General features: G+C 68.3%; 87 protein-coding genes and 2 tRNA genes. 41 read left to right on the top strand and 48 right to left on the bottom strand.

All coding sequences use genetic code 11. The features are described 5' to 3' along the window. Positions 1-123: 123 nt before the first annotated feature. The gene (gene hppD / locus ACP7A3_RS11175) at positions 124-1,209 is read right to left on the bottom strand and encodes a 4-hydroxyphenylpyruvate dioxygenase (RefSeq protein ID WP_426255606.1); all 1,086 of its coding nucleotides are present in this window, start codon (positions 1,207-1,209) and stop codon (positions 124-126) included. A gap of 82 nt (positions 1,210-1,291) precedes the next feature. Here hppD and ACP7A3_RS11180 point away from each other — a divergent pair, with 82 nt between their 5' ends. Next, positions 1,292-1,765, top strand: coding sequence for a MarR family winged helix-turn-helix transcriptional regulator (locus tag ACP7A3_RS11180; RefSeq protein WP_172436182.1), 474 nt, complete (start codon positions 1,292-1,294; stop codon positions 1,763-1,765). A 122-nt stretch (positions 1,766-1,887) separates the two neighbouring features. Continuing rightward, positions 1,888-4,542, top strand: a complete 2,655-nt coding sequence (locus ACP7A3_RS11185; protein WP_426255607.1) for a TonB-dependent receptor — start codon at positions 1,888-1,890, stop codon at positions 4,540-4,542. On the opposite strand, the gene ACP7A3_RS11190 is transcribed toward ACP7A3_RS11185, so the two are convergent. Then, entirely contained in the window at positions 4,539-6,074 is a 1,536-nt protein-coding gene (locus ACP7A3_RS11190; RefSeq protein WP_426255608.1) for an ABC transporter permease/substrate-binding protein, read from the bottom strand. The genes ACP7A3_RS11185 and ACP7A3_RS11190 overlap by 4 nt on opposite strands. After that, positions 6,071-6,823: an ATP-binding cassette domain-containing protein gene (locus ACP7A3_RS11195; protein WP_426255609.1), complete on the bottom strand. Its 753-nt coding sequence runs from the start codon at positions 6,821-6,823 to the stop codon at positions 6,071-6,073. The genes ACP7A3_RS11190 and ACP7A3_RS11195 overlap by 4 nt, the downstream gene beginning before the upstream one ends. 51 nt (positions 6,824-6,874) lie before the next feature. On the opposite strand from ACP7A3_RS11195, the gene ACP7A3_RS11200 reads away from it, so the two are divergent. Further along, the gene (locus ACP7A3_RS11200) at positions 6,875-7,663 is read left to right on the top strand and encodes an SDR family oxidoreductase (protein ID WP_426255610.1); all 789 of its coding nucleotides are present in this window, start codon (positions 6,875-6,877) and stop codon (positions 7,661-7,663) included. 129 nt (positions 7,664-7,792) lie between these two features. On the opposite strand, the gene ACP7A3_RS11205 is transcribed toward ACP7A3_RS11200, so the two are convergent. After that, positions 7,793-8,086, bottom strand: coding sequence for a 4a-hydroxytetrahydrobiopterin dehydratase (locus tag ACP7A3_RS11205; RefSeq protein WP_017980223.1), 294 nt, complete (start codon positions 8,084-8,086; stop codon positions 7,793-7,795). Between the two features lie 35 nt (positions 8,087-8,121). On the opposite strand from ACP7A3_RS11205, the gene ACP7A3_RS11210 reads away from it, so the two are divergent. From ACP7A3_RS11210 to ACP7A3_RS11220, 3 genes are read left to right on the top strand one after another with little or no spacing between them, the layout of a single operon-like run. Continuing rightward, on the top strand, positions 8,122-8,559 hold the full coding sequence (locus ACP7A3_RS11210; RefSeq protein ID WP_426255611.1) for a metallopeptidase family protein: 438 nt from the start codon (positions 8,122-8,124) through the stop codon (positions 8,557-8,559). Then, on the top strand, positions 8,556-9,110 hold the full coding sequence (gene ccmA, locus ACP7A3_RS11215) for a heme ABC exporter ATP-binding protein CcmA (protein ID WP_426255612.1): 555 nt from the start codon (positions 8,556-8,558) through the stop codon (positions 9,108-9,110). Before ACP7A3_RS11210 ends, ccmA begins: the two co-directional genes overlap by 4 nt. Next, complete coding sequence (locus ACP7A3_RS11220) at positions 9,110-9,751, top strand: heme exporter protein CcmB (protein ID WP_426255613.1); 642 nt, start codon at positions 9,110-9,112, stop codon at positions 9,749-9,751. The genes ccmA and ACP7A3_RS11220 overlap by 1 nt, the downstream gene beginning before the upstream one ends. A 7-nt stretch (positions 9,752-9,758) precedes the next feature. Here the strand turns inward: ACP7A3_RS11220 and ACP7A3_RS11225 are convergent, their stop codons facing one another. The 3 genes from ACP7A3_RS11225 to thrC form a co-directional block, all read right to left on the bottom strand. Then, on the bottom strand, positions 9,759-9,962 hold the full coding sequence (locus tag ACP7A3_RS11225; RefSeq protein ID WP_043061132.1) for a hypothetical protein: 204 nt from the start codon (positions 9,960-9,962) through the stop codon (positions 9,759-9,761). Positions 9,963-10,096: 134 nt separating this feature from the next. Beyond that, positions 10,097-10,966 (bottom strand): class I SAM-dependent methyltransferase, encoded by an 870-nt coding sequence (locus tag ACP7A3_RS11230; RefSeq protein ID WP_147036446.1) that lies wholly within the window; start codon positions 10,964-10,966, stop codon positions 10,097-10,099. After that, positions 10,963-12,354 (bottom strand): threonine synthase, encoded by a 1,392-nt coding sequence (gene thrC / locus ACP7A3_RS11235; protein WP_426255666.1) that lies wholly within the window; start codon positions 12,352-12,354, stop codon positions 10,963-10,965. The genes ACP7A3_RS11230 and thrC overlap by 4 nt, the downstream gene beginning before the upstream one ends. Positions 12,355-13,041: 687 nt before the next feature. On the opposite strand from thrC, the gene ACP7A3_RS11240 reads away from it, so the two are divergent. Both ACP7A3_RS11240 and ACP7A3_RS11245 read left to right on the top strand, forming a co-directional pair. Next, positions 13,042-13,602: a DUF1993 domain-containing protein gene (locus ACP7A3_RS11240; RefSeq protein ID WP_426255614.1), complete on the top strand. Its 561-nt coding sequence runs from the start codon at positions 13,042-13,044 to the stop codon at positions 13,600-13,602. Between the two features lie 159 nt (positions 13,603-13,761). Next, positions 13,762-14,253 (top strand): MarR family winged helix-turn-helix transcriptional regulator, encoded by a 492-nt coding sequence (locus tag ACP7A3_RS11245; protein ID WP_017980215.1) that lies wholly within the window; start codon positions 13,762-13,764, stop codon positions 14,251-14,253. A gap of 44 nt (positions 14,254-14,297) precedes the next feature. Here ACP7A3_RS11245 and ACP7A3_RS11250 read toward each other — a convergent pair whose 3' ends face one another. The 7 genes from ACP7A3_RS11250 to ACP7A3_RS11280 form a co-directional block, all read right to left on the bottom strand. Then, positions 14,298-14,726, bottom strand: a complete 429-nt coding sequence (locus ACP7A3_RS11250; protein ID WP_426255615.1) for a hypothetical protein — start codon at positions 14,724-14,726, stop codon at positions 14,298-14,300. A gap of 219 nt (positions 14,727-14,945) precedes the next feature. Continuing rightward, a complete protein-coding gene (locus tag ACP7A3_RS11255; RefSeq protein WP_426255616.1) occupies positions 14,946-15,542 on the bottom strand; it encodes an SURF1 family protein in 597 nt (198 codons plus the stop codon). After that, entirely contained in the window at positions 15,539-15,937 is a 399-nt protein-coding gene (locus ACP7A3_RS11260) for a DUF983 domain-containing protein (RefSeq protein WP_426255617.1), read from the bottom strand. Before ACP7A3_RS11260 ends, ACP7A3_RS11255 begins: the two co-directional genes overlap by 4 nt. 19 nt (positions 15,938-15,956) lie before the next feature. After that, positions 15,957-16,889 (bottom strand): cytochrome c oxidase subunit 3, encoded by a 933-nt coding sequence (locus ACP7A3_RS11265; RefSeq protein ID WP_017980211.1) that lies wholly within the window; start codon positions 16,887-16,889, stop codon positions 15,957-15,959. A 116-nt stretch (positions 16,890-17,005) separates the two neighbouring features. Continuing rightward, positions 17,006-17,590: a cytochrome c oxidase assembly protein gene (locus ACP7A3_RS11270; RefSeq protein WP_426255618.1), complete on the bottom strand. Its 585-nt coding sequence runs from the start codon at positions 17,588-17,590 to the stop codon at positions 17,006-17,008. Beyond that, positions 17,587-17,721 carry a hypothetical protein gene (locus ACP7A3_RS11275; RefSeq protein ID WP_017980209.1) on the bottom strand — a complete coding sequence of 45 codons (135 nt, stop codon included), beginning with the start codon at positions 17,719-17,721 and terminating at the stop codon, positions 17,587-17,589. Before ACP7A3_RS11275 ends, ACP7A3_RS11270 begins: the two co-directional genes overlap by 4 nt. After that, positions 17,718-18,620: a heme o synthase gene (locus ACP7A3_RS11280; protein ID WP_426255619.1), complete on the bottom strand. Its 903-nt coding sequence runs from the start codon at positions 18,618-18,620 to the stop codon at positions 17,718-17,720. The genes ACP7A3_RS11275 and ACP7A3_RS11280 overlap by 4 nt, the downstream gene beginning before the upstream one ends. A 168-nt stretch (positions 18,621-18,788) precedes the next feature. Between ACP7A3_RS11280 and ACP7A3_RS11285 the strand changes: the two genes are divergently transcribed. Continuing rightward, positions 18,789-19,682 carry an iron-containing redox enzyme family protein gene (locus ACP7A3_RS11285; protein ID WP_426255620.1) on the top strand — a complete coding sequence of 298 codons (894 nt, stop codon included), beginning with the start codon at positions 18,789-18,791 and terminating at the stop codon, positions 19,680-19,682. 150 nt (positions 19,683-19,832) lie between these two features. Here the strand turns inward: ACP7A3_RS11285 and ACP7A3_RS11290 are convergent, their stop codons facing one another. Beyond that, the gene (locus tag ACP7A3_RS11290; protein ID WP_426255621.1) at positions 19,833-20,234 is read right to left on the bottom strand and encodes a DUF1489 family protein; all 402 of its coding nucleotides are present in this window, start codon (positions 20,232-20,234) and stop codon (positions 19,833-19,835) included. A gap of 247 nt (positions 20,235-20,481) precedes the next feature. Next, complete coding sequence (gene mgtE, locus ACP7A3_RS11295) at positions 20,482-21,885, bottom strand: magnesium transporter (protein ID WP_426255622.1); 1,404 nt, start codon at positions 21,883-21,885, stop codon at positions 20,482-20,484. Positions 21,886-22,028: 143 nt separating this feature from the next. On the opposite strand from mgtE, the gene ACP7A3_RS11300 reads away from it, so the two are divergent. Next, on the top strand, positions 22,029-22,499 hold the full coding sequence (locus tag ACP7A3_RS11300; protein ID WP_017980204.1) for a peptidylprolyl isomerase: 471 nt from the start codon (positions 22,029-22,031) through the stop codon (positions 22,497-22,499). Between the two features lie 178 nt (positions 22,500-22,677). Here ACP7A3_RS11300 and ACP7A3_RS11305 read toward each other — a convergent pair whose 3' ends face one another. Further along, positions 22,678-23,565: a LysR substrate-binding domain-containing protein gene (locus tag ACP7A3_RS11305; protein ID WP_426255623.1), complete on the bottom strand. Its 888-nt coding sequence runs from the start codon at positions 23,563-23,565 to the stop codon at positions 22,678-22,680. A 305-nt stretch (positions 23,566-23,870) separates the two neighbouring features. Between ACP7A3_RS11305 and ACP7A3_RS11310 the strand changes: the two genes are divergently transcribed. After that, positions 23,871-26,162 carry a CDC48 family AAA ATPase gene (locus ACP7A3_RS11310; RefSeq protein ID WP_426255624.1) on the top strand — a complete coding sequence of 764 codons (2,292 nt, stop codon included), beginning with the start codon at positions 23,871-23,873 and terminating at the stop codon, positions 26,160-26,162. 115 nt (positions 26,163-26,277) lie between these two features. On the opposite strand, the gene ACP7A3_RS11315 is transcribed toward ACP7A3_RS11310, so the two are convergent. Continuing rightward, positions 26,278-27,573 carry an MFS transporter gene (locus ACP7A3_RS11315; protein ID WP_426255625.1) on the bottom strand — a complete coding sequence of 432 codons (1,296 nt, stop codon included), beginning with the start codon at positions 27,571-27,573 and terminating at the stop codon, positions 26,278-26,280. Further along, positions 27,570-27,926, bottom strand: coding sequence for an antibiotic biosynthesis monooxygenase family protein (locus tag ACP7A3_RS11320; protein ID WP_426255626.1), 357 nt, complete (start codon positions 27,924-27,926; stop codon positions 27,570-27,572). Before ACP7A3_RS11320 ends, ACP7A3_RS11315 begins: the two co-directional genes overlap by 4 nt. Before the next feature lie 197 nt (positions 27,927-28,123). Here ACP7A3_RS11320 and ACP7A3_RS11325 point away from each other — a divergent pair, with 197 nt between their 5' ends. Both ACP7A3_RS11325 and ACP7A3_RS11330 read left to right on the top strand, forming a co-directional pair. After that, the gene (locus tag ACP7A3_RS11325; RefSeq protein ID WP_017980199.1) at positions 28,124-28,735 is read left to right on the top strand and encodes a class I SAM-dependent methyltransferase; all 612 of its coding nucleotides are present in this window, start codon (positions 28,124-28,126) and stop codon (positions 28,733-28,735) included. 90 nt (positions 28,736-28,825) lie between these two features. Beyond that, entirely contained in the window at positions 28,826-29,311 is a 486-nt protein-coding gene (locus ACP7A3_RS11330; RefSeq protein WP_147036313.1) for a MarR family winged helix-turn-helix transcriptional regulator, read from the top strand. 7 nt (positions 29,312-29,318) lie between these two features. Here ACP7A3_RS11330 and ACP7A3_RS11335 read toward each other — a convergent pair whose 3' ends face one another. Continuing rightward, positions 29,319-30,488 (bottom strand): phospholipase D-like domain-containing protein, encoded by a 1,170-nt coding sequence (locus ACP7A3_RS11335; RefSeq protein WP_426255627.1) that lies wholly within the window; start codon positions 30,486-30,488, stop codon positions 29,319-29,321. 320 nt (positions 30,489-30,808) lie between these two features. Here ACP7A3_RS11335 and rpoZ point away from each other — a divergent pair, with 320 nt between their 5' ends. Further along, on the top strand, positions 30,809-31,153 hold the full coding sequence (gene rpoZ, locus ACP7A3_RS11340) for a DNA-directed RNA polymerase subunit omega (RefSeq protein ID WP_017980196.1): 345 nt from the start codon (positions 30,809-30,811) through the stop codon (positions 31,151-31,153). 608 nt (positions 31,154-31,761) lie between these two features. Here rpoZ and ACP7A3_RS11345 read toward each other — a convergent pair. Then, a complete protein-coding gene (locus ACP7A3_RS11345; RefSeq protein WP_043061399.1) occupies positions 31,762-32,433 on the bottom strand; it encodes an RlmE family RNA methyltransferase in 672 nt (223 codons plus the stop codon). Between the two features lie 10 nt (positions 32,434-32,443). Further along, the gene (locus ACP7A3_RS11350) at positions 32,444-33,466 is read right to left on the bottom strand and encodes a Ppx/GppA phosphatase family protein (protein ID WP_043061398.1); all 1,023 of its coding nucleotides are present in this window, start codon (positions 33,464-33,466) and stop codon (positions 32,444-32,446) included. A gap of 181 nt (positions 33,467-33,647) precedes the next feature. On the opposite strand from ACP7A3_RS11350, the gene ACP7A3_RS11355 reads away from it, so the two are divergent. The 3 genes from ACP7A3_RS11355 to ACP7A3_RS11365 all read left to right on the top strand — a co-directional run bounded on the left by ACP7A3_RS11355 (position 33,648) and on the right by ACP7A3_RS11365 (position 35,156). Next, positions 33,648-33,721: transfer RNA gene (locus ACP7A3_RS11355), tRNA-Gln, on the top strand. A 64-nt stretch (positions 33,722-33,785) separates the two neighbouring features. Beyond that, positions 33,786-34,592: a DUF429 domain-containing protein gene (locus ACP7A3_RS11360; RefSeq protein WP_426255628.1), complete on the top strand. Its 807-nt coding sequence runs from the start codon at positions 33,786-33,788 to the stop codon at positions 34,590-34,592. A gap of 6 nt (positions 34,593-34,598) precedes the next feature. Further along, positions 34,599-35,156, top strand: a complete 558-nt coding sequence (locus tag ACP7A3_RS11365) for a hydrolase (RefSeq protein ID WP_426255629.1) — start codon at positions 34,599-34,601, stop codon at positions 35,154-35,156. Positions 35,157-35,314: 158 nt separating this feature from the next. Here ACP7A3_RS11365 and ACP7A3_RS11370 read toward each other — a convergent pair whose 3' ends face one another. Then, complete coding sequence (locus ACP7A3_RS11370; RefSeq protein ID WP_295564164.1) at positions 35,315-35,896, bottom strand: TlpA family protein disulfide reductase; 582 nt, start codon at positions 35,894-35,896, stop codon at positions 35,315-35,317. 16 nt (positions 35,897-35,912) lie between these two features. Here ACP7A3_RS11370 and argH point away from each other — a divergent pair, with 16 nt between their 5' ends. From argH to ACP7A3_RS11395, 5 genes are read left to right on the top strand one after another with little or no spacing between them, the layout of a single operon-like run. Then, positions 35,913-37,280, top strand: coding sequence for an argininosuccinate lyase (argH, locus tag ACP7A3_RS11375; protein WP_426255667.1), 1,368 nt, complete (start codon positions 35,913-35,915; stop codon positions 37,278-37,280). Next, the gene (locus tag ACP7A3_RS11380; RefSeq protein ID WP_147036303.1) at positions 37,277-37,510 is read left to right on the top strand and encodes a hypothetical protein; all 234 of its coding nucleotides are present in this window, start codon (positions 37,277-37,279) and stop codon (positions 37,508-37,510) included. Before argH ends, ACP7A3_RS11380 begins: the two co-directional genes overlap by 4 nt. A gap of 7 nt (positions 37,511-37,517) precedes the next feature. Then, positions 37,518-38,780, top strand: coding sequence for a diaminopimelate decarboxylase (gene lysA, locus ACP7A3_RS11385; protein ID WP_294313901.1), 1,263 nt, complete (start codon positions 37,518-37,520; stop codon positions 38,778-38,780). After that, the gene (locus ACP7A3_RS11390; protein WP_426255630.1) at positions 38,777-39,538 is read left to right on the top strand and encodes a precorrin-2 dehydrogenase/sirohydrochlorin ferrochelatase family protein; all 762 of its coding nucleotides are present in this window, start codon (positions 38,777-38,779) and stop codon (positions 39,536-39,538) included. Before lysA ends, ACP7A3_RS11390 begins: the two co-directional genes overlap by 4 nt. Beyond that, positions 39,535-40,488: a zinc transporter ZntB gene (locus tag ACP7A3_RS11395; protein ID WP_043060870.1), complete on the top strand. Its 954-nt coding sequence runs from the start codon at positions 39,535-39,537 to the stop codon at positions 40,486-40,488. Before ACP7A3_RS11390 ends, ACP7A3_RS11395 begins: the two co-directional genes overlap by 4 nt. 215 nt (positions 40,489-40,703) lie before the next feature. Here ACP7A3_RS11395 and fliS read toward each other — a convergent pair whose 3' ends face one another. The 18 genes from fliS to ACP7A3_RS11485 form a co-directional block, all read right to left on the bottom strand. Further along, entirely contained in the window at positions 40,704-41,102 is a 399-nt protein-coding gene (gene fliS / locus ACP7A3_RS11400; protein ID WP_063686580.1) for a flagellar export chaperone FliS, read from the bottom strand. Beyond that, entirely contained in the window at positions 41,102-42,604 is a 1,503-nt protein-coding gene (fliD, locus tag ACP7A3_RS11405) for a flagellar filament capping protein FliD (RefSeq protein WP_426255631.1), read from the bottom strand. The genes fliS and fliD overlap by 1 nt, the downstream gene beginning before the upstream one ends. Before the next feature lie 51 nt (positions 42,605-42,655). Further along, positions 42,656-43,795, bottom strand: a complete 1,140-nt coding sequence (flhB, locus tag ACP7A3_RS11410; RefSeq protein WP_017980134.1) for a flagellar type III secretion system protein FlhB — start codon at positions 43,793-43,795, stop codon at positions 42,656-42,658. After that, positions 43,795-44,565: a flagellar biosynthetic protein FliR gene (gene fliR / locus ACP7A3_RS11415; protein WP_295564156.1), complete on the bottom strand. Its 771-nt coding sequence runs from the start codon at positions 44,563-44,565 to the stop codon at positions 43,795-43,797. The genes flhB and fliR overlap by 1 nt, the downstream gene beginning before the upstream one ends. Before the next feature lie 141 nt (positions 44,566-44,706). Continuing rightward, positions 44,707-44,976, bottom strand: coding sequence for a flagellar biosynthesis protein FliQ (fliQ, locus tag ACP7A3_RS11420; RefSeq protein WP_017980132.1), 270 nt, complete (start codon positions 44,974-44,976; stop codon positions 44,707-44,709). Between the two features lie 109 nt (positions 44,977-45,085). Beyond that, positions 45,086-45,985, bottom strand: coding sequence for a flagellar type III secretion system pore protein FliP (fliP, locus tag ACP7A3_RS11425; protein WP_426255632.1), 900 nt, complete (start codon positions 45,983-45,985; stop codon positions 45,086-45,088). Next, positions 45,982-46,236: a flagellar biosynthetic protein FliO gene (locus ACP7A3_RS11430; RefSeq protein ID WP_017980130.1), complete on the bottom strand. Its 255-nt coding sequence runs from the start codon at positions 46,234-46,236 to the stop codon at positions 45,982-45,984. Before ACP7A3_RS11430 ends, fliP begins: the two co-directional genes overlap by 4 nt. A gap of 12 nt (positions 46,237-46,248) precedes the next feature. Further along, a complete protein-coding gene (fliN, locus tag ACP7A3_RS11435) occupies positions 46,249-46,539 on the bottom strand; it encodes a flagellar motor switch protein FliN (RefSeq protein WP_017980129.1) in 291 nt (96 codons plus the stop codon). Beyond that, positions 46,536-47,474, bottom strand: a complete 939-nt coding sequence (locus ACP7A3_RS11440) for a flagellar motor switch protein FliM (RefSeq protein WP_426255633.1) — start codon at positions 47,472-47,474, stop codon at positions 46,536-46,538. The genes fliN and ACP7A3_RS11440 overlap by 4 nt, the downstream gene beginning before the upstream one ends. Positions 47,475-47,477: 3 nt before the next feature. Then, on the bottom strand, positions 47,478-48,119 hold the full coding sequence (locus tag ACP7A3_RS11445; RefSeq protein ID WP_017980127.1) for a flagellar basal body-associated FliL family protein: 642 nt from the start codon (positions 48,117-48,119) through the stop codon (positions 47,478-47,480). A 25-nt stretch (positions 48,120-48,144) separates the two neighbouring features. Further along, a complete protein-coding gene (locus ACP7A3_RS11450; RefSeq protein WP_426255634.1) occupies positions 48,145-51,135 on the bottom strand; it encodes a flagellar hook-length control protein FliK in 2,991 nt (996 codons plus the stop codon). Positions 51,136-51,172: 37 nt separating this feature from the next. After that, on the bottom strand, positions 51,173-51,604 hold the full coding sequence (locus ACP7A3_RS11455) for a hypothetical protein (RefSeq protein WP_426255635.1): 432 nt from the start codon (positions 51,602-51,604) through the stop codon (positions 51,173-51,175). Further along, complete coding sequence (locus tag ACP7A3_RS11460; protein ID WP_426255636.1) at positions 51,597-52,940, bottom strand: FliI/YscN family ATPase; 1,344 nt, start codon at positions 52,938-52,940, stop codon at positions 51,597-51,599. Before ACP7A3_RS11460 ends, ACP7A3_RS11455 begins: the two co-directional genes overlap by 8 nt. Next, entirely contained in the window at positions 52,940-53,767 is an 828-nt protein-coding gene (locus ACP7A3_RS11465) for a FliH/SctL family protein (protein ID WP_294313894.1), read from the bottom strand. Before ACP7A3_RS11465 ends, ACP7A3_RS11460 begins: the two co-directional genes overlap by 1 nt. Beyond that, positions 53,760-54,776: a flagellar motor switch protein FliG gene (gene fliG, locus ACP7A3_RS11470; RefSeq protein WP_017980123.1), complete on the bottom strand. Its 1,017-nt coding sequence runs from the start codon at positions 54,774-54,776 to the stop codon at positions 53,760-53,762. Before fliG ends, ACP7A3_RS11465 begins: the two co-directional genes overlap by 8 nt. Then, a complete protein-coding gene (fliF, locus tag ACP7A3_RS11475) occupies positions 54,773-56,527 on the bottom strand; it encodes a flagellar basal-body MS-ring/collar protein FliF (protein ID WP_018250612.1) in 1,755 nt (584 codons plus the stop codon). Before fliF ends, fliG begins: the two co-directional genes overlap by 4 nt. Positions 56,528-56,530: 3 nt before the next feature. Then, positions 56,531-56,896, bottom strand: a complete 366-nt coding sequence (gene fliE / locus ACP7A3_RS11480) for a flagellar hook-basal body complex protein FliE (protein ID WP_017980121.1) — start codon at positions 56,894-56,896, stop codon at positions 56,531-56,533. Next, complete coding sequence (locus ACP7A3_RS11485) at positions 56,893-58,212, bottom strand: sigma-54 interaction domain-containing protein (protein WP_426255637.1); 1,320 nt, start codon at positions 58,210-58,212, stop codon at positions 56,893-56,895. Before ACP7A3_RS11485 ends, fliE begins: the two co-directional genes overlap by 4 nt. 317 nt (positions 58,213-58,529) lie before the next feature. Between ACP7A3_RS11485 and ACP7A3_RS11490 the strand changes: the two genes are divergently transcribed. From ACP7A3_RS11490 to ACP7A3_RS11500, 3 genes are all read left to right on the top strand, one after another. After that, entirely contained in the window at positions 58,530-59,432 is a 903-nt protein-coding gene (locus ACP7A3_RS11490; protein ID WP_018250613.1) for a flagellin, read from the top strand. Between the two features lie 129 nt (positions 59,433-59,561). Beyond that, positions 59,562-60,428 carry a flagellin gene (locus ACP7A3_RS11495; protein WP_241890263.1) on the top strand — a complete coding sequence of 289 codons (867 nt, stop codon included), beginning with the start codon at positions 59,562-59,564 and terminating at the stop codon, positions 60,426-60,428. A gap of 81 nt (positions 60,429-60,509) precedes the next feature. Then, on the top strand, positions 60,510-61,376 hold the full coding sequence (locus tag ACP7A3_RS11500) for a flagellin (RefSeq protein WP_017980117.1): 867 nt from the start codon (positions 60,510-60,512) through the stop codon (positions 61,374-61,376). 388 nt (positions 61,377-61,764) lie between these two features. Here ACP7A3_RS11500 and ACP7A3_RS11505 read toward each other — a convergent pair whose 3' ends face one another. Then, a complete protein-coding gene (locus tag ACP7A3_RS11505; RefSeq protein ID WP_426255638.1) occupies positions 61,765-62,688 on the bottom strand; it encodes an L-threonylcarbamoyladenylate synthase in 924 nt (307 codons plus the stop codon). A gap of 36 nt (positions 62,689-62,724) precedes the next feature. Here ACP7A3_RS11505 and ACP7A3_RS11510 point away from each other — a divergent pair, with 36 nt between their 5' ends. Next, complete coding sequence (locus tag ACP7A3_RS11510) at positions 62,725-64,443, top strand: acyl-CoA dehydrogenase (RefSeq protein ID WP_426255639.1); 1,719 nt, start codon at positions 62,725-62,727, stop codon at positions 64,441-64,443. Between the two features lie 640 nt (positions 64,444-65,083). Further along, positions 65,084-65,902 carry an arylamine N-acetyltransferase family protein gene (locus ACP7A3_RS11515; RefSeq protein WP_426255640.1) on the top strand — a complete coding sequence of 273 codons (819 nt, stop codon included), beginning with the start codon at positions 65,084-65,086 and terminating at the stop codon, positions 65,900-65,902. A gap of 102 nt (positions 65,903-66,004) precedes the next feature. On the opposite strand, the gene ACP7A3_RS11520 is transcribed toward ACP7A3_RS11515, so the two are convergent. Together ACP7A3_RS11520 and ACP7A3_RS11525 are read right to left on the bottom strand one after the other, a co-directional pair. Further along, entirely contained in the window at positions 66,005-66,361 is a 357-nt protein-coding gene (locus ACP7A3_RS11520; protein WP_244056775.1) for a GntR family transcriptional regulator, read from the bottom strand. A gap of 76 nt (positions 66,362-66,437) precedes the next feature. Then, positions 66,438-67,007, bottom strand: a complete 570-nt coding sequence (locus tag ACP7A3_RS11525; RefSeq protein ID WP_426255641.1) for a nitroreductase family protein — start codon at positions 67,005-67,007, stop codon at positions 66,438-66,440. A 117-nt stretch (positions 67,008-67,124) separates the two neighbouring features. Here ACP7A3_RS11525 and ACP7A3_RS11530 point away from each other — a divergent pair, with 117 nt between their 5' ends. Beyond that, positions 67,125-68,939, top strand: coding sequence for a peptide MFS transporter (locus tag ACP7A3_RS11530; protein WP_294286436.1), 1,815 nt, complete (start codon positions 67,125-67,127; stop codon positions 68,937-68,939). Positions 68,940-69,014: 75 nt separating this feature from the next. Here ACP7A3_RS11530 and ACP7A3_RS11535 read toward each other — a convergent pair whose 3' ends face one another. After that, a complete protein-coding gene (locus tag ACP7A3_RS11535) occupies positions 69,015-70,265 on the bottom strand; it encodes a dicarboxylate/amino acid:cation symporter (RefSeq protein WP_426255642.1) in 1,251 nt (416 codons plus the stop codon). Between the two features lie 58 nt (positions 70,266-70,323). Between ACP7A3_RS11535 and glmM the strand changes: the two genes are divergently transcribed. The 7 genes from glmM (at position 70,324) to ACP7A3_RS11570 (ending at position 77,550) form a co-directional block, all read left to right on the top strand. Further along, a complete protein-coding gene (glmM, locus tag ACP7A3_RS11540) occupies positions 70,324-71,664 on the top strand; it encodes a phosphoglucosamine mutase (RefSeq protein WP_426255643.1) in 1,341 nt (446 codons plus the stop codon). Further along, positions 71,664-71,888, top strand: a complete 225-nt coding sequence (locus ACP7A3_RS11545; RefSeq protein WP_426255644.1) for a DUF1272 domain-containing protein — start codon at positions 71,664-71,666, stop codon at positions 71,886-71,888. The genes glmM and ACP7A3_RS11545 overlap by 1 nt, the downstream gene beginning before the upstream one ends. Before the next feature lie 555 nt (positions 71,889-72,443). Further along, positions 72,444-73,211: a bifunctional hydroxymethylpyrimidine kinase/phosphomethylpyrimidine kinase gene (gene thiD / locus ACP7A3_RS11550; RefSeq protein WP_426255645.1), complete on the top strand. Its 768-nt coding sequence runs from the start codon at positions 72,444-72,446 to the stop codon at positions 73,209-73,211. Then, positions 73,212-73,889: a ribonuclease HII gene (locus ACP7A3_RS11555; protein ID WP_426255646.1), complete on the top strand. Its 678-nt coding sequence runs from the start codon at positions 73,212-73,214 to the stop codon at positions 73,887-73,889. A 165-nt stretch (positions 73,890-74,054) separates the two neighbouring features. Further along, positions 74,055-75,209: a site-specific DNA-methyltransferase gene (locus ACP7A3_RS11560; protein ID WP_426255647.1), complete on the top strand. Its 1,155-nt coding sequence runs from the start codon at positions 74,055-74,057 to the stop codon at positions 75,207-75,209. Positions 75,210-75,531: 322 nt separating this feature from the next. Next, positions 75,532-76,587 carry a dihydropteroate synthase gene (folP, locus tag ACP7A3_RS11565; RefSeq protein WP_426255648.1) on the top strand — a complete coding sequence of 352 codons (1,056 nt, stop codon included), beginning with the start codon at positions 75,532-75,534 and terminating at the stop codon, positions 76,585-76,587. 78 nt (positions 76,588-76,665) lie between these two features. Beyond that, on the top strand, positions 76,666-77,550 hold the full coding sequence (locus tag ACP7A3_RS11570; protein ID WP_017980102.1) for a bestrophin family protein: 885 nt from the start codon (positions 76,666-76,668) through the stop codon (positions 77,548-77,550). A 2-nt stretch (positions 77,551-77,552) separates the two neighbouring features. On the opposite strand, the gene ACP7A3_RS11575 is transcribed toward ACP7A3_RS11570, so the two are convergent. Further along, complete coding sequence (locus ACP7A3_RS11575) at positions 77,553-78,314, bottom strand: SDR family NAD(P)-dependent oxidoreductase (RefSeq protein ID WP_017980101.1); 762 nt, start codon at positions 78,312-78,314, stop codon at positions 77,553-77,555. An 8-nt stretch (positions 78,315-78,322) separates the two neighbouring features. After that, the gene (locus ACP7A3_RS11580; RefSeq protein WP_426255649.1) at positions 78,323-79,744 is read right to left on the bottom strand and encodes a sigma-54-dependent transcriptional regulator; all 1,422 of its coding nucleotides are present in this window, start codon (positions 79,742-79,744) and stop codon (positions 78,323-78,325) included. A gap of 157 nt (positions 79,745-79,901) precedes the next feature. Here ACP7A3_RS11580 and ACP7A3_RS11585 point away from each other — a divergent pair, with 157 nt between their 5' ends. The 6 genes from ACP7A3_RS11585 to ACP7A3_RS11610 all read left to right on the top strand — a co-directional run bounded on the left by ACP7A3_RS11585 (position 79,902) and on the right by ACP7A3_RS11610 (position 84,555). Then, positions 79,902-80,024: an aa3-type cytochrome c oxidase subunit IV gene (locus tag ACP7A3_RS11585; protein WP_241769293.1), complete on the top strand. Its 123-nt coding sequence runs from the start codon at positions 79,902-79,904 to the stop codon at positions 80,022-80,024. A 12-nt stretch (positions 80,025-80,036) separates the two neighbouring features. After that, a complete protein-coding gene (locus ACP7A3_RS11590; protein WP_426255650.1) occupies positions 80,037-81,161 on the top strand; it encodes an NAD(P) transhydrogenase subunit alpha in 1,125 nt (374 codons plus the stop codon). A 185-nt stretch (positions 81,162-81,346) separates the two neighbouring features. Then, on the top strand, positions 81,347-81,646 hold the full coding sequence (locus ACP7A3_RS11595) for an NAD(P) transhydrogenase subunit alpha (RefSeq protein WP_043060847.1): 300 nt from the start codon (positions 81,347-81,349) through the stop codon (positions 81,644-81,646). A 143-nt stretch (positions 81,647-81,789) separates the two neighbouring features. Then, positions 81,790-83,298 carry an NAD(P)(+) transhydrogenase (Re/Si-specific) subunit beta gene (locus ACP7A3_RS11600; protein ID WP_426255651.1) on the top strand — a complete coding sequence of 503 codons (1,509 nt, stop codon included), beginning with the start codon at positions 81,790-81,792 and terminating at the stop codon, positions 83,296-83,298. 109 nt (positions 83,299-83,407) lie between these two features. Further along, positions 83,408-84,421, top strand: coding sequence for a MarR family winged helix-turn-helix transcriptional regulator (locus ACP7A3_RS11605; protein WP_426255652.1), 1,014 nt, complete (start codon positions 83,408-83,410; stop codon positions 84,419-84,421). Between the two features lie 58 nt (positions 84,422-84,479). Then, positions 84,480-84,555: transfer RNA gene (locus ACP7A3_RS11610), tRNA-Val, on the top strand. A 13-nt stretch (positions 84,556-84,568) separates the two neighbouring features. On the opposite strand, the gene ACP7A3_RS11615 is transcribed toward ACP7A3_RS11610, so the two are convergent. Further along, entirely contained in the window at positions 84,569-84,889 is a 321-nt protein-coding gene (locus ACP7A3_RS11615; protein ID WP_426255653.1) for a response regulator, read from the bottom strand. Positions 84,890-85,000 lie beyond the last annotated feature (111 nt).

The raw sequence follows: 85,000 nt of genomic DNA on the forward strand, positions 1-85,000 counted from the left end.
CGGAACGAGTCCGGGGTGACGGAGTGGATGGGGAGGGGTTGACCCGATCCCATCCGCCGTGCCGGCCGGTCGACGGCGTCACTTTCGCGCCGCACTGAGAACGAAGCTGCGCTTCGTTCTTGGTCAGGCGTCGACCGTGATGACCCCGCGACGGATCTGGTCGAGTTCAATCGACTCATACAGCGCCTGGAAATTGCCGTTGCCGAAGCCTTCGTTGCCCTTGCGCTGGATGACCTCGAAGAAGATCGGGCCGACCATCGTCTCGGTGAAGATCTGGAGCAGCAGGCCCTCTTCGCCGACGTTGCCGTCGATCAGGATGCGGTTCTGGCGCAGGCGTTCCAGGTCTTCGCCATGGCCGGGGACGCGCTTGTCGACGAGTTCGTAATAGGTTTCGATCGTGTCCTGCAGCTTGACGCCGCGCGAGCGCAGCTTTTCGACGGTGGTGTAGATGTCGTCGGTGGTCAGCGCGAGGTGCTGGATGCCTTCGCCGTTGTAATCGCGGATGAATTCCTCGATCTGGCTCTTGTCGTCCTGGCTCTCGTTCAAGGGGATGCGGATCGCGCGATCGGGGGCGATCATCGCTTGGCTGAACAGGCCGGTCGCCTTGCCCTTAATGTCGAAATACTTCTGTTCTTCGAAGCCGAAGATCTGGCCGTAGAAGGCCGACCAGGTGCGCATCTGGCCGCGGCGCACGTTGTGCGTCAGATGGTCGAGCAGGTCGAGGCCGACGTTGTTCTCGGCTTCCGCCTCCGCCGCGCCGGGCACCTGATCCCAGTCGTCGTAGACGCTGCCGTCGGCTCCATGGCGATCAACGAGGTACAGCAGCGAACCGCCGATGCCTTCCAGCGCCGGAATGCCGTCGAGCGACTGGCCGGCGGGGGCGGGCTTGGCGCCGCGCGCGATCGCCGCGTCATAGGCTCCTCGCGCGTCCTGCACCCGGAATGCCATTGCGCTCGCCGACGGGCCGTGCGCCGCGCGGAAGTCGGCGGCGTGGCCGTTGTCTTCGCGGTTGATCAGCAGGTTGATGCGGCCCTGCTTGTAGCGCGTGATGGCGCGCGTCTTGTGCGTCGAGGCGGGGACGAAGCCCAGCGCCTCGAACTGCTTCGCCAGCGCATCCGGATCGGGCGAGGTGAATTCGCAGAATTCGAAGCCGTCGAGCCCCATCGGGTTGACGTCGATATGGTCGTCGGTCTGGGCGGCATCGGTCATCAGTCTGGCCTTCCGAGATGGTATCATCCGTTACCAAACCCTGCGACATTGCCAAACTGGTGTCAACTGATACGAATGCGGCATGGCCGACCCATGCCCAGCCTCGTCGCCCGCGCCATCGTTGGTTTTGGCCGATTTTATTCCGTACCGTCTGTCGGTGACGTCCAATCTGGTCAGCGATTCGATCGCGCGGACCTATGAGGCGCTGTTCGGGCTGACGATTCCGGAATGGCGGCTGATCGCGGTGATCGCGGAAACGGGCGGCATCACGCAGCAGGCGATCGGCCGGGCCACGCGGATGGACAAGGTGACGGTCAGCCGCGCGGCGATCGCGCTGGTCGACCGGGGATTGCTCGACCGGCGCGGCAATCCGGAAGACCGGCGGTCGCACCTGCTCGACCTGACCGATGCGGGGCGCGACCTGTATGCGGTGGTGGCGCCCAAGGCGCTCGACCTGGAAAGCCGCATCTTTTCGCAATTCCCCGCCGACGACGTCGCGCGATTCATGGAGATGCTGCGCCGGGTCGAGGCGGTGACGCTGGCACTCGACACCTGATCGCATCCTGCGGCGCGTTCCCACATCGCGAACACCGCTCTGGCACATTCGTGCGACAATTGGCGTTTACGCGCCGGCCGGTCGCCACAGGGACGGCGGCGGGTAAGAGGGACAAGCGAATCATGCGGATCGTTGCGGCGATGATGGTGGCGGCAAGCTGGCCGGCGATGGCGCTGGCGCAAGAGGTGCCGGCGCCCGCGCAGGCCCCCGCGCCCGCTCCGACGCCAAATCCGACGACGCCTGCCCCCGCGGCAGCGACGGTCCAAGCCGCGCCCACGACCCCGGCGGCAGCACCCGCCGCTTCGGCGGAGGAGGACAGCGAAGAGGGCGATATCGTCGTCACCGGCCGCAAGCCGGTGGGCTCCGTCGTCGGCGACATTCCCGCCGAACAGACGCTGAGCCCCGCCGACGTGCGCAGTTATGGCGTCAGCAGCGTGTCCGACCTGCTCACCGAACTGGGGCCGCAGACGCAGAGCGGCGCGGGCGGACCGCCGGTGGTGCTGCTCGACGGGCATCGCATCTCGGGCTTCCAGGAAATCCGCGACATCCCGACCGAGGCGATCCTGCGCGTCGATATCCTGCCCGAAGAGGTCGCGCTGAAATACGGCTATACCGCCGACCAGAAGGTGGTGAATTTCGTGCTGCGCCGCCGCTTCCGCGCGACGACGGTCGAGCTGGCCGACAAGGGCGCGACCGAAGGCGGCAGCAACACGCCGCAGGGCGAGTTGGACCTGCTGACCATCCGGCAGGGCGCGCGGCTGAACATCCACAGCAAATACCAGCAGACGTCGGCGCTGACCGAATCGGAACGCGACATCACCGCCGCGTCGACCGAGGGTCAGACCAACAATTTCGACCAGCGGCCGTATCGCACATTGGTGCCGTTCAGCCGCAGCTTCGGCACCAACGCCACCTATGCCAAAACGATCGGCGACGACATCAACGCCTCGATCAACGGCGAGATCGCGGCGACGCAGAGCACCGGCCAGTATGGACTGCCGCTCGACGGCACGGGCGCGCCGGTCAGCGGTGACCCGCTGCGCCAGCAGACCAACGGCGTCACCGGGCACCTCGGCACCAGCTTCAACGGGCGGCTGAGCCCGCGCTGGCTGTGGACGGTGACGGGATCGTTCGATCGCGCCGATACGCGCACGATCGGTGACACGGTCGCCGGCCGCGGCACCAACCGCGCGCATTCGGTGTCCAATGCCGGCGACCTGGAGGCGCTGGTCAACGGGCCGTTGTTCACGCTGCCTGCGGGCGACGTGACGACGGCGGTGCGCGTCGGCGCACAGACGAGCCAGTTCACCAGCAACTCGCTGCGCGCTGGCCTGGTCAGTGGTGGCCGGGTGTCGCGCGATCAGGCGAATGCGCGCGTCAACATCGACCTGCCGATCGCCAGCAAATCGCGCGCCGTGCTGCCGTTCCTCGGCAATCTGTCGATCAACGGCAATGCGGCGGTCAATCAGCTGTCCGACTTCGGCACGCTGACCGCCTACGGCTATGGCGTGAACTGGGCGCCGATCAATGCGATCCGCGTCATCGGGTCGATCAACCAGCAGGATGTCGCGCCGACCGCGCAGCAGCTGGGCAACCCGACGGTCGTGACGCCGAACGTGCGCGTCTTCGACTATGTGCAGGGCCAGACGGTGACGGTGACGACGATCAGCGGCGGCAACCCGGGCTTGCGCGACAGCAGCCGGCGGGTGACGAAGCTGGGCGTGACGCTCAGGCCGCTCGACCAGACCGATCTGACGATCATCGGCAATTATACGAAGCAGGATACGCGCAACCCGATTCGGGGCTTCCCGTCGCCGACCGCGGTGATCGAGGCGGCCTTCCCCGATCGCTTCACTCGCGATGCGGACGGCGAGCTGACCCGGCTCGACACGCGGCCGATCAACTTCGCCCGATCCGAAAGCTCGGAATTCCGCTGGGGGATCAATTTCTCCAAGCCGATCAAGTCGAAGGTTCAAAAGCAGATCGAGGCATTCCGCGCCGGCACCGGACCCAATCCGTTCGCCGGCCTGCGTTTCCCGGGTGCGGACGGCCGGCGGCGCGGCGGCGGCGGTGACGGCGTCGGTTCGGGTGGGGGCGCAGGTGCCCCACCGGCGGGCGGCGATCAGGCTGCGACGCAGGGGACCAGCGGGCAGGCGGGTGACGGTTCCGGAGCGCGCCCGAACCAGCAAGCCGCTGGTGGCGACCGGCCGCGGGGCGGCTTCGGTGGGCCGGGCGGCGGCGGTCGCGGCTTCGGCGGTGGCGGGTTCGGGGGACGTGGCGGCGCCGGTGGCGGTCGCGTCCAATTCGCCTTCTATCACACCTGGCATCTGGTCGAACGGCGGACGATCGCCAACGACGGACCGGTGCTCGACCTGCTCAACGGCGATACGCTGGGGTCGAACGGTGGCCAGCCGCGCCACGAATTCCAGGGTCAGGCCGGCTATTCCAACAACGGCATCGGCGTGCGCCTGTCGGCCAATTACGCCACCGGCACGCGGGTGAACGGCGGCACCGCGGCGAACCCGCAGACGCTCAACTTCTCGGGCCTCGCGACCGCAGACCTGCGCATCTTTGCCGATCTGGGGCAGCAGCTCAGCCTGGTGAAGGCGCATCCGTGGATCCGCGGCACGCGCGTCACCTTCTCGGTCAGCAACATCTTCAACAGTCGCCAGCGTGTGACCGACGCGACCGGGGTGACGCCGATCAGCTACCAGCCGGATTATCAGGACCCGATCGGGCGGACGGTGCGGCTGTCGTTGCGCAAGCTGTTCTTCTAAAGGCCCAGCCGGCGGGCGAGCCAGTCCGCCGCCTGGTCGGGGGTCTGCTTGTCGGCGTCCCGGTCGACGCGATAATTCGCCTCGCGCATCGCGGTGACGGGGATGCGGCCGACCAGCGGCTGGAGCGCCGCGACGAACGCGGCGTCCTTCGCGCGGCGCGGGGCGACGAGCAGCAGCGCGTCGTAGCTGGGAATGGCGTGCTTCGGGTCGGTAAGGACGGTCAGCCCGTCCACGGCGATCCGGCCATCCGAGGAGAAGGCGGAAATCACGTCCGCCTCGCCGCTGGCAAGCGCGCGGTACATGAAGGTCGGCGCGTAGGACTTGGCGGCCGCGAAGCGCAGCGGATAGGCGCGGCGCACCGCCGCCCATTCGGGCCGTTCGAGGAATTCGAGGTCGCTGCCGAGCTTGAGCGAGGGCGCGGCGGCGACGAGATCGGTCAGGCTGGCGATCCCTCGCGCCTTGGCGTCCGCTCCCCGCATCGCGAAGGCATAAGCGTTTTCGAAGCCCAAGGGGCCGATCAGGCGTACGCCGCTGCTGGCTTGTGCCCAGTGGCCGATCGCGGCGACCATCGCTCGGCGATCGGGCACGTCACTGCGGTGCATCTGGCCGTTCCACAGCGTGCCGGCATAATCGACGTAGACGTCGACATCGTTGCCTGAGAGCGCGCCATAGACCACCGCCGAGCCGAGGCCGTCGCGATAGCGGACGCTATAGCCGGCGCGCTCCAGCCGGTCGCCGATCAGCCGGGCGAGAATATATTGTTCGGAGAAGTTCTTGGCGCCGATCGTCACGACCTTCGTGTCATTGCGTTGCCACAGTGGCGCGGTGGCGAGCGCGAGGCCGGCGACGAGCGCGATCAAAGCGCCGATCCACAGTGGCCGGCGGCGGTGCGCGATGCCGCGCTCGATCAGGCCGATGAGCGCGTCGGTGACGAGCGCCAGCCCGGCGGCGGCGATGCAGCCCGCCAACACCAGCGCCCAGTTCTGCGTCTGCAGACCCGCGAAGATCATGTCGCCGAGGCTGGGCTGGCCGACCGTCGTGGAGAGCGTCGCCGCGCCGATCGTCCATACCGCGGCGGTGCGGATGCCGGCGACCAGCACCGGCAGCGCGAGTGGCGCTTCGACCAGGCGTAGCTTTTGTGCGGGCGTCATGCCGACCGCATCCGCCGCCTGGGTGACGGCGGGGTCGATGCCGACGAGCCCGGCGACGCCGTTGCGGATGATCGGCAGCAACGCATAGAGCGTCAGCGCGATCAGCGACGGCAGGAAGCCGAGCGCGGGGATGCCGCCGCCGACCAGCCCCGACAGCCACAGCAGCAACGGGTAGAAGAGCGCGAGCACGGCGAGCGCCGGGATCGTCTGGATCAGGCTGGCAATCCCCAGGATCGCGGTGCCGATCCGTGGACGGCGCGCGGCGAGGATGGCGAGCGGCAGGCTGATTGCGATGCCGAGCGCCAGCGCCGCGGCCGACAGCAGGACGTGCTGGGCGAGCAGCGGCGGCACGCGGCCGAGTGCGGCGAGAAGGGCGTTCATCGTGCCATCTCGCGCAGCCGTTCGGCCTGATCGCGCGGCACCGCGACCAGCGCCTGCGCGGTCTCGCCGCCTTCGCCGCGCAGCAGCTGTGCGGGGGTGGCATCCGCGATGAGCCTGCCCGCCTGCATCACCAGCACACGGTCGGCGAGCAGCAAGGCTTCGGCCATGTCGTGCGTGACGAGGATCGTGGTAAGGCCGAGCCGATCGTGCAGTGCGCGGATCTCCTGCCCCAATGCATCGCGCGTCACCGGGTCGAGCGCGCCGAACGCTTCGTCGAGCAGCAGCAATTTGGCACCGGGCGCAAGGGCACGGGCGATCGCGACGCGCTGGCGCTGCCCACCCGACAGCGCGTCGGGCCTGCGGCCGGCGAGTTCGCGCGGCAAGGCGACGAGGTCGAGCAGCGCAGGCACGTCGACGGGCGGCCCGCCGGCGATGCGCGGGCCGATTGCGATATTTTCCGCGACGGTCATATGCGGGAACAGGCCGATCGACTGGAAGACATAGCCGATGCTCCGTCGCAGCGCCGGCGCGGGGCGGGTGGCGACGTCGGCATCGTCGATCAGTACCCGGCCGTTGCTCGGCTCGACCAGCCGGTTGACGGTCTTGAGCAAGGTCGACTTGCCGGACCCGGAAGCGCCGACGAGCGCGACGAACTGACCCGCGGGGATCGTTGCCGAAACGCCATCGACCGCGACCGTGTCGTCGAACCTCTTGGTCACGGTATCGAAGCGGAGCGATTCTGCTGGCATCGGGGCCGACGATGCGGGATGCCTGATGCAAAGTCCAATAGGGAGAGCGAGATGGGCGAGCGGAAGGCGATCTTCATCACCGGTGGCGGATCGGGTATCGGCCGCGCGGTCGGGCGGCTGTTCGCGAGCCGCGGCTGGCTGGTCGGCGTGGCCGACGTCAATGCGGGCGGCCTTGCCGAGACGCTGGCGGCGCTGCCGGGCGAGGGGCACCAGAGCTATGTGATGGACGTACGCGATCGCGATGCGTGGACGGCGAGCCTCGACGGCTTCACGCGCATCAGCGGTGGGCGGCTCGACGTCTTGTTCAACAATGCCGGTATCGGCACCGGCGGCCCGATCGCGACGGCGAGCTTCGACGAGATCGACCGGACGGTGGCGATCAACTTCACCGGCGTGCTGAATGGTGCGCGGATCGGGCATGCGTATCTGGCACGGACACCGGGGTCGGTGCTGCTCAACACCTCGTCGGCGTCGGGCATCTATGGCTCGTCGGGGCTCGCGACCTATTCAGCCACCAAGTTCGGAGTGCGGGGATTGAGCGAGGCGCTGGATGGCGAATGGTCGGCGGAGGGTATCAAGGTGCGCTGCCTGCTGCCGAGCTTTATCGAAACGCCGCTGCTCAACGGCGTGTCGTCGGGCAGCAACCGCACCATCCGCGAAAGCGTGACCGGCGCGGGGCTGGAGCTGACGCCGGTCGACGTGGTCGCAGAGGCCGCGTGGAAGGCGGTGCATGGCGACGCGGTCCACACCTATGTCGGCAAGACCGCGGAACGGATGCGCTTCGCCGCGCGCTGGATGCCGGGATCGCTGCGCAAGCGGATGCGGCGGGCGATGCGCTGATGGTTGGGTTGGCGCGCTGCGCATCCTTTCCGTCACCCCGGGCTTGACCCGGGGTCCCGCTGTTTCGCGGCGTGGCCGAAGAAGCGGGACCTAGGCTCTTCGTCCGGGGTGACGGAGTGGCGCGATTCGTTACTCGTCGACGATCGCGTCGATCGCCTCGGCCATGTCGATGTCGCGGTGGCTGAGGCCGCCGGCGTCATGGGTGGTCAGCAGGATTTCGACGCGGTTGTAGACGTTCTTCCATTCCGGATGGTGGTTCGCCTTTTCCGCCATCAGCGCGACCTGCGTCATGAAGCCGAACGCCTCGACGAAATCGGCGAATACCAGGCTGCGCGTGATCGCGTCGCGAGCCTCGTCATAATCCCATTCGGGCAGGCCATCGAGCGCATCGGCGCGGTCGGTTTCGCTGAGAGCCTCGATCATCCGGTCTTCCTTGCTGGAGGGCGTGGCGCCGGGGTATGGCCGATATCATGGCGCTGCAAGAATCTTATAGGCAAGATGCTTTTGGCCCGGCGCCGGACGCCGACGCGATCGAGGGCATCGCCCGCGACACGATCGCGCGCCTGCCCGCGGCGTTCGCGCAACATCTGGGCGATATCGTCCTGATCGTCGAGGAAGAGGCGGATGGCGAGACGCTCGCCGCGCTCGGCCTCGACCACCCGCTCGATCTGACCGGCCTGTATCACGGCCGACCGATCGGCGAGAAATCGTCGATGGAATCGGGGGCGCTGCCCGATCGCATCCATCTGTATCGGCAGGCGATCCTGGCCGAATGGGTGGAGACTGGCGTGCGGCTCGACGACCTCGTCCGCCATGTTACGATCCATGAGATCGGCCATCATTTCGGCCTGTCCGACGATGACATGCATGCGCTGGAAGAGGCGGCCGCGGATTGAGCGTCCTGCGGTTCGAGGACGTTGGCTGTCAGCGCGGCGGGCGGATGCTATTCGAGGGGATCGGCTTTGCGCTGGCGGCGAGTGAGGCGTTGTGCGTGGCCGGACCCAATGGCGTCGGCAAGTCGAGCCTGATCCGCATCGCTGCCGGCCTGCTGCGGCCGGTGGACGGCGCCGTGACGCGCAAGGGCGATGTCGCCTTATTGAGCGAGGCGCATACGCTGGACCCGGAGCGGCCGCTGGCGCTGGCGCTGCGCTATTGGATCGGCGCGGGGACGGAGGCGGCGCTGGCGGCGGTCGGACTGGCAGAGGCGGCCGCGGTGCCGGTGCGGTTGCTGTCGACCGGGCAGCGGCGCCGCGCGGGATTGGCGCGGGTCATCGGAGCCGAGGCGCCGATCTGGCTGCTCGACGAGCCGGCGAATGGGCTGGATGTGGCGGGGGTCACATTGCTGGAGGCGGCGGTCGCGGACCATCGCGCGAAGGGCGGCATTGCGGTGGTGGCGACGCATCTGCCGCTGGCGCTGCCGGGCGCGCAGATGCTGGCGCTGGGCTGATGCGTGTGTCCGCGATCATCCTGCGCGATCTGCGGCGGGCATGGACGGGCGGCGGGTTGCTGTGGCCGGTGGCCTTTTTCCTGCTCGTCGCGACGCTGTTTCCCTTTGCGGTCGGGCCGGATGCGGCGTTGATCGGGCGGATCGGCGGTGGCGTGATCTGGGCGGCGGCACTGCTCGCGGCGCTGCTACCGGTGGAGCGGCTGGTCGCGCCCGATGTCGAGGCGGGGGTGATCGATCAATATGCGGTGCGGGGCGTGCCATTGGCGCTGGTCGCCTTCGCCAAGACGGTCGCGCACTGGCTGGGCTTCGCGCCGCCGTTGATGCTGGCGGCGGTGATCGCAGCCGGTCTGTTCGATCTGCCGGCGGCGACACTGCTGCGCGTCGAGGCGGGATTGCTGGTGGGAACGCCGGGCCTCGCCGCTCTGGCGGTCGCGACATCGGCGTTGGTGACGGGCCTGCGCGGAGGGGGTGGGGTCGCAGGCCTCGTCATGCTGCCGCTCGCGATCCCGCTGCTGATCTTCGGCGCGGGATCGCTCGACACTGGGGTGGGGGCGTTGAAGCTGCTCGGCGCGGTCAGCCTGTTGCTGACGGCGGGCGCCCCCTGGATCGCCGCCGCGGCGATCCGAGCAGGGATGGACTAAGGCAAGATCAGCCCTGGTTATTGTCCGATGCATAGACCATCGCAGCCGCAGTTCCGGTTGCCGGTTTCAAGTGAAACCATTCGGGACGGTCGATCGCGGTCAGAAATGCCAGTACCGTCAGGCCGAACATCAGTAGGGCTAGTCTGCCCCACAGCGGATTGGGAGGGCTGTCGTCGGTGTTGGTCTTGGCGATATCGTCGTCAAGCTGCATGATAAGCCTCTCTGTCTGCCGAAGCCGAGATATAGGCACATCAAGTCTTCTGATCGACGAGCGTTCCGTTACGTTTTCTTGCTGCGTCGCACCATGGCGATGGGGCGACGCATTTCGGCCGGTAAAGCGAGGCGTTACCGGCTCCAGCGCGCCCAGATGGCGGTGGGCAGCGTCAGGCCGCGGGCCTCTTCGCGCACGCCAAGCTCGCCCGCCTCCACCTTCCCCGGCAGATCGGCGAACAGCTGGCGCATCAGTTCCTGCAGCGCTAGCGCCGACATGCGGACCGCGTAGACGGTGAGGAACAGAAAGCGGCTGTCGGCATCGAGCAGGCGGCGGCAATCGGCGAGCAGGCGGGGCAGGTCTTCCTCCAGCCGCCACACTTCGCCTTCCGGCCCGCGGCCGTACTTGGGCGGATCGAGCAGGATGCCGTCGTAGCGGCGGTTGCGGCGCACTTCGCGCGCTACGAATTTCGCCGCATCGTCGATGATCCAGCGGACTGGCGCATCGCTCATCCCCGACAAGGCCGCATTGGCGCGCGCGGCCTCAACCGATTTCTTGGAGGCGTCGACATGCACCATCTTCGCACCCGCCGTCGCCATCGCGAGCGTGCCGACGCCGGTATAGCCGAACAGGTTCATGCATTCCGGCTGGTCCATGTCGGCGACCTGTTCGCGCATCCAGCTCCACACCGGCGCCATGTCGGGGAAGAAGCCCAGGTGGCGGAAGGGTGTGGTCTGCGCGGTGAAACGCACCTCGTTCCACTTCAATGGCCAGCCTTCGCGCGGCACGGGTTCGGCAAAGACCCAGCGGCCGCCGCCATCCTCGTCGCTGGCGGGCAGGAACTCGCCCTGCGCCTTCCAATTCTCCGACGCGGGCGCCCACATCGCCTGCGGTTCGGGGCGGATGAAGCGGAAGCGGCCGTAGCGCTCCAGCTTGCGGCCGTTCCCCGAGTCGACCAGGCCATAGTCGGCCCAGGGTTCGCCGATCAGCGTGTGGAGAGTCATGCGCGGGGGCGTGCCCGCTCGGCGATATAGGCCGTCACCGCCTCGAACGTGCCGGGCAGGTGAGCGCAGCGCTCTTCGCGATCGAACAGGTCGCCGACGCGCGCCGGCAGCGCAGGACGCTGGCCAGTCGCGCGCTCGACCGCATCGCCGAACTTGGCGGGGTGGGCGGTGGCGAGCGTCACCATGGGCGCATCGCCCGCCTGTGCGCGCGCGGCAGCCAGGGCGATGGCGGTGTGCGGGTCGATGATCTGGCCCGCGGCGTCATGCGCCCAGCGCATCGCCAGCGTCATGTCATCCAGATCGACGCGGGCGCTGGCGAACAGCGAGGCACCGGTCTGCTGCGCATTGCTGAGCCGCATCGCGCCGCTCGATTCGAAGCCACGCATCTGGTCGGCCAGCGCGGTGCCGTCGCGACCGCCGAGGTCGAACAGCAGGCGTTCGAAATTGGAGCTGACCTGAATGTCCATCGACGGCGTCGGCGTCTGCTGAACAATGCCCTTGCTGTAATCGCCGGCCGACAGCGCGCGGTGCAGGATGTCATTGACGTTGGTCGCGACGATCAGCTTCGCGATCGGCAGGCCTATCTTCGCCGCGACATAGCCGGCGAAGACGTCGCCGAAATTGCCGGTCGGCACCGAAAAGGCGACGGCACGATCGGGCGCGCCGAGGCGGACGGCGGCGTAGAAATAATAGACCACCTGCGCCATCAGCCGCGCCCAGTTGATCGAATTGACCGCGGACAGATGGAAACGCCCGGAGAAACCGGGGTCGTTGAACATCGCCTTCACCAGCGCCTGTGCGGTGTCGAAGTCGCCGTCGATCGCGATGTTATGGACGTTGGGGGCGAGCACCGTCGTCATCTGGCGCCGCTGCACGTCGCTGACCCGGCCCTGCGGGTGGAGCATGAAGATATCGACTCCGGCACGCCCCGCCAGCGCATCGATCGCCGCCGATCCGGTGTCGCCGCTGGTCGCGCCGACGATGGTCAGATGGTCGCTGCTGCCCTTGAGGAAGCGTTCGAACAGCAGGCCGAGCAGCTGCAAGGCCACGTCCTTGAACGCGAGCGTCGGGCCGTGGAACAGTTCGAGCAGCCACTGGTCGTGGTCGAGCTGGCTGAGCGGCGTGACCGCGGCATGCGCGAAACGGCCATAGGCCTGCGTGCAGAGCTCTTTCAGCTCGGCGGGCGTCAGCGCGTCGCCGATGAAGGGCGTCATCACCGCGACCGCGGTGTCGACATAGGACAGGCCGGCGAGGTCCGCGATCTGCGCGTGCGTGAAGCTCGGCCACGCGTCGGGCAGGTACAGGCCGCCGTCCGACGCCAGGCCGGCGAGGGTGACGTCGCGGAAATCGAGGGCGGGGGCGGCCCCGCGGGTGCTGACGTAGCGCATGGCGGCTGGGTAGCGGCGCGGGCGCGACGGGGCAACGGCGGGTTTTCTTGGGCGTGGTGCGGCTGGACTATCGGCGTGCGAACGCGGCGACGGCGTGCCGATTCGCGGCGATTCGGGCGCGGAAGTGGACGAAGTGGACGGTACGTAAGTGTCGAAATCGCCCACCGGCCCGGTGCCGGAGGGCACGGGGGCGGCAAAGCGACGGTCGAACATGCCGCCGTCATAGCGGATCGGCGGCGTGTAGGACAGACGGGCGATGGCGGCGGGGCCGCGCGGCGTCGACGGGTCCGCAGTCTCGCTGCGCCGGATCGCCATGCTTCGTGTCGGTGATTCACGCGAAGACGCTAAGACGCGAAGAAGAAGAGGGTTGTTCACGCGCAGGCGCAGAGGACGCAGAGGGGTTGCGCCTGCCGCGTCGGTGGGCTGCTTTCCTCCGGCCGAGACAAGAACAGTGCGCCGCGGCGCACGAGACACCTACGCGTCCTGCGCGCCTCCGCGTGAAGGAATGTCGATCCGTCCTGGTGGGTAAGTGATTGGCTTCGCCTTATCGCGAAACCCTCCGCGCCTTGGCGTGACACCGGACTGTCGTGGTGCTGGAGGCGCAGGACTGTCGGAGGGGCGATTGGCGCCGGCCCGGCGAACGGGTTAGACGATCGGCCACCCCGTGCGTATTCGAGGCGCTATCCCATGACCCTCCCCGACCTGCTGCTGCCGACCTATGCCCAGATGCTGCGCGCGCTGTCGTCGTGGCTCGAAAAAGCGGGCGCGGGGCGGGAGGATGGTGGGGAGGGGCTGCTGACTGCGCGGCTGGCGCCGGACATGTTCCCGCTGGCGACGCAGGTGCGCTTCGCCTGCGTGCAGGCCTATGAGGGCGTCGCCCGGCTGCGCGACACGCCGCTGCCCGATGCGGTGCAGACGTTGCTCGCCGAGGGACGCGGCGCGGCCGAGGCGCCGGGGACGCTGGCGGACGCGCAGGCGCGGATCGCCGAGACCATCGCGATGGTCGAGGGCGCGGCGGGGACGATGCCGGCGGTCGATCCGGCGCGCGCGATCGCGCATGCGCTGCCGCAGGGCATGGTCTTCGATCTCAGCGCGGAGCAATATGCCCGCGACTGGGCGATCCCGCAGTTCTATTTCCACGTCATGACCGCCTATGCGATCCTGCGGGCCGAGGGCGCGGCGCTGGGCAAGGCAGATTATGTCGCGCACATGTTCGCCTATCTGCGCCCCGGCACGATGCCCGGATGAGTAGGTTTGTACTCCGTCACAGACCCAATACGCCAGAATGAGCAATTGATTGCATTTTTTTGGACAGTATCCGCCAATTTCGGGTGAGGATGCTGACGTTCCGTGTCGTCATGACAGCAACGACAAGCTCGTCGTGAACCGAGGGACGAACCACGCATTATGCCGGAACCGATCAAGCCGCCCCCCGCCCAGTTTCTGCGCGACGACGTGATCCGTGGGGGGATGGACCTGTTGCTGTTTGCGCACAAATCGCACCTGCGCCATTCCGATGCCGAACTGACCGCCATGGGGCTGGGCCGGGCGCATCATCGCTGCCTGTATTTCGTCGGGCGGCGACCCAATCTGTCGGTGGGCGAATTGCTGGGGCTCTTGGGCGTGACCAAACAGTCGCTGGGCCGCGTGCTCGGCGCGCTGATCGACAACGGCCTGATCGAACAGCGCCCGGGCGAGGCGGACCGCCGCCAGCGCCTGCTGCGCCTGACGCCGGCGGGTGAGGATCTGGAGCGTCGCCTGTTCAGCGGGCTGCACGCCAACATGAGCCGCGCCTATGCCGCTTCGGGCGAAGAGGCGGTCAGCGGTTATTGGACGATGATGCAGAATCTGATGAGCGACGACGCGCAGGCGCAGTTCAAAGCGTTCCACGCGGGGTGAGGGAGTGGGGCGGCGGTGCACCACGCCGCCGCCCCGTTTCGGCGTCAAAAGGGCAGGGGCTGCCGATCGGGTTCGACCCAGTCGCGACTCGCGAGCACGCTGAAAAGCGTATCGCGATGCCAGTGATCTAGCGGCCACTCCCGGTTGCCCGGCCGCGATGCCATGAGCGCGGTGAGCACGCGATGCAGCGGTGCGTCCTTCGCATGACGCTCCAGATGATGCGCTGCGGCCCGCATCGACGCGCAGGTGATGGTGTGATGGTAGCCGCTGCTATCGGTGTTGGCGGTTAGCGTCGCGTCATTGTAGCGCGAGATCAGCGTCCGCATGCCCTGCGGCGTGGCCAGGTCGGGACGATGGCGACACAGCCACAGCGCGGCGGCGAAGTGCGCGGCGTGCGTCCAGTCGCGCTTGGGTAATGTGCGATCGATTACGCCCAAAGCGATGCGGGCGATAGCCGCGTCCGTCGATATCATAATGCTTGGCCTTCCTTCATCAGGCCCGACTGGCACAAAAAACCCCGCCGGTCGGGCGGGGTGGGTCGTGTTGGGACGGATAGGCTGGTCAGCCGCTCCGACATCCCCACACACGCGCGAACACCGCCGTCATGACGCGGTGATGTTGGATCGAGGCGATCGCGCAGGTCATGTCGATGGGATAAGGGACATGGGGATCGCGCTCAAGGCGGCACCCGCCTACCGTCGCCGGCGCAGCGCCAGCGCGTAGATCGTCGCGGCGATGGCGGCGAAGAGGAACCACTGGACGGCGTAGGACAGATGGTTGTTCGGCACCGACGACAGATCGGGCTGGCCGTTGGCGGCGAGGCCGGGGGCGGGGCGATCGGCGACCAGCATCAGCCGCTGTGGCGTATGGTCGAACAGCGACCCGATCAACGAGCGGGCGTCGGGCGCATGGCTGATGAAGCCCGTCACCGGGCCGCCGGTCCAGGTGCCCTTGTAGGCGGGGTCGGTGGTGGTGCCGAGCTGGACGAGCATGCCCGGCCCCTCCGCGCCCGTGGCGCAGTCGGCGATCAGGCGGAAGCCGGCCTTGCCCGCGCCGGCGAGCCGCTGGCCGGTGACGCGGACGCACAGGCCCGAGGCGCGGCGGAACAGCAGGCGATCGTCGGGAAAGCGCGGGAAGGCGATCGGCGGCTTGGCCGGATTGGCGGCGAGCTGCGCGAGGTACGCCTCTTTCTTGGGCGCACGGTCGAGCAGCTGCCAGAGGCCGAGGCCGATCATCGCGGCCACCGCGAGCGCGACGATGATGGTGGGGATCAGGGGGATACGCTTCATGGGGTGGGGTCGCTGCGGGACTCGTCGATGCGGCCTTCGCGCGCGGCGTTCCTATATTCGGCGGCGAGCAGCGCGGCCTTGGCGACGCGCAGCGACCAGATCACGCCCGCCGCGGTGACGGGGATCCAGATCAGCATGTGCAGCCACAGCGGTGGGTGCAGCGTCAGCTCTAGCGTGATCGCGCCGGCGACGACCAATGCGCCCAGGATCAGCGTCAGGAAGGCGGCGGGCCCGTCGCCGACGTTGAAGCGTGTGAAATCCAGGCCACAGCCCGAACAGCGATCCGCGAACTTGACCCAGCCGGCAAACAAAAGGGGCCGGCCGCAACGCGGACACAGCCCCTTCAACGCGACCTCGGCAATCGCAGGCGAGGATACGGGCGTCGGATCGGTCATGCGACGCCCGTCAACCTTATCAGCCGCCGTGAACCGGTGCGCCCCAGCCGCCCCAGACGTAGATGGTGACGAACAGGAACAGCCACACCACGTCGACGAAATGCCAGTACCAGGCGGCGGCTTCGAAGCCGAAATGCTGGCGCGGCGTGAAGTCGCCCTTATAGGCGCGGATCAGGCAGACGATCAGGAAGATCGTGCCGATCAGCACGTGGAAGCCGTGGAAGCCGGTCGCCATGAAGAAGGCGGCGCCATAGTTGATGCCCTTGAACGGGAAGGGCGCGTGCATGTATTCATACGCCTGGATGCTGCTGAACAGCACGCCCAGCGCGACCGTCAGCCATAGGCCCTTCAGCACGCCGTCACGATCGCCGACGCCCAGCATGCCCCACAGGCCCCGCTTCTCGCCGCCGCGCTGGTTGTGGATCAGCGCGTGATGCGCCCAGGTGACGGTGGTGCCGCTGGTCAGCAGGATCAGCGTGTTGAGCAGCGGCAGTTCGAAGGCGTTGATGACGGTCAGGCCCTTGGGCGGCCATTGCGCGGCGATCGCCGCGGCGCCTTCGGCTGCGCGCTCCACCTGGCCGTCGACGAAGGCCATGGCGGTCGGGAACAGGCTGAAGTCGAAGAACGCCCAGAACCAGCCGACGAAGAACATGACTTCGGAGGCGATGAACAGGATCATGCCGTAGCGGAAGTGGAGCTGGACGACGGGGGTATGGTCGCCATGATGCGCTTCGCGCACCACGTCCGCCCACCAGCTGTACATCGTGAACAGCACGCCCGCGAGACCGGCGAAGAAGATCCAGCCGCCGCCATTGGCCTTGTCGGCCGCCAGGTGGCCGCCATGCATCCACATGATCGCGCCGCTCGCCATCACCAGCGCCGAGAGCGATCCGAACAGGGGCCAGATGCTGGGAGGCAGGATGTGATAGTCGTGATTCTTGGCGCCGGCCATGGTCAGGTCCCTGTTCTCTTATCCTCTTTGGGGCGGGACCCTAAGGCCCAAACGCCCCTAGAACAAGGTCGTGGCGGCGACGATTTTAGCGCGCGGCACAGGACGGGGGCCGTCGATCAGGTTTCCGATGCCGTCTGCGCCCGGCCGGGGGTCTTGCCGGCATCGGCGGGATAGAAGGTGTAGGACAAAGTGATCGTCTCGACGTCCGACGCGTCGGGGTCGTCCATGATCTTGGGATCGACGAAGAAGATCACCGGCATGCGCTGCGTCTCGCCGGGCTTCAGCGTCTGCTGCGTGAAGCAGAAACACTGGATCTTGGTGAAATATTTGCCAGCCTGGCTGGGTGTGACGTTGAACGTCGCGGTGCCGGTGATGGGCTTGGTGTCGAGGTTCGTCGCGGTGAAGAACGCCATGTCGCGCGCGCCGATCTTCACCGTCTCCGACCCCGCTTCGGGGCGGAAGCGCCATTTCATGCCGGGGGCGACGTTGCTGTCGAAATCGATGCGGATCAGCTTGTTGACCGCGCCGGGCGCCTCGAGCGCGCGCTGCGTCGTGCCGTTGAGGCCGGTCACCTGGCAGAACAGGCGGTAGAGCGGCACGCTGGCCCAGGCGATGCCGGTCATCACGCAGATGCCGAGCACCGCCAGCATCGCGGTGCGGAGTTGGCGGCGGGTGCCGGGATCGGTCGCCGCCCCGGTCACATGCCCTCGCGGATTTTCACGATCGCAATGGCGAAGACGAGGATCACGAACGCGCCGAGCAGCAGCGCCATCACGCGTGCCCGCGATTGCTGGCGTGCGCGGATCAGGTCTTGGTCGTCAGGAGTCATCATGGCAGCACCCAGCGATCGACGACCAATGCGCCGAACACCACGAAGAGGTAGAGGATCGAATAGCTGAACAGGCGCTTTTCGGGCTTCATGTTGTCGTCGGGCTGCGTCGTGCGCGTGGCGACGATCAGCGCGAGCGCGGCGAACACCAAAGTCGTGACGGTGGCGACCACGCCGTAGATCGCGCCGGTCAGGCCGAGCGGCCAGGGCAGCAGTGCGGCGAGCGCCATCGGGATCGTGTACAGGCCGATCTGGCGGCGCGTGGTGCGCTCGCCCGCGACGACGGGCAGCATCGGCACGCCGGCATTGGCGTAATCGGTCTTCACGAACAGCGCGAGCGCCCAGAAATGCGGCGGCGTCCACAGGAAGACGAGGCCGAACAGCAGAACGGGCAGCAAGGCGACATGCCCCGTCGCCGCCGCCCAGCCGATCAGCGGCGGGAAGGCGCCGGCCGCGCCGCCGATCACGATATTCTGCGGCGTCCGGCGCTTCAGCCAGACGGTGTAGATCAGCACGTAGAACAGGATCGAGACGGTCAGGATCGCCGCGGCGACCAGATTGACCGCGAAATACATCAGGATGACCGAGAAGGCGGCAAGGCCGACGCCGAAGTGCAGCGCCGACTGACGGTCCATCCGGCCATCGGGCAGCGGCCGCTTCTGCGTGCGGCGCATCTTGGCGTCGAGGTCCGCCTCATACCATTGGTTGAGCGCCCCCGCCGCGCCCGCGCCGAGCGCGATGCACAGGATCGCGGTGAAGCCGATCACCGGATGCACGCCCACCGGCGCCGCCAGCATGCCGCACAGGCCGGTGAACACGACGAGCGTCATCACGCGCGGCTTGGTGAGCGCGAGGAAATCGCGCCAGTCGGCTGGCGGCAAAAGGGGCGTCGCGGCGGTCATGATCGGCCCGGCTATACCCATAGCGCGGGGGTTGGGGAAGGGTGACGCACGTATCGTGCTGATCCAGGTCAAGCGCCCCCGAAATGGCGGGAACGATAGCGGAAACAGGCGGTTAGCCTGACCTATTAGGCCGCCCGTACGGCGGCATAGGTTCGAGGGGATGAAGCAGTGGCAACCCGTATCATCGACGCCGGTATCCCGGCGTCGCAATTCCTGACTGACAGCTTCCAACGCGGCCTCGCCCATTGGAACCGCGAGCGGCTGGAGCCGGGCTTCCCGACTAACGACTGGCAGCGCACGCTGGATCGCGACGTGCGGATGCAGCGGCTGGAAGGCGGCTTTCTGGAGGAATTGCGCGCGGAAGTGGCGGATGAAGCAGCCGCGGCGCCGACCGATGTCGAGGACTTCATCGCCTGGTTCGAGGAGCTGAAGGCGAGCGGGCCAGGGCAGCACGACGCCTTGTTCCCGTGGCTGGCGGAAGAGGCGAGCCTCGATCAGCTGCGCTGGTTTTTCGAGCAGGAAGCGGCGGGTGAGGCGGGGTTCGACGATCTCGTCGCGATGACGCAGGTGAAGCTGCCGACGCTGCCCAAGCTGGAGCTGGCGCGCAATTATTGGGACGAAATGGGCCGCGGCAATGCCAAGGGCATGCACGGGCCGATGCTCGATGCTTTGGTCGAGACGCTGGCGGTAAACCCGGTGATCGAGAATACCTTGTGGCAGAGCCTGGCGCTGGCGAATGCGATGACCGCGATGGCGACCAACCGGCGCTATGCGTGGCAGTCGGTGGGGGCGCTCGGCGTGATCGAGCTGACTGCGCCGGATCGCTCGGCCGCGACGGCCAAGGGGCTGCGGCGACTGGGCTTTTCCGACAAGGAGCGGCGCTATTTCGATCTGCACGCGGTACTCGACATCAAGCACAGCGAGGACTGGAACCGCGAAGCGATCCGCCCGGCGGTGGAGGAAGACCCGCGCCGCACGACCGCGATGGCGGAGGGCGCGCTGATCCGGTTGAAGTGCGGCGAGCGGTGTTTCGAGGCGTATCGCGCGGTGTTGATGGGGTGAAGGTCGCCTAACGTAACCGTCACCCCGGACTTGGTCCGGGGTCCACCGGGCCGCAAGGGGGTGGCAAGAGGCTCAAACCATCCCCCTCGCCGCGGAGTGGACCCCGGACCAAGTCCGGGGTGACGGGGTGGCTAGGGCGGTCGCAGAGTCTTAAATCAGGGCGAGTTGCGCTAGCCTGCCCACCAGCGCGGGCGGCATCAGCGACAGGCCGTCTGCCTCGCCGCCAAGGTCGAGTGGGGCGTCCGCCGCCTCCAGATAGCGCCAGCCCTGATGCGCACGCTTCGGTCGGGCCTGTACGAGCACCAGCGCGGGGTCGATATGGATCGCGACGCGGCCGCCCTCCGCCTCGCTGAAGCCGAGGATCGGCGAGCGTGCGACGAGCTGGTGCTTGATGATCCAGAATAAGGAGCCCTGCCCGGCCACCTCCTCATGCCGCTTGGGCAGGTAGCGCGTGGTCAGGAATACCGGGCCGTCCGCGGCACGCTGCGTCAGGCGATCGGCGAGATGATCGACGCTCGTCGCGCCGAAGGCCACTTTGGTGAGATGCAGCATGGCCGCGCGATGTGGGTGGGGCAGGGCGGTGGGGCAAGGCCGCGCTAAATCCTCCCTGCGCTGGGGACCGCGGCCGTAGGCCGTGGTGGAGGGGGCGTTTCGGCATACGATATGCTCGCCGTGACCTCCCCCTCCGTCAGCGCTGCCGCGCTGCCACCGTGCGGGGTCGATCATGCCCCCGGCATGATCTTGAACGGCCGGGGGCCGTTCATCCTCGCACGCCCTGGCGGGGGAGGACTAAGAAGGATTACCCGCCCAAACCCCAGAGCGACGCCAGTCCCAGGAACGAAAAGAACCCCATCACGTCGGTCGCGGTCGTCACGAACACCGCCGACGACACCGCCGGATCGACATTGGCCTTGTCGAGCGCCACCGGCACGATGACGCCGACGAGGCCGGCGACGATCGAGTTGATGACCATGGCGATCGCGAACACGATCGACAATTGCAGGTTGCCGAGGATCACATAGCTGCCGACCGCGCCGACCAGGCCGAGCGCGCCGCCGTTGCACAGCGCGATCTGGAATTCGCGCGCCAGCATGCGCACCGTGTTCGAGCTGGTGAGCTGGTTGGTCGCGAGCGCGCGGACGACGACGGCGAGCGTCTGCGTACCCGCATTGCCGCCCAGTGCCGACACGATCGGCATCAGCGCGGCGAGCAGGGCAAAGCGGGCGATCTCGCCCTGGAACAGGCCGACGACCGATGCCGACAGCATCGTCGCGCCCAGATTCACCACCAGCCACGCGATGCGCGTGCGCACGGTGAAGCGGATCGGTTCGTTGATGTCGCCTTCGCCGGCGCCGGACAGGCGGAGGGCGTCCTCGCCCGCCTCCTGCTGAATGATGTGGACGATATCGTCGACGGTGATCATGCCGACGAGCCGGTCGGACGCATCGACCACCGCGGCGCTGATGAGCGCGTATTTCTGGAAGCGGAGCGCAACCTCTTCCTGATCCATGTCGACCGGGATCAGCGTCTGTTCGCGCTTCATCACATCGCCGATCGCGATGCTGCGCGGCGTGCGCAGGATCCACGACAGTTGGCACGTGCCGACCGGGTGGTGGCCGGCATCGACGACGAAGATTTCCCAGAAGTCGGTGGTCAGCTCTTCGTGGTGGCGCAGGAAGTCGATGACGTCGCCGACGGTCCAGTGATCGGGCACCGCGATCAGCTCGCGCTGCATCAGGCGGCCGGCGGTTTCCTCCGGGTAGGACAGCGCCTCTTCGATCGCGGCGCGATCGTCGGGGTCGAGCGCGCGCAGCACGGCGCGCTGGTCGGCTTCCTCCAGATCCTCGATGATCGCGACCGCGTCGTCGGTGTCGAGCTCGCTCGCGATGTCGGCGACCTCGGTCGGGGTCAGCGCGTCGATCAGGTCCTCGCGGACGTAATCGTTCATCTCGGCGAAGACGTCGCCGTCGAGCAAATCCTTCAGCGCGCGGGCGAGGCCGGCGCGATCCTCATGCGGGGTTAGTTCGAACAGGTCGGCGATGTCGGCCGGGTGCAGCGGCTCGACCAGCGCGCGCGCTTCCTCGTCGTCGCCCGCGCGCACCGCATCCAGCACCGCATCGACGAATTCGGGACGCAGGCGATCGTCCTCGTCCAGCTCGTCCTGTTCGGCGGCCAGCATCTCGGGAAGCTCGGTATCGCTCATCGCTGCCTCCGTCCGTGCTGCAATCGTGTCGTGGTGCAATCGGGGGCGTCTACCGCGCTGCGGCACGATTGGCCACCCTTCGGGGATTTGCCCTTCGGCCGAAGCGACACTACCTGCTGCGGCAACACCATAAAGGACAACACATGGCCGATACCTTCACCACGCTGACGCTGACGCTCGACACCGGGTCCGAACAGGGCGACGTCACGATCAAGCTGCGCCCCGATCTGGCGCCGAACCACGTCGCGCGCATCGGCGAGCTGGCGAACGAAGGCTTCTATAATGGCGTGCCGTTCCACCGCGTGATCCCGGGCTTCATGGCGCAGGGCGGCGACGGCGGTCGTGGCGACGGCACCGGCGGGTCGTCGAAGCCGAACCTGAAGCAGGAGTTCAACAAAGAGCCGCACGTGCGCGGCGTCTGCTCGATGGCGCGGACCAGCGATCCCAATTCGGCGAACAGCCAGTTCTTCATCTGCTTCGACGACGCGCGCTTCCTCGACAACCAGTATACCGTCTGGGGCGAAGTGACCGACGGCATGGACCTGATCGACAAGCTGCCCAAGGGCGAGCCGCCCCGCAATCCGGGCAAGATCGTCAGCGCCAAGGCGGAGTAACGCCGTTTGGGGGGGCGAGGGCGCCGTGTCCTCCCCCTCCGTCAGGCCATACGGCCTGCCACCTCCCCCTGGCGGGGGAGGACTTCGACCTCATGCCTCCCCCGCCAGGGGGAGGTGTCGCCGGCCAGGCCGGTGACGGAGGGGGAGGATGCGGGACGTCCGCTGATCGTCCCGACCGTTAAACCTCGCCCAGCGTCCGGATCAGCCAGTCGTGGAACATGCGGACCGGGCGCTGTTGCAGCGCGCGGGGGCGGCAGACGAACCAATAGCTGTACGGGCTTTCCACCACGATATCGAACAGGCGCACCAGCCGCGGATCGCGGGCGTCCTGGAAATGGCTTTCGTGCATGAAGGCGACGCCGATGCCCTGCGCCGCGGCCTCCAGCATCAAGGCGCCCGAATCGAAATAGTCGATCGCCAGCGGCTCGATGGTGGGGTCGATGCCCGCCGCGTCGCGCCATGCGGTGAAATTGTCGGGCATCTCGCGATGGATCAGCGCGGTCAGGCCGCTCAACTGCGCGGGCCGGGTGATCGGGTCGGGGCCCTCCAGCAACGTGCGCGCGCCGATGACATAGACCGAATTGCGGTCGAGCCGCTTGGCGTACAGCGTCGGATCGATCTCGCGCGACAAAGCGATCACCGCGTCGAGCCCTTCGCCCAGCCGCGCGATGCCGTGGCCGGCGGTGTCGATATCGAGATGCAGTTCCGGATGCGCCGCGCGCAACTCGCCCAGCCGCGGGAACAGGCGCTGCGAGGCGAACAGCGGCAGGATGCCGAGGCGCAGGCGCAGCACGTCGCTATGCCCCATCATCTCCTCGATCGTATCCGACAGACTGTCGAGCATCGGCGCGATCTGGCCGAGCAGCCGGTCGCCATCCGCGTTCAACACCATCGCTTGGTGGCGGCGTTCGAACAGCGGCCGCCCGATAAAGCGTTCCAGGCTCTGGACGCGGCGACTGAGCGCGGGGGCGGACAGCGCCAGTTCGGTGGCGGCAGCCTTCACCGACCCCAGTCGAGCGACTTGCACGAACGCCTCGATGGCGCCCAGCGGCGGCAATCTGCGCATCGCGGTCCTTCCTCGCCCCAGTGTCGCGTCAACGAATGCAGATTGTGCAATCGTATCGAATCTTTTCGCACTTGCAACATAAAGCTGCGGAGAGGAAAGAGGACGGGCCTTTCAGGCATCCTCTCCTAAAAACTTTCCCGGGCTGGCGTTTTCGCCGGCCCTTTTTTTGTGTTTTCGGCGAAACGCGCGCAGCAGGCCGGAGCCGCCGACGCGCGCGAGCGCGTTTTCAAAAGCTTCACCCTCGCACCATCGGAACCGCCTTCCTATCTCACGCGCTTCGAACGCACCCTGCAGGACGAGAGTGGATGGCCGACAGCGATACCCCGACGCGTAAGATCCAGGTGGCAAACAGCCGTCCAGAGGATTCCGGCCGCGGCCTCGCGCACCTGCCGCGCAGCCTGATGGCCGCGCTGGGCGTGGGCGAGGGCGACGTGATCGAGATCGTCGGCAAACAGTCGACGCCCGCGCGCGCCGTCGGGCCGTATCCCGAGGATGAGGGGATCGAGATCCTGCGCATCGACGGCTTGCAGCGCGCCAATGCCGGCGTCGGCGCGGGCGATTTCGTCGAGGTGCGGAAAGTGGAATCGAAGCCCGCGACGCGCGTCGTCTTCGCGCCTGCGCAGGCCAATCTGCGCTTGCAGGGCCAGCCGCAGGCGCTGAAGCGCACCTTCTTCGGGCGGCCGCTCTGCCAAGGCGACGTCGTCGCGACCGCGGGGCACCAGCGCGTCGGCAACATGCCGCCGGGCATCCAGCAGTTCATGAACGCGCCGGCCTATGCGTTGCAGGAAATCCGCCTGTCGGTCGTGTCGGCCAGCCCCAAGGGCATCGTCCATATCGACGAGAATACCGAGGTGGAGCTGCGCCCCGAATATGAGGAGCCGACGCAGCGCCGCGCCGACGTGACCTATGACGATATCGGCGGCATGGCGCAGACGATCGACCAGCTGCGCGAGATGGTCGAACTGCCGCTGCGCTACCCCGAGCTGTTCCAGCGGCTGGGCGTCGATCCGCCCAAGGGCCTGCTGCTCTATGGCCCGCCGGGCACCGGCAAGACGCGCCTCGCGCGCGCCGTGGCGAACGAGAGCGATGCGTCTTTCTTTCTGATCAATGGCCCCGAGATCATGGGCTCGGCCTATGGCGAGTCCGAGGGCCGACTGCGTGAGATTTTCGAGGAAGCCACGAAGAGCGCGCCGTCGATCGTCTTCATCGACGAGATCGATTCGATCGCGCCCAAGCGCGGCAGCGTGCAGGGCGAGGCGGAGAAGCGCGTCGTCGCGCAGCTGCTGACGCTGATGGACGGGCTGGAGGCGCGCGCGAATCTCGTCGTGATCGCCGCGACCAATCGGCCCGAGGCGATCGACGAAGCGCTGCGTCGGCCGGGCCGCTTCGATCGCGAGATCGTCGTCGGCGTGCCCGACGAGCGCGGCCGTCGCGAAATCCTGGGCATCCACACCCGCGGCATGCCGCTGGGCGACAAGGTCGACCTCGTCGAATTGGCGCGCACCACCTATGGCTTCGTCGGCGCCGACCTGGCCGCGCTGACCCGCGAGGCGGCGATCGAGGCGGTGCGGCGGATCATGCCCAAGCTGAACCTGGAAGAGCGGACGATCCCGGCCGAGGTGCTCGACGAGCTGTCGGTGACGCGCGAGGACTTCCTCGAGGCGCTGAAGCGCGTCCAGCCGAGCGCGATGCGCGAGGTGATGGTCGAGGCGCCGCGCGTGCGCTGGGACGATGTCGGTGGCCTCGATGCGGCGCAGAACCGGCTGAAGGAAGGCGTCGAGCTGCCGCTGAAGGACCCCGATGCTTTCCGCCGGCTGGGTATTCGGCCGGCCAAGGGGTTCCTGCTCTATGGCCCGCCGGGCACCGGCAAGACGCTGCTCGCCAAGGCGGTGGCGCGTGAGGCGGAGGCGAATTTCATCGCCACCAAATCGAGCGACCTACTGTCGAAATGGTATGGCGAGAGCGAGCAGCAGATCACGCGCCTGTTCCAGCGCGCGCGGCAGGTGGCGCCGTGCGTGATCTTCATCGACGAACTCGACAGCCTGGTGCCCGCGCGCGGCGGCGGTCTCGGCGAACCGCAGGTGACCGAACGCGTGGTCAACACGATCCTCGCCGAGATGGACGGGCTGGAGGAACTGCAATCGGTCGTCGTCATCGGCGCGACCAACCGGCCGAACCTGATCGATCCCGCGCTGCTGCGGCCGGGGCGGTTCGACGAGCTGGTCTATGTCGGTGTGCCCAACCAGGAGGGGCGTCGGCGTATCTTGGGCATTCAGACGCAGAAGATGCCGTTGGCCGACGATGTCGATCTGGACGCGATCGCGCGCCAGACCGATCGGTTTACCGGTGCCGATCTGGAGGATGTAGTTCGTCGCGCCGGCTTGGTCGCGCTGCGGCGATCGCTGCAATCGACCGCGGTGACGATGGCGGACTTCGAATCGGCGCTGACCGAATCGCGGGCGAGCGTGACGCCCGAGATGGAGAAGGATTACGAAAAGATCGCCGCGCAGCTGAAGCAGGATGCGGCGGCGATCCAGCCGATCGGCTTCATCTCCCCCGGCCAATTGCGCGCGCGCGGGCCGAAGGGCGCGGACTGAGCCTCCGCTCGCCGTTCGTGCTGAGCCTGTCGAAGCACGGGTTTCCACAAGCGTATCGCTCGTGGCGCCCTGCCCTTCGACAGGCTCAGGGCGAACGGTTTGCGACGCGCGCGGATCAGGCCCGCTCCTTCAACGCCACCCACGCATAGACGAACAGCACCACCAGCGCCGCCGCCGCGGTCAGGTACGGCAGCGGACGCGACAGTTCGTACAGGCCGACGCCGATCGAGGGGCCGAGGACGAAGCTCGCGCCGTTGACGCTCGTCACCTTGCCGGCCACCGACCCTTGCGCGGCGGGTCCTACGGCAAGGCTCGACCCTGCGGTGAACCCCGGCCGTGTGAAGCCGAAGCCCAGGTTCGCCAGCGCATAAGCGGTGGCGATGCCGTACAGCGACGTCGCGAGCCCGGTCAGCGCCACGCCGATCGCGGCGAGCACCAGCCCCACCAGCACCAGCCGGCGCGGCGTGAGGCTGAGCAGCGGGATCACCCCCCATTGCACCAGCAGCGCCGCGCCCGCGCCCATCATCAGCACGATGCCGGTCGGCTCCAGCGCCAGCGCGGGCGCGATGTGCAGGCGATCGATGACGAGGAAGCCGATCGCCTGGCTGGTCATCGCCTGCGCATGGCCCATCACGAGTCCCGCGATCATCCAGGCGCGCACGCGGGGATCGAGATAGCCGACATGCTCGCTATGCGGCTGCGTCGCGGCGGCGACGGTCGCGCCGGTGGGGGCGCCGCCGATCGAGGGATAGGCGGAGGAGGTGCCATGTTCGTGGAACGCCGCCCGCCGGTCGTCGGGCAGGATCGCGCGCACCGTGATCCACACGCCCACGCCGAACACCGCGAAGACGAAGGCGGGACCGGCCAGCCCGACCTCGACACGGCCGATATGGCCGAGCAGCAGATAGGGCGCGATCGCCGGCCCCAGGATCGTGCCGAGGCCGAAGGCGCTGGCGAGCAGGGTGAGGGCGCGCGTGCGATCCTCACGGCTCGTCTCGCCGGCGACCAGCGCTTGTACCGCGGGCGGCGCGGCGGAGCCGAACGTGCCGTAGATCAGCCGGCCGGCGATGAAGAGGCCGAAGGCGGCGGTGCCGCCGATCCAGCCGTTGATCCCGGCGGCGAGGAACAGGCCGCACAGGCTGAGCGACACCGAAAAGCCGCCGACGCCCAGCAGGATCATCGCGCGATGCCCGTGCCGGTCGGACCGGTTCGCCCAAAAGGGCGCGGCGATCACCCATAACAGCGCCGATACCGAAAAGGCGGCGGCGACGGCGCTGTCGGCGACCTTCAGCGAGCGCCCCAGCGCGGGGAGGATCGATTGCAGCGCGGTATTGCCCGCCGCGATCGTCAGCATGACGAGGAACATGAGCGCAAAGCGCCGGTCCATCGGGCCGCGGGTCCGGCCGGTCATGCGGCGCGGTGCCCGGCGCGGTCCCAGGCCCCGGCGCGGTCCCAGGCATAGTCGCGCATCACGGCGCAGACGATGACCTGATAGCGGTCGTACCAATGCGCCCGACCCGCCTCGCGGATCGCGGCATGATCGGGCTGGTCGCGCCAGGCGATGGCCGCCGCCTCGTCCGCCCAATAGCTGATCGTGATGCCGGCGCCGTCGGCGCCCCGCACGCTGTCGACGCCGCGATAGCCCGGTTGGCGTGCCGCCAGCGTCGCCATTGCCTCCGCGGCGGCGTCATAGCCCGCCGCGTCGGCGCCGTTGCGCTGCGAGGTGAAGATCACCGCGACCTCGCCAGACCGTTGCTCCGCCATGGTTTCTTCCCCTCCGTCATCCCCTTCCTAGTCCGGCGACGGGGCAGGGCAAGCCGTGTCTCCGGAGCGCTCGCTGCGACGAACCGCAGGGCGCGACGCAACCGCATGTCTTGAAACGCGTTCGGGAAACGTGGCACGGGGTATTTTCCGCGCGGTCCTGCGCGGGGTCCCGACACGCGATCAACGACAGGAAACCGATGCCCTCTTCGACCACCGCCGCCAGGCGCCGTACCCGTGGCACCGGCGTGCCGAGCCCGGTCGCGATGTTCTTTCAGGGCTTCCTGAAGCATCCGGTGATGGTGGGGTCGATCATCCCGTCGTCGGACAAGCTGATCCGCAAGATGCTCGCGCCGGTCGACTGGTCGGCGTGCAAGCTGTTCGTCGAATATGGTCCCGGCGTCGGCACCTTCTGCCGCCCGATCCTGGAGCGGATGGCGCCCGACGCGACGCTGATCGCGATCGACACCAACCCCGATTTCATCCGCTACCTCGACCACACGATCACGGATTCGCGCTTCGTCGCGGTCGAGGGATCGGCGGCGGACGTCGAGCGGATCGTGCGCGAACGCGGGCACGACCATGCCGATTACGTGCTGTCGGGTCTGCCCTTCTCGACGTTGCCCGCCGGCGTCGGCCCGGCGATCGCCGCGGCGACGCATCGCGTGATCCGTACCGGCGGCGCGTTCCTGGTCTATCAATTCTCGCCCAAGGTGAAGGACTTCCTCACCCCCCATTTCACCAACATCGATCATGATATGGAATGGTGGAACGTGCCCCCCGCGCAGCTGTATTGGGCGTGGAAGGATTGATCGCCAGCGCGGCCTGTAGCGACACAATCAAACGATTTTGCCGATACGGGCCCTTTTCCTGCATCGAAGGTTAAGCTAATCGCGTCCGATATGGACGCTCCGAAGCATTCCTCTGCCCTGTTCCTGCGCGACACTGCGATCCGCCGCGGCATGGAATTGATGATGTTCGCCCAGACGCGGTTTCTGCGCACGGCGGACGAAAAGCTGGCCGAACTGGGCCTGGGGCGCGCGCATCACCGCGCGCTTTATTTCATCGGGCGCTGTCCCGACGTCACCGTCGGCGATCTGCTGTTGTTGCTGGCGGTGACCAAACAGTCGCTCGGCCGGGTGATGAAGGATCTGGTCGATCGCGATCTCGTCTGCATGCGCGCCGGGGACGTCGATCGTCGCCAGCGCCTGTTGCGGCTGACGGAACAGGGGGTCGCTCTGGAAACCGCCTTGTTCGAGGAGCAACGCGACCGCATGGCCAAGGCGTACAGCTATGCCGGGCAAGAGGCGGTGGCGGGCTATTGGGCGGTGATGGAGGCGCTGATCCCCGCAGAGGCGCGCGCGCAGATCGACGCGCTGGGCCGTTGACGCGCGGCTAGTCGTCGATGCCGAAATTCAGCCCGCGCGACACGCTGGGATCGACCACCGCGATCAGCAGATAGGCGGCGAACTGGCGCAGGCGCTGCAGCACGCCGGTATGCGCCTTGTACCAGCTGCGCGTGATCGGCTGCGATCGCGCAATCTCGCCCTCGATATAGCGCCGGACATGCGCGGCGAAGGCGGCGTCGTGGACGCGCAGCATCAGCTCCATGTTGATGAACAGGCTGCGCATGTCGAAATTGGCCGATCCGACATAGACGACGTCGTCGATGACGTAGAGTTTGGTGTGCAGCTTGGTCGGCAGATATTCGTACAGCGCGACGCCCTTGCGCAGCAGGCCCGCATAGGTGAAGCGCGCCGCCGCGATCGTCGCATTGTTGTCGGATTTGGACGCGGTGACGACGCGCACCTTCGCCTTGCGGCGCCCGGCCTTGTCCAGTCGGCGCAGAATGGTGGGCGAGGGCGTGAAATAGGCGGCGATGATGTCGATCCGCTTGCCACGGCGCAGGTCGTCGCGCACTGCCCGCGCCCAGGGCGACAGGCGCCGCGTCGGCCCGCCGATCAGCCAGCGTGTGTCACCATGCGCCTCGCTCCACCGCGCCAGCGCCTTGTTGAGCGGGCGCACCTTGCCTTTGGGCAGCCGCAGCCAGTCGTGCAGGGCGTCGAAATAGCCCGCCAGCCGACCCGCCGCCGGCCCCTCGACCAGCAGCCCCAGGTCGCGCCACGCTTCCTGCGCGGGGGTGCCGAAATAATCGTCCTCGACGTTGAACCCGCCGATGATGATCCGCTCGCCCGACTGCCCCGCATCGGCGAGCGCCAGCTTCTGGTGGTTGCGCAGCAGATAGCGGCGCCCGAACCGCGGCGCGAAGCGGCACACGGATACGCCGGCCTCGCGTAGCGGCTCGTAAAAGGCATCGTCGGTCTCGCTGCCGAAGCCGTCGACGATCAGCGCGGTGTCGACGCCGCGTTCCGCTGCGGCGATCAGCGCGGCATTGACGCGGCGTCCGGTCGCGTCGTCGGCGTAGATGTAATAGAGGATGCGCAGCGAATGGGTCGCGCCCGCGATCAGCGCGAGCAGCGCGTCGAGGCGGCGCGGGCCGGTGTCGAGCAGCGTCAGCCGATTGCCATCGACCGCGAAGGTCGGCTGGGGAGCGGGCGCATCCATCGCGCTCGTCTGTGCCCGTCGGTGCGCCGGGTGGCAAGTAAGGGTGAGGTATTATGAACGTGACCTCGGCCCACCCGATCCGTCACCCCGGACTTGGTCCGGGGTCCACTCCGCGGCGAGGGGGATGGCTGGAGGCTCTTACTCCTCCCTTGCGGCTTGGTGGACCCCGGACCAAGTCCGGGGTGACGGATCAGGTGGGGCCAGCGGCGCTCACCTGCGACACGTCCGCACCCCCGGGGGCCCGATTTCCTTGACTTTACCCACAGCCTCCGCCTACACGCCGCCCCTTACTGAATCGGTATTTGCGAAGGAAAGCGTCCATGGCGCGCGTTACCGTCGAGGATTGCGTCGACAAGATCCCCAACCGTTTCGACCTGGTCCTGTTCGCTGCGCAGCGCGCGCGGCAGATTTCGGGCGGTGCGGAACTGCTGCTCGATCGCGATCGCGACAAGAACCCGGTCGTCGCGCTGCGCGAAATCGCCGACGAGCTGGTCCGCCCCGATCATCTGGAAGAGGCAGTGGTCAACAGCCTGCAGCGCGTCCAGATCGACGACGACGATGAAGTCGACGCCGTCGGCTCGCTCGCGGCCTCGGCCGAAGCGCTTCGCCTGACCGCCGCTGCGCCGCCGCGGAACCAGAATCTCGGCGCCGATTACGACGGGTGAGGACTGGTCAGCGGATTAGCCTAGGCTAATCCGCGTCGCGGACCAGTCCACGGCCAGCGGGCGCCAAGCCCGACTGACGACGCGGCTTTGCCGCGTCGTTTGCGTTTGGGGGATCGGCTAGCGGATTAGCCGCGCTAATCCGCGCCTCGGACCGATCCGCGGCCAGCGTCGCAACGCGACGACTGACGACGCGGCTTTGCCGCGGCGGGCGGGTTTTGGGAGATATGCAATTCCTCCCTCGCGTTAGCGGGAGTGCAGGGTTGGATTGCTCCCAGCAATCCAAGATCATGCCGGGGGCATGATCGACCCTGCGCTGGGAACCGCCCGCGCAGCGGGTGGTGGAGGGGGTGCTTCCGCGAACGCTGCCGTCACCGCATCCTCCCCCTCCGTCAGCGCTGAGGCGCTGCCATCTCCCCCTGGCGGGGGAGGAATGCTGAGGAGCCAGCGCTCCGAGCTCCGACCGCTATCGTCACCCCAGCGGAGGCTGGGGTCTTCGCTGGGATGACGGCTGGAGCTGCGCGAAAGGCCCCGCCGCGGCGAAGCCGCGTCGTCAGTCGTCGCGTTCGCGACGCTGGCCGTGGGCAGGTCCGCGACGCGGAATAGCGTGGCTATTCCGCTGACCTGCCCTTGAACCCCTGCGCCACGACGAACCATTCCACCGAGCCCTTGCGGCTGCTGGGCGGCTTGGCGTGCTTCACCGTTTGGAAGTTGCGCTTCATCTCGGCGACCAATTGCGCATCGGCGCCGCCGGCAAAGACCTTGGCGACGAAGGTGCCGCCCTTCTCCAGCACGTCGACCGCGAAGGCGAGTGCGGTTTCGACCAGCGCCATGGTGCGCAGCGCGTCGGTCTGCGGGTGGCCGACGGTGTTCGCCGCCATGTCCGACATCACCAGGTCGGGCGCGCCGCCCAGCGCCTCCATCAGCACGTCCGGCGCGGCATCGTCCATGAAGTCCATCTGGAAGATGGTGACGCCGTCGATCGGATCGACCGGCAGCAGATCGATGCCAACCACCGCCGCCTTGGGCACGCGGCGACGGATCACCTGGCTCCAGCCGCCCGGCGCGATGCCGAGATCGACCACGCGGCGCTTGCCCTGGATGATGCCGAACCGTTCGTCGAGTTCGAGCAATTTGTACGCCGCGCGGCTGCGATAGCCCTCCGCCTTGGCGCGGCGGACATAGGGGTCGTTGAGCTGGCGTTCGAGCCAGCGCGTCGATTGCGCGGTGCGGCCGCGCGCGGTCTTGACGCGGGTGCGCAGGCCGCCGCCGTCTCTACTCATGTCATGACACTCATGGTCTGGGGCTGCCCATCAGGCGGCGCAGGATGCCTTCGCGAATGCCGCGGTCGGCGATACCCAGCCGCTCCGCCGGCCACAAATCGAGGATCGTTTCGAGGATCGCGCAGCCTGCGACCACCAGGTCGGCGCGTTCCGATCCGATGCAGGCGAGCTGCGCGCGCTCCTTGACCGATTTGCGCGACAGATCGGCACTGATCCGCCGCATCGCATCGGCGGGCACGATCAGGCCGTCGACCTGCGCACGGTCGTAATGGCTGAGCCCCAGATGGACGCTGCCGAGCGTCGTCACCGTGCCGCTGGTGCCGAGCAGGCGCGGGCGCCGGACGTTCTTCGGCAAGCGGCCGGCGAAATCGGCGAAACTGTCCGCGACGATGCCGCGCATCCGCTCATAGGCCGCGAGGCGGCCGCCTTCGCCCTCGCCGCCGCCGGCATGTTCGGTCAGCGACACCACGCCCCACGGCGCCGAATGCCAGTCGAGCACGCGCGGCATGCTGCCTCGCGTCGTGTCGATCAGCACCAGTTCGGTCGAGCCGCCGCCGATGTCGAAGATCAGCGCGGGGTCGTCGCCCGGTTCGATCAGCGCATGGCAGCCCAGCACCGCCAGCCGCGCCTCCTCCTCGGCCGAGATGATGTCGAGGTGGATGCCGGTTTCCGCGAGCGCGCGCGCGATGAAATCCTGCCCGTTGCTCGCCCGCCGGCACGCTTCGGTCGCGACCGAGCGGGCGAGCGTGACGTTGCGGCGCTTCAACTTGTCGGCGCAGACGCGCAGCGCGGCGATGGTGCGTTCGATCGCGGCGTCGCTCAGCCGGCCGGTCGCGGCGAGGCCTTCGCCCAGCCGAACGATGCGCGAAAAGGCATCGATGACGGCGAAGCCATCGCCCTGCGGCCGGGCAATCAACAGCCGGCAATTGTTGGTGCCGAGGTCGAGCGCGGCAAAGGCCTGCGCATCGGACCAGCGACCGCGTTGCGGTCGGCTCGGCGCCGAACGGGCAGGCGGGGCCTGCCGGTACGGCATTCGGGCGGAACGATCCCCCATAGCCGTGGTGACTTTCTATCTGTTTCTGTTCTGCCGTCACGGGGATGAACGCCCCGCTCGGTGCTTGCCCTCTAGGTAGCGCGTACAAGCCCTTGCGACAAGGCGAGCAATTTGCCCTGTTGACAGGCTCACGGTGCCCGCCTAGATGCGCGGCCCTCGTTGCCCGATCCTCTAATGGTAAGAGAGCGGACTCTGACTCCGTCAATCAAGGTTCGAATCCTTGTCGGGCATCCACTTACCACCTGCTCCTACGAGCGTCCCTCCCATCGCTGATGTTGATCCCACCCCCACGCAGGCCGTGCTGGGGATCGATGCCGCGTGGACCGCGGGGCAGCCGAGCGGCGTCGCGCTCGCGGTGTTGGAGGCCGAGCGCTGGCGATTGCGCGCGGTGGCGCCATCGTACGACCATTTCCTGTGTCTGGCGGAGGGCGAGGCGTGCGACGCGCCGCCGCGGGGATCGTTGCCTGATGCGCCTGCGCTGCTCGCCGCGGCCGAGGCGCTGGCGGGCGCGCGGGTCGATCTGGTCGCCATCGACATGCCGCTGGCCCGCACGCCGATCGTCGCGCGGCGCGCGTCGGACAATGCGATCACGCGGGCCTTCGGTGGGCGCTATTGTGGCACGCATTCGCCCAGCGCGGCGCGACCGGGGCCGCTCTCCGACCGCTTGCGGGCAGGGTTCGAGGATGCGGGCTATCCGCTGCGCACCGCCAATGCGCAGGCCGGCGGGCTGATCGAGGTCTATCCGCACCCGGCGCTGGTCGTGCTGGCGCAGGCGCCGCGGCGGCTGCCGTATAAGGCGTCGAAGACGCGCAGCTATTGGCCGGACGAATCGCTGGCCGCGCGGCGCGTGTTGCTGGCGGCGGAATGGGCGCGGATCGTGGACCTGCTGGCGACCCGGATCGATGGCGTGGAGGCGGCGCTGCCCCCTTTGTCTGACGACGCGAGCGGTGTCGCGCGCAAGGCGCACGAAGACATGATCGACGCGATCGTCTGCGCCTGGGTGGGGATCACTGCGATCGGCGGGCAGGCGGACGCCTATGGCGATGCGGAGTCGGCGATCTGGGTGCCGCGCGAGGGCGGAACGGCGGCGCCCTTCGCCGGTTGAACGGCCATGCCGACGTTCGATCCCCGCACCACCGCCCTGATCCTCATCGACCTGCAGGACGGCATCATTGCCGGCGACAAGGGGCCGCACAGCGCCGCCGACGTCGTCGCGCGCGGCAAGGCGTTGGCCGCGCGCTTTCGCGCCGCGGGCGCGCCGGTGGTGCTGGTCCATGTCGGCTTCACGCCCGATACGATGCCGAGTCGCACCGTTGACCAGCCGCGCCTGCCCGCCGAGGGTACGCCGCCCGCGTTCCATGCGCTGGTCGAGGGGCTGCGGCAGGACGGCGACATCGTCGTGATGAAGCACCATTGGGGCGCGTTCATCGGAACCGACCTCGACCTGCAACTCCGTCGGCGTGGCGTGAAGACGGTGGTGATTGCCGGCATCGCGACGAACTTCGGCGTCGAATCGACCGCGCGCAGTGCGTGGGAACTGTCGTATGACGTGGTGATCGTCGAGGATGCCTCGACGTCGCGCTCGGCCGAGCTGCATGCGTTCGCGATTGAGCATATCCTGCCCCAGATCGCGCGGGTGGTGGCGACGGAGGATGTCCTCATCCCCTGATCCCCCATTTTCCCGTTCGTGCTGAGCTTGTCGAAGCACGGGATCTCTCAAGGGTAACGCCTGTGGTGACGCGCCCTTCGACAGGCTCAGGGCGAACGGGGAAGGGGGGAGCGACGGAGGTCCAACGGGGGACGGGGGTGGAGCGTCTGCCGTCCCCCTTACTTCGCCTCTGCGATCAGCTTCGCCGCGTCCGCGCCGGCCCAGTCGTTGCCGCCCTTCCAGCGCCACACCTCCTTACCCGCCGAATCGAACAGCACCGTCGTCGGCAGGTTCGCGTTCCACCCCAGCGACAGCGCCATCTGATCGTCGACGTAGGGCGTCAGCGTCGGCGCGCCATGCGCCTTCAGGAACGCGGGCACCTTCTCGGCCCCTTGCGTATCCTGGCTGATCGCCGCGACGCGCACGGTGCCGCGCTTCGCCAGCGCCTCCAGCGTCGGCAGTTCGGCGATGCAGGGGCCGCACCACGTCGCCCACAGATTGACGAGCACCGGCTTGCCCTTGAACGCGGCGAGGGTGGTAGGCTTGCCGTCCGGCCCCTTGAACGGCGTGCTCGGCGCGGCCTCGCCGGCATGGCTGCGGTCGACGCCGACCTGCGCGGTCGTGGCGGCCGGAGCGGTCGCTTCGTCGGGCGAGGCTGTGTTCGTATCGGCCGTGTTCGCTTGCCCGGGGGCGGCGCTTTGCCTATCGCAGCCTGCGGCCATCAGCGCCAGGAGACAGACGATCGCGACGCGTGCGGACATGAGCGGTTCCAATTCGATGTGGGGCGGCAGATTTGCCGAAGGCCCTGCTGCGGTAATGCGCGAGATTAACGCCTCGATCCCCTTCGACAAGCGGATGTGGCGTCAGGATATCGCCGGATCGAAGGCGCATGTCGCGATGCTGGCAAAACAGGGCATCGTATCGGCCGAGGATGCCGCCGCGATCGACGCGGGGCTGGACACGGTCGCCGCGGATTATGCCGCGAACGGCGTGCCCGAAGATCTCGCCCTCGAAGACATCCACATGCTGACCGAGGCGAAGCTGGCGCAGGCGATCGGCCCCGTCGCCGGCCGCCTGCACACTGCGCGCAGCCGCAACGATCAGGTCGCGACCGATTTCCGCCTGTGGGTGCGCGATGCGATCGACCAGGTGTTGGATGCCCTGACCGGCCTGACCCACGCGCTGCTGACCCGCGCCGAGGAGCATGCCGATGCGGTGATGCCCGGCTTCACCCACCTGCAATCCGCACAGCCGGTGACATTGGGCCATCACCTGATGGCCTATGTCGAGATGACGGCGCGCGACATCTCGCGCTTCCGCGATGCGCGGGCGCGGATGAATTTGTGCCCGCTTGGCTCCGCAGCGCTTGCCGGCACCAGCTTCCCGCTCGACCGGCAGATGACCGCGGCGGCGCTTGGCTTCGACGGGCCGACGCGCAACAGCCTGGACGGGGTCAGCGACCGCGACTTCGCGCTCGATTACCTGACCTGCGCGACGCAGACGGCGCTGCACCTCAGCCGCCTGGCGGAAGAGTTCGTGCTGTGGGCGTCGCAGCCGTTCGGCTTCGTCGCTTTGAGCGACCAATGGTCGACCGGCAGCTCGATCATGCCGCAGAAGCGCAATCCCGATGCGGCCGAACTGGTACGCGGCCATGCCGGGCGCATCCTCGGCTGCCAGACTGCGCTGATGGTGACGATGAAGGGCCTGCCGCTCGCCTATTCGAAGGACATGCAGGACGACAAACCGCCGGTGTTCGAGGCGCACGATCTGCTCGGCCTGTCGATCGCGGCGATGACCGGCATGGTCGAAAGCGCGACCTTCCGCACGGATCGGATGCGCGGCCTTGCCGAAAGCGGCTTCGCCACCGCGACCGATTTCGCCGACTGGCTGGTGCGCGAGGCGGGGCTGCCGTTCCGCGAGGCGCATCACGTCACGGGGCGCGCGGTGAAGCGCGCCGAGGAACTGGGCGTGCGGCTCGACGAATTGCCGTATCCCGAATTCCAGGCGATCGACGCGCGGGTCAACGAAAGCCTGTACGACGTGCTGTCGGTCGATGCCTCGGTGGCCAGCCGGACGAGCTTCGGCGGCACCGCGCCCGCCAACGTACGCGCCGCGATCCGGGCGGCGCGGGAGAGCCTGTCATGAAGCGCCTGATTCCGCTGCTGGCTTTGACGCTCGCCGGCTGCGGCGCCGCCAAGGAATTGCAGCCCGCGCCCGGCGCGAAACTGCCGCCCGCGCCTTATGGCGCCACCGCGACGCCGACCGCGAACCAGTTGCTCACCCCGACGACGCAGCAGCGGCCGCAGCGCAGTGACGAACTGCTCAAACAGTCCGAAGCCCGCCGCAGCGACGAATTCGACCTCCCGCCGAACTGATACACCCATGAACCATTTCGATTATCGCGACGGCGTGCTCCATTGCGAGGACGTGCCGCTCACCCGCATCGCCGAAGAGGTGGGCACCCCCGTCTACGTCTATTCGACCAACACCTTCCGCCGTCACGCGCAAGTGTTCCGCGAGGGGCTGAAGCATGTCGGCCGCATCCATCTGGCCTATGCGATCAAGGCCAATCCCAACCTCGCCGTGCTGCGCGTGCTTGCCGAAGAGGGCTATGGCGCCGACGTCGTCTCAGGCGGCGAGATGGCGCGCGCGCTGGCGGCGGGCATCCCGGCGGCGGACATCGTGTTTTCGGGCGTCGGCAAGACGCGGGCCGAACTCGCGCGCGGGATCGACGCCGGCATCGGCCAATTCAACCTGGAGCTGGAGGAAGAGGGCGTCGTCCTCGCGCAGATCGCCCATGCCAAGGGCAAGCGCGCGCCCGCGACGCTGCGCGTGAACCCCGACGTCGACGCCGGCACGCATGCCAAGATCTCCACGGGACGCGCCGAGAACAAGTTCGGCGTGCCGATCGATCAGGCCCCCGACATGTTCGACCGGCTGGCACCGCTCGACGGCCTCGACCTGCGCGGCGTGGCCTGCCACATCGGCAGCCAGCTCAGCGACCTGTCGCGGCTCGAAGAGGCGTATCGCCGGATCGGCGAGCTGGTCGCAGAGCTGCGCCGCCGTGGCCACACGATCACCCGCGTCGATCTGGGCGGCGGTCTCGGCGTCCCCTACAAGGCCGGCGACGTGCTGCCGAGCCCGGCGGACTATGGCGCGATGGTGGCGCGCGCGACGCAGGGGTGGGACGTCGAGCTGATGTTCGAACCCGGCCGCGTCATCGCCGGCAATTCGGGCGTGCTGCTGACCGAAGTCGTCTGGGTGAAGCCCGGCGTCACCAACCCCTATGTCATCGTCGATGCCGCGATGAACGACCTCGCCCGCCCCGCGCTGTACGATGCGTGGCACGATTTCGACGCGGTGACCCCGACGGGCGAGCGGATGACCGCCAATATCGCCGGCCCGGTGTGCGAAAGCGGCGACACCTTTGCGATGGGCCGCGAGATCGATGCGGTGAAGAGCGGCGACCTCGCCGTCTTCCGCACCGCGGGCGCGTACGGCGCGACGATGGCCTCGACCTACAACAGCCGCGACCTCGTGCCCGAAGTGCTGGTCGATGGCGACCGCTATGCCGTCGTCGCCGATCGCATCGCCGCCGAGACGATCCTCGCCGCCGAGCGCGTGCCGGAGTGGCTGAAGGCGTGAGCCTCCACAGCCTGCCGCTGTTCGTCCGGCTGGCGGGCCGCCCGGTGATCCTGCTGGGCGAGGGCGAGGCAGCAGATGCCAAGCGGCGGCTGCTGGAGCGCGCGGGCGCGGTGATCGTCGGCGAGGACGCGGCGGCGGCGCTCGCCGTGGTGGCGATCGAAGACGAAGGTGAGGCGCTGGCCGCGGTCGATCGGCTCAAGGCCCGCGGGTTGCTGGTCAATGCGGTCGACCGGCCGGCCTTGTGCGACTTCACCACGCCTGCGATCATCGACCGCGCGCCGGTACTCATCGCGATCGGCACCGGTGGCGTCTCGGCAGGGTTGGCGGCGGCGCTGCGCCAGCGGCTGGAGGCGCTGCTGCCGGCGGGTCTCGGGCGGCTCGCGGACCAGCTGCATCATGCGCGCGCCGCGCTGCGTGCGCATTATCCCGATGGCGCCACGCGGCGGCGTGCGCTCGGTGCGGCGCTGGCCGCGGGCGGCGCGCTCGATCCGTTGCGCGAGGATGCCGACGTGCCGCGCTGGATCGCGGGCGGGCAGGCGATCGAGCAGGGGCGTGTCCGTATCGCGCTCGCCTCACCCGATCCCGACGCGCTGACGCTGCGCCAGGCACGCTGGCTCGCCAATGCCGATCGCGTCGTCTTCCACCCCGGCGTGCCCGCGGCGATCCTCGACCGCGCCCGCGCCGACGCGGTGCGCGAGGCGTGGGGCGAGGCTATGGCGGCGCACGACGGCCTGACGGTCGAGCTGGAGATGGCATGAGCGGCTTCGGATATCGCATCAACGGCCGATCGGCGGAGCGCGTCGCGGTCAAGCAGGCGCTGGCCGATCCGGCGGACTTCGTCTGGGTCCACCTCAACACCACGGAGGAGCGCGCGCAGATCTGGCTGCGTGATGCGGCGGGGCTGGACGATTATGTCGTCGACGCGCTGACCGCGATGGAGACGCGCCCGCGCTGCGAGGCGTTCGAACAGGGCGCGCTGCTCAACCTGCGTGGCCGCTCCACCGACGAACAGACCAGCGGTGATGCGCTCGCCTCGGTCCGCATCTGGGCGATCAAGGGCCATGTCTATTCGGTCAGCCGCCGCCCGCTCTACGCGGTCGATGCGGTCGAGAAAGAGGTGGAATCGGGCCATGTCGCCGATCCGGGCGACCTCATCTCCGCCTTCGCCACCGCGATCACCGCCGATCTCGACCCGCATGTCGCGGACTTGGGCGACGAGTTGGACGATTGCGAGGAGCGGCTCGACGCCAATCGCGTCTTTGACCTGCGCCGCACCGTCACGCGCGTGCGCGTCGCCGCGATCGGCTATCGCCGCTTCCTGTCGCCGCAGCGCGCGGCGCTGGAAAAGCTCGCGGAACTGCCCGGCGCCTGGCTGGCCGAGGACGATCGCCGCCACCTGTCCGCCGCCGCCGACCGCGCCGCGCGCATGGCGGAGGAGCTGGAGGCGATCCGCGAACGCGCCTCGCTGATGCACGAGGCGCTGACCGACCTCAGGAGCGAACAGATCGACAGCCGTTCGCTCATCATCTCGATCGTCGCGATGGTGTTCCTGCCGCTCACCTTCATCACCGGCCTGTACGGCATGAACGTCGCGCACCTGCCCTATGCGCAGGAGCCCTGGGCCTTCGACGCGATCATGGGGCTGTGCGGGCTGATCACCGTGACGGTGCTGGGCTATTTCGTCCAGCAGCACTGGTTTCAGAAGTAATCTAATTCCTCCCTCGCTTTAGCGGGGGAGGGGGAGTGATGGGTCGAACTTGCCCCGCACGTTCGAGGATCGTCCGGGGGATGATCCGACCCATTACTCCCGCGAAGCGGGTGGTGGAGGGGGGCGTTTCCGCATGCGGCGCGTTCGCCGTATCCTCCCCCTCCGTCACCGCCTTTGGCGGCGCCACCTCCCCCTGGCGGGGGAGGAATGAGGTTCTACGCTGCGCGGGCGGTGCGCCACGCCTCGGCGATCTCCGACAGACTGCTCGCCGCATCGCGGAACGGCGCCGAATCGGTGCCGACCGATGCGTCCACCACCGTCCGGCGGATCCCGGCGTAGAGCCGCGCCAGCGTGTTCGACACCTCGCCGCCGCGTTCGAAATCGAGGCCCGATTCCAGCGCGAACAGGATCGCGGTCGCGCGCGTCACGCGCTCGCTCTTGGTGCGCAGCTGGTTGTTGTCCATCGCCCAGGCCGCCGCGCGCAGCGCCGAGATGAGCTCTTCGTAGAGCAATTGGACGAGGCCCGGCCCCTGCGCCTCGGCCGTGCGGCCGACGACGTCGATCTGGCGATAGGTGGCATAGGGGTCGCCCGAAAGTGCGGTCGCGTAAGCCATCAGTTGCTCTTGTTCCAAGCCTTGATCTGGTTGTCGAGGAAGGTCTGCGTCGACTTGTACGCGCTGACCTTGCTGTTCATCGACGAGAATTGCTGCGTCAGCCGCTTGTTCATCGCATCCGACAACAGTGAGACCTGATCCTGTTGTTTCGCCAGATCGCTCTTCGCCTGCGTATAGCGGGTCGCCGATGCGCCGAGGCCGTAGATGCTGCTCGACGTGGTCAGCGAGATGCTCGACAGCGTGCTGGAGAGGCCGAGCGCATTGCTCGACGTGCTGGCGAACATCGCCTCGACCTGATCGGGATTGGCGGCGAGCACGCGGTTGAGCGTCGTCGTGTCGACCTTCAGCGTGCCGTCGCGATTGGTCGCGACGCCCAGCTGCGCGAGCGTCGTCGGTGCGCCGCTGCCATCGTCCGACACCAGCCCCTTGGTCGTCAGCGCCTGGAGCGAGCGCATTAGCGTCGCGGCGGCGGTATCGCCCTTCAGGTCGCCGTTCGTCGGGTCGATCTCGCCCTTCACGCTGGCGAACACCTGGTTGTAGGTGTCGACGAAATCGCCGACCGCCTGCGCCAGTGCGCTGGTCGGCCGCACGCTGGTGAGCGACACCGCGCTGGTCGTCACCGCATTGAGCTGTAACGTCACGCCCGACACCAGGTCGCTGACCGTGTTGGATGCGCGCTGCACCTGCACGCCATCGACGGTCAGCTTCGCATTCGCCGCGGTGCCGGTCAGCGTGCCGGTGTTCTTGCCGATGTTGAACTGGTTGAGCTTGCTGTCCGCATCGTCGGCCTTCAGCGTGAAGGCCTGCGCGGCGCCGGTCGCGCCCTTCAGCGACAGCACCGACTTGCCGTCGACATCGGTGATGACGGTTGCGGTGACGCCCGCCTTCGCGCCGTTGATCGCGCTGGCGATACCGTCGAGGCTGCCGTTGGTGACGTCGATCGACACGGTCGGGGCGCTGCCCGCGGTGAAGTCGGTCATCTGCGTGCCGTCGCTGCTGTACGTCGCCGTGCCGAACGTCAGCGTCATCTTGCCGGTCGCGATCGTCGCGGTGCGATCGTCGATCTTCGCCGAGCGCGATCCTTGCGCGGTCGCGAGCGCCTGGATCGAGACGCTGGACGACAGCTGGCCGACCTTCGCCCCCGCGATCGCGGTCGCGCCGAGCGCGCTGGTGTTCGAGCTGACGGGCTGCGTCTGCAACGTGCCGCCGGAGCTCAAATTGGCGAGCGCGGTCGAGAAGTTGGAGATCGTGTTGCGCAGCGTGCTGGTCGCGGAGATTTGCGCGGTCAGCGTGTCGTTCTTGGCGGTCAGCGCGGCGGTCTTGGCGGCGAACTGCGCCTGCACCAGCGCCGGGACGAGCGTCGCGATATCGATGCCCGAGCCTGCGTTGAGCGAAGTCAGCAGGCTCTGCGCCGCATTCTTGGTCAGGCTCGTCGTCGACGCGGGCGCCGGGGTTGGCGTCGGTGTCGGCGTCGATGTGCTGCTGCCTACGGTGCTGGCCACTGGTCTACTCCACGCGCTTCATCAGGATTAACGGCCGCCGCCGTGCAAAGGTTAAGGGGTTTTCGCCGAAATCTTGATGCCATGTTCGTCGAACCGTGCGCTCTCGGGCACCTCGACCGGCGGCTGCGCGGTGCCGCCCGCCGCGGCGTTCAGGTTGAAGACGAAGGCGAGCACGGTGGCGATCGCGACGTACAGATCGTCGCGGACCTCCTGGTTCTCGCGCGTGGTGTAATAGATGGCGCGGGCGAGCATCGGATATTCCAGGATCGGCACGCGCGCCTCGCCCGCCACTTCGCGGATCGCCAGCGCGGTCGCGCCGCGGCCCTTGGCGACGACCACCGGCACCTGGTCGCGCCCACGGTCGTAGCGCAGCGCGACCGCGAAGTGCGTCGGGTTGGTGAGCACGACATGCGCCTCCGCCACCGCCTTGCGCACGCCGCCCTTCGCCATCGCGCGCTGCACGCTGCGCTGGTGGCCCTTGGCCTCGGGCGAGCCTTCGGTTTCCTTATGCTCGTCGCGGACCTCCTGCTTGGTCATCTTCAGTTTGGAGAGCAGCTGGATGATCTGGATCGGCACGTCGAACAGCGCGATCGCGACGAGGCCGGCGGCCATGGCGATCATGATGCCGGTGAAGGTGCCGCCCAGTGCCCCCACGGCCTCGCCCAGGCTGGACGAGGAGAGGCCCAGCGTCGTGCGGCTCGACTTCCACAACATATAGCCGCCGATCACCGCGAGCAGCACGACCTTCAGCAGCGACTTGCCGAGCTCGATCCATCCCTGCGGCCCCAGGATGCGCTTCAGGCCCGACGCCGGGTTGATGCGCTCGCCCTTGAACGCGATCAGCTTGTTGTTCCACGTCAGCGAACCGAGGCCCGCCGAGCTGATGATCGTCGCGATCACGCTGACCGCGAACAACGTGATGAGCGAGGGCAGCAGCTTCCACCCCGCCTGTTGCAGCGGCCGCCACGGCGAGAAATCCTCGACGTCGGTGCGGTCGAACTGGAAACTCGCGGTCATCACCGCCTTGCACGCCGCGATTAGCGACGGCCCGGCGAAGATCAGCCACGCGACGCCCGCCATGACGACGAGGGCGGTCGCGAAATCCTTGGACTTGAGGATATTGCCGTCTTCGGCGGCCTTTTCCTTGCGCCTTTGGGTTGGCGCTTCCGTCTTGTCGCCGCCTCCCGACATCAGCCGTTCACCAGCGTATCGGTGGCGGCAAGGCCTTCGCGGATGATGACCAGCATGTAGTCGCCCATCGCCGGGAAGGCGACGGCGAGTGCGACGACGCCGACCGCAAGGCTCGCGGGCAGGCCGACCGAGAACAGGTTGAGCGAGGGCGCGGCGCGGCTCACCATGCCGACGACGAGGTTGAGGCACAGCAGCAGGAAGCCGACCGGCAGCGCCAGCAGCAGCCCGGCGAGAAAGGCGTAGCCGCCGAAGAAGGCGATGTCCTTCAGTCGGTCGATCGAAATCCAGCTGCCCGGCGGCATCGTCTCATAGCTCTTCACCAGCAGCTGCACGAGCACGAGGTGCCCGTCGACCGATAGGAACAGCAGCGTCAGCATGATCGTGAAGAACTGGCCGAGCGCGGGCGACGAGCGGCCGTTCTGCGGGTCGATCGACGAGGCGAAGCCGATGCCCATCGACCCGCCGATGATTTCGGAGGCGACCATCGGCGCGGCGAACGCGATCTGCAGGATGAAGCCGATCGCGGCGCCGACCAACGCTTCGGAAAAGACGGACAGGAAGGTCGCGACCGCGAACACCTGTGCGGGCGGTGCGACGGGATGGACGGCGAGCACGAAGATACCGACCGCGCCGGTCAGCCCGACACGCACCGGCAGCGGAATCGCCACCGCGCCGAACACCGGCGCCAGAATGAACGCCGCCCCGACGCGCACCATCACGAAGATAAGCGCCCACAGCTTGGGTTCGATGGCGAGGCCGAAGCCTAACATCTCAATCCCTCTCCCTGTGGGAGAGGGAGGGAGCGGCGGAGCCGCGGAAGGGTGAGGGTGAGAGGCGCGCGACGCCCTCACCCTTCCCACCCGGCTGCGCCGGGCGGGCCCCTTCCCTCTCCCGATGGGAGAGGGAGATCATTACTTCACCAGATCCGGGATGCGTTCGAACATGCCGACGGTGAAGTCGCTCAGCAGCCCCAGGATCAGACTGCCGAAGATCATGATCGAAAACGCGACGACCAGCAGCTTGGGCACGAAGCTCAGCGTCTGTTCGTTGATCGACGTCGCGGCCTGGATCATGCCGAGGATGAGACCCGCGAGCAGCGCCGGGATCAGGATCGGCGCGCTGGCGAGGGCGAGCACCCACATCGTCTGATTGGCGACGGTGAGGAAGTAATCGGCGTCCATCGTCTCGTATCCTGTGGCGGTGGCCAAGCCCGCACCGTTCGGCCTGAGCCTGTCGAAGGCCCTGTGTCTCACCGTGCTTCGTCAGGCTCAGCACGAACGGAAGTAGAGGTCAGGTCGCGAAGCTGTTGGCGAGGCTGCCCATCGTCAGCGCCCAGCCATCGACCAGCACGAACAAGAGCAGTTTGAACGGCAGCGAGATGATCGTCGGCGACAGCATCGCCATGCCGAGCGCCATCAGCACCGTCGCGACCACCAGGTCGATGACGATGAAGGGCAGGAACATCAGGAAACCGATCTGGAATGCGGTCTTCAGCTCCGACGTGACGAATGCGGGCAGCAGGACCGCGAAGGGAATGTCCTTCGGGCTGGCATAGGGGCCCGACTTCGCCATGTCGGCGAACATCGTGACGTCCTTGATCCGCGTCTGCTTGACCATGAAGGCGTGCAGCGGCGCGCCGGCGCGCTCGATCATCTGCGTGCCGGCGAGCTGGCCGGCGGCATAGGGCTGGATCGCGTCGCGGTTCATCTGGCTGATCGTCGGTGCCATCACGAACAGCGACAGGAACAGCGCGAGGCCGATCAGCACCTGGTTCGGCGGCGTCTGTTGCAGGCCCAGCGCCTGTCGCAGCACCGCGAGCACGATGACGATCCGGGTAAAGCTGGTCATCATCAACAGGATGCCCGGCAGGATCGTCAGCAGGCCCATGATGATGAGGACCTGGAGCGACAGCGACAGCGGCGCCGACTGCGTGCCCCCCGAAGCCGCACCCGAACTCAGCTGGCCGAGCGCCCGGTCCACCGCATCGCCGACGCCCGGCGCGGGCGCCGCGGCGGGGGCGGCGGGCGCGGCCTGCGCGAAGGCCGGCACCGCGATCAGCAGCGCGAGCGCGATCGCCAGAATCGCCCAGATCCACTTGTGCGCGCTGCGTCCGCCGGCAGCGGCGTCGCGGCGGCGCGAGGTCTTGAACAGCGCCGGGCCATGGCCCAGCCGGGTCACCGTCGGGCTCACTGGTCCACCTTGTCGATCAGGTTGACGCCGCCACGGCCGACCGAGACGAGCAGCCGCTTGCCCTCGAAATCGAGCACGGCAAGGCGCAGGCCCGGCGAGATCATCATCGTTTCCTTGACCGCGATCAGCCGGTTGGTCGGCTTGCCGGGCATGCGCGTCTCGATCCGGCGCCACAGGTACAGGCAGCCGATCATCAGGCCGCACACCAGCGGCAGCAGGACGACGAGCTTCAGGATATAGGACCACATCATGGCGTCGTGTCCTCAGGCGCGCTTGTCGGGCGAGACCAGCTCGGTCATGCGCACGCCGAAGCGGTCGCCCACCGTCACCACTTCGCCGCGGCCGATCAGCGTGCCGTTGACGAACACGTCGAGCAGTTCGTTCGCCTGACGGTCGAGCTCGATGACGCTCGATTCGCCCAGCGCCAGCAGCTCGCGCAGCGTCAGCTGGGTCGATCCGATCTCGACGGTCAGCTTGACGTCGACATCCTGGAGCAGGCGGAAATTGGCGGCGACGCCACCTTCCACCGGAAAGCTGCCGGTCATGTCGTTCATGCGTCGAATCCTTCGTCGTCGATACGGTCGAGATGGGTGAGGCGGACGGCCGCATGGCCGTTCGAGGTGCCGACGGTCCCCATGGCCAGCCGGCCGCTGCCCATCATGACGGGCACTTCGGGGCCGAAGCTGATCGGGATGACGTCGCCGGGCTTCAGGTCCATCAGCAGCGACAGCGGCACGACGGGTTCGGCAAGGACCGAGCGGATCGGGAAGCGCACGCCGAGCGCGGCGCGCGTCAGCGAATTGCGCCACACCGGATTGGCATCGGCCTTTTCCAGCACCTTGCCGGTCAGCGTCGGGGCATGCGGCTTCAGCGTCGTGACCGGATACAGCAGGTCGATGAACACCGGCTTCGCATCGCCCGCGGCGATGCCGAAACGGGTGACGATCATCGCATCCTCGCCGTCGATCGCCAGCATCGCGGCGTTGATCTCGACGCGGGTCGGCGTGAAGTCGATCTGCGCGAGCGGTTCCCAGGCGCTGCGCAGCGGCGCGGCGATCCACTGGCCCAGCCGCGTCACCATCGCCTCGCCCGCGGGCGAGAACTCCGCCGGCATCACCGCAGGCGCGGTGCCGGTGCCGCCGAAGAACAGATCGAGCAGTTCCAGCACGAACACGCCGTCCAGCACGCACAGCCCGTTCGTCGCATTGGGCGCCATCGTCATCGGCAGCCAGGCGGTCAGCCCCTCGGGCCGTTCCGACCGGTAATCCGCGAAGCGCTGCACGACCAAAGGCTCGGCCCAAGTGCGCACCTCGCGCCGCAGCACCGGCTCGAACACGCCGCGCAACGTGCGGGCATAGCGGGCCGACAGATGCTGCAGCGTGTGCAGGTCGCCGAACGGATTGAGCTTCGCCGCCCCCAGCACCGACGCATGCGCGGCGGTGGCGCGATCGCGCGTCCGTCGTTCGGTGGTTGCTGCGGCGTTAACCATGCCTCACTGAACAACGAAATTGGTAAAGTAGACGTTACTAACGCCGCCGAATCCCTCTTTTTGTGTCAGCGTATCGTTAATTGCCTTCGCCAGGCGCTTCTGCAGCTGCTCCTTGCCCTCGCTGCTGAACACCTGATCCTCGGGCGTGTCGCCCAGCGTCAGCAGCACCGCCGACCGCACGGCGATGTCGTTGGTCTTCAGATTCTCGATGACCGTGTCGTCATAGGGCGTCGAGATGGCGAGGCCGATCTGCACGACATGGACCGAATTCTGCAGGTTAGAGGTGAAGCTCGGCTCCATCGTATAGTAATTGGAGGCATAGCGATCGCCCGGCCCGCCCGACGGCACGTGCTTGCCGCCGCCGCTGTCGTGGCTGCCGCCCGATTCGCCGCCGCCGCCATGGCCGCCCTCACCGCCTTCGCCTTCCGCCTTGGGGCGCTTCTGTTCGGATTTGGGGACCAGCTTGGGGCCATGGTCTTCCTCGGCCGCGGCATGACCGCCGCCGATCAGGCCGCTGCTCGCGGCGAAGACGCCGGCACCGACGCCGCCGCCAACCAGCACCAGCAACACGACCACCATGACGATGATCTTCATCTTGCCGCCGCCCTTCTTCTTGGGTTCGGCCTCTTCGGGTTTGTCGCTCATCGCTCGGGTTCCTTAACGACTGGGATCAGGCGAGACGGCCGTCATCGGCGGCGTCCTGCTCGGGGTTGGTGGTCCGCGCGGCCCGGTCGGGCTGGCGCGCGGTGGAGGTTTGCTGGCGGGGCTGCTGCTGGCCGCTTTGGGGCTGGCCCGATTGGGCCTGGCCCGCGGTCTGCTGCTGGTTGCCGGTGTTGCTTTGGGTCGACGGCGACTGGCTTTGGTTCTGGCTTTGGCCCTGCGACGACGACTGCGACGAATTGCCCGCCTGCTGCTGGCTCGCGGCGGCGGTGGCGGCCTCGACCGTCGTCTGGCCGATGCGGATCCCGCGGTCCTCGGCGATCGCGGACAGGCGGGCGCTGGCGCCCTCGATCAGCGCGCGCGTTTCGGCATTGTCGGATGCGAAGCGGACGTGCAGCGCGCCGCCGATCGTCTTCACCGACACGTCGAGCGCGCCGAGCGCGTCGGGGACCAGCCGGATGCGCGTGTCCTGCGCATTGGCGGCGTCGCGCAGCCGTTCGATCCGGTCGATCATCGTCGCCGGCCAGTCGTTCTGGCGCATGTCGAGCGGCGCCTGCGTCGGCGTGGCGGCGGTGCTGCGGACCTCGACGGCCTGCGCGGCGACCGGCGCCGGCGCGACCGGTTGCGCCTCGCGCTCTTCGCCGGTGCTGGCGGCATGGATCGCGGCGCCGAATACCTCCGCCGCCGACGCGGTCGTGCCGGCCACCGGTTGCAGCCGTGGCAGCGCCTGCGCGCTGAGCGCGACCGTCTGGCGCGGCGTACCGGCGACTTCGCGCGCGAACGTCTGGCGGGCGGGCGTGGGCTGTGCAGCGGGGGCAGGCTCGGCCGGTGCGTCGGCGACGACCGCGGCACCGGCGACGGGCACCGGCGCCGCCGCGGCGATCACGGGCGCGGTCTCGGCCGGCGCGGGTGCGGCGACCTGTGACGGCGCGGGGGCGGGGGCCGTCTCGCTGCGCGGCGGCGTGGCGGCGGGCAGGGGCGATGTCGTGACGGGCGTCGCAGCTGACTGCGCGGGGGACGTCGCGACGTCAGGGGCAGAGGTCGGCGCGGCGGCCACGTCGGCGGACGGGGCCTGACGCCCGCGGCCGGCGGCGGAGGGGCGGGGGCCAGTGGCGATGGGCGCCCGAGCTGTCGTGGCGGGCGCTGCGGCCATCGGTGCCAGCGTCGCGGCGGAGGGGGGCGGTGTGGTCGGCGGGGCGGTGGGCGTCGCGGTCGGCTGCGCGACCGGCACGGTCAGGAGCTGAGTCGGCGCGGCAACCGCCACGGTGTCCGGCTGGACGGGCGCGTCGCGGCTCGGCGCCGGCTGGTCATCGGCGGTGGTGGTTGCCGTATCCCGTTGCGGCATCGGGCTCGACGTCGCCGTGCGGTCCTGCACGACACTATCATGCTGCGCCATGGCGGCATCCGGCGTCGCGGCGGGCGAGGGTGTCGCCACCATCGTATGTGCGCCGACGGCTGGACGCGAGGCCTGCCTGGCGCGCGGCGACGCCACGGATGCGGGCGCCGCCTCAGGCTGCCGCGCCGCGGGCTGCTTGGTCTCCAGCTGCGGAGATTCGGGCTGGGGCGCTACGGCGACGGGGATAGCAGGCGTCGCTGCGGCCGGCGTCGGATCGACGACCGGAGCGACGTTGGCGGGCACGACGGCGGATGCGTCGGTCTGTGCCGCCGCGTCATCCGCGTCTTGCTCGGTCGAATCTGTGTTGGCGGACGCCTTGGTGTCGGACGATGTGGTCGCGGCGGCCAAGGGGCGGGCGGGCGCCTCCGCGATACCCGCCTTGGCCTCGGCCGGCCGCCCGACAAGTTTCGCCTTGGCACCCGCCGCAGTCTGCGGGAGGGAGGTAGGGGCAGGCTGGGCCGGCTGTGGAACGGGTGCCGCGGCGACCGGCGTATCCGCCGCGCCGAGGTCGACCATCGGCGCCTCCACCGGTGCCGGCTGCGGCAGGCGAATCGTCGGCGCCCCGGGAGTGGTCGCGACAGGCGCGGGCGCGTTCTCGGTCGGCGCGGCGGGAATGGCCGGGGTCAGATCGGGCGAAAGCACGACGGACGGATCGACGGGAGCCGGCGTGTGCGCGACAGGCTGCGTCGTCGCGACGGGATCCGCCTTGGGCGTTTGCGCGGCAGCGACCGTAAGCGGCGCGATTGGCGCAGGCGTGGTTTCGGCGGCGTGCGTAGCGGGCACCGGCGCGTTAGACGGCGCGGCGACGGGTTCCGGTACATCGGCCGCGGCCCGTCCGGTATCAGCGGCATTCGGGGTGGCGACCGGGGCCGCGACGATGACGGTCGGCGCAACCATCGCCTCGACCGAAACCGTACCGGCCGAGGCCGCCGCCGCGACGGGCGCCGCGACAGCCGGCGCCGCCGTGACATCCACGTCTGCGGACGGGGTGGCCGGCTCCGTCCTCGTCACTGCGGCAGGTGCGGCAACTGGCGCGGGCAAGGTGCTGGCCATCGCCTTCGCCGACGTACCGCTGCTCAAAGTCTGCACCCTGGCCGCAGGGGTAGCAGGGGCCGCAGGGACGGCAGAGGTAGCAGGGGCCGCAGGCGTAGCAAGGATCGCCGGCATGGCCGTCGCCATCGCGGCAGGCTTCGCAGCCACCGGCACGGCCGGCTTGGCAGCCAGCGCCGCGGGAATCTCGAGCGGTGCGGGCACCGCGATATTGACCGCGGGCAGCCACGCCAGCGCGGGATCGACCTCGGCCGTCGCAGGGGCCGCCGCAGGCGTCACCGCCGTCGCCACGGCCGGCAGCGCCATGCCAGGAGCGGCAACCGTTTGCCGCCCGGCCGGGGCGCTTGCCGCCGCCCCAGCTGGCGTCGCGGCTGCCGTCTTGGTCGCAAGGATAGGCAAGACTGCCGCGGCACCCCCCGGTGCCACGGCAGCCTCGTCCTCACCACCGCCGATCTGAAGCATCGACAACGCAAACAGATCACCGCCCGCCGACGACGCGCCCTTGCCCGGATGGCCGGGGGTGGGAGAGGCGACGGTAAGAGCAGTGTCGATCATGGTCATCATCTCATCGGACAGAGGTGTCCCGAGACAGTCAGCAAGGATCGTGCCGTTTTGCCTTCAGTGGCGACACGGGCGGGGTCTCTTCCAGCGCGCGCATCTCTTTGGCCAAGGCGGTGCGGCGTGCGCGCTCCAGCAGTTTCTCGATCGCGCTCTGGTCGCGCTTGGCGGACCGGGTCGCCTCGGCGGCGCGATTGACCATCAGTTCGGCGGTGTCGACGCGCGCCTGGGCGGCGGCGGCGGACTGGTGCAGCCGTTCGCGGAAATGCGCCTGCGCCCCCATCGATGCGGCGGAAACGCGCGTGTCCGGCGCGGGCGCGACCGCATCGGCCAAGGCCCGGATCCGGTTGTGGAGGCTGGTTTCGCTGGCGTGCTTTTCGTGCGCGCGCATCTCGTCGGCGCGCACCAGCCCCAGTTGCAGCGTGCGCACCCGGAGAATGCGCGCGAGCTTCTTGGCGTCAGGCACCGAACACGCCGGTCAGTTCGGCGATCGCCTCGTCCAGGCTGACCGTCTCGTTCGACGCCTGTTTGATATATTCCATCACCACCGGATGCGCGGCGATGGCATTGTCGATCGCCGGATCGGCGCCGGGGCGATAGGCGCCCATCAGCACGAGGTCGCGATTCTCTTCATAGGTCGCCAGGTGCCGGCGCAGCACGCGCGCGGCATGGATGTGATCGGGGTGCGCGATATCGGTCATCACGCGGCTGACCGACGGACCGATGTCGATCGCTGGATAGACGCCGCGCTCCGCCAGATGCCGGTTGAGCACGATATGCCCGTCGAGGATCGACCGCGCCGAATCGACGACCGGATCGTTGCCGTCGTCGCCGTCGGCCAGCACGGTGTAGATGGCGGTGATCGACCCGCCGCTGCGCACGTCGGTGCCGGCACGCTCGATCAGATTGGGCAGCATTGCGATCGCGGAGGGCGGATAGCCGCGCGCACTGGCAGGTTCGCCCAGCGCCAGCCCGATCTCGCGGCCCGCATGCGCGACGCGGGTCAGCGAATCCATGATGAGCAGCACCTTCTTGCCCTCGTCGCGAAAGGCTTCGGCGATAGCGGTGGCGCGCAGCGCGCCACGGATGCGCAGCACGGGGCTGTGGTTGGCGGGCACCGCGACGACGACGGCGCGCTGGCGCGCCTCGCCCGCGACCTTGGTTTCGAGGAAGTCGGCGACTTCGCGGCTGCGCTCGCCGATCAGGCCGATGACGATGACGTCGGCCTTGGCCGCCTTCACCATCATGCCGAGCAGCACCGACTTGCCGACGCCCGATCCCGCCATGATGCCGACGCGCTGCCCCTGGCCGATCGTCAACAGCCCGTTGATCGCCCGCACGCCGACGTCCATCGGCTCCAGCACGCGGCCGCGGTCGAGCGGCGATTGCAGCTTGCCGGCGAGCGGCCACTTGCCCGCACCGCGAATCGGACCCAGGCCGTCGATCGGCTTGCCCGATCCGTCGACCACGCGGCCCAGCATCGCCGCGCCGACCTCCGCCTCGCCCGGCGGGCCGATCGGGCGCACCGGCGCGCGCGGCAGCAAGGCGGCGGGGCCGCCCAGGTTCATCAGCAGGGTACGGCCGTTGCGAAAGCCGATCACTTCGGCCTCGACCCGCGCCGCGCCCGTGTCGTTCGCGCTGCCGCCGCCGATCTCGCAGATCGTGCCCACGGGCAGCGACAGGCCCACCGCTTCCATCAGGAGGCCGTCGTAGGAAGCGAGCCGGCCCGACACCTTGGCGGTGGGGCGGAAGTCGGCGACGCCCAGCGTCTCCAGATAATCGGTGGTAAAGCGGTTCAACATCACGCGTCCGGGTTGGTCACGACGGGCAGCGGCACGCGCTCGATCGCCTGCGCCAACTGGCTGAGCCACAGGTCGGGGCCGTCCTCGACCAGGGTGGAGGCGCTTTCCAATACGAAGCTGCCGCGGGCGAGATGGGGATCGGCCGCCGCGAAGATCGACTTGGGCAGAGCATCAGCCAGCAGCGGCATGTCGTCGGGGTTGAGGCGCAGCAGCGCGGATTCGCTGGCATCCGCCAGCAGCTCCGCCGCCGCTTCGATCCGCGCGTTCAGCATGTCGGCGCCGACGCCGCATTCGCCGACCAATTTGCTGACCAGCATCATCACCGTGGTGCGCAGCTGGTGCGCGATCCGGTCACGGTCGAGCTGGTGGCCGTTGGCGAGCGCCGCGGCGAGCTGCGTCATCAGCGCCGCATCGCGGTCGCCGCTTTCGCGTGCCGCAGCGGCGGCAGCGGCCAGGCCCTCGGCATAGCCGGCGGCGTGCGCGGTTTCGACGGGATCGATGAAGGCCGTGGGTTCGGCCTCGGCGTCCAGCGGGTCCCACCCTTGCGTCGGCTTGTCGCCGTCGCGATCGGCGGGGCTGAAATGCTTCGGTCCGACTGGGCGCTCGTCCGCATCGTCCGCGGCAGCGCGCGCGCGCGAATAATCCGGCGCATCGCCGCCCAGTTCGCGCTCCAGCGTCGCCCACATGTCGCGCGGCGTGAAGCCGGGCACCGGCGGCGCGAACGCCGCCTGCAACAGCTGCGCCGTGGTGTCGTGGCGCGAGGCGAAGCCCGCGACGAAGTCGGTCGGCTGGAGCGGCACGGTGCCGCGCGCAAAGGCGTCAGACATAATCGTCGTCGCCCGCACCCATCACGATCGTGCCGTCCTTGGCCAGGTTGCGCGCGATGGTGATCATCGCCTTCTGCGCCTCCAGCACCTCGGCCAGCTTCATCGGCCCGCGCGCCTCCATCTCGTCGCGGATGCCGTCGGCGGCGCGCGCCGACATGCAGCCCAGGAAGCGGTTGCGGCCGTTCTCGTCGGTGCCCTTCAGCGCGCGCGACAGGATGTCGCCGTCGACGTTGCGGATCAGCGTGCCCAGGTTCTTGTCGTCCATGTCGAGCAGGTTGTCGAAGATGAACATCGCCTCTTCGATCGCCTTGGCGACTTCCTTGTCGATCTTGAACAGCTTGGGCATCACGCGCTGCTCGGTCGCCTTGCGCGCGCCCTGCAGGATCAGCGCCGCCTCGCGCGTGCCGCCCAGCGTCAGCCCGCCCGACGTGGTGCCGCCGCCATTGCGCCGGTTGGCGAGCACGGTCTTCAGCGTCTCGATCGCATCGGCGTTGATCGGCCCCAGCCGCGCGATGCGGTGCAGGATGTCGGGCTGCACGCCTTCGGGCAGCAGTTCCAGCACCTTGCCGCCGACCGCGGGTTGCAGATGGGCGATCATCACCGCGGCGATCTGCGGATGCTCCTTCTCGATCATCTGCGCGATTTCGGGCGCGTCGAGCCAGTTGAGCATCTCAAGCTCGCTCGACGTTTCGGCCGGGCCGATGCGCGCCAGGATGCTCTCCGCCTTTTCCTCGCCCAGCGCGCGCGTCATCAGCGCCTGCACCTTGGCGCGCGGGTCGAAGGTGATGCCGTTGCGCTCGCGCGCCTTGCCGGTGAAATCGTCGAGCACCATCTGCATCTCCTCCTCGGAGACGTCGGCGACGTTGAGCATCGCCGTGCCCAGCTCGCGCACCTCATCGGGATCGAGCTTCTGGAGCATGGCCGCGGCCTCTTCCTCGTCGACCAGCATCATCAGCACCGCGGCGCGTTCGACGCCGCTGAAGGTGCGCGGGGCGGGGGCTTCGCTCACTGCTCTTCAGCCTTCATCATGTCGCGCAGCGCCAGCGCGGCGCGGGCCGGATTGTCGCGGGTGAAGCCGCGCACCGCCATGATCCGTTCGTCCATGGTCTGCGGCTGTTCCAGCTGCTCGAGCGTCACCGGCTCGTGGACGGCGATGCCCAGCGGCGCGGTGCCGTCGGCGCCGATCCCGGCGGTGGCGCCCTCGGTGCCCTCGGCGCCGTCCGGCGCGTCGGTCTTGCCGGCGGCCTCCGCCTCGGCCTTCGTCTTGGCCAGCGTGTCCTCGCGCTTGCCCATCAGGCCCTTGGCGATCGGACGGACGCCGAGCAGCAGGACGAGCAGGGCGATCAGGATCGCGGTGCCGTTGCGCGCCGCCACCGGCACCCAGGCATTGTCGTACCAGGCGGGCGGGGCGACGTCGGTCGCGTCGGCGAACTTGCGGCTGATGACCGTCACCTGATCCTGCCGCGCGCCATCGAAGCCAACCGCGCTCTTCACCAGATCGGTGATCTGCTGGATCTCCATCGCGGTGCGGCGGCTCTTGTCGGGATCGCGCAGCAGTACGGCGACCGACAGGCGCTTGATCGACCCCGGCGTCGCCTTGGTCACCGACACCTCGCGGCCCAGGTCATAGGCGCGCTGGAAGCTGTCGCTCTGCTTGTTGGGGTTGGGGGCGGGGCCACCGGCGACCGGCGAGGGGTCGGGCGTCGGCGCCGCACCCGATGCACCGTTCGCGGCCTGCGGCTGCTGCAACTGGCTGGCGGGCGGCGGCGTGTTGCTCAGCGCACCGGGGATGCCGCCGGGCGTCGTCGGGCTGGGCGCCTGATTGCCGGTCCAGTTGCCGGTCTCGGCACGCAGCGCGCCCTGCTTGTCATAGCTTTCGCGCGTCGCCTGCGTCTGGTCGAGGTTGATGTCGGCCTGCACTTCGGTGGTGAAATTGCCGGCGCCGACCAGCGGGGTCAGCAGCTGGATCAGCTGCTGGCGCACCTTGTCCTCGGTCTTGCGCTGCATTTCCAGCCGCGCATCGCCCTCGGCATCGACGCCGCTCGCGCCGCCGGGCTTTGAGAGCAGCGCGCCCATCTGGTCGACGATCGTCACGTCCTCGGGCTTCATGCCGGGGACGGAGCTGGCGACGAGGTTGATGATCGACTGGACCTGCGCCTGGCTCAGCGCGCGGCCACCCTGCAGCTTGACCACCACCGATGCGGACGGCGATGCCTTGTCGCGCACGAACACGCTGGCTTCGGGCATCGCGAGGTGGACGCGCGCCTCGGCGACCGCGTCGATATCCTCGATCGATCGGGCAAGCTCGGTCTCGCGCGCCTGGCGCAGGCGCTCGCCCTCCACCGCGCGACTGACGCCCATCGGCAGCTGGTCGAGGATCGCATAGCCGCCGGGCGCCTGCTTGGGCAGGCCCTGGCCCGCCAGCAGCATCCGCGCCTTGCTGTACTGGTCCTCGTCGACGGTCAGGGCACCCGTGCCCTCGTCGATCCGGCTCTTGATGTTCGCTTGGGTCAGCGCGGCGGTGACCGCCTGCTTGTCGGCGTCGGTCAGCCCCTGGAACAGCGTCTTCTGCGTCGGCGTCGACAGCGTCATCCACGCCAGCGCGGCGGCGCCGATCAGCGCGACCAGCATCGCCATCGGCAGGCTGCGGCGCACCGCGGGCTGCGCCAGGACAGACTTGATCTGCAACAGCGGGTTGGCGAACTTCTCGGGCAGCGCGGGCGCGGCACCGGGCGTGGTGGTGGCGAGTGCAGTGGTCATCGATTACACCGGCATGCTCATGATGTCCTTGTAGGCGGACAGCAATTTGTTGCGGACCTGCAGCGTGGCCTCGAACCCTACCGAGGCTTCCTGGCGGGCGAGCATCACCTTGGCGATATCGACCGTCTCACCGCGTTCGTAACTTTCCGACAGCGCGCTCGCCTTGTTCTGGCTCGCGTTCACGTCCTTCAGCGCGTCCTGCAGCGTGTCGGCGAAGCTCGCGGGCTTCGTCGCGGCACTCTGCGTCGGGGCCGCGCCCTCGGCCGATCCGGCGCGGGCGAGCGCCTGGTTGCGTTCCAGGATCTGCGCGCGCAGCTGCATCACGCGGTCGACGCTCATCGCGCCACCCACACCACCGACGCCGCTCATGCCGAAGCCGCCCAGGCAGTGGCGGGCCGGGCGAGGTCGTCACCCTGTTCGCGCGCCTTGGCGAGGCGATAGCGCAGCGTGCGCTCGGAGATGCCCAGGCGCCGCGCGGTCTCGACGCGGCTGCCGCCGCACGCGGCCAGCATCTCGCGGATCGCCTGGAATTCGCTCATCTGCACCACATTGCCCAAGGTCGCCGGCTCGGCGGGCAGGGCAGGGGCGGCGGGCGCGACTGCGAACAGCGGCGTCACCGGGCTGGTCTCGCGGAAGGTGAAGCTGATCGGGCGGTCGAACACGATGTGGCTCGCCTCGATCGTGTCGCCGCCGGCGAACAGCAGCGCGCGCTGGATCACATTCTCCAGCTCGCGCACGTTGCCCGGCCAATCGTGGCGGATCAGCGTCTCGACCGCCTCGGCGGTCGGCCACGGCACCACCGCGCGGGTTCCGGCATGGCGCAGGATCATCGTTGCGGCGAGCGCCGGAATGTCCTGCGTGCGGTCGGCGAGCGGCTTGGTGCTGAGCGGGAAGACCGACAGGCGGTAGTAGAGATCGGCGCGGAAGCGGCCCGCGGCGACTTCGGCCTGCAGGTCGCGGTTGGCGCAGGCGACGACGCGCACGTCGATCGGCTGCGGCACGGAGGCGCCGATCGGCACCACCTCGCGCTCCTGCAGCACGCGCAGCAGCTTGGCCTGCAATTGCAGCGGCATCTCGGCAATCTCGTCGAGCAGGATCGTGCCGCCGTCGGCCGCGCGGAAGAAGCCTTCGCCGCCCGACGAGGCACCGGTGAACGCGCCCTTCTGGTGGCCGAACAGCAGCGCCTCCAGCATGGTTTCGGGCAGCGCCGCGCAGTTGATCGCGACGAACGGCCCGTTCTTGCGGGGCGAATTGTTGTGGATGGCGCGCGCCAGCACTTCCTTGCCGGTGCCGGTCGGCCCGTTGATCAGGACGGTGATGTCCGCCTGCGCGACGCGTTCGGCCAGCGCCAGCAGCGCCAGGCTCTCGGGGTCGGCGGCGGTGGGCGTGTCGGGGCCGGCGACCAGCGCGCGGGCAAAGCCGTTGCCGACCGCGGCGTCTTCGGGACCGAAGGCGATGCGCGCCGGATTGCCGCCCTGCGAGGGCACGACGTGGCGCGGGCCATCGCCGATGATGACCGTGCGCGCCGGGGCCGGCGGGGCCTCGCCCTCGGCGACCAGGAACAGGTCGGTGGCTGCGGGCTGGCCGGATTCGAACGATCCGATCCCGAAGCCCTGGGCGCGCAGGCCCGAAACGAGCGCATATTTGCGGTGCATCACTGCAGCGGAAGGAAAAATCGAACGCATGGTCATCCCCCAAGGATGAGCGTTGAAATGCGGCAAGACTGGTAAACGGGTCGTTAAAACGGTTGCCGCCCGGCAAAATATTTCCGGGCGCTCGTGCGCGCGCGCCGCGCCCGCCCCGCACCCGTGCCCGCGTACGTCGCACGTGCCTGCATGCGGGCGCGTGCTTTCTCCTGCCGCGCAATCCGGGTTCCCGGCCATCGCCGATGGCCCGCGATTTTTTTGCTTAAAGCCCGTTTCGACCGGCCGTTACCCACCATGACGGCTCGGCCTTCCTCGCCAACGAGGCAGCGACAGGCCGCAGACCAATGGAGGTTCTCATGGCTGTTATCGGTACTAACGTTGCTTCGATCCGCGCCGCCAATGCGTCGACGGCCGCCAACCAGGCGCTGCAGACGTCGATGGAGCGCCTGTCGACCGGGCAGCGCATCAACTCGGCGAAGGACGATGCCGCCGGCATGGCGATCTCGGACACGATGACCGCGCAGATCCGGGGCATGAACCAGGGCATCCGCAACGCCAACGACGGCATCGCGATGGCGCAGACCGCCGAAGGCGCGCTGGGCGAAGTCGCCAACATGCTGCAGCGCGTTCGCGAACTGACCGTGCAGGCGACCAGCGGCACCTACAGCTCGTCGGACAAGACCAACATGCAGGCCGAAGTCTCGGCACTGAAGACGCAGATCACCTCGACGCTCGCCAACACGCAGTTCAACGGCAACAAGCTGTTCGACGCGACGGCCGGCACCGTCAACACGACCGGCACCGCGCCGGCCCCCGTCGTCGCCGTGTCGAGCACGTTCAAGATCCAGGCGGGCGCCAACGCCGCCGACGCGGTCAGCCTGACGTTCAACAAGCTGACCAACAACGCTTCGCTGACCGCGGTCATCGGCGACGCCACCGCCCCGGCGCCGGCGCCGGTCCCCGGCATCGACCTGACGACCGCCGACAACTCGGCGCTCGCCACCGTCGATACCGCGCTGAAGACGGTCAGCACCTATCGCGCCGGCCTGGGTGCCGCGCAGAACCAGCTCCAGTCGGCGGTGAACAACCTCACCACCAACGCGACCAATCTTACCGCGGCGAAGAGCCAGATCACGGACGCCGACTTCTCGGCCGAAACGACCGCCCTCGCCAAGGCGCAGATCCTGAGCCAGGCCTCCACCGCGATGCTCAGCCAGGCCAACCAGAGCCAGCAGGGCGTGCTCAAGCTGCTCCAGTAATGTCCTCCCTGACGGCCGGATAAATTCCGCAAGTTCGGACCGCGTCCGGCCGTATCCCAACATGGTAGCTCAGCCTTTCGCCCAGGGGGGGCGGCGGTGAGGTGCCAATAATCAACCAAGGATTGTCACATGGCTGTTATCGGCACCAACGTCGCCTCGCTCCGCGCGGCTAATGCTTCCACCTCCGCCAACGCGATGCTGCAAACGTCGATGCAGCGCCTGTCGACCGGGCAGCGCATCAACTCGGCGAAGGACGACGCCGCCGGCATGGCGATCTCGGACACGATGACCGCGCAGATCCGCGGCATGAACCAGGGCATCCGCAACGCCAACGACGGCATCGCGATGGCGCAGACCGCCGAAGGCGCGCTGGGCGAAGTGTCCAACATGCTGCAGCGTGTCCGCGAACTGACCGTGCAGGCGACCAGCGGCACCTACAGCTCGTCCGACAAGACGAACATGCAGGCCGAAGTCACCGCGCTCAGCGCGCAGATCACCTCGACGCTCGCCAACACGCAGTTCAACGGCAACAAGCTGTTCGACGCGTCGGCCGGCACCGTGACCGCCGCCACTGCGGCACCGGCCCCGGTGGCGCCCGCCTACAGCACGATCAAGATCCAGGCGGGTGCGAACTCGGCGGATGCGATCAACCTGAAGCTCAACAAGCTGACCGACGACACGACGATCACCAACGCGACGTCGCTCGATCTCACCACCGCAACCAACACCGCGCTCGCCACGGTCGACTCGGCACTGAAGACGGTCAGCACCTACCGCGCCGGCCTGGGTGCCGCGCAGAACCAGCTCCAGTCGGCGGTGAACAACCTCACCACCAACTCCACCAATCTTACCTCGGCGAAGAGCCAGATCACGGACGCCGATTTCTCGGCCGAAACGACTGCCCTCGCCAAGGCGCAGATCCTGAGCCAGGCATCCACCGCGATGCTGTCCCAGGCCAATCAGAGCCAGCAGGGCGTGCTCAAGCTGCTCCAGTAAGGTTCCGCTACCCGCGCAGCTCCGTCACCTTCGCGGTGACGGAGAGGCTCCTTCCTAACCCCCCTTACAGAAGGAACGATCATGACCGTCATCGGCACAAACGTGGCATCGCTGCGCGCCGCCAATGCCTCCACCAACGCGAATGCCGCGTTGTCCACCGCGATGCAGCGCCTGTCGACCGGGCAGCGCATCAACTCGGCGAAGGACGACGCTGCCGGCCTCGCGATTTCCGATACGATGACGGCCCAGATCCGGGGCATGAACCAGGGCATCCGCAACGCCAACGACGGCATCGCGATGGCGCAGACCGCGGAAGGCGCGTTGGGTGAAGTCTCCAACATGTTGCAGCGTGTCCGCGAACTGACCGTGCAGGCGACCAGCGGCACCTACAGCACGTCGGACAAGGCCAACATGCAGGCCGAAGTCTCCGCTCTGTCGACGCAGATCACCTCGACGCTCGCCAACACGCAGTTCAACGGCAACAAGCTGTTCGACGCGTCGGCCGGCACGGTCACCGCCGCCACCGCGGCACCGGCACCGGTGGCGCCCGCCTACAGCACCTTCAAGATCCAGGCAGGTGCGAACGCGGCCGACTCGGTGAACGTCAAGTTTAACAAGCTGACCGACGACACGACGATCACCAACGCGACGTCGATCGACCTCACCACCGCGACCAACACCGCGCTCGCCACGGTGGACTCGGCGCTGAAGACGGTCAGCACCTATCGCGCCGGCCTCGGCGCCGCGCAGAACCAGTTGCAGTCGGCGGTGAACAACCTCACCACCAACTCCACCAACCTGACCGCGGCGAAGAGCCAGATCACGGACGCGGATTTCTCGTCCGAGACGACCAACCTCGCCAAGGCGCAGATCCTCAGCCAGGCCTCGACCGCGATGCTCGCGCAGGCGAACCAGAGCCAGCAGGGCGTGATGAAGCTGCTCCAGTAACGGCAGCCGACGACTTTCAGTAACCGCGTACTTCGGCGCGGGCACCGCCCCCCCCAAGGGTGCCGGCGCCGGACCGAGCTCGTCCCCCAAGGTCGAGCAAGCCAGAGCCCCGGTGGTCGCCAGCGACCGCCGGGGTTTTCGGCGTGATGCCGCACGCAACGCCCGCCGCACGCACACCGTCTTCCAGCAACCATCGTGTCGTTCGACAAATGCGGCGCGCACCGCCCGCCCCACATTCTCCGTCACCCCGGACTTGGTCCGGGGTCCACTCCGCGGCGAGGGGGATGGCTAGGGCCTCCAGCCGCGCCCCCGCAGCCTGGTGGACCCCGGAACCAGTCCGGGGTGACGTGGTGTGCGGGGCGGCCATACCGCCCCCAGCCGGGCGCCGTTACCGATGCGCCGCGCGCGCCAGCCGGTCGTTGATCGCCTCGCCCAACCCCGCATGCGGAATCGGCGCGATCGCGATCCCCGCGGCATCGCTCGCATCGGCCCGGTGCAACGCATCGAACAGCCGCGCCGCCGCCTCTATCAGGTCGCCCGACGCCGACAGCGTGTCGTCCCCTATTATAGAGTCATAGCCGATCAGCCATTCACCCGCGCGCCGCTCGGTCGCCTCCAGCCGCAGCGGCTTGACGGGGGCATAATGCGTCGCGAGCTGACCCGGCGCGGTGATCGCCGCGCCCTCCGCGCGGCGCGTCACGGGGAAGGGCAGGTCCGCCGCCGCGATCGGCCCCGGCCGCAGGATCGTCCGCCCGGCGACAATCGTCGATTCCACCCCTGCCGCGCACGCGCCGTCGTCGATGATCAGCGGCACCCGCGGTCCCAGGCTCCTGGCGACATGCTCCGCCCGCGTCGGGCTCAGCCCGTTGCTCGCATTGGCTGACGGCGCGGCGAGCGGCGCCCCGCTGGCGGCGAGCAACGCCTGCATCGCGCGATGCCGCGGTACGCGCAGCGCGATCGTGTCCAGCCCCGCCGTCACCAGCGCGGCGATCCCGGCGTCGGCGCGCAGCGGCAGCACCAGCGTCAGCGGCCCCGGCCAGAAGCGCGCCGCCACCGCCCGCGCATCCTCGTCGAACACCGCGATCCGCTCTGCCGCGGCGAGATCGGGCACATGGACGATCAGCGGATTGAAGCTCGGCCGCCCCTTCGCCGCATAGATGCCCGCCACCGCCTCTGCATTCCGCGCGTCGGCAGCGAGGCCATAGACCGTCTCGGTCGGCACCGCGACGCATTCGCCGCGGGCGATTCGCTTGGCCGCCTCGTCGATCGCGGCCATGCCGTAGGGTAAGATGCGCGGGTTTGGATCGGCCATTTTCCGACGCTATATCGTGCTGATCCTTGGGAGAGAATGATGTCCTTTACCGCCGCCGTCGCCGACCAGCGTTTCGTGCTGGAGCATGTCGTGAAGATCGACGAACTGGCGAACACGGATCGCTTCGCCGCCGCCAGCGCCGACGTTGTCGATGCCGTGCTGGAGGGCGTCGCGAGCTTCGCCGCGGGCGAATGGGCGCCGCTCAACCGCGAAGGCGACACCGTCGGCGCAAAATGGACCCCCGACGGCGTCCATATGCCGGCCAATTTCATCAAGGCGTATAAGGATTACGTCGAGGGCGGCTGGGGCACGATCGGCGTGCCGGAGGATTTCGGCGGCCAGGGCCTGCCCTTCGCGATCCAGACCGCGGTACTCGATACGTTGGGCAGCGCCAACATGGGCTTCGCGCTCTGCCCGACGCTGACCGTCGGCGCGATCGAGGCGCTGATCCACCACGGCACGCCCGACCAGCAGGCGCAATATCTGCCGCACCTCGCCACCGGCGCCTGGACCGGCACGATGAACCTCACCGAACCGCAGGCGGGCAGCGACGTCGGCGCGCTGCGCTCGACCGCCAAGCCGCTGGGTGACGGCAAATGGTCGATCAAGGGCACGAAAATCTACATCTCGTTCGGCGACCACGACATGGCGGACAATATCGTCCACCTCGTCCTCGCCCGCACCCCCGATGCGCCCGCCGGCACGCGCGGCATCAGCCTGTTCCTCGTCCCCAAGTATCGCCTGAACGCCGACGGCACGCCCGGCGACTTCAACGACGTGCGCGTCGTGTCGATCGAACACAAGATGGGCCTGCACGCCTCGCCGACCTGCGTCCTCTCCTTCGGCGACCATGACGATTGCATCGGCGAGCTGATCGGCCCCGAACATGGCGGCATGCGCGCGATGTTCACGATGATGAACAACGCCCGCCTCAACGTCGGCCTGCAGGGCGTGCAGGTGGCCGAAGGCGCGACGCAAAAGGCGGTCGCCTATGCCCTCGAACGCGTCCAGTCCGCCCGCGCCGGCTCGCCCGACAAGAACCCGGTGCGCATCGTCGAACACCCCGACGTCCGCCGCATGCTGCTGCGCATGAAGGCGCAGACCCAGGCCGCCCGCGCTCTCGTCTATTATGCCGCGGGCCAGGTCGACCGCGCCGGCCTGGGCGATGCCGCGGCGAAGAACCGGCTGGAGGTGGTGACGCCGCTCGCCAAGGCGCACGGCACCGATATCGGCAACGAAGTCGCCAGCCTCGGCGTCCAGGTCCATGGCGGCATGGGCTATGTCGAGGAAACCGGCGCCGCCCAGTATTTCCGCGATGCGCGCATCACGCCGATCTACGAAGGCACCAACGGCATCCAGGCCGCCGACCTCGTCGGCCGCAAGCTGGGCCTGGAAAACGGTGCCGCCTTCACCGCGCTGGTGGCCGACATGCGTGCCGAGGCGCAGCACCCGGATCTCGTCGCGCTGATCGACGCGGTCGACCAGATCGCCCACCGCCTCGCCACCGCGGACGCCGACGACAAGCTCGCCGCGAGCTATCCGTTCCTGACGATGACCTCGGTCGCGACCTGCGGCTGGCTGCTGGAACGCGAAGCCCGCCATGCGACGGGCGACGAAACCTTCGCCCAGATGAAGCGCGCCAGCGTCGCCTTCTACCTCGACCAGATCGTCCCCGAAGCGCTCGGCCTTAAGGCCGCGGCGACGGCGAAGGCGGATGTGCTGTACGCGGTGCCGGCAGAGGCGTTCGCCGCCTAAAAAGTCCTCCCCCGCCAGGGGGAGGTGGCACCGGCAAAGCCGATGACGGAGGGGGCGGTCAGCGACGTCCTTCATAACGGAGGATGCCGCCGACCTCCCCCTCCACCATTCGGCTGACGCCGAACGGTCCCCCTCCCCCTGGCGGGGGAGGTTTAAGCGCCGCCCCACCCACACCGCCACCCCGCATTCGCTCCGGGGTCCACGCCTCCATGGGGGGGCAGGAGTCTCCAGACCGGCGCGCTCGCCCGGCATGACGCCGGACCGAGCGTCACCGAAGCCGTCACAGCGCTGAACTCCTCCCCCGCCAGGGGGAGGGGGACCGTTCGGCGCAAGCCGAATGGTGGAGGGGGCGGTCAGCGATGTCCTTCATAACGGAGGATGCCGCCGACCTCCCCCTCCGTCACCGCTTCGCGGCGCCACCTCCCCCTGGCGGGGGAGGACCGGGCATCGCCCCGCCCCCACCGTCACCCCGGACTCGGTCCGGGGTCCACTTTTCCGCGAGGGGACGGCAAGAGCCCCCGTCTCCGCCCCTAGCCGCCGGCAGCCTCCGGCACGCGCCCGCCGTGCCGCGGGCAGGAAAGGCGGCACCACCCACCACCCAACCCTTGCCAACCGCAGCATTCGTCCCGAAAGCGCAGGTATGTTCGATCTCGACGCCTATCTCGCCCGCATCGGCCTGCCGGCCCGCGTGACCCCCGACGCCGAAGGCCTCGGCCGCCTGCAGCGCGAACACCGCCTGGCGATCCCGTTCGAAAACCTCGACGTCCGCCTCGGGCGCGGGATCGCGATCGACAGCGCCAGCGTGTTCGCCAAGCTCGTCACCGCCAAGCGCGGCGGCTATTGCTTCGAACACAATCGCCTGTTCCTCGATGCGCTCGCCGCCTTGGGCTTCGACGCGCGCCCGCTGCTCGCCCGCGTCTGGCTCGGCGCAACCGAGGTGCCGCCGCTCACCCACACGTTCAGCCTCGTGACGATCGACGGCGCGGACTGGATCGCCGACGCGGGCTTCGGCGGCAGCTATGCGCCGGTCATGGCGCTGGTCGACGGGTGGGAAGTCGACGCCCCCGACGGCGCGCGCTTCCGTCTGACGCGCGACGCCGCGCACGGCTGGATGCTGCTGCGCAAGGGCGCTGCCGGCTCCACCGACGGCCGCGGCACGGGCGAGGGCTGGCAGCCGCAATACAGCTTCCACGAAACCGCCGTCGCCGATGCCGATCTCGCGCTGTCCAATCACTGGACGTCGACCGCGCCCGGCAGCCGCTTCACGCAGATTACGATCGCCAGCATCGTCCTGCCCCATGGCTTTGCCGGGCTCACCGATCGCCGCTACCACCGCCGCGCGGGCGATAACGACACCGAAAGCGAGATCACTGATCCGCGCGTCTACCGCATGCGCATGTCGCTGATGTTCGGCATCGATCTGACCGCGGACGAGGTGGCGGCACTGGGGCTGTTCTGACGATCGCGTCACCCCGGCCTTGAGCCGGGGTCCCGCTTCTTCTCCCGCCTCGGTAAGAAGCGGGACCCCGGGTCGAGCCCGGGGTGAAGGGGAAATGGGGGCTTACACCCGTTCGGCGCTCAGCAGGTCCGCCGCATCCAGCCCCAGCAAATCAATATAGCCCCGGATCCGCGGCCACTGATTTTCGATGAAGCTCGCACGTTCCGCCGCGCGCAGCTTGTCCGCCGCGCCGGGCAGTACGAACATGCCGACGCCGCGCCGCACCTCGACATAGCCGTCGTCCTGAAAGCTCTGATACGCCTTGGCGACCGTCAGCGGGTTGGCGCCATGTTCGGCGGCAAAGGCGCGAACCGAGGGAAGCTGGTCGCCCGTGCGGTAATCGCCGCGCAGGATCCCGGCGGCGATGGTGCCACGCAGCCGGATGTAGACCGGGCTGTCCTCGTTGCTGAGCGCTGTCATGGTTGTTTAATACACCAGTCGCACAAAAGGTCCATCCCAAACCTTTCCGTCCGAACCTGCCTTAAAATCCGTGCGATCAGGGCCAGTGGCTGATCACGCGTGCCAGATCGGGACGGGGCCGTTCGTCGAGCGGCCGACCGGGCGTGCCGAGGAAGACGAAGCCCGCAATCCGTTCGTGCGGCCCGCCGAAGGCATCGCGCACGCCTTCCGAAAAGGTCGGCCAGCCGGTCAGCCAGCCGCCCGCAAAGCCCATCGCATGCGCGGCATGCAGCAGGTTCATCGTCGCTGCGCCCGCCGACAGCTCCTGCTCCCAGCGCGGGATATGGCTGGTCGTGTTGGGCGACGAGAGGACGACGACCAAAGCCGGCGCCTGGTGCGCAAACTGCTCCAGCGATTCGATCTCGGTCCGCGCCGCCTGCGGGCGTTCGGCGCGATAGGCATCGGTGATCAGCGTCGCGAGCGCGGCGCGATCGTCGACGATGACGAAGCGCCAGGGGGCGAGCTTGCCATGGTCCGGCGTGCGCGCCGCGATGGCGATCATCTGCTCGAGCTGCTCGGGCGAGGGGCCCGGCGCGGTCAGGTCGCGCGGCTTGCCGGAACGGCGCGTGGTCAGCAACGAAAGCGGCGTGGAGGTGTCGTTGAACATGGCGGCCGCCATAGCCGCGAGACGCCGATGTTTACAGTCGCGGCTTTGTCGTTACTCTTGATACCATTAACGACGATGCGTGCGCAGCGATGCGGCACAGTTCAGGGAGCGTAACGAATGGTGGACACCCCGACCGCGGACAACCGCGGCGAGCCTGACATCAGCCATATCAATCCGGCCGCCGAAAAGACCTGGTTCGGCCACCCCCGCCAGCTCGCGCGCCTGTTCACCACTGAAATGTGGGAACGCTTCGGCTATTACGGCATGCGCGCGCTGCTGACGCTCTATCTGACGCAGCATTTCCTGTTCGGCGACCGCGCGGCGACCGGCCTGTATGGCGGCTATACCGCGCTCGTGTACCTGACGCCGCTGGTCGGCGGCTATCTGGCGGACCAGTATCTGGGGTCCAAGCGCGCAGTGAAGTTCGGCGCGATCCTGATGGCGCTCGGCTATTTCACGCTCGCCTTCGGTGGCCAGCCCGCCAAGCCCTATGCGACGATCGATGGTCAGCGCTACGACGTCGCGGTCGCGCAGGTGAACGGCGTCGAGACGCGCTACGTCATCGACGGCACGCAGAAGCTGGCGATCAAGGGCAATGACGACGGCAGCGTCGCGCTGCTCGGGGCCGACGGCCAGCCGCAGCGCACGATCGCCAAGGGCGGCTTCGCGTCGGACGGCGAGCGCAGCACCTTCTACACGACGCTGATGCTCATCGCCTTGTGCATGATCTCGGTCGGCAACGGCTTCTTCAAACCCAATATCTCGACCATGGTGGGTGAGCTCTACGCGCAGGGCGATCGCCGTCGCGACAGCGGCTTCACCATCTTCTACATGGGCATCAATCTCGGCTCGCTGCTCTCGCAATTCCTCTGCCCGCTGCTCGCGGTGGGTATTCCGGGCGTCTGGGCAGGCCTTGGCTGGTGGGCGGGGTTCGGCCTCGCCGCGCTCGGCATGCTGCTCTCGTGGATCCTCATCCAGTTCGATGGCGGCCGCCTGACCGGTTACGGCGAACAGCCCGCGGGTCAGCCCGCCAACCGCACGCTCGGCATCTATGCCGCGGCGCTGATCGGTATCCCCTTGTTCTACCTTCTGTTCGTCAACCTGATGAACAGCGCGGAATCGACAGCGGGAGCGGGTTCGATCGTCGCCTATGTCCTGGCGCTGCCGCTGATGGGCAAGTTGCTGTTCGGCACCTTCATCATCGCGGTGCCCGGCATCCTGATCTGGAGCTTCGTGTCGGGCAGCCGCACCGAATTCCAGATGATGCTGGCGGCGATGGTGCTCATCACCTTCAACGTCGTGTTCTGGACGCTGTTCGAACAGGCCGGCTCCAGCCTCACGCTGTTCGCCGATCGCAACACCGACCTCCACATCTTCGGCTATCCGATCTCGGCCGGGCAGACGCAGACGTTCAACGCGCTGTTCATCGTGCTCTTCGCGCCGGTGATGGCGGCGATGTGGACGAAGCTGGCATCGCTGGGCCGTGAACCGTCGATTCCCGTCAAGTTCGGCATCGCGCTGATGGGCGTCGGCGCAGGGTTCCTGTTCCTCGTCTTCGGCAGCCGCTTCGTCGGGCCGGACTTCAAGGTCGGCATCTGGTGGCTCGCAGGCCTCTATCTGATCCACAGCCTCGCCGAACTGTGCATCTCGCCGGTCGGCCTGTCGATGATCACCAAGCTGTCGATCGCGCGCATCGTCGGCCTGATGATGGGTGTGTGGTTCCTCTCGATCTCGGTCGCGCAGTATTTCGCCGGCATGATCGCGCAGGTCGCCAGCGTCGAAACCGTCGGCGGGCAGGTGACGAACCTGAAGGTCAGCCTCGACACCTATAACGGCGTCTTCACGCTCATCGCCGAATGGGCGATCGGCCTCGGTATCGTGTTGCTGCTGCTGTCCTGGCCGCTCAAGAAGTGGATGCACGGCGTGAAGTAAGCCAAGCCCGTCACCCCGGCCGCAGAGCCGGGGTCCCGCTTCTTCTGTCTGCGGCGAGAGAAGCGGGACCCCGGGTCAGGCCCGGGGTGACGGGTTCTGGTCGGGCCGCTTCTCCCGCCCCACCACGCTCGTCACCGCCACATCCATCGTCACATTGCCCACGGTCCGGAACAGGTCCGGCACCGTCTCCACCGCCACCAGCAAGCCCAGCGCCTCGATCGGCACGCCCATCGCGAAGGCCACCGGCGCTACGCTCGCGAAGAAGCTGATCGTCCCCGGCAGCGACACCGACCCCATCGTCGTGATCGCCGCGGTCGCCACCCCCGCCGCGAGCTGTCCCGGTCCGATCGGCACCCCCAGCCAGTGCGCGACGTACAGCGCCACCGCCAGGTTCATCGCCGGGCTCGTCGCGCGGAATATCGCCACGGCGACCGGCAGCACGATCCCCGCCGTCGCCGGAGCGACGCCCAGCGCCTCGGACCCTTTCAGCATCGCCGGCAGCGAGGCGAGCGAACTTTGCGTGCTGATCGCGATCCCCTGCGCCGGCGCCACCGCCCTGGCGAAGGCACGCACCGGCACGCCGCCGAACACCCGCGCCACGGCATAGCCTGCCAGCAGCACGATGAAGCCGATCGTCGACACGAGCACGATATAATGGACCAGCGCCCCGAACGCCGCCGCCCCCGTCCGCGCGCCGACACCATAGGCAAGCGCGAAGATGCCGATCGGCGCCAGCTTCAACACCCAGCCGATGATCACCAGCATCGCGTCCGTGATGCTCTGGAACAGGTCGGTCAGCCGCTTGCGCGATTCCGCCTCCAGCCGCGTGATCGCAAAGGCGAAGGCGAGCGTGAACACCGTCAGCGGCAGGAACGCGTCACCCGAGGCCGCCGCCACGACATTGGTCGGCACGATCGTGTTGAAGAAATCGGCCAGCGTCGGCACCTTGCCCATCACCGGCGCCGCGGTCAGCGCGGCACGCAGCGCCTGCGACCACGCCTCCGGCAATGGCCAGGCATCCAGCAGCAGCGGCATCACCGCCGCCGACATCAGCGTCGTGCCCCACAGCACCACGACGAACAGCGCCACCGCGCGCCCCGCAATCCGCCCGGCGCGCGCCGCTTCCGCCGTCGCGGCGATCCCCGTCACCAGCAGCCCGACGATTAGCGGCACGATCACCATCTGCAAGCCATGCAGCCACGCCTCGCCGATCGGCTGGGTGACGGTCGTCACCGCCAGCGCGGCGTCACGATTCAGCGCGACCCCCAGGATACCGAGCGCGATGCCGGCGACGAGCGCCAGAAGGATACGGGTGGCTTGCGACATCGGGTTCCTTGGCGCATCGGGAAAATACGAAAACGCATAGCGGGACGGAAACCACGCGATGGCAAGGAAATACTTCGGCACCGACGGAATTCGCGGGCTGACCAACGCGGGCGCGATGACCGCGGCGATGGCGATGAAGGTCGGCATGGCGGCCGGCGCCTATTTCCAGCGCGGGGATCACAAGCATCGCGTGCTGATCGGCAAGGACACGCGCCTGTCGGGCTATATGCTCGAATCTGCGCTGGTCGCGGGCTTCACCAGCGCCGGCATGGACGTCATCATGGTCGGGCCGCTGCCGACGCCCGCGGTTGCGATGCTCACGCAGACGATGCGCGCCGACATCGGCGTCATGATCTCGGCCAGCCACAATCCCTTCGCCGACAATGGCATCAAGCTGTTCGGGCCGGACGGCTACAAATTGTCCGACGAGGCCGAACTGACGATTGAGGGCCTGATCGACAGCGAGGTGCCGCTCGCGCCCGCCGCGCAGATCGGCCGCGCGCGCCGCATCGACGACGCGCAAGGGCGCTACATCCACTTCGCCAAGAACACCTTCCCCACCGATCTGCGCCTCGACGGCCTGCGCGTCGTCATCGACTGCGCGAACGGCGCCGCGTACAAGGTCGCGCCGTCTGCCCTGTGGGAACTGGGCGCGGATATCATCGCGATCGGCGTCACGCCCAATGGCGTCAACATCAACAACGGCGTCGGCTCCACTGCGCCGCAGACACTGTCCGAAACCGTCGTCGCGTCGGGCGCCGACATCGGCATCGCGCTGGATGGTGACGCCGACCGCCTGATCGTTGTCGACGAACAGGGCAGGGTGGTCGACGGCGACCAGCTGATGGCGACGATCGCCGCCGGCTGGGCGCGCCGCGGCCGGCTCGCGGGCGGCGGCCTCGTCGCGACCGTCATGTCGAACCTCGGCCTCGAACGGCATCTGAAGGCGCAGGGCCTCGGCCTCGTCCGCACTGCGGTCGGCGACCGCTACGTGCTCGAAAAGATGCGCTCGTCGGGCTACAATGTCGGCGGCGAACAGTCGGGCCACATCATCCTGTCGGATTACGGCACCACCGGCGACGGCCTCGTCGCGGCATTGCAGGTGCTCGCCGAGTTGAAGCGCGCCGGCGCACCGGCCAGCGAAGTGCTGCACCGCTTCGAACCGCTGCCGCAATTGCTCAAGAACGTCCGTTTCGCCGGCGGCAAGCCGCTGGAGGCGCAGTCGGTCAAGGACGTGATCGCCGCCGCCGAGGCCGAGCTCGCCGGCACCGGCCGCCTCGTTATCCGCCCGTCGGGCACCGAACCGGTGATCCGCGTGATGGCGGAAGGCGACGATGCGCGTCAGGTCGAAACGCTCGTCGACCGCATCTGCGACGCCGTCCGCCAGGCCGCCGCCTGATGCTGGAAATGCGCCCCGACTGCGAGCGCTGCGGCATGGACCTGCCCGCCGACGCACCGGGTGCGTTCATCTGCTCGATGGAATGCACCTTCTGCACCGAATGCGCCGATGCAATGGACGAACGCTGCCCCAATTGCAGCGGCGAACTCCTCGACCGTCCGACGCGGTTGGGGAAGACGCTAAAGGCGAATCCCGCCGTCACCGAACGCCGCTTCCAGGCCTGACCCTCAATTCGTCATCCCGGCGAACGCCGGGATCCATGGACACGGCGCCACCAGCGTCGGCGCACCACCGCGACATCACCGCCACCATGGATCCCGGCGTGCGCCGGGATGACGAACAATTTTGGTTCACGCGGAGACGCGGAGACGCGGAGGTGTTGCGTCTGGACCCGCGGCAGCTCTCACCAAAACGGTTCGACAATGGACCCCGCCCGCGAGACGCGGCACCCACTCCACAAGCGCAACCCTCCGCGTCTCCGCGTCTCCGCGCGAACCCAATCCCCATCGCCCCAGATACCGCCGATGGTTCACGCAAAGCCGCGAAGCCGCAAAGAGACCTCACCCGCGGCCCCGCCACCACCCAACGCAACCCCGACGCGTCTTCGCGTCTTCGCGCGAACCAAAACCGCTGTCCTACACGCCCCCAAATATGCCATGGCACACCCTTATGGCTCACCCGACAAGCCACACCCCCGCCATCGTCATCGCAACGCCCCAGCACGGGGAGCGAGTCCGGACATTACGTACCGTCCACTTCGTCCACTTCCGGAAACAATCATGATCCCCCGCGTCCTCATCATCGCCGGGTCCGATTCGGGCGGCGGCGCCGGTATCCAGGCGGATATCAAGACCGTCACGATGCTTGGCGGCCATGCGATGACCGCAATCACCGCGATCACCGCGCAGAATACGCTGGGCGTGCAGGCGGTGCATCCCGTCCCCGTCGACATGGTCGTCGCGCAGATGACGAGCGTCATCGACGACCTCGGCGTCGACGCGGTGAAGATCGGCATGATCGGCTCCGCCGCGACCGTCCACGCCGTCGCCGATGTGCTCGAAACCCTCGACGTCCCCATCGTCTTCGACCCCGTGATGATCGCCACCAGCGGCTCCGTCCTCGCCGATCCCGACACGATCGCCGCCTTCGGCCGGCTGATGGGCATCGCGTCGGTGGTGACGCCCAACATTCCCGAACTGGCGGCACTCGGCGGCGAAGCGGCGGTGGTGGCGCATGGCTGTCACGTCGTCGCCAAGGGCGGGCATGGTGACGGGGCGTCGGTGACGGACCGGCTGCTGTCGCCCGGCGGAGAAATCCGTCGGCTCATCGGCAAGCGCTTCGACACCGACGATACCCATGGCACGGGATGCACCTTGGCCAGCGCACTGGCAGCGGGTCTCGCCAGCGGACTGGGAATCGAGGATGCGTTCGTACAGGCCGTCCGCTTCGTCCGCATTGCGATGATGCATGCACCGGGTCTCGGTGCCGGCCATGGCCCGCTTGGGCATGCGCTCGGGGTGGTGCCGTTTGACGAACTGGAAGGCTGAATGCCCGGACTGAAGCACGAAAAGGCCTGCCTGCCACCCGTCGCCGGGGTGGACGAGGCGGGGCGCGGCCCACTCGCCGGGCCGGTCGTCGCCGCCGCGGTGGTGCTGCCCGCCAAGGGCACGCCGCGCGGCATCGACGATTCCAAGAAGCTCTCCGCCACCGAACGCGCCCGCCTCTGCACGCTCATCCAGACCCGCGCCGTCTTCGGCATCGGCATCGTGGAGGCGGACGAGATCGATACGCTCAACATCTATTGGGCAACGATGAAGGCGATGACGCTCGCGGTCGATGCGCTGACGCTCAAGCTCGGCTGCGATCCCGGCCATGTGCTGGTCGACGGCAATCGCCTGCCGCGCTGGTCCTATCCCGCCACCGCGATCGTCAGCGGCGACGCGCACAGCCTGTCGATCGCCGCCGCCTCGATCCTCGCCAAGGAAACGCGCGACGCGATCATGCTGGAGCATGCCGCGGTTCACCCGCACTATCACTGGCATTCGAACAAGGGCTACGGCTGCAAGCACCATCTGGCGGCGCTGCTCGAACACGGGCCGACCCCGATTCACCGTCGCAGCTTCGCGCCCGTCGCCGCCGCCTACGCGCGAATCACGCCCGACGCGGCGGCGGGACCGCTGTTCACCGCCTCTGCCGCTAACCAATTTCATGGCCGAGTCTTTTGAGTCACACCCCCAGCGCTGGGGGACGCACGGAATCGACGCTCCCATATCTTGCGGGGCCGAGTCGTCGATCGGGCCGCTTAACGGGATGGTAAGCTTTATCGTTAACCACTCAGGCCTTGACGCGAGTCCACCATCTGACGCGAATAGGGGTCCAAGGGGGACGTAATGGCGGTTATCGAGAAGGTCAGGCAGCCGAAGGTTGCGCGCGCGACGGTGCGCAAGGTGGCGGCGCCGGTCGATACGCGCGTGCTGCCGCTCGACCAGATCGTCCGCGGCGATTGCATCGCGGCGATGCGCGCCATGCCCGACAAGTCGGTCGACATGATCTTCGCCGATCCGCCCTACAACCTCCAGCTCGGCGGCGAGCTGTTCCGTCCCGACGGCAGCCATGTCGATGCCGTCACCGACGATTGGGACAAGTTCGACACCTTCGCCGCCTATGACGCCTTCACCCGCGCCTGGCTGGCCGAGGCGCATCGCATCCTGAAGGACACCGGCTCGATCTGGGTGATCGGCAGCTATCACAACATCTTCCGCGTTGGCACCGCGGTGCAGGATCTGGGCTATTGGATCCTCAATGACATCGTGTGGCGCAAGGCCAATCCGATGCCCAATTTCCGCGGCACCCGCTTCACCAACGCGCATGAGACGCTGATCTGGGCGTCGAAGGGCGAGGGCGCGAAATACACGTTCAACTATCGCAGCATGAAGACCCTGAACGACGAGCTGCAGATGCGCTCCGACTGGGAATTCCCGATCTGCGGTGGGCAGGAACGCCTGAAGAAGGACGGCGTGAAGGTCCACCCGACGCAAAAGCCCGAGGCTTTGCTCTACCGCATCCTGCTCGCCTGCACGAAGCCCGGCGACGTCGTGGTCGACCCCTTCTTCGGCACCGGCACCACCGGCGCGGTCGCCAAGCGCCTGGGCCGCCACTGGATCGGCATCGAGCGTGAGGGCGACTACATCGCCGCCGCCGAGGAACGCATCGCCGCCGCGCTGCCGCTCGATGAATCGGCACTGTCGACGATGCAGTCGCCGCGTCAGCAGCCCAAGGTCGCATTCGGCGTCCTGGTCGAAAACGGCTATCTCCAGCCCGGCGCGGTGCTTACCGACACCAAGCGCCGCTTCCGCGTGACTGTCCGCGCCGACGGCAGCCTGCTGTCGGACTGCGGCGCCAGCGGCTCGATCCACAAGCTCGGCGCGACGCTGCAAGGCGCCCCCGCCTGCAATGGCTGGACCTTCTGGCAGCATGAAGCCGGCGGCAAGCTCCAGCCGATCGATATGCTGAGACAGACCTACCTGCTCGCGACCCAGCCGTAAGGTCCCCCTCGGCAAAGCCGGGGAAGGAGCGGGTGCCTGCTTCCTCCCGTCACCCCGGACTTGTTCCGGGGTCCACCGGGCCACAGGGGAACGGCAAGAGCCTCCAGCCGCCCCCCTCGCCGCGGAGTGGACCCCGGACCAAGTCCGGGGTGACGGAGGGGGGGGGGCGGCCCGGAACGGGGTCGGACGACACCAAACTCCTCCCCCGCCAGGGGGAGGTGGCACCGCAAAGCGGTGACGGAGGGGGCGGTAAGCGACGCCCCCCGTTGTCGCCATCCGGCCGCCTCTTGCCTTGTCGGCCCACAGCAAGGACACGGGAACGATGACCCTCCACCTCCGCCCCGTCCAGTTCGTCGACACCCCCGTCACCCAGGCCGACGGCAGCGTCGCCCGCCTCGCCGGCGGCCTGCAATGGTTCGCGGCCTATGAGGTGATCGAGAACGGCACCAAACGCACCGTCCCGGTTGCCGATATCGCCACCCTCGGCGACCACGCCCAGACGCTCCACACCGCCATCACCGCGCCGCGCCCCCCGCTCGTCCTCGGCGACCGCACGCTCCGTCTCGACCAGCCGCTCGTCGCCGGCATCCTCAACGTCACGCCGGACAGCTTCTCCGACGCCGGCCAGCACAGCGCCGATCCCGCCGCCGCCGCGGCCGCCGGCGTCGACATGGCCGCCGCCGGCGCCGCGCTGATTGATCTCGGCGGCGAATCCACCCGGCCCGGCGCCGCGCAGGTCTGGGAGGGCGACGAGATCGCCCGCATTCAGCCGGTCGTCGAACGCCTCGCCCGCAGCGGCACGCTCGTCTCGATCGACACCCGCAAGGCCGCGGTGATGGAAGCCGCGCTCGCCGCTGGTGCGCAGATCGTCAACGACGTCTCCGCGTTGCTCTGGGACGATCGCGCGCTCGCCGTCGTGGCGCAGGCTGGTTGCCCTGTGGTGCTGATGCATTCGCCCGATCCCAAGGAGGGTGGCCATGCCCGCACCGGCTATCGCGACGTGCTGACCGAGGTGTTCGACTGGCTCGACGCGCGCATCGCCGCGGTGACGGCAGCGGGCATCGACCGGTCGCGCATCATCGTCGATCCCGGCATCGGCTTCGGCAAGACGCTGTCGGAGAATCTCGCGCTCCTCAACGGCCTCGCGCTGTTCCACGGTCTCGGCTGCCCGATCATGCTCGGCGCCAGCCGCAAGCGGATGATCGGCGCGCTCGACAACGAAGCCCCGGTGGCGGCGCGCCTCGGCGGCAGTCTTGCGCTCGCGCTGAAGGGGGCGGAAGCCGGCGTGCAACTCCTGCGCGTTCATGACGTTTCCGCAACGGTTCAGGCGCTGCGCGTGTGGCGCGGCCTGCGCGACCGGGCCCTCGTGGGTGGCTGAACCGTAAAATAGTGTTGCGGAGCGGCCATAGCGCGCGGATGCGCGTTATGGCCGCTCCGTCATCATTCGTGAGGTTCCATGATCGTTGCATCCTCCCCTCGACTGAACCGTATCATCGCCGAGGTCTGGAAGCCGCTGACGCTCCTCTTCGTCTGGGACGTCATCGTCACGGTCACCTATTACGTCCTGCCGTTCAAGGCGCCGTCGCTGCCGTTGACACTGTTCGGGTCGGTGCTGGCGCTGTTCCTCGGCACGCGCGCCAATTCGGCCTATGCGCGCTGGTGGGAAGGGCGTTCGCTATGGGGACTGATGATCAACGCCTCGCGCAACATCAGCCGCGAAGCGCGCAATTTCCTGCCCGCCGAAGAGGCGCATGACCTGCGCCGCACGATCGTGTTGCGCCAGATCGCCTATGTGAATGCGCTACGCTGCCAGCTGCGCAAGCAGCCGGTCGACGAACAGGTGCTGAAATATCTGTCGCGCGGCGAGGCGGAGCCGGCGCTTGCCCGCACCAACATCGCCAACGGCCTGCTCGACGGCACCGGCCGCCGTATCGACGATGCGCGCCGCGCCGGCCTGATCGATACGATCCAGCAGACGCGGATGGAATCGACGCTGGTCGACATCGCCAATTCCCAAGGGGGGATGGAGCGGCTCAAGAATACGCCGCTGCCGAACCAGTTCCGCTTCTTCCCGACGCTGTTCACGCACGTCTTCTGCATCCTGCTGCCGATCGGCCTCGTCGAGACCTTGGGCTTCGCGACGCCGCTCGGGTCGACGGTGGCAGGGCTGATGTTTCTCGCGGTGCTCGCGATCGGTGACGATCTGGTCGATCCGTTCGCCAATACGGTTCACGATCTGCCGCTGACCGCGATGTGCCGGACGATCGAGATCGATCTGCTCCAGTCGATCGGCGACGAGGCACCCCCGCCGCTGACTCCGGTCAAGGGCGTACTCTGGTAAGGCTACAGCGTGTAGCCGCCGTCGCTTAGCAGGCAGCTGCCGGTGACGAGCGCGGCGGCGTCGGACAGCAGGAAGCCGATCTGCGCGGCAATCTCCTCCGCCTTGGCATAGCGGCCCAGCGGCGTGGCCATCGCCGCCATTTCCGCAAAGGCGGCGTCACGACCGATTGCGGCGACCCGGTTCGCAAACATCGGGATCGCATCCCACACCGGGGTTTCCACTCCGGCCGGGGCGATGGCGTTGACGCGGATGCGCCGCGCCGCGGCCTCCTTGGCGGCGACCTTCACCAGATGAATCAGCGCCGCCTTCGACGCGCCATAGGCGGCGACGCCCGCCTCCGCCTTGATCCCCGCTGCCGATGCGGTCGCGACGATCGCGCCGCCGTCCGCCATCGCCCGCAATGCCGCGCGCAGCGTCAGGAACGCGCCATCCAGGTTCACCGACAGGATGCGTCGCCATTCGGCGAAGTCGAGGTCGGCGATGACGCCCGCGCCGGCCACCCCGGCATTGACCACCGCACCGTCGATGCCGGCAAGATAGGGTGCCGCGGTGTCCCAGAACGCCTCGTCCGCGACGTCGCCGGGCAGCAGGTCCAGCGTGCAGGGCAGGTCGATCGCGGCCAGCGCCGCCGCATCGCGGTCGACCAGCACCAGCCGGCGCGCGCCCTCGGCGGCAAGATGCTGCGCGGTGGCGAGGCCGATGCCCGATGCGGCACCGGTGACGAGGATGTGACGGTTGGCGAAGCGGCTCATGCCGTCCCGCATAGCAGGATCTACGCGGCGGCGTTATCGATGCCCAACTCGCCCAGCTTGCGGTACAAGGTCGACCGCCCGATCCCCAGCCGCCGCGCCACTTCGGTCATCCGCCCGCGATAATGGCCGATGGCGAGCCGGATCACGTCCGCCTCGATATCCTCCAGCGGGCGCAGGTTGCCGTCGGGCCGGAACAGCGTCACCCCGCCGCCCGACAGCGTCGCGGTGCCCGCGCTCCCCGGCCGGCGATTGCCCAGCGAGGCGATCTGGGGGAAATCCGCCCGCGTCAGCGCCGCGCCCCCGCACAGCACCGCGGCGCGGAAGAGCGCGTTCTGCAACTGGCGGACGTTGCCCGGCCAGTCGTACTGCACCAGCAGCGCCAGCGCATCGTCGGTAATCCCCAGCGGCCTTAGCCCCGGTTGCTGCGCGATCCGCGCCAGCAGATGCCGCGCCAGCGCCGGCACGTCGGCCAGCCGTTCGCGTAAGGGCGGGATCGTCACCTGCACCACGTTGAGCCGGTAATAGAGGTCCTCGCGGAACCGCCCGGCGGCAACCTCGTCGAGCAGCGTCTTGTTCGTCGCAGCGATCACGCGCACGTCCACCTGCCGCGCATGACGCGCGCCGATCGGCTGGATCTCGCCCGATTGCAGCACGCGCAGCAGCTTCACCTGCGCCTCGAGCGGCATTTCGCCCACTTCGTCGAGCAGGATGGTGCCGCCGTCGGCATCGGCGAACTTGCCGATCTTGCGTTCGAACGCGCCGGTGAACGCGCCCTTTTCATGCCCGAACAATTCGGATTCGACGAGGTTCGCCGGGATCGCCCCGCAATTGACGGTGACCATCGGTTTCTTGGATCGCGGCGAGGCGGCATGGATCGCATCGGCGACCACTTCCTTGCCGACGCCGCTTTCGCCCTCCACCAGCACCGGCACGCGCGCCCGCGCCGCCTTGGCGGCGATGGCGAGCGCAGCCCGGAAATCGGGCGAGGACCCGACGATCTCGTCGAACGCTAGCAGCGCCGGAATCTTCTCGGTCAGTGGGCGCAATTCCCCCGCCGCCGTCCCCGCCACCGCCGCCTCCAGCGCGGCGAGCAGGCGTTCGGGCGCCAGCGGCTTCACCAGGAAATCGGTCGCGCCCGCGCGCATCGCGGCGACGGCATGCGCGACCGATCCGTTGGCGGTCAGCATCAGGATCGGCAAAGCCGGGCGCCGTTCGCGCAGCTCCGCGATCAGCGGGCCGGCATCGGCATCGGGTGCCCAATGGTCGAGCAGGATCGCGTCCAGCTGCATTCCGTCCTGCGTGCCGAGCTGCGCCAGCGCCATCTCGCCATCGGCGGCGAAGATCGATCGCCAGCCGGCACGCGCGGCCAGCGCCGACACCAATCGCCGCTGCGCAGGTTCGTCGTCGATCAGCAGAAGCAGCCGCTGCCCGTTGCGCGTCATAAGGTTTTCCGTCCCGGTTCGGGGCAAGCGATACACAGCCGGAGTAAAGGCGGGCTTAAGCCGGTGCAGGCGTACCTTGCCTTGACGCCCATGGCGCTTTGCGGGCAGTGATCGTGCAACAGGGGCGAAGGCGCCACAGGCAAACAGGGGTTGGATGATGGCCGGCAACGGTGACATGAAGGCGCATGTGGCGACCTATTCGAGCGTCACGAAGATGCTGTTCTGGGGCGCCATCGCCTGTGCGGTGATCGCCGCGCTGGTGATCTGGCTGATCGCCTGAGCGCCCGCCGACATGAAGATCGCCGTCCTCAAGGAACATGTTGACGGCGAGCGGCGCGTTGCCGCCACGCCGGAAACCGCCAAGAAATTCATCGCCCTGGGTGCGACCGTCGCGGTGGAAGCCGGCGCCGGTGCCGCCGCCCGTTATGCCGATCAGGCCTATGCCGATGTCGGCGCCAGCGTCGCCGACCGGGCGAGCACGCTCGCCGGCGCGGACATCATCCTCGGCGTGCAGGGCCCCGATCCCGCCGGTCTGACGGGCGCTGCGGCCGGCGCGTGGATCGTCGCCGGCCTCAACCCCTTCGGGGACCGCGCGCGAATCGACGCCTATGCCGCCGCCGGCTACGAAGCGCTGGCGATGGAATTCATGCCGCGCATCACCCGCGCGCAGTCGATGGACATATTGTCGTCGCAGTCGAACCTTGCGGGGTACAAGGCGGTGCTCGACGCCGCGGCCGAATATGGCCGCGCCTTCCCGATGATGATGACCGCGGCCGGTACGGTGAGCGCCGCCAAGGTGTTCGTCATGGGCGTCGGCGTCGCTGGCTTGCAAGCGATCGCCACCGCGCGGCGCCTTGGTGCGCAGGTTTCTGCGACCGACGTGCGCTCCGCGACGAAGGAGCAGATCCAGAGCCTTGGCGCCAAGCCGATCTTCGTCGAGAATGTGAAGGGCATCGAGGGCGAAGGGGCGGGCGGCTACGCGGGCGAGATGAGCGACGACTATAAGGCGGCACAGGCCGAACTCGTGTCGTCGCATATCGCCAAGCAGGACATCGTCATCACCACGGCGCTGATCCCCGGCCGCCCGGCGCCACGCCTGATCAGCGATGCGCAAGTCGCCAGCATGCGCCCGGGCAGCGTGATCGTCGACCTCGCCGTCGAACAGGGCGGCAATGTCGAAGGCGCGGTGGCGGGCGAGATCGTCGAGCGCCACGGCGTAACGATCGTCGGTCATCGCAACGTCGCCGGCCGCCTGCCCGCCGACGCCTCGGCATTGTTTAGCCGCAACCTCTACAACTTCCTCTCGACCTTCTGGGACAAGGACGCCGGCCGCCCGGTGCTCGACGCCGAGATCGGCGACGCCGTCCGTTTGACCAAGGACGGGCAGGTGGTGAACACCCGGCTGCTCGGCGCATGAGGGGGGCTGTCCTACACGACGGTCTTGGGCCTAGTCTTGCGCCGATGAACCGCGAATCGTGCCTCCGTTCCATCGTGACGAACCGTTCGGGTTCGCGGTATGGCAAACAGGGGGATACCGTTTCGCTCACTTTGTCCACTTTGGAAGCGCCGGTACGCCGCGCCGAAACGGTCGGGAGCTGAATAATGGACTTCGTCGCGATCCTCTCGATCTTCGTGCTGGCCTGCTTTGTTGGATATTATGTCGTTTGGTCGGTCACACCGGCGCTCCACACGCCGCTGATGGCGGTGACCAACGCCATCTCCAGCGTCATCATCGTCGGCGCGCTGATCGCCGGCGCGGCGGCGGGCAGTGCTTCGTCAAAATGGCTCGGGCTGCTTGGCGTGGTGCTGGCCAGCATCAATATCTTCGGCGGCTTCGCGGTCACCAGCCGCATGCTCGCCATGTACAAGAAGAAGGACCGGCCGGCGCCGGCCAAACACTAGGCAATTCGTCACCCCGGCCTTGGGGTCCAATCAAAGTATTACTTTGATGGGGTCCGTGAGCCGGGGTCCCGCTTCTTCTGGCGGCGGGACAAGACAGCGGGACCCCGGCTCAAGGCCGGGGTGACGAAGGGGGATACGGGGACATGGAACACGCAACCGCCGGCAGCTCGTTCGCGGCGCTCGCCTATCTGATCGCGGGGGTGTGCTTCATCCTCGCCTTGCGCGGCCTGTCGTCGCCGACGTCGAGCCAGCGCGGCAATCGCTTCGGCATGATCGGCATGACCATCGCCGTCGTGACGACGCTGGTGACGCATGTGCCGATCGACCAGTTGCTCGTGAGCAGCGCGACGCCGACCTATGATTACACGGCGATCCTCAGCCGCGTCGATTACGTCACGATGCTCGAAATTCTCGCCGCCATCGGCATCGGCGCGGTCATCGGCATCACCACCGCGCGCCGCATCGCGATGACCGCGATGCCGCAGCTCGTCGCCGCCTTCCACAGCCTCGTCGGCTTGGCCGCCGTGCTCGTCGCCTGCGCCGCCTTCCTCAACCCCATCGCCTTCGGCATCGCCGACATGGTGATCCCGATGATCGGCCAGCCGTTCGCGGTGATCCATGGCGTCAGCCGCGTCGAGATGGGCCTTGGCGTCGCGATCGGCGCGATCACCTTTTCGGGCAGCGTCATCGCCTTCCTGAAGTTGAACGGCAACATGGGCGGCAAGCCGATCCTGCTGCCCGGCCGCCACGCGATCAACCTCGCCGTGCTCGCCGCGATCCTGCTGCTCGTCGCCTATTTCACGCAGGATCAGAGCCCCTGGATCTTCTGGACGATCACGATCCTCAGCTTCGCGATCGGTTTCCTGCTCATCATCCCGATCGGCGGCGCGGACATGCCGGTCGTCGTCAGCATGCTCAACAGCTATTCGGGCTGGGCGGCGGCGGCGATGGGCTTCACGCTGCACAACAGCGCGATGATCATCACCGGCGCGCTGGTCGGCTCGTCGGGTGCGATCCTTAGTTACATCATGTGCCGCGCGATGAACCGCAGCTTCATCAGCGTCATCGCCGGCGGCTTTGGTGCCGAGGCCGCGGCGGGCGGCGGCGGCGACAAGGTCGACCGTCCGTGGAAGCGTGGCTCGGCAGAAGACGCCGCCTTCCTGATGAGCCAGGCCGAACAGGTCGTCATCGTGCCGGGCTACGGCATGGCGGTCGCGCAGGCACAGCACGTGCTTCGCGAAATGGCCGACAAGCTGAAGGAGCATGGCGTCCGTGTGAAATACGCGATCCACCCCGTCGCGGGCCGCATGCCGGGCCATATGAACGTGCTGCTTGCCGAAGCGAACGTGCCCTATGACGAGGTGTTCGAGCTGGAGGATATCAACTCCGAATTCGCGCAGACCGACGTGGCCTTCGTGATCGGTGCCAACGACGTCACCAACCCGGCGGCCAAAACGGACAAGTCCTCGCCGATCTACGGCATGCCGGTGCTCGACGTCGAAAAGGCGAAGACCGTGCTGTTCATCAAGCGCTCGATGGGCGGCGTCGGCTATGCCGGGGTCGATAACGACGTGTTCTACATGGACAATACCATGATGCTGCTGGCCGACGCGAAGAAGATGGTGGAGGAGATCGTCAAGGCGCTCGACTGATGGCGGCGGGTGTCTCCATTTTGGATGTAATTGGCATTTGGGCGCCATTTACCTCGGAAATGGAGGTGACTGACCGCGATCCCGTCCCCGGCCCGCGTATCGTGCCGCCATGGGGAAGGCGACGTTTACCGAATGGGCGGGGCAGGGCGGTGCCGGCTGCTACAGACACCGCGGCCGCGCGATGCTGCTGATCGCCGACGCCGACATGGGCGGTGCCGCCGACGCAGCGATCGCCGCCGCCGGGGGGCGGCCCTTGCGGCGCATCGCATGGGCCGAGGTGGAGGCGGGCCTCGCCGCGGTGGTCGCCGCGCCCGTCGTGCTGGCGGAGGCGGGCGGGGTGGCCCCCGAACGGCTGGAACAGGCGCTGCCCACGCTCTGCCGCTTCCTCGACGCCATGGAGACGCGCGGCGTCGTCACGTTCGCCACGGACCAGATCGATCTCGTCGCCCGCCATTTGATGGACGCCCCCGTCGAATTGCTCTGCGACGCCACCATCCCGCAGCGCGCGCTGGCGCTGGCCCAGGCGGCACTGCCCCGGGCGCTGATGCTGAACGACAGCATGCCCGACCGGGTCGAGGACGATCGCCACGCCTACAGCCCGCAGGGCGCCGAGTCCGACGACCAGCACATCCGCCGCATGGCCGAAGGGATCGCGCAAATCTCACGCATCACCGCAGGCCTCCTCTCCCATACCGCACCCGCGGAGGCTGGCCTGGGTGCCAGCGACATCGCCGACCGCCGCCGCAGCTTCGCCAGCGAGCCTGCGGCCGGCGGTCAGGTCGTCACGCCGCAGGAGGTGCGCCGCGTGATCCAGCTGCGCCAGTCCCGCAGCCGCTTCTTCGGCCAGTTCATCGGTGAGGGACTGTTCGAGGACCCGGCGTGGGACATGCTGCTCGACCTGTTCGCCGCCGAGCTGGAGGGCAATCGCGTCAGCGTGTCCAGCCTGTGCATCGCCGCCGGCGTCGCGCCGACCACCGCGTTGCGCTGGATCGCCCGCATGACCGACATGGGCCTGTTCGTCCGCCACCCCGACCCCGTCGACCGCCGCCGCGCCTTCATGACCCTGTCGCCCCGGGCCAGCGAGGCGATGCGCGCCTATCTGGTGGCGGCGCGGAAGGCGTGAGTGCGCTTCCCTCTTGCGGTTCCGCTCCGGCTTTGGCAGGGCGGACATCCCCGAGAGGGGGCGCTTAGCTCAGTTGGTAGAGCATCTCGTTTACACCGAGAGGGTCGGCGGTTCGAGCCCGTCAGCGCCCACCATCCCCCCCGATGATCAGGCCTGTGCCGCCCCGAAGTCCGATGGCGTCCGCCGCGGACCGCCGCTGCCGCGCCGGTTGAGCGCCTGGCGCACCCTGTCGAGCAGTTCGGTGCGCCGATAGGGCTTGCTGAGCACGTCGGTGGCGCGCTTGCGGGGTCCGTTGACGACCAGTTCCTCGTTGTAGCCGGTGGTCAGCAGCACAGAGACGCTGGGATCGCGCTCCATCACCGCGTCGGCCAGCATCAGGCCGTTCATGCCGCCCGGCATCACCAGATCGGTGAACAGCAGGTCGATATGGTTGTCGGGATGGACCTTGTCGAAGGTCTTGACCCACATTTCCCAAGTAAGGCGCTGATTTCGCTGTCCTGACCATTATATTTCCTATATAAAACATGGTGTTGAAGGCTGCGAGGGGCGCGTTTCATGGATCACCCAGAGGGTGCGGGC

Origin of the sequence: Sphingomonas sp. DC5200-1 (genome assembly GCF_049897245.1) — a bacterium.
Classification (GTDB): Bacteria; Pseudomonadota; Alphaproteobacteria; order Sphingomonadales; family Sphingomonadaceae; genus Sphingomonas; species Sphingomonas aquatilis.

What these genes read in the sequence shown, in the direction of transcription:
- ACP7A3_RS11230 (WP_147036446.1), bottom strand. Translation starts at nt 10,966, where the DNA reads ATGACTCTCCACACGCTGATCGGCGAACCCTGGGCCGACTATGGCCTG.
- ACP7A3_RS11505 (WP_426255638.1), bottom strand. Translation starts at nt 62,688, where the DNA reads ATGGCCGATCCAAACCCGCGCATCTTACCCTACGGCATGGCCGCGATC.
- ACP7A3_RS11275 (WP_017980209.1), bottom strand. Translation starts at nt 17,721, where the DNA reads ATGATGACTCCTGACGACCAAGACCTGATCCGCGCACGCCAGCAATCG.
- ACP7A3_RS11590 (WP_426255650.1), top strand. Translation starts at nt 80,037, where the DNA reads ATGAAGATCGCCGTCCTCAAGGAACATGTTGACGGCGAGCGGCGCGTT.
- ACP7A3_RS11260 (WP_426255617.1), bottom strand. Translation starts at nt 15,937, where the DNA reads ATGACCGATCCGACGCCCGTATCCTCGCCTGCGATTGCCGAGGTCGCG.
- ACP7A3_RS11350 (WP_043061398.1), bottom strand. Translation starts at nt 33,466, where the DNA reads ATGCCGTACCGGCAGGCCCCGCCTGCCCGTTCGGCGCCGAGCCGACCG.
- ACP7A3_RS11430 (WP_017980130.1), bottom strand. Translation starts at nt 46,236, where the DNA reads ATGATGTGGTCCTATATCCTGAAGCTCGTCGTCCTGCTGCCGCTGGTG.
- ACP7A3_RS11575 (WP_017980101.1), bottom strand. Translation starts at nt 78,314, where the DNA reads ATGCGGGACGGCATGAGCCGCTTCGCCAACCGTCACATCCTCGTCACC.
- mgtE (WP_426255622.1), bottom strand. Translation starts at nt 21,885, where the DNA reads ATGAGCGATACCGAGCTTCCCGAGATGCTGGCCGCCGAACAGGACGAG.
- glmM (WP_426255643.1), top strand. Translation starts at nt 70,324, where the DNA reads ATGGCAAGGAAATACTTCGGCACCGACGGAATTCGCGGGCTGACCAAC.
- ACP7A3_RS11600 (WP_426255651.1), top strand. Translation starts at nt 81,790, where the DNA reads ATGGAACACGCAACCGCCGGCAGCTCGTTCGCGGCGCTCGCCTATCTG.
- ACP7A3_RS11500 (WP_017980117.1), top strand. Translation starts at nt 60,510, where the DNA reads ATGACCGTCATCGGCACAAACGTGGCATCGCTGCGCGCCGCCAATGCC.
- ACP7A3_RS11560 (WP_426255647.1), top strand. Translation starts at nt 74,055, where the DNA reads ATGGCGGTTATCGAGAAGGTCAGGCAGCCGAAGGTTGCGCGCGCGACG.
- ACP7A3_RS11450 (WP_426255634.1), bottom strand. Translation starts at nt 51,135, where the DNA reads ATGATCGACACTGCTCTTACCGTCGCCTCTCCCACCCCCGGCCATCCG.
- ACP7A3_RS11225 (WP_043061132.1), bottom strand. Translation starts at nt 9,962, where the DNA reads ATGCAGCTTGACGACGATATCGCCAAGACCAACACCGACGACAGCCCT.
- ACP7A3_RS11545 (WP_426255644.1), top strand. Translation starts at nt 71,664, where the DNA reads ATGCTGGAAATGCGCCCCGACTGCGAGCGCTGCGGCATGGACCTGCCC.
- ACP7A3_RS11320 (WP_426255626.1), bottom strand. Translation starts at nt 27,926, where the DNA reads ATGGCGGAGCAACGGTCTGGCGAGGTCGCGGTGATCTTCACCTCGCAG.
- ACP7A3_RS11445 (WP_017980127.1), bottom strand. Translation starts at nt 48,119, where the DNA reads ATGAGCGACAAACCCGAAGAGGCCGAACCCAAGAAGAAGGGCGGCGGC.
- folP (WP_426255648.1), top strand. Translation starts at nt 75,532, where the DNA reads ATGACCCTCCACCTCCGCCCCGTCCAGTTCGTCGACACCCCCGTCACC.
- ACP7A3_RS11190 (WP_426255608.1), bottom strand. Translation starts at nt 6,074, where the DNA reads ATGAACGCCCTTCTCGCCGCACTCGGCCGCGTGCCGCCGCTGCTCGCC.
- ACP7A3_RS11580 (WP_426255649.1), bottom strand. Translation starts at nt 79,744, where the DNA reads ATGACGCGCAACGGGCAGCGGCTGCTTCTGCTGATCGACGACGAACCT.
- ACP7A3_RS11490 (WP_018250613.1), top strand. Translation starts at nt 58,530, where the DNA reads ATGGCTGTTATCGGTACTAACGTTGCTTCGATCCGCGCCGCCAATGCG.
- fliQ (WP_017980132.1), bottom strand. Translation starts at nt 44,976, where the DNA reads ATGGACGCCGATTACTTCCTCACCGTCGCCAATCAGACGATGTGGGTG.
- lysA (WP_294313901.1), top strand. Translation starts at nt 37,518, where the DNA reads ATGAACCATTTCGATTATCGCGACGGCGTGCTCCATTGCGAGGACGTG.
- ACP7A3_RS11220 (WP_426255613.1), top strand. Translation starts at nt 9,110, where the DNA reads ATGCGTGTGTCCGCGATCATCCTGCGCGATCTGCGGCGGGCATGGACG.
- ACP7A3_RS11245 (WP_017980215.1), top strand. Translation starts at nt 13,762, where the DNA reads ATGCCGGAACCGATCAAGCCGCCCCCCGCCCAGTTTCTGCGCGACGAC.
- ACP7A3_RS11205 (WP_017980223.1), bottom strand. Translation starts at nt 8,086, where the DNA reads ATGATCGAGGCTCTCAGCGAAACCGACCGCGCCGATGCGCTCGATGGC.
- ACP7A3_RS11310 (WP_426255624.1), top strand. Translation starts at nt 23,871, where the DNA reads ATGGCCGACAGCGATACCCCGACGCGTAAGATCCAGGTGGCAAACAGC.
- ACP7A3_RS11485 (WP_426255637.1), bottom strand. Translation starts at nt 58,212, where the DNA reads ATGCGTTCGATTTTTCCTTCCGCTGCAGTGATGCACCGCAAATATGCG.
- ACP7A3_RS11185 (WP_426255607.1), top strand. Translation starts at nt 1,888, where the DNA reads ATGCGGATCGTTGCGGCGATGATGGTGGCGGCAAGCTGGCCGGCGATG.
- fliS (WP_063686580.1), bottom strand. Translation starts at nt 41,102, where the DNA reads ATGGCTTACGCGACCGCACTTTCGGGCGACCCCTATGCCACCTATCGC.
- ACP7A3_RS11180 (WP_172436182.1), top strand. Translation starts at nt 1,292, where the DNA reads ATGGCCGACCCATGCCCAGCCTCGTCGCCCGCGCCATCGTTGGTTTTG.
- ACP7A3_RS11240 (WP_426255614.1), top strand. Translation starts at nt 13,042, where the DNA reads ATGACCCTCCCCGACCTGCTGCTGCCGACCTATGCCCAGATGCTGCGC.
- ACP7A3_RS11520 (WP_244056775.1), bottom strand. Translation starts at nt 66,361, where the DNA reads ATGACAGCGCTCAGCAACGAGGACAGCCCGGTCTACATCCGGCTGCGT.
- ACP7A3_RS11300 (WP_017980204.1), top strand. Translation starts at nt 22,029, where the DNA reads ATGGCCGATACCTTCACCACGCTGACGCTGACGCTCGACACCGGGTCC.
- ACP7A3_RS11530 (WP_294286436.1), top strand. Translation starts at nt 67,125, where the DNA reads ATGGTGGACACCCCGACCGCGGACAACCGCGGCGAGCCTGACATCAGC.
- ACP7A3_RS11380 (WP_147036303.1), top strand. Translation starts at nt 37,277, where the DNA reads ATGAAGCGCCTGATTCCGCTGCTGGCTTTGACGCTCGCCGGCTGCGGC.
- ACP7A3_RS11345 (WP_043061399.1), bottom strand. Translation starts at nt 32,433, where the DNA reads ATGAGTAGAGACGGCGGCGGCCTGCGCACCCGCGTCAAGACCGCGCGC.
- ACP7A3_RS11210 (WP_426255611.1), top strand. Translation starts at nt 8,122, where the DNA reads ATGGCCGATATCATGGCGCTGCAAGAATCTTATAGGCAAGATGCTTTT.
- thiD (WP_426255645.1), top strand. Translation starts at nt 72,444, where the DNA reads ATGATCCCCCGCGTCCTCATCATCGCCGGGTCCGATTCGGGCGGCGGC.
- thrC (WP_426255666.1), bottom strand. Translation starts at nt 12,354, where the DNA reads ATGCGCTACGTCAGCACCCGCGGGGCCGCCCCCGCCCTCGATTTCCGC.
- ACP7A3_RS11280 (WP_426255619.1), bottom strand. Translation starts at nt 18,620, where the DNA reads ATGACCGCCGCGACGCCCCTTTTGCCGCCAGCCGACTGGCGCGATTTC.
- ACP7A3_RS11365 (WP_426255629.1), top strand. Translation starts at nt 34,599, where the DNA reads ATGCCGACGTTCGATCCCCGCACCACCGCCCTGATCCTCATCGACCTG.
- rpoZ (WP_017980196.1), top strand. Translation starts at nt 30,809, where the DNA reads ATGGCGCGCGTTACCGTCGAGGATTGCGTCGACAAGATCCCCAACCGT.
- ACP7A3_RS11265 (WP_017980211.1), bottom strand. Translation starts at nt 16,889, where the DNA reads ATGGCCGGCGCCAAGAATCACGACTATCACATCCTGCCTCCCAGCATC.
- ACP7A3_RS11325 (WP_017980199.1), top strand. Translation starts at nt 28,124, where the DNA reads ATGCCCTCTTCGACCACCGCCGCCAGGCGCCGTACCCGTGGCACCGGC.
- ACP7A3_RS11495 (WP_241890263.1), top strand. Translation starts at nt 59,562, where the DNA reads ATGGCTGTTATCGGCACCAACGTCGCCTCGCTCCGCGCGGCTAATGCT.
- ACP7A3_RS11535 (WP_426255642.1), bottom strand. Translation starts at nt 70,265, where the DNA reads ATGTCGCAAGCCACCCGTATCCTTCTGGCGCTCGTCGCCGGCATCGCG.
- ACP7A3_RS11195 (WP_426255609.1), bottom strand. Translation starts at nt 6,823, where the DNA reads ATGCCAGCAGAATCGCTCCGCTTCGATACCGTGACCAAGAGGTTCGAC.
- ACP7A3_RS11440 (WP_426255633.1), bottom strand. Translation starts at nt 47,474, where the DNA reads ATGGTTAACGCCGCAGCAACCACCGAACGACGGACGCGCGATCGCGCC.
- hppD (WP_426255606.1), bottom strand. Translation starts at nt 1,209, where the DNA reads ATGACCGATGCCGCCCAGACCGACGACCATATCGACGTCAACCCGATG.
- ACP7A3_RS11200 (WP_426255610.1), top strand. Translation starts at nt 6,875, where the DNA reads ATGGGCGAGCGGAAGGCGATCTTCATCACCGGTGGCGGATCGGGTATC.
- fliE (WP_017980121.1), bottom strand. Translation starts at nt 56,896, where the DNA reads ATGAGCGGCGTCGGTGGTGTGGGTGGCGCGATGAGCGTCGACCGCGTG.
- fliF (WP_018250612.1), bottom strand. Translation starts at nt 56,527, where the DNA reads ATGACCACTGCACTCGCCACCACCACGCCCGGTGCCGCGCCCGCGCTG.
- ACP7A3_RS11595 (WP_043060847.1), top strand. Translation starts at nt 81,347, where the DNA reads ATGGACTTCGTCGCGATCCTCTCGATCTTCGTGCTGGCCTGCTTTGTT.
- ACP7A3_RS11255 (WP_426255616.1), bottom strand. Translation starts at nt 15,542, where the DNA reads ATGAAGCGTATCCCCCTGATCCCCACCATCATCGTCGCGCTCGCGGTG.
- ACP7A3_RS11335 (WP_426255627.1), bottom strand. Translation starts at nt 30,488, where the DNA reads ATGGATGCGCCCGCTCCCCAGCCGACCTTCGCGGTCGATGGCAATCGG.
- ACP7A3_RS11460 (WP_426255636.1), bottom strand. Translation starts at nt 52,940, where the DNA reads ATGTTGAACCGCTTTACCACCGATTATCTGGAGACGCTGGGCGTCGCC.
- ACP7A3_RS11395 (WP_043060870.1), top strand. Translation starts at nt 39,535, where the DNA reads ATGAGCGGCTTCGGATATCGCATCAACGGCCGATCGGCGGAGCGCGTC.
- ACP7A3_RS11525 (WP_426255641.1), bottom strand. Translation starts at nt 67,007, where the DNA reads ATGTTCAACGACACCTCCACGCCGCTTTCGTTGCTGACCACGCGCCGT.
- ACP7A3_RS11510 (WP_426255639.1), top strand. Translation starts at nt 62,725, where the DNA reads ATGATGTCCTTTACCGCCGCCGTCGCCGACCAGCGTTTCGTGCTGGAG.
- ACP7A3_RS11250 (WP_426255615.1), bottom strand. Translation starts at nt 14,726, where the DNA reads ATGATATCGACGGACGCGGCTATCGCCCGCATCGCTTTGGGCGTAATC.
- ACP7A3_RS11585 (WP_241769293.1), top strand. Translation starts at nt 79,902, where the DNA reads ATGGCCGGCAACGGTGACATGAAGGCGCATGTGGCGACCTATTCGAGC.
- fliN (WP_017980129.1), bottom strand. Translation starts at nt 46,539, where the DNA reads ATGAACGACATGACCGGCAGCTTTCCGGTGGAAGGTGGCGTCGCCGCC.
- ACP7A3_RS11290 (WP_426255621.1), bottom strand. Translation starts at nt 20,234, where the DNA reads ATGCTGCATCTCACCAAAGTGGCCTTCGGCGCGACGAGCGTCGATCAT.
- argH (WP_426255667.1), top strand. Translation starts at nt 35,913, where the DNA reads ATGTGGGGCGGCAGATTTGCCGAAGGCCCTGCTGCGGTAATGCGCGAG.
- flhB (WP_017980134.1), bottom strand. Translation starts at nt 43,795, where the DNA reads ATGTCGGGAGGCGGCGACAAGACGGAAGCGCCAACCCAAAGGCGCAAG.
- ACP7A3_RS11570 (WP_017980102.1), top strand. Translation starts at nt 76,666, where the DNA reads ATGATCGTTGCATCCTCCCCTCGACTGAACCGTATCATCGCCGAGGTC.
- ACP7A3_RS11370 (WP_295564164.1), bottom strand. Translation starts at nt 35,896, where the DNA reads ATGTCCGCACGCGTCGCGATCGTCTGTCTCCTGGCGCTGATGGCCGCA.
- ACP7A3_RS11605 (WP_426255652.1), top strand. Translation starts at nt 83,408, where the DNA reads ATGGGGAAGGCGACGTTTACCGAATGGGCGGGGCAGGGCGGTGCCGGC.
- ACP7A3_RS11330 (WP_147036313.1), top strand. Translation starts at nt 28,826, where the DNA reads ATGGACGCTCCGAAGCATTCCTCTGCCCTGTTCCTGCGCGACACTGCG.
- ACP7A3_RS11465 (WP_294313894.1), bottom strand. Translation starts at nt 53,767, where the DNA reads ATGTCTGACGCCTTTGCGCGCGGCACCGTGCCGCTCCAGCCGACCGAC.
- ACP7A3_RS11305 (WP_426255623.1), bottom strand. Translation starts at nt 23,565, where the DNA reads ATGCGCAGATTGCCGCCGCTGGGCGCCATCGAGGCGTTCGTGCAAGTC.
- ACP7A3_RS11555 (WP_426255646.1), top strand. Translation starts at nt 73,212, where the DNA reads ATGCCCGGACTGAAGCACGAAAAGGCCTGCCTGCCACCCGTCGCCGGG.
- ACP7A3_RS11315 (WP_426255625.1), bottom strand. Translation starts at nt 27,573, where the DNA reads ATGACCGGCCGGACCCGCGGCCCGATGGACCGGCGCTTTGCGCTCATG.
- ACP7A3_RS11515 (WP_426255640.1), top strand. Translation starts at nt 65,084, where the DNA reads ATGTTCGATCTCGACGCCTATCTCGCCCGCATCGGCCTGCCGGCCCGC.
- fliR (WP_295564156.1), bottom strand. Translation starts at nt 44,565, where the DNA reads ATGTTAGGCTTCGGCCTCGCCATCGAACCCAAGCTGTGGGCGCTTATC.
- ACP7A3_RS11615 (WP_426255653.1), bottom strand. Translation starts at nt 84,889, where the DNA reads ATGTGGGTCAAGACCTTCGACAAGGTCCATCCCGACAACCATATCGAC.